Below are 115,343 nucleotides of genomic sequence, written 5' to 3' on the forward strand. Positions count from 1 at the left end.
AAAGATAGTGCGTTTTGTCTTTGTTTACAATAAGTTTAACTTATTTTATACAAAGAATGATAACAAAGTGATGCTGGCCGTGTCCGGCTTGATTTTATCCCGCTGCCGGCACTGTATATGGGTGCTGTTAATATGCATGCAAAGGCTTTCGTGTCCTGCCGTCAGCTAAAAAACAGATAACATCAGGCTTAAGCTGACTTTTATTTTGTTTTGTTCTCGTTATGTATTACCTTTGCATTGATTTGAAAACTAAAGAAATATGACAACGCTTTATCTTGTAAGGCACGGCGAGACTGTGGACAACGCAAACCACATCATGCAGGGACAGACACAGGGCGAGCTTAACGAAAAAGGACGTGAGCAGGCCCGCGAACTGGCTGTGCAGATGTCATCCGAGCATATAGATGTCTTTGTGGCGAGCGATTTGTGGCGTGCTGTTGAGACATGTAGAATATTAGCAGAGCCTTACGGGGCTGAAGTTATTACCACGGAACTGCTCAGAGAGCGCGACTGGGGCAGTTTTACCGGGCGTTACATACCTGACTTGAAGGATGTTGAATGGCCCGATGACATAGAGACAATTGACGCTTTGAAATCAAGGGCAAGGCGCTTTATTGATTTTATACGTGAGAATTTTCCTGAAAAGAGAGTGCTTGCCGTTGGGCATGGCATTATAAACAAGGCCATTCAGGCTGTGTTTTATGACAAGGAAATGAAGGATATTGCGCCTATGCGCAATACGGAGGTAAGGCAGCTGATGCTTTAGTCTTGGCAGGATATAAGTCTGCCGGGCGCTTATGGCAGTCCATCTGATTGTTGCCTGTTGCCGTCAGATGTTCTCCGTAGGTGCAGTATTGTCCGTATTATGCGATTGCATAAGGCGCTGATTACGGCAAAATACATAGGACCGACGAGGATTTCTCCTGTCGGTCCTGGTGTTTTTGGACTGTTGAAGACCATGTATCTTGCTGTTTAAGAAGTAGTCTTTATTGTAGGAATTGCAGATTTCAGTCCTCAACAGTCACTTATTTTGTTATCAGTTTTAATGTTTCTTCCTCTTGTCGGCAGCATTACTCTTTGTTAACGTCCCTGTTTGTCGTTTATGTTTGCGGCAAATTGTTCTCTTGTGTCAATGATGCCGGGCTCATGCTGTTATGATATTGTCTGTTTGCATGGCTTTGCTTTTATCTTCGTCCGCCAAAGTGTCTGCCGCTGTTTCCGCCAGATGAGCTTTTTCGGCTGCTGCTTCCGCTGCTCTTAAATGAGCGTGTGGGAGTGCTTCTGTTACCGCTGAAGCTCTTGGTTGACCTCTGTGGACTGAAAGTATTATTGGGAGTCTTAATCTGGCGGCTGACGCCTTGCCTCCTGTTCCCGTTGAAGTTTATGCTTCCGTTGCCGTTTGGTCTCGGCCTTGCTGTTGTCCGCGTACTGCTTTCACGGTTGTTCCTTCTGAAACTTTTTTGTCCCTTCAGGTTGCTTCCGTTGATGTTCCCTTTTACATTCTGAATGGTTTTTATGTTTTCAGGTCTGCGGTTGAAGTTGCGGCCCCATCCGTTTTCTCTTGGCCGCCTGTTGTCTCTGTCTCTTCCGGAGAAAGCACCTTTATGGCCTCTTCCGTAGTCGCCGCGGTCAAATCTGTCTCTCATGCCGTGGCCTCTGTTTATACTTCCGTGGTTAAACGTGCGCCCTTTATACCAGCTGCATCCTCCGTTATGGTGCCAGCTGTGGCCTCCGCGATATGATATGTATACAGTCGGACGGCTAAAGTAGAAGTAGTCGCGTCGTGGATAGCGGGCGTAAATTGCAAAGTGCCATACTCCGGAGGTCCAGTAAAGCGGGCGGTAGAAGTATGTTGCGGCGCAGAATGCCCTGTATTGCCAGTCGAGCAGAATGTAGCTGAAGTCGAGGTTGCGTTGTGTCCAGTATGTGCCGTACAGGTCATCGTATGTGTTGATGCTCATCAGATAGTCGAGATTCACCTCGTATGCTGCATCATATTGCTCCTCGTTCAGGTTCAGCTCATAGGCCATTTTGTCCGTCAGAAACAGTGCCTGTTCGCGTGCCTGACTATAACTCATCGCCTTTGTTGCGGTGGTGAGTGTCAGCAGGGTTGTCAGTATTATTATAAACTTGTTCATGTCAAAGCCTTTCTGTTTTCTTTTTAACCGTATGCAAAGAAAGCTATAATTATTCATATGTAAAAAGGTTTTTCCCTAACTTCAAGGGGGAAAATCCCTATTTTGTGTTTATTCTGCATGCAGATGCTGTATTTTTACGTTATATTCAGTGCTGTTTTATATCTGATTGTGTGTCGTAAATCCTTTATTTAAAGGCTGATATAAGTCTTTTGAATGGTAAATGTAATATTTTTTAATAAATGGCGTTATATATTAAAATTTGTTTTTGATGAAATCATTATTACTCGCTTTATTATTATTGTCATCTGCCGGTCAGGCTTTTTCACAAGGATGGGAAGAAGACAAGCCTGAGAAACTGCGTCTCGACAAGGGACTTAAATATAATGTGGAGATGCAGGCTGACTTCTCTTCTGGAAGTACGCCGCTTTGGCTCAATGCCAACAGATACGGACTTAGCTCGCTCGACGAAACGAACGGATATGTCAGGGCTGGCCTGTCCAGGCCTTTGCGCACTGATTCGGCCAGACGGTGGGGAGTAGGCTATGGTGTAGATCTTGCCGTGCCTTATAATTATACAAGCAATTTCGTTGTCCAGCAGGCTTTCGTTGAGGCACGCTGGCTTCATGGAGTGCTTACCGTCGGAAGCAAACAGTATCCAATGGAGCTGAAGGACGACCGCCTGAGCAGCGGTTCGCAGACGTTCGGCATTAACGCAAGACCTGTGCCACAGGTGCGTCTGGCTCTGCCTGATTATTGGACTCTGCCTTTTGCCAACGGCTGGCTGCACTTAAAGGGACACATTGCCTACGGAATGATGACTGATGACGGATGGCAGCATGACTTTACAGGAAAGAAGAGCAAATATGCCGATAATGTGCTGTATCACAGTAAGGCAGGATATTTGAAGTTTGGAAATGAGAATTTCTTTTGTCCTTTCTCGTTCGAACTTGGACTTGAGATGGCTTCAACTTTCGGCGGAACGTCGTATCTTCCTGACGGAAATGGAGGCATGACAGCCATAAAGGGCGACACCGGTTTCAGTGCATTCTGGAATGCTTTTATTCCTGGCGGGGCTGATGTTGGCGAGACTACTTATCAGAACGCTGAAGGCAATCAGGTAGGAAGCTGGCTCGTGCGCCTTAACTGGGAAGAAGACCTGTGGCGTTTCAGCATCTATGCCGACAAATATTTTGAAGATCATTCAGCCATGTTCCTGGTTGACTATGACGGATATGGCGAGGGAAGCGAGTGGCAGGAAAAGAAGAAAAGCCGCTATCTTCTGTATGACTTTAAAGACATTATGCTTGGTGCAGAGTTCAGAATGAACTATGACAGATGGGTGAACGGCGTGGTGTTTGAGTATATTTATTCGAAATATCAGAGCGGTCCTATTTATCACGACCATACAAGTACGATACCCGACCATATTGGCGGCAAGGATAATTTCTATAATCACGGAATATATACAGGCTGGCAGCATTGGGGACAGGTGATGGGCAATCCGCTCTACCGTTCGCCGCTGTATAATTCTGACGGCACGATATGTGTGAAGGACAACCGCTTCATGGCTTTCCATCTCGGTATAGACGGATGTCCTATTGAGCGCTTTACATATAGATTGCTGGCTTCGTGGCAGGAAGGCTTGGGTACTTATGACGATCCGTATGGCAAGAGCCGCCACAATTTCAGCTTTATGCTTGAGGGACAATACGCCTTCGGCGGCAAACTGCTGAAGGGATGGAGCGTTAAGGGTGCCTATGGCATGGATCTTGGCAGCATACTTGGCAACAATTACGGATTTCAGTTGACGGTGGCAAAGACCGGACTTCTTAATTTATAATTACGTATATGAAGATGAAACATTGTTACATAAATATTTTTATAGCTTTTGTTGTTTCCATGATGTTTGGGGCGTGTGAGATACGGACGCTGGACAATGGCGACCTTGACGGTATGTGGCATTTGACGCGAGTAGACACGCTGGCCACGTCGACCACAGCAGATCTTGGCAATGAGCGAATCTACTGGTCGTTTCAGGCCAGGCTGTTGCAGCTCGACGATAAGTCGGGGATGCATCAGAGCCTGTTGATGAGGTTTGAACATAATGGTGCCACCCTGCGTCTTTACGATCCTTATATTTATGATCGTGAAAATGGTGACAAGCCCCTTGAGGACATTACGCTGCTTAATCCTTTTGGAATTGTGGCGCCTGACGAGACGTATACCATAGAAAGTCTTAGTGGAAACAAGATGATATTGTTGTCGGGTACTTATCGTATGTATTTCAAAAAATTGTAGTCAGGGTATAAACTTGTACTCCGTAAGATACAAGTGTAAATATTTATCTGTGGTTTTGGGCCACCCTATTTGAGGGTTTGTGGGATATATACAATTGGCGCCACGCTTTTGGGTGATGTAAATTATAATTATTTGATATCTGTGGCATGAGCCGAGTGCCGTGATTTTGATGTTTCTTGATTTAGTATTTTGAACATTAAAATGGCATTTTCAGGTGGCTCATGCCACATTTTTATTTTTATGCAGTAATGGCTGCAGCGACATGTTTATCTTATCTTTATTTTCCGTAGCTTGTAAAAGATTGTTTCCTGCATTTTAAAAGGTGATGTTATACAAACAAAAAAGCGTCCATTCGCATTGCAAATGGACGCTTTTAATAATCTTGATGATATTTGTTTAACTTTTAACTCTCTCAGAAACAACTTTTATATCGCCTACGTGCGAATGCTTTCTCATTATTATATAGTTGAGCGCAAGGTTCACGCCGATGTATATTAACACGTCTATGATAAACACAACAGTGTTGCTCATTGCCATAAGCATGAAATGGTTGGCTGCAACATAAAATACAGCCAATAGCAATATTGCTACAAGAGCTTTGTGCTGAGTGCATCCGGCACTCATAAACTTATGGTGAATGTGTGTCTTGTCGGCAGAAAAAGGTGACCTCTTGTGGTAAATCCTCATCATGAAAACCCTGACAACATCAAACATGGGTACCAGAAGAAGGGTGAAGGCTATGATGAAGTCGAACTTATGGTGAGACATCACAGCCGTATTGTTCATAGAATATTTTATACAGAGAAAACCGAGCAGGTAACCCAGCGTAAGGCTTCCTGAGTCGCCCATGAATATCTTTCGGTTGTTCTCAGCCGATCCGAACAGATTGAAATACATAAATGCCACAAGCACACCTATCAGGCCTGCAATCAGTATAGAATAGCTCCATACGTTCTGAACGATGAACATATAGAGAAAACCAGACAGGGCTATTATTGACAAACTGGCCGCAAGGCCGTCTATTCCGTCAATAAGGTTGATGGCATTGTCGATAAACACAATAGTAAGCACCGTCAGAGGAAAACCTATATAATAAGGAATCTCATGAATACCGAAAAAGCCGTACATATTGTTGATATACAGTCCTGACAAAGGCAGGGCACAGGCTGCGATAATCTGCACGATAAACTTGATGAGCGGCGACAGCCCCAAAATGTCATCAACTATGCCCATTACATATATCATCAGCATGCTCAGCAGGAAATAAATGCTCCACAGGTTGATTGTTACCTGCTTGTCGGTAGTGTTGATTACATACAACGCTGCGGCAAACGACAGCAGCATGCTGGGCATGAAGGATATTCCTCCAAGCCGCGGAATGGCGTTGTGATGTATTTTTCGTGCGTCGGGTATGTCATAAAGCTTACGCGACTTGCAGAAGTTAAGTATCAGCGGGATAAACAAAAAACCGCATATGGCACTGATGATGAATACCCCGATAATGCATAATATGTAGATGTTCATAAGATTTCGTTAGTGCGATTACTTCTTATAAAACCCTAATAATCTTAAAATATTGCATGACTGGATGAATTTATTTTAAATTTATATGACATTTATGCTGTCCCAACTGATGAAAACATTATTTTATCAGTTGATATAATATTTCCATTCTTCCTCTATCAGTAATACTTAATGCTCATAATTTACTTTTTGCATACCTCATTATATGCAATATGGTATAAAATTAATACAGAATGTTTTGTTTATGCAAAAATATAATTAGTTTTGCACAAATTACAGATGTATACAAGTTTACTTAATTAGATTTATGAGTAAAATCATTTTTACGATTTTGAGTTTGTTTGCATTTATGGTTGCAAATGCACAGGTGTGGGACGGTACTGCAAAGGCTTGGACAAAAGGAAGCGGAACCGAAGCAGACCCGTATCTCATTGAGACAGGAGAAAATCTGGCTTATATGGCAGAGACTGTTACTGACGGAGAAACTTATGAGGGTGTGTTCTTTAAACTTGTAAATAGTCTTGACATGGGAGGTGGACTGCACAAGTTTTCGCCTATAGGCTTTTTTAACGAGTATGCTGATCTGGAAAATCCGGGTCAGATGATTGACGAGTCAAAATATTTTTTAGGCGTTTTTGACGGCAACGGTAAAACCGTGGACAACGTGCACATATATTTTATAGACGCCCAAAACAGCGTAGGCGGCACAGGACTCTTTGCTTGTATATCAAAAAATGCCGTAGTGAAGAATCTTACAATAGGCAAAAATTCGGTTGTTGAAGGCACCGACGGCTCTGGCGCTGTTGTTGGAGCAATGACCGGCGGCAGGATTGAGAACTGCGTAAACAAGGCATCTATAGCAATAACCCAGGGCCTGGGGCAGGGTGGCATCGTCGGCACAATGTATGGCGGCACGGTGTCTGGCTGCATCAATGACGCTGATATTGCGGGCAGTACAGACCTAGGCGGCATTGCAGGATATGTAGACCGTGGAGGAGTAATCGAAAATTGTTATAACAGGGGCAATATAGTCTTTACCGGATTTTTTGCAGGCGGACTTGTCGGCTTCCTGGTAGACGGTACATTGAGAAACTGCTATAACTGTGGAGAGATATTAAGCGATTTTACTGGCAATGCTGTTGTAGGCACTACAGAAGACGGTGCTGTAATAGAAAATTGCTATTATCTTGAAACAGAAGAAGGAGCCGCTGATGATAATAGTGCTGTTGTCAAGAAGACGGCAGACGAGATGAAGAGCGATAATTTCCTGTATGCGCTTGACAACGGGCAAAATGCATGGAAGAAAGACGCAAACGGCATCAATAATGGATTTCCGCTACTAAGCTGGCAAGATGAAAGTACTGTATCTGTTGGCTCAGTCTTGCAGGAAGACAAAATTGGGCTTGTTGTGTCAGGCCATAATGTCTCAGCTTCTGTAGACGGCGCCTGCAGAATTGTGGTAACAGATCTTAGCGGAAAAACAATAGCAGACAAAATTATTGACGGAGGCTCATTGTATGTTCCGGTTAAAGGCCTTTATGTAGTAACGGTCTATACGAAAGGAAAAAGCGAGAGCTGCAAGATTATCATAAAGTAGCAGACTACATTGTGAACGCATAAATCCACAAACTGAGATATAATAGATGTCGGCGGACAGAACTTTAGATATGCCGTAAATGAGCGGAAGATGCATCTGGCAAAAAGGAGAATGTTTATTTTGTCCCGTGTTTGTTTGGGGCATACATATTCTGCCGGCATGAGAAAGATATTTAAGTTAGCATTATAATTTGAAGATGTTCACGGAGCAGCATTCTCCGCTATAAAACATCTTAATGATTCATGGACGGTTTATAATATTTTTTACTGTCCGTTCTTGGCGATTAAAAGCATATTTCTCTTTGTTGAAGGAGAGGTATGCTTTTAATTATATAATAAGATGTTTAATTACCTTTCGGTCCGATTTCCTTTGTTTATTATATAAGTCTGTCATCATGCCATAAAAATAGTGATGGCTGTGATCTTTACACGATGAAGTGTTATAACTTTATGCGCAGGTCAAACTACAACCAAAGATGAACTTTAATAAAGGCGGTGACAACCTGATTTGGATTTAAAAAAGATTTGGAAATAAATATAGTTTTAACACGGAGAACAGTCAACTAAATCCTGTACACTGCAATATACTGCAAACAAAATTAGATACACTGTAAAATATCAAAAATAAACTATTGAGTTTTACATAAAAACTCGGCCATTTACGGTTAAAAAGTGGCCGAGTTACGATGCATAAACCGGCCATTAACAGTTTGAATGTAAATGGATGTTAGTTGCTTAAAGAATTGTTGTGTAATTATACGTAAACACTCTATTTGTAATCTTTAGTGATAGAAATGGTTACAGTTTTTTATGCTATATTTCTGCTGTTGGTTTAAATTGTGAAAAATAGTTCTCAAACAGATGCTTTTATCCGGATAGATAGTCTGGCTGATTTGTTATATTGAATATTCCTTTATATGGATATATGCATGTTGAATAACCTCATCTTGTTCATGGTCTTAATGGGCTTAAAACTACGTGAAAGTTTTATAATTGGTCGTCTGCCATGTTATTTCGAGCCTATAAAATTCTTATATTTGCATGAATTCCTTTTGAGGTTAAATATTGGATGTATGTTTCTTGTCAGACTTTTTGGCTGTCTCGTGTTATTGTTGATATGCATTGATGGCAGTGCACAAATAACAGGTGTGGTCTTCGATATGGAGACCAAACGTCAGATAGCCGGTGTAAGAGTGTATATCAATCCGAAAGGAACCGTGATTACCGATTCGAGAGGACGTTTTGTAATCAGTCAGCCGTGTAACGGCGTTACTTTTTCACATGTAAGTTATGAAAGCAGAGCATACAGCCGAAAGGAACTTTGTGACACAATATGGCTTATGCCCAAACTCAACAGGCTCGATGAGGTTGTCATTACGGCAAAGGCACCTATAGTGTGCATCAAAAAGGGTGAGGTGTCTAAATATGCAAAACAGTTTAAGGCCCCGTCGGGCTTGTTCTCGTTTGATATGTTCAAGCTCTTTGATTTTAAGGGGCATAAGCACGAAAAGAGACGCAAGCGTCTTGAAAAGATACTGGAGGATTATTGATCGTGTAAATAAAAAGGGACAAAGTCGTTTTGAGCTTTGTCCCTTTCATTTATTATAACGTAAACTATATTATTTACTTATTGATGAATTTTTTGCCGTTCTGGATAAGGATGCCTTTTGTTTCTTTGCTTACACGCTGACCGGCAAGGTTGTATACAGGAGCGTTGGCGTCAACGTTGTCTTTTGTTATGTCGTAGATGCCAGTAGATCCGCCTGTTGAGAAGATGAAGCCGTAGAAGCTCATCTTAGAACCTTTCATGTAGAGATAGTAAGTGCTGTTTGCCTTAACGTCGAAGTTTACATATCCGTAGAATTTCTCTGCGAGAGTGTTGTCCTCTGCAAGTTCAACGGTTTCGCCGTCTTTGTTAACCAGAGTGAAGTCTGTTCCAGGTGTCATATATGCGCCGTCGCATACTGCACGGAACTCTTTACCGTTACCGATAACGGCACCAACTTTCAGTGAGCCGTCTACTGCAGGCTTGAATTCATAGTATGTTCCAGAAACAGGAATTATACCATCTTCTCCGAAAGCAGCATTGCTGTTTCCTTGTGTGTAGGCAACAAATTCAGGAAGGTTAGTGTTGCTTTTGTTCTCCTTGAATCCGGTTCCGAGTGTGACGGTGATGTTCTCAACGTCTGTTATCACCATGTTGTCTTCAGGTGTTGAACCATCGTCAGGTACAGCGTAAGTTCCTTGCGCATTAGCACATACAGCCATCATAGCAGCTGCTACAAGAGTAAAAATTTTTTTCATAAGACTTAATTTTTTAGTTAATAATTTGATTTGTAAAAAGATATAATATTTTATTCTATTTCACGTAGCTTGTTGTTTCGCTGCAAAGATAATAATTTATTTTAATAAGATGCTTCTTAAGGGATAAAAATCGAAAATATTTTATCTTTTTGCATGTTTTGAGTTAATGGTTTTAATCAGCATTTTCACTAAAGATGAAGTTGTCGCCATATTTTTATCAATTTTTATCGTATATTTGTTTTTTATTCATATCTTTGCACGCAACAAACGAACTTTATATAAAGTATTGAAAAATAATTTACTAAAATATATTAACTAACCTAATTTAAATATGAGAAAATCGTTACAAAAAGTGACCCTCATGTGCCTTTTTGCGCTGTTTGCAATCGTAGCTAAGGCACAGAATGATGTTACTGCGTTGTGGGACTGGGAGCATAACAGTCCTTTAGGCATTTGTGCCAGTACGAATTTTGAAGGTAAGACTGGCGACCTGAAATCTAACGTTGATGGTGTTGTGCTGCATGTAGACGCCACAAACGGCAAATTAAACGCAGAGAAAAACAATTATGCACAGTTTAATCAGGGAACAATCCTGCAGGTTCCTGTAAAGTCTGTAAACGATGTTGTTACAGTGAAGTCTTATCCCGGTCAGTATAAGTTTACTGTGGGCGGAGTTGCTGCAACGTCAGATGTAACAACTTATAATGTTAAAAGTAAGGATCTGGAGAAAGGCTATGTTGAGGTAATAGCAACCGGAGGTTCTTATCTTTATAGTGTTCAGGTTAAATTCATCTCAAACATTCAGGAAAAGGAATTGTATTCTACTAATTTTTCTGAATGGGGAGATTATGAGACCGCTGCCAAAGAAGAAGAAACAGTTGTAAAGTGGAATACCAAGTACAGCCATGAGGAGATATCATTCTCAATCTTCAATACACAGATTGGCGCAAGCAACTATAATGTTGGTAAATTCCCTGATTGGACTGGCGGTATGCTGATGGCCGCAAAGAGCGACAATCCTTATATTATTACTTCAAAACTTGCGTCTGTAACAAAGGTTCACTTTATACATGGTGCCACAGGCGGAAACCGTGGCTGGAAACTTTGGGCTAAAGGTGACGGCGATGCCGACTGGGTTATCCTGTCGGAAAGTGTGGCTAATCCGGCTGCCGGCTGTGAAGTTACATGTGATGTCAACAGAACAAACTGTCAGCTGAAGTTTACTAATATCACAACCAATCAGAATGCATATCTTCTGCAGCTTGACATTTATGGTAATGTAGACATGTCGCTTACTCCGTCTCTCGGAACTTTCTCTTACAATAACGAGACATACCATGCAGCTGATATCTTCGAAGAGACATCTGCCGGCGTGCTGACTACAACTATCGAGGTGCCCAATGCAACTCCACTGCCTTCTTTGGAGAATCCTGTAACAGACATAACTTGCGACAATGGTGAGGTTGACGGTGACGTTACATACGAAACTGTCGGCGAAACATCTGTCGTTACAATAAAGGTGAAGGCCAACGAGGACGTTATGACATATAAGATTACTTTCGTTCACAAGCCTTACTTCACCCTTACCTATTATAATATAGACGGAAGTGTGCTGGAAAATTCACAGAAAGTGGAGAAAGATGCAAGCATCGCTACATTGAGAAATGATGAAGGTGTTACTGTTGCTGAAGGAAAGAAATTCCGCGGCTGGTTTGCTGAGGCAGATGGTGGACGTAAGTTTACTGTAGATGATGTCGTTACTTCTGACCTTAATCTTTATGCAGGTGTTACAGAAATAGAGACAGAAAGCACATCTGCACGCTATACATTCAATCTCACTGACGAATATTTCTATGATGAAGACCATGAGGCGTTTAACGCTGAGAAGGCCCAGTTCCACGATACTGCACACGGATGGACACTCGAGTCAAACGGCAAGATAGACCTGTTGGTCGGCGGTCATGCTTATATTATTGCAACACTGTGCCGTTACAGCAAGCAGGATGCTACACTCACTCTCTATGATGCAGAAGGCAATGAGGTTGCTACTGCTCCCGGATATGATTCAACAGACGGCAAGAGCGTTATGCTCGAATATAAAGGTCAGGCAGGAACTGTCACTCTTAAGTCAAGCAATGAAATTTATCTGCACAAACTCGTGATAGCAAATGTTGAAGATTCTCCTATTGAGATGAACGAGCAGGGCTATTATGTAGTTAAACCAAACGACGGCGGTAACTTCCTTACAACTCTTGAAATCGCAAACGCAGCTTCTTCTTCAGACAAACGTACCTATGTGTTCGTGCCGGACGGAACTTATGATCTCGGTAACGCCGTGCTTACACCTATATCAGGAAACAATATCTCTGTAATCGGTCAGAGCATGGATAACACAATAATCGTAAACGAGGCTGAGCAGGAAGGTATCGGAGTTTCTGCAACATTCCTCATTACAGGTGAAAATACTTATCTGCAGGATCTTACCCTGAAGAATGCTTACGACTACTACAAACCCGGATTTGCCGGCCGTGCCGTTGTTATCCAGGACAAGGGTAAGCACACTGTCTGCAAGAATGTACGCATGCTTTCTTATCAGGACACATATTATTCAAACAGCAACTCAAACTTCTATTTCGAGAATTCTGACATTCACGGAACGGTAGACTTTATCTGCGGTGAGGGTGATGTGTTCTTTAACAACTGTACACTTACTGTAGAACCCCGCAATGCCGACGGCTCAGGTGAATGTACGCTTACTGCTCCTTCTACAAATTCATCAGAGGGAAACAAGTTTGGTTATGTATTCAGCGGTTGTACAATTGACAGCAAGGCAGAGAAGTTTAACTACGGCCGTGCATGGAACAACACCCCGCGCTGTGCTTACATAAATACAACTCTGCTGCAGCCTGAGCGTCTTAATGAAAACAGATGGACTCTCGGTGGAATGAACGTGCCTGCAGATAAATTTGTAGAGTATAACACTATGGATCAGAGCGGAAAGGTTATTTCGCCAGCTTCACTTGTTTGTACATTTACAAAGGACAGCAAGAGCAATACTTATGAAACAATACTTACAGCTGAACAGGCTGAAGAATACTCACTCGAGACAATTTCTAAATCATGGAACTGGTATCCGGCAACATACACGGCTCAGAAGAGCATGGACGTGCTGAAGGCTGACGGAAACAAACTTACATGGAATGCTGTTGACGGAGCTTTGGCTTATGCAGTGTTCAGAAATGGTGAGTTCGTCGGAATGACAACATCAGCTTCTTATGACATCACAGAAGGAAATGCTTCTGAGTATTCTGTACGTGCTGCTAATGAGTGTGGAGGTTTCGGCCCGGGTTCAACAACAGCTACAGGTATATCTGATTCTGTTGTAGCCGGTGGTGATGTTGTCCGCACATCATATTACAATGTGCAGGGTGCCCGTGTTGGCAGCTCTTATAAAGGTATTGTTATTAAAGTAGAAACGTTGAAAGACGGTAAGCAGATAGCAACCAAAATTATTAGATAGTTATTAAGGGCTTTTAGACGTAATGGTGGATGCGCTTAAATGTGTATCCACCATTTTTATTTTAGAATGTTTGTATGCATTAGTCTCTGTCTGTCATTGTATTTTTATGCTGCATTTATTTTGTTCCTTTTGTCCGTCGCTTTTTATCTGTTGATTATTTGAGCATACGAAAAGTTAATACTTTCACATCCTTTTTACCTACATCCTAATTAACAATCTTTTGTTGTAGTTGTATTCATGAAGATTTATATATGTTAATAAAATTATGGGTTTTATATATTTAAATTTTTTATGTATAAAATAATGATTTTGTTTTGTGGAATGTATTTTTTTCGTATCTTTGCAGGCAAAACTATCAAACTTATAAAAACTAATATCAAAAAACAAGGTAATAACAATGTAAATGTTTGTTTGATGAGCCTTTATTATGCGATATAGAGTACGTAAGGGTCCGGCGCTTGGCTGTTTTGGACACGCCATAATTGCGCCCTTTATGGTGGTTTTGTCGTAAGATGAATTTATATTTTTTATTTTTAATTAAATTAATAACATTTATGTCTGGTAATTTGAAAACTTTTCGAATTGTGCTTTTAGTGCTTTTCACTTTTGTGGTGAGCGGTCTTTCTGCACAAACAGTTAAAGGTAATGTGAAGGACACCAACGGTGAGCCGATCATCGGTGTGACTGTCCAGGAGAAAGGTACCAAGAATGTCGCCGTGACAGATCTTGACGGAAATTTCTCTATTAAAACAACCGGCGACGGACAGTTGCAGTTTTCATACATCGGTATGAAGGCTAAGACTGTAAATGCTGCCGGAAAATCAAACATCAACGTCGTACTTGAAGATGAGGCAACAAATCTTGATGACGTTGTCGTTATCGGTTATGGTACGGTTAAGAAAAGAGACTTGACAGGTTCTGTTGCGTCAGTTAGTGCTGAAGACATCGCAAACATTCCTGTTTCAAGCGTAAGTGAGGCTATGACAGGTAAAATGGCCGGTGTTAACATCACAACAACAGAAGGTTCTCCTGACGCCGACATCAAGATTCGTGTGCGTGGTGGAGGTTCTTTGTCTCAGGACAACTCACCTCTTTATATAGTAGACGGCTTCCCTGTTGAGAGCATCAGCGACATCGCACCCAGTGAAATTCAGAGCATCGACGTATTGAAGGATGCTTCGTCTACTGCTATTTATGGTGCGCGTGGTGCAAACGGTGTAATCATCGTTACAACAAAGAGCGGAAAAGAAGGTAAGACTCAGGTTAACTTCAATGCATCTCTGGGATGGAAGAAGGTTACTAAGCTTATCAAGACAATGGATCCTTACAACTATGCATATTATCAGTATGAACTTGGTAATGATGCTTACGGAAACTATGATGACCTTGATATCTGGAAGTCAATCGAATGGCGTGACTATCAGGATGAACTTTTCGGACGTACTGGTTTGCAGAAACAATACAATGTTAATGTTAGCGGTGGTTCAAAAGAAATCAAGTATAACGTAGGTTTCTCTCACAACGATGAAAAGAGCATCATGCTCGGTTCTGGTTATGCGAAGAACAACGTTAACGCAAAAATCAATGCTACACTTAACGAATGGTTGACTCTTGACTTCAACGGCCGTATGGCTTTCACAAAGCTTAAAGGTCTTAATGGTGGTGCTGACACCAACGAAAGCAATGCAGCAAACTCTGCTGTAGCAAACTCTGTTAAGTGGAATCCTGTTGAAGCTTTGGTTTCTGTTGATGATGACAGCGAGAACAGTTCTAATACACGACGCAATCCGGTTGAGCGTATCAGCGATACATATAAGTATCAGGAGCGTTTCTCTCAGAACTATAATGTAGGTTTGAACTGGAAACCTTTCAAGAACATTACATTCCGTACTGAATTCGGTTACGGCTGGAAATATAATGATACAGACCAGGTTTGGGGTGCAAGAGCCGTTACAAACTCTAAATATGGATATAACGGACAGCCGCAGGCTATGTTTGTAAGACTGGAGAATAAGAACTGGCGCAATGCTAACACTGTTACTTACGATAACAAAAAATTGTTCGGTGGCCGTGATCATATTAACGTAATGATCGGTCAGGAGTGGAGCAGTTCACGTGATATTACACGTACAAATGTTTCTGTTGCATTCCCAGAGGAAATGACAATCGATGAGGTTCTTGCAAACACAGCAGCAGGTACAGCTCTTCCAAACGAAGGCGATATTGAGGCACAGGAAAACATCCTTTCATACTTCGGCCGTATTAATTATACAATGGCTGACAAATATCTTGCAACATTCACTCTCCGTGCTGACGGTTCAAGTAAGTTTGGCAAGAATAACCGTTGGGGCTGGTTCCCTTCACTTGCATTGGCATGGCGTATGTCAGAAGAGAACTTCATGAAGGGTGCATCTGACTGGCTCTCTAACTTGAAGCTTCGTCTGAGCTTTGGTACAGCAGGTAACAACCGTATTAATTCAGGATTGCTCGAGCCCTTATATTCAATGGCTTCTAATACATCAAAGGCTCCTGAGTTCAACGGCGTTACAGGTTCAATGCTTGAGCATGGTAAATATCTTTATAATCCTGACTTGAAATGGGAAACAACCATAACACGTAACTTGGGTATTGATTTCGGCTTCTGGAATAACAGAATCAGCGGTACTTTGGATTTCTACTGGAATACAACAAAGGATCTGCTTATGGAAACAGTAATTCCTTCAAGCACAGGATATGAAACTCAGTTCCAGAACTTTGGTAAGACATCAAACAAGGGTGTTGAACTTGCAATCAACGCTGTACTTGTTGACAAGAAGAACTTTGGATTGAACTTTAATTTCAATATTTCTTACAACCGCAACAAGATTGAAGAACTTAACAGCGGCAGCCCATGGCAGAGCTCAAGTTGGAGTGGTAAGACTCTTGAGCAGTATGAGGACTTCCGTGTTGTTGCCGGTGGTCGTCTGGGAGAACTTTGGGGATACAAGACAAATGGTTACTATACCGTTTATGATCCTGCCACAGGCACAGGTGACCTCGTGCTGAATGCAAATGGAACATGGTCTTTGCGTGAAGGACTGAAAGACAACAGCTATACTTACTTTGGCGGTCTCTATCCCGGCGTTCTTAAAGTGCAGGTTGACGAAAATGGTGATCCTATAAAGCAGCGTCTTGGCAATACTGTTGCTCCTACAACAGGTGGTTTCGGATTTGACGGTCGCATAGGTAACTTTGACTTCAACGTATTCTTCAACTATTCTCTTGGCAACAAGCTGGTTAACGGTACAAAACTTGCAAACTCTTTCTATGCAGGTTCAAGCAAGAACTACAACCTGGTTGCAGACTTTAATCTTGAGAACCGTTATACATGGATCGACCCTGAGACAGGTCTTAACTTAGGCCGTCCTTCAACAAACACAATTGCTGCTTATGGTAGCGCTGAGGCTGTTATGGCACGTCTGAACGAAATCAACCAGGGTAAGGTTATGTATAACCCTGCAGGTGTTTCAAAGATGTACCTTATTGATTATGCAGTTGAGGATGCTTCATTCTTGCGCGTACAGAATATTACAGTAGGATATACACTTCCTAAGAAGTGGGTTAAGGCTATGAATATTGAGAATATCAGACTCTATTTCACAGGTTATAACCTCTTCTGTATCACAGGATATGATGGCTATGATCCTGAAGTTGATACAAGCAGTAAGAAGACTCCTATGTGTCCTGGTATAGATTATGCGGCATATCCTAAGAGCCGTACATTTGTAGGAGGTATTAACGTAACATTCTAAATTTTAAGAATATAGAAATTATGAAAAAGATATTTTCAATGATGATTCTTTCTGCGGGAATTTTGGGACTTTCATCTTGTTCTGATTTCCTGGATCAGAATTCTCCTTCGGAAATGAATCAAACAACTGTGTATAACTCAACATATTACACAAGTTTGCGTGTGAATAAACTTTATGGTGGTATGGGCCAAGACCGTACTTATTCACAGGATTGGAGTATTACAACCAATATAAACAGTGATATCGAGCTTGTAGACGGACTCGGAAACGGTGCTTATGAAGCAGGTAACCGTGGTGCCGGAAACTATAATGTTTCTACAGGATGGAGCACTCTTACAGATGAGTGGACTGCAATGTATGGAATCATTGAGGATGCTAATGATATTATTGAAGGCATTCGCCAGAGCCCACTTTTTGTTGAAGGCAATGATTCATACCAGGAAATGGGCCGTTATCTCGGTGAAGCTTTGACTATCAGAGCTATGGTATATTTTGACATGTTGCGTTATTGGGGTGATATTCCTATGAAACTCGAAACATCTCAGCCTGATTTGAGCAATGCGTTCATGGCCAAGACTGACCGCGATGTTATTATGGACACATTGATGGTTGACCTTGAGGAAGCTACAAAACTTTTGCCTTGGGCTGGTGAGAACGGATATACCACAGAGCATGTAACAAAGGGCTATGCTCACGCCCTGTTGGCACAGATAGCCATGACACGTGCAGGTTATGCTATACGTGAGAAGGCTAAGGACGGATATGAGACAGCAAGTTATTCAGATCCTGTGTATCCGACACAGCGTCCTGGTGCAGAGGAGCGCAAGGCTCTTTATGAGAAGGCATTGAAGCATCTTACAGCCGTTATCGTATCTGGCAAGCACCAGTTGAATCCTTCGTTCGAAAATGAGTGGTATCTTATCAATCAGCAGACATTGGATTTGACATATCAGGAGAACTTGTTCGAGATACCTATGAAGTATAACGTTACAAGTGAGCTTGGTTATACAATTGGTGTGCGTATCACAAAGGATAATGCTACATTTGGTAATGGTAACTCTAGCGGTAAAGTTAAGTTGACAGCTCCTTTCTTCTATTCTTATAAGCAGAACGATACACGCCGTGACGTAACTGTTGCTCCTTATGAAATCACTACTACAAGCGGTAGCGACAATAGAGCTGAGCAGGCTGTTGAAAAGATGCTTAAGAATGCTCCATTTGGACTTTATGTAGGAAAATGGAATCCGAGATGGATGTCTGAAACATGGCTTTCTGACAACCAGAAGATTGACTCAAAGCACATGACTGGTATCAATCCTGTTAAGATGCGTTATTCTAATGTACTGCTTTTCTATGCAGAGTGTATGAACGAATTGGCTGGAGGTCCTGATGCAACATATCCTGATAATGCTGGCTTGACAGCCCGTCAGGCTTTGGCTCTCGTACACGAGCGTGCTTACGATGACGAGCATAAGGCTGAAGCTCAGGCTTATGTGGCTTCTCTGCCGTCAGATAAGGAAGGATTCTTCAACGATGGTATCGTACAGGAGAATGCATGGGAGTTTGCAGGTGAAGGCTTCCGCAAATATGATCTGATTCGTTGGAACCTGCTTGTTCAGAAGATTTATGAGTTTAAGCAGACATATCTGCGTCAGCTTGCTGATGGAACATATCCTGAAAAAGTGTTCTTCAACTATACAGATGACTCAAAGAGTCGTATCGATTTCTCTTCTGTGACATGGTATACACCTGTTGAGGAAGTTAATGAGGCAGATTATCAAGACAGCTGCGACTGGTTCGGAAAGGCTGATCTTGAATCAGGAACAGATACTCAGGTAAATACAAACCTTCCTTCTATATGTAGCGGACTTGTTGGCAATGATGTAAATTCGATGGATGCAGGTGTTGCAGTTAAGAATCGTTATTTGATGCCTATAAGTTTGACAACAATCTCTGACTCACAGGGATACTTAAGTAACTCATACGGTTATTAATTTACAGTAAATTAAAAAAGGATGAAAACTATTAATAAATTTTTCAGTTCAATACTGATAATGTTTTTAGGTCTCTCTGTGGTTTCTTGTACAGACGGAAACGACTGGGGCTTGGACAGTGCTTTTGACAGATTGTTTGGAGTTGGAGAGGACGACATTACTGTTGAAACAACTGCAACAACTGCAACAGTTACTTTCTCGGCAATGTCTGCCACAAAGGACTCTTTATATTTTGTTATCGAGGTCAGCAAAGACTCTTTGTATGACGAAATCGCAATGGGCGGTGAGCGTGCCAAAGTTTTTGGACTGAACAAGGAAATCAGAAAGTCTCCTGTTGTTCTGACAGGTCTTGACGGTGACTCTAAGTATTATATGCGAATAAAGACAATGTCTGATACAAAGGCAGAGTCTAAGTGGGTTTATTATAAAGAAGGTGAATCTTTTAAAACTCAGGCAGAGCAGATTTTTGACGAGGTGCTGGCTGATGACTATACAGATTCTGAGGTTACATTACGCTGGAATGCACCGGCTGATTCTGTAACAAACATCCTGGTTGTTCAGGGCACAGACACAACTGACTATGTGTTGACTGAAACAGATAAGGCAGAGCAAACTCATACGTTTACAGGTCTGACTCCTCTGACAACTTACACCTTTATAATATATAATGGTGAGGCTAAGCGTGGTACACAGACTGTTACAACTTCTGCTGCACCTCCTGCTGCAAGTTATACAGAGTATCTTGATGCTGACATTGAAAGATTCAACCAGGCTCTTATGGATGAAATCCTGGCAAAAGCTCAGGCTGCAACAGGTTCTGGTAATGTAAGCGTTACAATTGTATTCCCGGCAGACAAGACAATTGAGGTTATTGGTGATGATACTCAGAGCGATCCGGGTGCACTTACAGTTCCTGACGGAATGTCTGTTAACTTCTTTGGCCGTGGTGGTGGTGAAACACCTGTATTGCGTCTGCTGAAGAGCATTGACATCGCTGGTTCACATAACTTCATAACATTCCAGCATCTGAAGATTGTTGATGACGGTTCAGGCGCTAACTATCTGATTAACCAGAGCAAGGCTTGTACTGTAGACAAGATTGAATTCACTGACTGTGAAGTTTCTGGTATGAAGAATACTTTCTTCCGCCTGCAGGGCAGCGAGGCTAAGGTTATCAACAATCTGGTTATTGATAACTGCTTGATGCATGATCTTGGCTCAGGATATTCATTCATACATGTTGATGACAATGGAAACCAGGCTGTATATGTTAACAACATTAAGATGACAAACAGCACTTTCTGGAATATCTGTGTTACGGGTAAGACCTTTATCTATAGTGAGAAAGTGAACATGAACTCAATCTACATGGAGTATTGTACTTTCTATAACAACAACGGTAGCGGTCAGTACTTTATCGATTTCAACGATAAGACCTATGGTCCTGAGACGTTCTCTGTATTTAACTGCGTATTCGGTAAGACTCCGGATGAGGCAACAAACAAGAACATCAGAGCAAAGATTGAACCTGAAGTTGTGAACTCATATTGCGCAAGCGACTTCTATAAGTCTAAGGGCTTCCCCAACATAACAATTCTTGATTACACATCAGATAAGTTGTTTGTTGATCCGGCAAATGCAGACTTCCACTTCATTTCAGGAACATTAGATAATTCAGGTGCTGGTGACCCAAGATGGTGGCCCGCAGCAGAATAATCATTCATAAAATCAAAGAGGGGCAGGGCTTTTCTGCTCCTCTTTGATTTTCGTTTATTAGCATAGTTGGGTATAATATTATAGATAAATTTATTTTACTCATCTCACGGGCTTTATCAGTTCGTTGTTTTAATAATAAAGAAACTATTTTTCGTTGTTTACATTTTATGTATAAAACAAGTTTTATTTTTAAGGTATTATCATTATTGTTGTGCTTGTCTTCTTTTCAGACAGCATACTCACAGGATAAGCCGATAGCCTTTCCAGGTGCTGAAGGTTTTGGACGTTATACCACAGGTGGACGAGGTGGTGCTGTATACCATGTAACCAATCTTAATGACAGCGGTACAGGATCATTTCGTTGGGCGTGCGAACGTAGTGGAATTAGGACCATCGTTTTTGATGTGTCTGGCACAATACATTTGAAGAGTGAACTCAAACTGCGTAACGGTAACGTGACGATTGCCGGACAGACAGCTCCTGGTGACGGTATATGCATTGCTGATCATCCCTTTGTAATAGCTACGGATAATGTTATTATGCGTTTTTTGCGTTTCCGACTTGGAAACAAATATGTAGATGACCATGAAGGCGATGGTCTTGGAGGTACTGACAACAAGAATATAATTGTCGACCATTGTTCTGTAAGCTGGAGCATAGATGAGTGCTTGTCTGTATACGGAAGCGAGAACACAACAGTTCAGTGGTGTATTGCTGCGCAGAGTCTTCGTGAGTCAGGCCATTCAAAGGGTGCTCATGGATATGGCGGTAACTGGGGTGGTTCTGGCGCAACTTATCACCACAATCTTCTTGCTCACCATGAGTCACGCGCTCCGCGCCTTGGCCCGCGCCCTGATACACAGACAGACGAGCGTATGGATATGCGCAACAATGTTATATACAACTGGGCCGGAAATGGATGTTACGGCGGTGAAGGCATGAATGTTAACATTGTGAACAATTATTATAAGCCAGGACCTGCTACAAATACAAGGAAGACTGATATGCAGAAGAGGATAGCAGGAATCGGCATCCGTACTTCTGAATACACAGATCACGATACAGACAAACCTAATGAATGGGATGTAATGTGGCACGTCTGGGGCGACTTTTATGTAGACGGAAATGTAAATCCTAAATATTCTGATGTTACTAATGACAACTGGACATACGGTATTTACAATCAGATAAGCAACAGCGGCAACGACAATACGTTCACGCAGGAGACCCGAGACACGATGCGCATGTCAGAACCATTGACGTTTGAGGCCGTAACAACACATTCGGCTGAGATGGCTTATGACAGGGTGCTTGCCTATGCAGGTGCGTCACTGCACAGAGACTGGGTTGACGAACTCGTTGTAAACGATACGCGTAATGGCGGTGCGTCATGCACAGGTACATCCAGTGCAACAAGCAAGTTGCCGGGCATTATTGACAGCCAGGACGACTTGAAGCAGGCTTTCCCTGATGCAGGAGATGATTGGAGCGCATGGCCTGAACTGAAATCTGAGGCAGCTCCGTTAGATACCGATGGCGACGGCATGCCTGATGCATGGGAAGACGCAAACGGACTTGACAAGAATAATGCCAGTGACGGAAAGACCATAGGAGCTGACGGATATTCAAATCTTGAGAGATACATGAACAGTATTGTTGCCGAGATAATGGAGGCTGGCAATGAAGGCGGAACGCTTCTTAGCGGCAATCAGATTTATGATGATGACAACGACCCGTCAGATGGTGAGACTGTTGTTTATGAACTTTCATCAGATACATATCTTAATTCTGATTCTGGAAATTCTGCTTTATGGATTTTCAACAATGGTTTCAGCATTTCTAATGATGGCGGTAAAGGCTATTCGAAAGGCGAGCAGGGCTGTGTCAAGTATTCAAGCGGAGTGCAGTTTACAGTGAACATTCCTTCAGGCAAGAAGGTTACAAAAGTAGGCATTTATGGATACGACAACTATGCTGACGGCGACAGCTATCTCGCAGAGCTTAACGGCATGGAATATTCAGAGACTGACTATGTGTTCCCGGCAAAAATAGGCACAACTCCGGTGTATAAGTCTTATGATATAGAACTTGTTTCACCTGCCGAAGGCACACTTACGTTTAAGGCAGCCGGCAAGCAGTGTGTATGGAAACTTTCTCTCACAACAACAACTCCAACCGGCATCTCTGAAATCAATACTGATGAAAAGAATGCAGGAAAGATATATAATCTGCAGGGTGTAGAAATGAAAGGTTCATTGCAGCCCGGAATATATATCCGTAACGGCAAGAAGTTTGTTGTTAAATAGAACGTTTAAACAGCAGATAAAATAATTATTAAGGCAGAAGTCATTATCACAATGGCTTCTGCCTTTTTGTTTTAAAAAGCGTTTGTAGGAAGTTCTTATTTTCTGTTTTGTCAGAATTATTCAGACTGATATTGGATTAGCAGACAATAATCCGCTTAATATAAAGCACCATTTTGGCTTGATTATGATGACTGACCTGAAGCCAGTTGATTAGGCTTGGTTCCCTGTTTTGGTTCATTTACATTTTGTTTTGTATATAAACAGATGAACCATGTAAAAAACATTTTGTGATATTTTTACTTTTCTTTGGTTTTAAGTATCTTTGCATATGTGATAAATCGTGACTTTATTTAAAGTCTTTTTGAGTTCTTGTAAACTGTTTAAAATCTATAATACCAAGAAAACGATGAAAAAGCGAAATCTATTTGTTGTAGCGGCTGTCTTTTGTTCTGTTGTTTCAGGTGCTCAGACTCTTCCTTACCAGAATCCTAATCTTTCCGCAAAGGAACGTGCTGCTGATTTATGTTCAAGGTTGACGCTTGAGGAGAAAGCCAAGCTGATGCTCGATCAGTCAGAAGCAATCCCCCGATTAGGCATACCCGGCTTTGCATGGTGGAGCGAAGCCCTTCATGGCGTCGGACGCAACGGCTATTGCACGGTGTTCCCTTCATGTATCGGAATGGCTGCGTCTTTCGACGATGTGTTGCTCGAGCGTATATATACGGCGGTGAGCGATGAGGCACGTGCAAAGAATACGGCACAGAGAAAGAAGGGCAGCGTGGGCCGTTATCAGGGCCTTTCGTTCTGGACTCCAAACGTAAACATTTTCCGTGATCCGAGATGGGGACGCGGGCAGGAAACTTATGGTGAGGACCCGTATATGAACGCGCGCATGGGACTTGCCGTGGTGCGTGGCCTGCAGGGACCGGCCGGACATAAGTATATGAAGCTTTATGCCTGCGCAAAGCATTTTGCCGTGCATAGCGGTCCTGAGAAGACGCGCCATCATTTTGACATCGAAAACCTGTCGCCACGTGATTTGTGGGAGACTTATTTGCCGGCCTTCAAGGCGCTTGTGCAGAAGGGAGGCGTAAAGGAGGTTATGTGTGCATATCAGCGTTTTGAGGGAGAGCCATGCTGTGGCAGCAACAGGCTGCTTAGGCAGATCCTTCGTGACGAATGGGGATTCAAGGGGCTTGTGGTGAGCGACTGCGGCGCCATCAGTGATTTCTGGACTCCTGGCTGCCATGAAGTCTCACCCGATGCTGCTTCTGCCTCGGCCAAAGCCGTTATAAGCGGCACCGACCTCGAATGCGGAAACAGCTATAAGGCTCTGCCTGATGCCGTAAAGGCCGGAGCCATAACGGAGCAACAGATAAATACAAGTGTAGAACGGCTGCTTGAGGCACGTTTTGAACTGGGCGACTTTGACCCCGACTCACTTGTTGAGTGGACCCGCATTCCTGAAAGTATTATAGCGAGCAAGACCCACAAGAAGCTGGCGCTCGACATGGCACGCGAGCAGATGGTGCTGCTGCATAACAAGAACAACACTCTGCCGTTGACAAAGGACGCTTCTGATATTGTAGTTATGGGACCTAATGCTGCCGATTCGACAATGATGTGGGGCATATATTACGGTCAGCCTACACACACCATCACGGTGCTTGAGGGAATGCGCAACAAGCTTGGCTCTGGCGTAAGATATGTCAAGGGATGCGACATAACGTCAATGACCGAGAGTGAGAGCATTTTTGGACGCATGACAGGACTTGACGGCAAGGCCGGAATGACAGCAAAGTTCTGGAATAACACCGATATGGACGGACAGCCTGTTTATGAAGGCAATTATTCGAACCATCCTCAGTTTGATACCGGAGGCAACACCGTATTTGCTCCGGGAGTGGAGCTGAAAGATTTTTCTGTCAGGTTCAACGGAAACTTTACGGCTGACAAGACAGAGACGCTGTGTGTGAGATATCTGAATGACGGACGCATACGCCTTATTGTCAACGGAGACACTTTGGTAAACAGAAATAATAAGAACGAGGTGAGGCTTAATGAGCGCCGTATTAAGGTTAAAGCCGGCGCCAACTATTCTGTGCAGCTCGACTATATCCAGTTTGGCAACGGTGCTTCGCTGAATTTTGACGTATCAAGAATGCAGACACTCACAGTTCCCGGTGTGCTCAAGTCTGTTGGTGATGCATCCACTGTTGTGTTCGTTGGCGGTATATCGCCCAATCTGGAGCGTGAGGAAGCTAAGGTTACGGAGCCGGGATTTGACAATGGCGACCGTACCAGCATTGAACTTCCCTTAGTTCAGCGCGAACTTATCAAGGCTCTTCATGATGCAGGCAAGAAGGTTGTGCTAGTCAATTGCAGCGGTAGTGCGGTTGCGCTTACACCAGAACTCGAGACATGTGATGCAATTCTGCAGGCATGGTATCCAGGTGAGCAGGGCGGTACGGCTGTGGCAGATGTTCTGTTTGGCGATTACAATCCCGGCGGCAAGCTTCCTGTTACATTCTATAAGAACGACAGTCAGCTGCCTCCGTTTGACGATTACAATATGTCAAACCGCACCTACCGCTATTTTAAGGGCGAACCGCTGTTCCCCTTTGGATACGGCTTAAGCTATACGACATTTGCTGTAGGCAAGCCGTCTTATGACGCCTCAACCGGTAAGATAAAGGTGAAGGTTGGCAACACCGGCCGTCGTGACGGAGTAGAAATCGTGCAGGCATATATGCGCAACACGGCAGATGCAGAAGGACCGCTGAAAACATTGCGCGGATTTGCGCGTGTTGAGCTGAAGGCAGGCGAGACGAAGACCGTAGAAATAGATTTTCCGCGTGAAGCTTTTGAGGGCTGGGATGCTCAGAGTAATGCCATGAGAGTGGTGCCGGGCAGGTATGACATCATGGTCGGAACATCGAGCGCTGACAAGGATCTGAAGCGTATAAGCGTGGATGTGAAGTGATAAAACAGAAAACTCGTTTGGCAACACGACATTTTCTCGAGTAAAAAGTCATGACATTTTAAAATCGCGAAATAGCGATTCAGATGGCTGTCATTGGCCTAAAAACATTCAAAATCTATGGCTTTTAGCAGCCTGAAAGGTGAGTTTTGATATGAAAACCATTGACTTTGGGCTATAAAACAAGCCTTTTGACACTGCAAAACATGTCATTTTATGTTATAAAAGCATACCTTTTACACGCTGAAAGGTATGCTTTTGCTTTTATTATACAGTGTGAATTAATATCTGGATGTTATAAGATGTTGATAACCAATGCTTTATCATATGTCTTGTAAAATGCAGGATTTTAAGGCTAGGGATATCTTTTATTTTCGCGATGGCCTTTCTGTGCACGTTAAAGGTTCGGATTTTAGAAAACTTTTACATCCCTTCATTTAGTTTTATGTGTCGTAACAAGCCGTCATTCATATAGACTTCTCAGTCTGTTTCATTCCGGTTGAATATATTAAAGTAAAAGGGATGCAGCCATGACAGCTGCATCCCTTATGATGTATAATCTGTTGTTTAAGATTATTTGTTAACGAATTTCTTGCCGTTCTGAATCAGAATGCCCTTTGTGTTCTTGCTTACGCGCTGACCTGCGAGGTTGTAAACAGGAGCATTTGCGTCAAACTTCTCAACTGTTGTGCCGCTGATGCTTGTGCCTGTTTCGTCAAGCTGATAGAGGAAAGGCAATACTGTATTTTCCTTCTTTTCTGTATATACACCGAATGTTGTATAAGTACCGTCACCCCACTGGATGAAATATCCGTTGTTGGCAATCTTGAATGTACCGTCAGTCTGAGCCTCTACAGTCCAAACGCTAGGTTCAGAACCTACATTGAATGAGTTGTATGTTCCGCTCTGATACATGTATCTGTCGTAGCAGTCCTGTATTGTGTAGCCTGAACCATTCTCTGTAAATACGAAGCTGTCATCGTATGTGCTCTTTATTTTGATAACGTCAGTAAGTTCATCAATAGAGCCTGAATTCAAGTAGCCGTATGTGTAATTTTCAGAAAGCGGATATGCATAGTATGTCTTATTGTCACGCTGAGCAACGATAAGATATTCTTTACCGCTTGTTATGGCAGCAACTTTCTTATAAGTGTTATATTTGAACACTTCGATTGTGCAAGTAGCCTTGCCTGCATAGTATTCATCGTTTTCCTCAGAAGTGGCTGTGATAACAGCTGTTCCTAATTCGCCACCTAATGTGATAGTTCCCTCGCTGTTTACAGAAGCAACGCCTTCATTGTCAGATGCAAATGTAACGGCTGCTGTTGTAGCTTTAGTAAATGTAGGAGCTGTAAACTCTGTTCCCTGTTCAACAGAAACCTCATCTTCGCTGAACTTAAGTTCTGCGTTCTTCTTTGCAACTCCACCTGCAAGTGTTACTACGGCATTCTTGTAGCGGTTCTGAGTTGATACACTTGAGTTGTTGGCGTCACGTGAAGCTGTGAATGTAACTTCGGCAGCATCTCCGGTCCATGTAATGTTTTTGTCAGCGTCTTCAGTTATAGTGCCGACATTGGCTGTGAGGACACCCCATTTGTCAATTTGGCCATGCTCAAGAGTGATGCTTGTCATGTTGCCTGTTGTAGATGTGAATGTCATTGTACATCCGTCAAGAACTTCATTGCTTTTTCCTCCGTAAAGACGTACTTCTCCGGCTTTATTGTATGCAGGAGGATTTTGAGAGTTGCCTTTGGCAAATGAAACAGTAATACCGTCTACAGTCTGTGGCATTTCTGTTATGTCGCTAATTGTTGCGTTGCCATATAATGCGGTAAAGTCGAATGTTGTTTGCGCAAATCCTGTTCCGCATATAAGGGACAGTATTGCAACTAAAGATAAGCGTAAAATTTTCTTCATAATCATAATTTTTTTAATTATTAATGTTGTTATATGTTTTACAAAAATAGAGATTTTATTTGTATTGGACAATTCTTTTTATGTTAAAATGTGGTTAATATTCTTTATCAAAAAAAGAGTGAGCAACATTAATGTCCTCACTCTTTTCATAAAGGTCTAATAAAACGAATCTTATTTTATAACTTTATCAGTCTTTGTCTTTCCGTTTTCGTAGGTTATCTTTCTGATATTTATGCCTTTAGCTGGTGCATTTAACTTGGCTCCGCCAAGTGTGAAGTATTCAATCTTCTTTATTTCAGAAGTGGTAACTTCATTGCTTATGCCTGTAGATACGCACGAAGGATAATACTCGTCAACGGTATTTATGGCATCCGTGTTCTGAGATTTCATGATATTCTCAACGATAGAGTTGATATAAACCTCAACGTTGGTGTACCATCCTTTCTGTGTGTCTATAGTATACAGACTTGCATCTGAGGCATCGTTGGGATTAAGGCCGTTGGCAATTTCCCATTCATCGGGCATTCCGTCGTTGTCGCTGTCATAGCCGTCAGGGCGCTGACCGGTGGGGAAGTTGGCTTCGGTGTATCCGTTAACATCAGAAACAAGGTCTACAAGACCTTCCTGCTTGGTTACAGAGCCTGTATATGTTGCCGTACCTGTCTGGGCTTCTTCCATATAGCGGGCATCAACCTCGTCGCGATAAATAGATGCACCGCAGTAGAGCATGACCTTGCTGAATGCGTTTTCTGCACTGTGGGTTGTAACCTCGCCCATTGGAGCTGGCTCGTCCATCTTTATTCTGACGCACATTTCGCCGTCGCTGTTTGCCACGTGTTCAACGGCATCTCCGTAATAGTTGTTTACGTCCTTAGAATATTCTTCGCCATTGATGGTGTATGTGCCGTCGTCATAGCTTACGCCGCTCCAGTCTCTGTTTTGAGTTATTGAACCTCCGTGAGTTTCTGTAGTGTTGCCTGCAATGTAGTAACGGCTGGTCATACCGAAGATCTTCGGATGTCCTTCAGAGTTTCCATCAGCAGCAACTGAAATTTCTGTAACCTTCTTTGCTTTGCTGTCCGGTGTAGACGGACCGCCCTTATAGTAATTGTTCACTATATTAATTTGTCCGCCGCCTGGGCCTCCGTAGCAGCCGTTGCTGTTGCCCCAGTTATACATCACACAGTTGCGGAAGTCAACATTTTCGGCCTGAACAGAGTTCTTCCAGTTATATGTGCTGTACAGTTTGTTGCCCGTGTATCCGCTCCATTCATAGCGTGCGCCGTTGAAACGCGGAACGCGGTTGGTTACGTGTGCTATCATGTTGTGGTGAAAGCTTGCCAGCTTACCGCCCCAGATGCCTCCGTAGCCGTGTGCGCCCTTGCCGTGTCCGGCGTTGTTAAGGCTCTCGGCAACAGTGCACCATTGCATTGTAAAGTTATTGTTGTCGTAGAATGATGCAACTTCGTCTATGCTCCAGCTGAAAGAGCAGTGGTCAAGAATAATACCTGTTGTTTCTCTTTGCCATGTTGCGTCTGCTCCGTCGTTCTTGTCTTTTTCCTGTCCGCGGCGCACGCGTATAAATCTTATGACATTGTTTGCTCCCGGTCTTACAGTATAATATCTTAAAGTTATTCCGGGGTAGGGTGCTGTCTGTCCGGCAATGGTGGTGTTTGCGCCGATGCTGATATCAGATTTCAGAGGTATTACTCCGGCAACATCAAATACGACAATCTTCTTAGAAGATCCGCTGACAGCAGATCTGAAAGAACCTGTACCGCTGTCGTTCAGATTAGTTACATGTACAATCTTTCCTTCGCGTCCGCCCGTTACGTAGCGTCCGTGACCTTCAGCTCCGGGGAATGCGGGAGCTTGCGCAGAAACAGCAATGGCACTCGCTGCCATTGCTGTTGTCATTAAGAGTTTCTTTTTCATTAAATGCTGTTAGAATTATCTTTTGTTATATCTGTTTTAATAAATGTCAGATGCTTTTAAGTAGATTTTGTCTTGCTGCTGATTACTGATTGAGCTTGGCAACATCGTATCCCATGCGCTCCATCTCCAGTGAAGCCCAGATAAACGGACCAACGCCTTTTCCGTCGTTGTCGCGTATAGGTTCACTCATGTAGTAGTTGAACGAGCCGTCGCGGCGGCGTCCTTTTGCGTTGTCGGGGCCTAAGCCTGACACTTCGCAGCAGCGTGTAAGTGATACAGTCTTGTCTGCATTCACCTTGATAAACTCTTTCAGTATGCCTTTATAGCCTTTCAGTCCGGCTTCTTTCAGGTCGTTAGAGAAATAGCCGAGGCGTGAGCCTTTCAGCAGGACGTATGTAAACATCGAAGAAGCTGTTGCTTCGAGATAGTTGCGCGGATCTTTAACGTCGAGCACGTCATACCATAAGCCGGTCTTCTTGTCCTGATATTTTACGGTTGCCTTCATGACGTTGTTCAGCATATCAATCAGTTTACCTCTGTTCTCATAGTTTTCAGGGAGAACGTCAAGCACTTCGAGTATAGCCATTGCAAACCATCCTTGAGCGCGTGCCCATGTATGTTTAGACAAGCCTGTTTCAGGATTAGCCCAGAACATCTTCTGAGTTTCGTCCCATGCATGTTTCCACAGTCCAGTCTTTTCATCGTATGTACGGCTGTATGTCTTTGAAATCTGCTCGAAAGTGTCGTCATAATACTTCTTTGCCTTTTTCTCGCCTTTCAGTATAGGTGCTCCCATTGTGTAGAACGGATGTCCCATATATACACCGTCGAGCCATACCTGGTGTGCATATATAGCCTTGTGCCACCACACTCCGTCCTTTGTGCGAGGCTGCTTTTCGAGCTGTTTGAACAGAGTTTTCAGGGCTTTCTCATTCTTCTTCTCGGGGAAAAGGTTGTTCATGCGCAGGATATAGCGTGCCGGACGTGTGTTGTCCAGGTTGAAGTCTTCATATTTGTATCCTGTGATGTTGCCCTTTTCGTCAATCATCTTAGCCGGGTATTGCTTCAGATAGTCTATGATGCTCTCGTCTTTGTATGCCAGATAGGTGTCGAGCATTGATTCGAGCTCTATTCCTACAACATATCCCCATTTTGGCTTTTTTGCGAAGTCAATCATGCATGGGTCTGGGTTGCGCTGCATTTCAGAGTGTACCATCCACTCGCTGTAGTTTTTGAACGGAGCCTCGGCGAGGATAAGTGAACCGTTGATGAAGAGGTTATCGTAGTTCATGTCGCGGGTTTTGCCCTTGATGTAAACCGGCTTGTCATAAACGCCGTCAAACTTACAGTTCTTCAGATTGATGTTGTATACATTGGTCAGTGAGTCGAATGCTACAACCATGATTCCGTATTTGCTCTTCTGGCAGGTTACGTTCTCCATGTAGACGTTGCGTACTGTCGGGTAGAATCCGCGACGGCCAATTTCTTTCGGCTCATAGTCAAGATTGATCTTGAGCACAGCCTCGGCGCACTGGCCAACTTCAACGTTGCGCATATAGATGTTTTCAATCACGCCGCCACGGCATGAGTTTGTCTTTATTCTGAGAATACGGTCAAGGTTTGGGCTGTCCATTTTGCAGTTTTCAACAAACACATTGTTGCATCCGCCTGAAATCTCAGAGCCGATAACCACTCCTCCGTGTCCGTCTTTCATTACGCAGTTGCGCACAATTATGTTTTTGCTCGGACGTCCTACATAACGGCCCTTGCCGCCTTCGCGTCCGTCCTCGTTGCGTCCGCTCTTGATTGCGATGCAGTCGTCGCCAGTGTCGAACACGCAATTCTCAATAAGAACGTTCTCGCATGATTCAGGGTCACAGCCGTCTCCGTTAGGGCCGTCGTTGTGTACGGTTACGTTTCTTACGGTTATGTTCTTGCTCAGCAGCGGGTGCATTACCCAGAACGGTGAGCGTACCATTGTTACGCCTTCAATCAGAATACCGTCACACTGATTGAAGTTTACCATCTGAGGGCGCAGACCTTTTTTCGGGCCGAATATACGTTTTTCGATAGGCACTCCGTTTTCTGCCATTTTCAGCAGGTCGGCGCGTCCTCCTGGATTCTGCTGCTTTTCCTCAACAACAATGTCCTTGCTCTTAGGAGTCTTTCCGCTCATCAGCCACCATGTGTCGTCAGAACCGTTACCATCGATAGTTCCTTCTCCGGTTATCGCGATGTCTGTTTCCTTGTAAGCATAAATCAGCGGTGAATAGTTTATGCAGTCGAGTCCTTCCCAGCGTGTTTCAACCAGAGGATAAAGGCTTCTGTCAAATTCGAAGAATAGGGTAGCACCCTTTTCGATTACAAGGTTAACGTGGCTCTTCATTCTGATGGCGCCAGTCTTCCATGTTCCTTGTGGGATTACAACACGTCCGCCACCGGCTTTTGAGCAGGCCTCTATAGCCTTGTTGATGGCTTTCTGGTTTTTTGCCGCACTGGCCTTTAGCGATGCTCCATACTTTGTTATGTCAAAAGTACGGTCGGCAAACTTAGGCATCCTGATGCTTTCTTCAATTTGTTTGTACTGCGTTTCCCATACTGATGCCGTCATGGCAAGCGGAAACAGTAGGCATAGCAATAATGTCTGTAATTGTTTCATAAAAACTAAGTTTGTAATGTATACGTAAAGTTAATATATGTTATTATTTTTTTGATTGTTGGTACAAATATAGTGAATATAATTTGAATACGAAAGCTTGTGTGTATTATTTTGTTTTATTTTTTGTAATATGCTTTGATTTACAGCACTTTGCAATATGTAATGCAGAATGCCAAAATGTAAAATATTTAACATTTTATGTAGCCTAAATGTTAAATATTAGTTTTTTAAATCAAAAAACTTGCAATTGTCATTGAAATGCCTTATATTTGCGACATCTTATTTATGATTTCGAAGTTTTAACGAAATCGTCAGAGGTTGACAGCATCCTGCGTCAACCTCTTTTTGTTTTTGCCCGTGATAGTTTGTCTGTTATGAAAAATATTGTTACTTTTGTATATCGTTAACCAACATAATATATTATGAAAAAAATCAGGTTTATGTTTGTGCTGTTGTTGACAGCATTCTTTTTCTCTGCATGCGACAAACCCTATGATGATTCGGAAGAGGGCATAGATGACGGAACGGAGATTGTCGGCGGAACGGATAAGGACACCGGTTCGGATGATGAAGATGAAGGCGATGGTGAGTATGATGATGATACAGGCATTTCTTTTGGTGATGTTGTGAATGTAGAGACGTTTATCAGTAAGCCTATAGTTGATCAGGTATGGGTGAAGGGCTACATCGTAGGTTCGGCAACTGGCGCCAATGGTAAGAAACGGTATGATTTTGAACCTCCGTTTGATCACGATACAGCATTACTCTTGGCTGACGATCCTGCAACAGCTGACCTTTCTCATGTGGTTTCAGTATGCCTCACGTCATGCTCAAAGAAAATACGTGAGGAACTCAATCTAAAGGAACATCCTGAAAATCGCGGCAAGGTGTTGTCTGTGTTTGGTTTCCGCGAGACGTATCTTGCCATTCCCGGAATAAAGAAAATAGATGCTTACGAATTTTCGAATTAGGATGTTGATGTGTCTTGTGTTTTCGGCTGTTGAAGAATTGTCAATGTCATTTTTTTGCATCTGATCTTGATAAATCCTTGACTGATAGGGCGATAAAATAATTGACAACGCCTCACGGCGTTGTCAATCTCGGATAAACTTATATAATTAAAACACGATAATATAACGTCTTGTCAAATGTAGCGTCAATGTGTAACACTCACGTCAACTGCATATAGCAATATTACACAGCTATGCAGTGACACGGCATTTATTAGTCTGATATTAATTTTATAAGATTGACCATAGCCCCTTACATCGAGAGAATAGGTCTTACATCATAAGGCAGGTATTCTGACTTTGTTCCACTTTCAAGCACCTTCCCGTTTTCACAGTGGCATGTTACTTTTAAGTTATAAAGGAACTTACAGCTGCGGGACAGTCGGAGATTTTCACCCCGTTCCCTTTTTAATCGAGTCGTATCGAACCTTAATCATCCGCAAAGATACATATAGTTTGTCAAAGTTCAAAAGAAAAAACGTTATTTTTCTAAAATATTTGTGCGTGTAAACATTTCTTCTTATATTTGCACGTACAATATGATTGTTTAATATTAATTTAATTTAGATAAAGCCTATCGAAACACTGTTTACCTAAAATTAAAAAATAAGAATAAAGAAATGGAAAATATAAGTAGGTTGACTGATGAGGAGTTAGCTATTTCTTATGTAAGGGGAAACAACAGGGCTTTTGATGAGCTATTATCAAGAAATCAGAGCAAATTGTTCTCATACATATTGTTTGTCGTCAGAGACGAGGACAAGGCCAACGACCTGTTTCAGGAAACTTTTGTGAAGGTTATAACAAAGCTGCATCAGGGCAGGTATGTTGACAGTGGAAAATTCGGAGCGTGGATTATGCGCATCGCGCATAATGTCATTATGGATTGGTATCGTGAGCAGCGTTCGCGTAATCTGATTGAGCCTACTGACGAGAACGATCTCTCTAATCTCAGCGGCAATGAAATACTGGACAGCAACGTTGAAAACCGTTATGTAAACGATCAGATAATGGTTGATGTCAAGAACATGATGAATATGTTGCCTCCCACGCAGCGTGAGGTTGTGTTCATGAGGTTTTATCAAGATTTGTCGTTTAAGGAGATTGCCGAGACTACGGGAGTCAGCATCAATACTTCATTGGGCAGAATGCGGTATGCTATCCTCAATCTGCGCCGTATGTCAAAGGAACATAATATAGCGCTCCAGCTTGACTGACCGGTCAGACTTGCGCCGTTCTTAAGATTTAGTCAATATTGAATAACTTTAATAATATAGATAAGTCGATTTAATTCGGTTTTTTATTGTATGGTGTTGCGGACAATAGGTCGTCTTAATCTGTTGGCAACATAAAATGGCGCAGACTGTATTATCCGTCTGCGCCATTTTATATTGTATATTATTTTATGCTTGTTTTCTGCGTCCAACATTGAGCGTTTAGAGTTGCTTCAGGTCGTGTATGGTGGCAGCCGGATCTTTTGATTTGAATATATAGCTTCCGCTGACCAGAACATCCACGCCGGCTTCAACTAGTCTTGGGGCTGTTTGGCTCTGTACGCCTCCGTCAACTTCGATAAGTGCCTTTGAGCCGGATTCTTCTATCAGCCTTCTTAAGCGCTTTACTTTGTCAATGGTGTTTTCTATGAATGCCTGACCTCCGAATCCGGGGTTTACACTCATTATTAGCACCATGTCAACGTCCTTTATGACATCTTCGAGCATACATACAGGTGTCGACGGATTTAGCGTTACGCCGGCTTTCATGCCTGCTTCATGTATTTCATGTATTGTTCTGTTAAGGTGTGTGCATGCCTCGAAGTGCACGTTCATCATCATGGCTCCTGTCTTTGCTGTCTGCTTTATGTATCTTTCAGGTGCTGTTATCATGAAATGCACGTCAAGCGGCTTTTTGCATGTTTTTGCGACAGCTTCAATTACTGGGAAGCCAAATGAAATGTTTGGCACAAACACTCCGTCCATAACATCAAGATGGAGCCAGTCAGCCTCGCTGTTGTTTATCATATCGATGTCTTTCTGCAGATTAAGAAAATCGGCAGAAAGTAATGAAGGTGAAATTAATGTTGCCATAAATGGTAGGTTTCTAATTCAGACAATAAGCTTCGTTTTTTCCGTTAAGTTTTATAGACCTGTAGGTATAAGCTATCTGCTTGATAATGTTTAGCGTATTCTTAGACGGCTTGTTTTCTTCTTTGGTAAAATATTTCATAGGCAAATTATTTTTAATTCTATTATTGTAACGATGATAAATCGTTTTTATTACTCTTTTATATGTCTTTTTTTCTGATTTCGTCTGACAGAAGCTGTTGATGTTTAAAATATTATTGAATTACATTTAGATATTAGGGCTTTTCTGTGTGTTTTATGCTCTTTTGTTGTTGCATTGATGTTCTTGTTTTTATATATAACTGTGCTAACGTTGTAAACATAACTTGCCGTATTGTGTTAAAACTGCAACTTTTTTGATAAAAATGTACCAAAAAGTTTGTTGCTTATAGAATAATGTTTATCTTTGCAATCGGTTAAGCTGGGGTATCCGCTTGATTTGTTGGTGAGTGTGCCTTTGTTTTATGCGGCATACGTATAAATAGATAAAATTTACTGAAAACAATATTTGCATAGTTATGGCTTAATTCACAAAAGCAGAATATAGCGGGCTATTGTACTGTGTGAAGAAGAATTATACATTTTTTGAGGCCTGCCGTTTCGGCAGGCCTTTTTTATTAAGATTAGTTTATTAGGTAAAAATTTCGTGGCGTGTATGCCTTAATAGGCAGAATATTTGTATCTTTGTTACATGGCAGAATTCATCAGTAATGTATTTAAAGGAATTTGTCATAGCTAATTTATTTATGTCTGAAACGAAACTGTAGTCATGATAATAAAAGTTTGTGGATTGCGCGATCCTGAAAATATACGTGCCGTCATGGGGCTTGGCGCTGATATGATAGGCTTGGTATTTGACAGAAGAAATCCGCGTTATGTCTCTTCGATACCCTCTAATGTCGGCTTATTGCCTGATTATGCAAGTATACAGGGGCATGATCTGAATGAGGATGGAAAAGTGGCAAGAGTAGGAGTCTTTGGTAGCGATATGCCCCAGAACATTATAACGATGGCTTATAATTATAAGCTCGATTATGTTCAGCTTTATGGCAAAAACGACGAGATAATGATAAATAATCTCCGGCTGACTCTTAGGGATGAGATATGTCCGGGAATAAAGTTCATTAAGGCTATTGGCATTGCTGATATGGAAGATGTCGGACTGTGGCGTAAGTATAAGAATGTTGCTGACATGCTGCTCTTTTATCCTAAAAAACAGTATGGCGATGATGTTGACACAAAGTTTGACTGGAGCTTGCTTGACTATTATGACGGTGATATACCGTTTATTATAAGCGGCGGAATAGGACCTGATGACGTGGAGAAAGTGCTTTCGTTGACTCATCCTTGCATGGCAGGAATAGACATTAACAGCCGTTTTGAAACTTCTCCAGCCGTAAAGGATATTTCTTTGTTGAAGCCGTTTATAGAAAGTATAAGAAATGGATAGCAGCATAGCCTTGTTGCTTTTGATATTATTTTATGTCGTCGGAGGCGGCAGTCGCTTACAGGCTGTTTTAGCTTTTGTATCAGTTTAGCTGATAAATGTTTTTGACAGAGGAAGGTTAAATATAAATAATTTGCAATGACGTTAAAAGATTTTTTAAACGAAAAGGATATATTTGCGGCAAATGCCGGCATGGAACTCGTGGAGGTGAGAGAGGGATATTCACGTGCAGTAATGACGGTTGGCAAGTCGCATCTCAATGCCGGTGGCGTTTGTCAGGGCGGTGCGCTTTTTACACTTGCCGATTTGGCTCTGGCTGCAGTAATGAACAGCCATGGACAGCTGACGCTTAGCATAGAAAGCACGATAACGTTTCTGCACAGTGCCGTAGAAGGTGATGTTCTTACGGCTGAGGCAACAGAAACGTGCAATCATCACAAAATACCTTATTGCGAGGTTAAGATATGCAATCAGGACAATAAACTAATTTGTAAGTTTACAGCTATAGCTTACAGGAAAAAGACAGACTTCAAGTTTGACGCTTTGATGTAAAGCGTCAGACTGATTGCTTTGATTATTGCTTGGCAATCAGTCTTCAGACAGGTCTGCCACCATCTTTCTGTACATGGTGTACATGTGTGTGCGTGATATGTAGCCCAGCAGGTGGTTCTCGTTGTCGAGCACAGGCAGCATGGCAGAGTCGGTCTGGTCAAACTTTTTCATCACAATCTCCATTGTGTCGTTCACGCTTAGCGTTGCTTCTGGCTGAGACATCAGTTGCTTGACCTTGAAGTGATGATACAGCTCAGTCCTGAACACAATGTGGCGAAGCTTGGTTATGTCTATTTCGCCAAGCAGGTTGCCCGCATCGTCGAGCACAGGCAACACGTTGTTGTGGCTCTTACTTATTGCGTGTACGAGCGAAGCCAGGTTGAGTTCGGGAGACACGGCCGTGAAACTCTTGTCAATCACGCTGTCAAGGCTCATAAGCGTAAGCACGGCCCTGTCCTTATGGTGCGTTATCAGTTTCCCCTGACGTGCCAGTCGCATGCCGTAGATGCTGTGGGGCTCGAATATTATGATGGTAAGATATGCACAGATGCTTACAATCATAAGAGGGATGAACATCTGGTAGCCGCCGGTTATTTCGGCAATGAGGAAGATACCCGTAAGCGGTGCGTGCATCACTCCAGCCATTACGGCCGACATTCCGAGTAGTGCAAAGTTCTTCTCAGGCAAGTATATTCCTATTTCGTAGATGTTCCATACTCTTGCAAAGAAGAAGCCTGCAAATGCTCCTATAAACAATGAAGGAGCGAATGTTCCGCCGCATCCTCCGCCGCCGTTTGTGGCAGAGGTGGCAAACACCTTGGTGAGAAGAACCATTCCGATGTATGGCAGGAGCATTTCGCTGTTGCCGTAGAACGGCGAGTTGTGCAGGATGGTCTCCCATTCGGCTTCAGTCTTTCCGTTTAGCAGGATGTTTATGCTGCCGTATCCTTCACCGTAAAGTGACGGAAACAAGAATATCAGCGGGCTTAACACCATTGCGCCGAGCAGAAGCTTTAACATGGGGCGGTTCTTTATGCGGCCGAAAACAGACTCGCAGGCGGTCATGGTGCGTATGAAGTAAAGGCTTACAAAGCCTCCGAATATACCCAGCAGAATGTTTGCCGGCACGCGTTCAACGGGCCATGCGCTGTCAAGATGGAAGAAAAACAGCGGGTCGCTGCCCGTGAATATATACGTGAAGCATGTGGCTGTTACGCTTGATATCAGTATTGGCAGCAGCGATGCCATGGTAAGGTCTATCATCAGGACCTCGAGCGTGAACACAAGTCCGGCTATCGGGGCCTTGAATATTCCGGCTATCGCTGCTGCGGCTCCGCATCCTACAAGCAGCATCAGGGTCTTGTTGTCCATGTTGAACAGCTTGCCGAGATTGCTGCCTATTGCCGAACCTGTAAGTACGATAGGTGCCTCGGCTCCTACGCTTCCGCCGAATCCGATAGTTATGGCCGACGCTATCACCGAGCTCCAGCAGTTGTGTCCTTTCAGCCTGCTGCGCTTGCTGCTGATGGCATAAAGGATGCGGGTGATACCGTGGCTTATTTCGTCTTTGACTATGTAGCGGACAAAAAGTGAAGTAAGGTAAATACCTATCACCGGATATACAAGATACATCCAGTTGAATGTGTTTGCATCAAATTTAGATGTCAGCAAAAGGGCAATTTCCTCAATAATCCAATGCAGGATGAATGCTGCTATGGCAGCAAAAAATCCTACAAGAAAGCTTAAGAACAGCGTGAATTGGCGGTCTGTTATATACTGCTTGCGCCATGATATGATACGCTCCATCAGTGTCTGTTCGCCTGAAGCCCCTTCTGCAATTCCGTTAATACGACTCACTTTGTGTCCTTTTATTTCAGATTATAAAAACTTATTTTCTTATTATGTCTATCTCTCCGTTGTTTTTTATCTTTATTATGCTCGACGGAGTGTGCGGCTTATGTTCCTGTCTGCGGCTGAAGCATACGTAGTCTACAGCGTTAAGCAGCTCTTCAGAAATGTCGCAGTAGTTTTGCGCTGCCGGCTGGCCACTGATGTTGGCGCTTGTAGACACAATGGGCTTTTGGAATCTGTAGCACAGTTCTTTGGAGAATTCTTCGTTGGTTATGCGCATTGCTATGCTTCCGTCTTCAGCAATGAGGTTGGGCGCCAGGTTGACAGCTTCGTCAAAGATGACTGTAGTTGGCTTTGTGGCAAGCTCCATCACGTTCCATGCCACTTCAGGTGCATTGCGTACATATCGTTGAAGCCTTGCGTCTGAGTCTACCAGGCAGATGAGAGCCTTTGAGTCGTCGCGCTGTTTTATCTTATATACCTTCGCCACGGCCTCGGCATTGGTAGCGTCGCATCCTATGCCCCATACAGTGTCGGTGGGGTAGAGAATCACTCCGCCGTTTTTCATTACTTCAACTGCTTTTTTTATGTCGTCCTGTCTGTTCATTGCCTTAAATTATTTAAATGTTTTTATTGCTGTTCATCAAGTTGTTTTCAAACATTCCGGCGTGTTAGCCGGTGTTTTTACAAACTGCAAATATACATAAAAATACGATACACATAAAATATTACGTGCTTTTTTACTTTTTGTATTATATATTTATTGTGATTGGTCAATAAATGAAGTTCAGATAGCTGCAATGTCTGTTTTATTGTGTCTTTATTATATTAATTAAGGTGTTATTTTTTTGCTTGTCGTCTTTTGGATGATAGTTGTCGTCTTTTAGACTGCTGTAAGGCTGCTATGCAATACAGACGAGTGGAAGATATATTGGCAAGCCGTGAACTTTTTGTTCCGAAAGTTTGTCAAATTCTTATGTAGAAAAAGTAATGTCGTTTTTGAGGCGCGAAAATCGAAAGCAAATCGTGTGTTTTATGTTAAAGGAGGTGTCAAATCTTGATGTGTGTGATTTAAATTGTAAGTAAAATATTGTGCATTGGTTTCAAATCATTAACCTATTGTTTTCGGGTCGTAACTCGGCCACTTTTGCGTCAAAAGTGGCCCGTTTTCGTCACCTAAACAATAGGTTTTTCATTGCCAATCCGGCATATGATAAAGTCGGATGCTTTTATGCTGTTTGTATGTATCATCCTTTTTCACTTAAATATGCAACAAGGCGGCTCAATGGTTTAGCCAAATCCATTATATGAATGCAATAAAAAAGGCCCACAGGCAAATAACCTGCAGGCCCATTGGTATAATATCAAATTATGTTTTAATGTTACTTTCTGAGTTATTCCTGGATATCCCATCCAATGGCACTTGCGCCGAGCACGGCTGCAGAAGAACCGTCGAGGCCGCTTATAAGGAACTGTGCCTTGCCTCTGAATGTGTGGAACACGTGTTCATCGTAGCTCTTCTTGATCGGGTCCATAATCAGGTCGCCGGCTTTAGTGAGGCCGCCGAAGAATACAAAGGCTTCGGGTGAAGCGAAGGCTGCAAAGTCGGCGCAGGCCTCTCCGAGCATTTCGCCTGTAAAGTCGTACACTCTTTTTGCAAGCTCGTCACCTTTTCCTGCTGCAACAGAAACGTCAAACGATGTTATGTCTTCCGGTTTCATGTCGCGCAGCAATGAAGGCTCGTTTGATGTAGACAGAAATTCGCGTGCTGTGCGTGCAACGCCGGTGGCAGAGCAGTATGCTTCAAGACATCCTGTGCGTCCGCAACCGCATAATCTTCCGTTTTCACGTCTCATTATGACGTGGCCAAGTTCTCCTGCAAATCCGTCGCATCCGTAAACAAGCTGTCCGTTGATTACTATGCCTGAACCAACACCTGTGCCGAGTGTAAGCATGATGAAGTTTTTCATTCCGCGTGCCACTCCGTATGTCATTTCGCCTATGGCTGCGGCATTTGCATCGTTTGTTATGGCTACGGGAATGCCTAGTTTCTGGCTGAACATCTCTGCCAGCGGAACTACACATTCATGTCCCCATACGAGGTTAGGTGCGTATTCTATTGTGCCTTTGTAGAAGTTGGCATTGGGGGCGCCTATGCCCATTGCCTTAATTTTGTCGATGCCTCCGACTTGGTCGATTATTATCTGCAGTGCGTCTATTGAAGCGTCGACGTATTCGCTCACTTGCGAGTACGATTGTGTTTTTATTGCTGTTGTTGCCTTAATGTCACCACGGCTGTCGACGATGCCGAAAACAGAGTTCGTGCCACCGAGGTCGAGACCTATGACGTAGGGCTTTAATGCTTGTGAAATCATGATATTTTATTTTAAATAATAATTCTAGCAATGCAAAGTTATCAAATTTATTATACGTAGCAAAGTTTTGTATATAAAATTTGTTCCTTTCATAAAAAATTAGCAATTTTGCACCCGTTATGCCGTTTCAATTTCATCTTGACATACTTGACTGGATTTTCAAGGGTATACTCATAGGCATTGTAGCGTCTGCGCCTATGGGGCCTGTCGGGGTTCTTTGCATTCAGCGCACGCTGAACAAAGGGCGTTGGTATGGCCTTGTTACCGGTATCGGAGCCACAATCAGCGACTTTATCTATGCGCTGATAACGGGTTTTGGCATGAGTTTTATTGTAGACATAATCAACAATAACCAAAATCGTTTTGTCTTTCAGATACTTGGCAGCATAATGCTCATGGCGTTTGGTATATACTGCTACAGGTCTGACCCTACGAAGAAAATACATATCAGCGGCAGCAAAAAGGGCAGTCTTATTCATAACTGCGTAACGGCATTCCTTGTAACTTTTTCAAATCCGCTGATTATATTCCTGTTCATGGCTGCCTTTGCCCAGTTTGCCTTCGTAATGCCAAAGCATCCGCTACACATGTGTGTAGGCTATCTCAGCATTATATGCGGAGCCCTGTTGTGGTGGTTTGGTCTTACATGGCTTATTGACAAAGTCCGCAATAAGTTCGACAACAGCAGCATCGTTATAATCAACAAGATTATCGGCAGTGTTGTCATTATCTTCTCGTTGCTGGTGCTTATCGGCACTGTGTTCAATCTGTACACTTTCCACTATTAGTGTGCATGAGCCGTAACCGTTAATTGCCGGCGCAACAGTTTTGTGTTGAACTTTATTTTATCTAAAACATGTTTATATCACAAGAATTAAGAAAAAAGAACATAGCCGAGTATCTGCTCTATATGTGGCAGGTGGAAGACATTATCAGGGCATATGGCTGCAGTCTCAGCGCCATACGTCATGATTATATCGACAAATTCAACTATGACGAGGAACAGAAGGAGGAGATGACCGACTGGTATGGAAACCTGGTGAGAATGATGAATCAGGAAGGATGCCGCCAGAAAGGGCATTTACAGATAAACAAAATCGTAATGCAGCAGCTTATCGAGCTTAACGCGCAGTTGCTGCAAAGCACAAAATTCCCGTTCTATACTACGGAGTATTATAAAGTCCTGCCGTTTATTGTTGAGCTGCGCAAGAGGGGAGCAGACAACGAGGAGAATGAAATTGAAACCTGCTTTAATGCCCTTTATGGTGTGATGATGCTCAGACTGCAGAAAAAAAAGATAAGTCCGGACACGGAGCATGCAATAAAAGAGATAACGACATTCATCGGGATGCTCTCGGATTATTATATCAAAGACAAGAATGAGCCCCTTGAGTTTGACTGACAGTCAGCTTAGCTTTTAACTAAAGAAACTTTTATACTATGAATATATTGATTACAGGTTGCAACGGACAGTTGGGCAACGAGATGCAGCTGCTTGAGGACAAATATCCTCAGCACCGCTTTTATAATACAGACGTAAACGAACTTGACATCACCAATCAGCTGGCTGTGGCTGACTTTATCAACCGCAATGCCATCGACGGTATTGTAAACTGTGCGGCTTACACGGCTGTTGACAAGGCTGAGTCGAATCAGAAACTTTGCACGGCACTCAACACGGAGGCTCCGGCATACCTCGCCATGGAAATAGAGAAGCGTGGCGGATGGCTGATACAGATATCTACAGACTATGTGTTTAACGGAAAGAGCTTTGTTCCTTACACCGAAACAGACACACCATGTCCTGACAGCGTATATGGAAGCACAAAGTTGGCAGGCGAACTTGGCGTCAGCAAATTCTGTAAGCGCACGATGATAATACGAACAGCGTGGCTTTACTCAACGTTCGGAAATAACTTTGTGAAGACCATGCTGCGTCTGGGACGCGAGAAAGAGCAGCTTGGCGTGGTGTTCGATCAGATAGGCACACCTACGTATGCACGCGATTTGGCTGTTGCAATAATGGCTGTCATTGAGCAGGGCATTAAGCCGGGTGTGTATAATTTCTCTAATGAAGGCGTCTGCAGCTGGTATGACTTCACCAAAGCCATTCACCGCATAGCCGATATCAGCACTTGCAAGGTAAGGCCACTTCACACAGCCGAGTATCCCACACCTGCGGTACGTCCGCATTACAGCGTGCTCGACAAGACGAAGATAAAGAATGAGTACGGACTGGATATCCCTTATTGGGAAGAAAGTCTTGCCGACTGTATTGAAAAGTTGCTGAATAATAACTGATACGAATTTTTTAACAAACTGTCTGACGACAGAAATCCTGATTTTAAGTTGAGACGGCAGGCCGCACGACTTGCCATGTTGCATGTGAGCAGTTGCAGTCTGGAAGTCGTCTCGTGCTTATTTTCCAATTACAAGATAAAAGTATATGAATAACGAGATTGAAAGAAGAAGAACGTTTGCCATAATTTCGCACCCTGATGCCGGTAAGACTACGCTTACGGAGAAGTTCCTGCTCTTTGGAGGACAGATACAGGTGGCAGGAGCCGTAAAGAACAACAAGATACGCAAGACGGCAACTTCAGACTGGATGGATATAGAGAAGCAGCGTGGTATTTCTGTTTCTACTTCGGTTATGGAGTTTGATTATGAAGGTTATAAGGTGAACATTCTTGACACACCCGGTCACCAGGACTTTGCCGAGGACACTTACCGCACGCTTACTGCTGTTGATTCGGCTATCATTGTTGTCGACGGAGCAAAAGGTGTTGAGGCTCAGACCAGAAAGCTGATGAATGTGTGCCGTATGCGCAACACGCCCGTTATAATATTCATCAACAAGATGGACCGTGAGGGACGTGACCCGTTCGACCTTCTTGATGAGCTTGAACAGGAACTCGAGATACATGTAAGACCTTTGTCGTGGCCGATAAACCAGGGCGCGAAGTTCAAGGGCGTATATAATATATATGAGGAGAAACTCGACCTGTTTACACCCGACAAGCAGCGCGTGACAGAGAAAGTTGAAGTTGACGTTAACAGCGAGGAACTTGAACAGCATATCGGTGAGGCTGACGCAAGCAAGCTTCGTGAAGATCTTGAGCTGGTTGAGGGTGTATATCCTGAGTTTAATGTAGATGACTACCGCAATGCAGAAGTAGCTCCTGTGTTTTTCGGTAGTGCGCTGAACAACTTCGGTGTGCAAGAGCTGTTGAATTGTTTCGTTAAGATAGCCCCGAGCCCTAAGCCTGTCAAGGCTGAGGAGCGTATGGTTTCGCCTGATGAGCCTAAGTTTACAGGCTTTATCTTTAAGATTACAGCAAACATCGACCCCAACCATCGTTCTTGCATCGCTTTCTGTAAGGTCTGCAGCGGTAAGTTTGAGCGCAATCATCCTTATCTGCATGTACGTCAGGGAAAGACTCTCCGCTTTTCGTCGCCGACGCAGTTTATGGCGCAGCGCAAGAGTACTATCGACGAGGCGTATCCTGGCGATATCGTAGGCTTGCCCGACAATGGCATATTTAAGATAGGTGATACACTGACAGACGGAGAGATATTGCATTTCAGAGGATTGCCGTCTTTCTCTCCTGAAATGTTCAAGTATATAGAGAATGACGACCCGATGAAGAGCAAGCAGCTCAACAAAGGTGTAGACCAGCTTATGGATGAGGGCGTGGCGCAGATGTTTGTTAATCAGTTCAACGGCCGAAAGATAATCGGCACGGTAGGACAGCTGCAGTTTGAGGTTATACAATACAGACTTGAAAATGAGTATAACGCAAAATGCCGTTGGGAACCGGTTCATCTGTATAAGGCATGCTGGATAGACTCAGATGATCCAGCTGAGCTCGATGCATTCAAGAAACGCAAATATCAGTATATGGCTAAAGATAAGGACGGCCGCGATGTGTTCCTGGCTGATTCAGGTTATGTCTTGCAGATGGCACAGCAGGACTTTAAGCATATCAGATTCCATTTTACTAGTGAATTTTAATATTAAAATATAGGCGTGAAATTCCGTGAACGCATACAGACGTTTCCGGCTATTTCACGCCGTTAACCCTTAAAATCTATATCATGCATTTTCCTTTCTTCCGTAGACACAAACGCTCTTCTGTTGAAAAACTTGCAGAGAAGGCAGGTGTCGTTTTTGGTGAGAACAATTCTTTTGCTTCATGTTTTTGGTCTTCTGCCGAGCCTTATCTGATAAAGATCGGTTCCAGCTGTCAGATAACGGCTGACGTTAAGATTTTCACTCATGGCGGAAGTAAGGTTGCCCGTACAATTTATCCAAAGTTTGATTGTTTCGGAAAAGTTGAGATAGGCGATAATGTGTATATCGGCAACAATTCGCTCATCATGCCCGGAGTAACCATTGGCAGTGATGTGCTTATTGCTGCAGGCAGTGTTGTCTGCCATTCTGTTCCTTCTGGAGTGGTTGTCGGTGGCAATCCGGCACGCATAATATGCAAGGTGGAAGAATATATAGAGCGCAATAAACCTTATAATCTTGATACAAAGGGACTGTCGAGAAGGGAGAAAAAAAAGGTGATAATGGCGGCAGGAGAAGATATGTTTATTAAGAAGAGAATGATGAAATAATAATTTTTGTACAATTAACGTTATGAGTTACGAACATTTATATGGTATTTGTCCTGCTGGTGAAGGCAACGGCATGGTTGATAGTATTGAACTGCGGGCGGTATCTGTTTTGGCAAAATTTGCCGATGGTAAGATTTCTTGTGATGATTTTGGTGATGAAATGATGCGTATTGGCGAAGAGCTGAATAAGCAGATGGAAGACGGTGACGGAAATATTGTTATAGACGCAAGTGTTCCTCAGTGGCTTATTATGTTTATGGGAAATAAGTTCTCAAAATGGAATATGATGAGAATGCAGATTAATGCAGCAAGACAGAATCCCAAGATTACGTCTGATCCAAGATGGAGTGAAGTTGAAAAAATGGTGAAACAAGAAAATGACGTGCTGATGCATGCTGTCAGGCATAGCCTCACCTTATGGCAAAATGATTAAACATAATCAAGGCTGACTGTCGGTATACCCTTTGTTTTATGCACATGTGCTTTGTGCGAAATATAATGCCTACAATAGACAAAAATCCATACATATACTAACAGCATGTATGGATTTTTGTTTAATATCACGTGAGTTTGTGAATAATAAGAATTACAGCAAAAGAATTATCCCAATGTGTATTCTTCAATGTTTCTGAAACCGTTGAGGAACATGTTGGCATTCATGCGCTTCTTGCCGCTAAGCTGTATCTCATCGAGCTGGAGCCATGCATTCTTTGTGGCAACTAAGAATTTTCCGTTGAACACCATTATTGTTCCTTCTTTCTTGCCGTTGCATGGAATCATTGTCTTTGTTGACTTGAATATCTTCAATACGTTTTTCTTGCCGTTTTTATCGGTCATGTTTGTCCATGCTCCAGGATATGGCGCCATACCGCGTATGAAGTCGTAAAGACTGTTGGCTGTCTGTTCCCAATTGATAAAGCAGGTTTCTTTAAATATCTTGGGTGCATTATGCATCTCTTCTCCGGTCTTTATCATTTCCTCCTGCGGCATGGAGTCTACATGTCCGTTGCCTTCAATTATTTTGTCTATAGTCTTGATTGCAATTCCTGCCCCAAGATGCATAAGCCCATTATACACATCCTCGGCATTATAATCTTCTTTTATCTCGAATAGTTCTTGCATGATTATTCTTCCTGTATCAATGTCGTGGTCTAGGAAGAATGTCGTTACTCCGGTTTGTTTTTCACCGTTTATGACAGCCCAGTTTATAGGAGCTGCACCGCGGTATTGCGGCAGCAGGGCTGCATGTACGTTGAATGTTCCGTATTTAGGCATGTTCCATACAACCTCCGGCAACATGCGGAAGGCTACTACCACCTGAATATCAGCGTTATACTTTTTAAGTTCTTCGATAAACAGTGGGTCTTTCATTTTTACAGGCTGCAGAACAGGCAGTCCTTTTGACAACGCATATTGTTTTACGGCAGGAGCCTGGAGCGTGTCTTGGTGTCTGCCTACCGGCTTGTCTAGCTGTGTTACTACAGCTACAACATTGTAGCCGCCTTCAACGAGTGCCTGAAGAGTTTCAACGGCAAACTCCGGAGTACCCATAAATATTATCCTTAAATCTTTCTTTTCCATGTCTTTTACCTTAATCTTTTGCTTGTTGTTACTAAATTTTAAATTATTTCTCCAAGTTTAATATTATAGAGGTTGTCGTTATGACATGTCTGTAAATTTTAAAGTCATGTTATTCTACGGTAACAGACTTTGCGAGATTTCGTGGCTGATCTACGTTCAGTCCTTTTTCAACAGCCACGTGATATGCTATAAGCTGAAGAGGAATGGCAGAAAGAAGTGGGGCCAGCGAGGCTAACGTAGAAGGAACTTCTATCGTTGCTTCTGCAATTTCTTTTACGGCCTCGTCGCCTTCCGTTACGACGGCAATGATGCGGCCGTTTCTTGCTTTTACTTCCTCTATATTGCTGATGATTTTTTTGTACAGCTGATGGTGGGTCGCCACAAATACCACGGGCATGTTTTCGTCAATAAGAGCTATCGGACCATGCTTCATTTCGGCTGCAGGGTAGCCTTCTGCATGTATGTAGCTTATTTCCTTTAGTTTCAGAGCGCCTTCGAGTGCTACCGGATAATTGAATCCGCGCCCCATGTATAAGGCATTTTCTGCATAAGTCAGTGAGCGTGCAATGTCTTTGATCTCTTCGTCTTTTGCTAAAACGCTTTTTATCTTTTCTGGTATGTTGCCAAGCTCTTCAATAGTGCTTTCATACTCTTCTTTTGAGATTGTGCCCCGTTCGTGTCCGAGAGCCAAGGCAAAAAGTGTCAGAACCGTAACCTGGCCTGTGAATGCCTTAGTTGAGGCTACGCCAATCTCCGGACCTACGTGTATGTATATGCCTGTGTCAGATGCCCTGGCTATGCTGGATCCGACAACATTGACTATGCCGAAACACATGGCTTTGTTCTCTTTGGCGAGCTGGAATGCTGCAAGCGTGTCGGCTGTCTCGCCGCTCTGTGATATGGCAATCACAACATCGTCCGGTGATATTACGGGGTTGCGGTAGCGGAATTCAGAAGCGTATTCTACTTCAACCGGAATATTGGCCCATTGCTCAATGAGCTGTTTGCCGATAAGGCCTGCGTGCCATGAAGTACCGCATGCCACGATAATGAATCTTTCGGCTTTCATCAGGCGTTCGCGGTGCATGTTTATGGTACTTAGTACAATTCGCTTTTCGTTGAGCAGCAGGCGTCCTCTCATGCAGTCGGCCATACATCTCGGCTGATCATAGATCTCTTTCAGCATGAAATGTTCAAATCCGCCTTTCTCAAGCGACTCGAGACTAATGTTCACTTCTTTAACCTCAGGCGTTATGTCTTCGTAGTTAAGATTGTTTATCTCTATTTTCTTTCCGATTTTCAGCAGTGCCACTTCGTTGTCGTTGAGATAAACCATCTGTTTGGTATATTCAACAATCGGCAGGGCATCAGATGCAATAAAGAACTCTTTATGATCGGCCCCGATGCCTATTACGAGAGGGCTGCTCTTTCTTGCAACGACAATTTTGTCGGGGCAATTCTTGTCGATAACGGCAATGGCATAGGCTCCGACAACCATTCGCAGCGCCATGATAGTGGCGTTTTCAAGGCTCTTGTCGTATTTTTTTTGCATATATTCAATGAGCTGAACCAGCACTTCTGTGTCTGTTGAACTCTTGAATGTGTATCCTTCTTTTTCGAGAAGGATTTTCAGATTGCTGTAATTCTCAATAATTCCGTTATGGACAAGGGCGAGGCGTCCGCTCTGAGACACGTGTGGATGTGCGTTTATGGCTGATGGTTCGCCATGAGTAGCCCATCTTGTGTGAGCAATGCCAATTTGTCCTGAAATATCTCTTTGTGATGTCAGGGCTTCAAGATTACTTACCTTGCCTTTTTCCTTATAAACGTTCATAACTCCTTCGTTGTTTATAAGTGCAACTCCGGCAGAGTCGTATCCTCGGTATTCAAGGCGCTTAAGTCCTTGTATAAGAATGGGATAAGCATCTCTGAAACCTATATATCCAACTATTCCACACATTGTTATTCCTTGTTTGTTTTTATATAAAAGTTCACCGCATCAGATGTCAAACGGTTATATGCGGCAGGTATATATCTGCAAAGATAGTAATTTTAGTCATAAATATACATTTTGCCCTGTCATTTTATATTTTATTTTTGAGTTTTATGTATTGACTGTTACAAATGTTTGACCGGTTACTATAATATTCTGCCATATGGATAATGCGATAAAATATTTTGCCTATGGATTAAATACTCAAGCTGTTTTGGCTATTCGTGTTAATTGAATATGGCAGAGGATAAAAGTAGCTGAAGCCATTATATAAAAAGTTCCGCCCTTGTCTTCAGCCATTGGCAAGACAAGGACGGAATGCTTTGTTTTGACTTGTTTTAATCTTAAAGATTTTTTATTTTAGAGCGAGTATTATGATTATTTCAGTTCGTTAATTGCTTCGTTGAGCAGCGCTTTGAGATAATTGTCTTTGCTGCGCTTTTGCATTTCCTTTATGCTGTCCATACATGTTACCTTCTCGCTTTCGTTGAGCAGGCTGCCGTATGACTTGCATAGTTCCAATATTTTGTTTACAATTCCAGTGCAGATAGTGAGCTTGTTTGCCCCGCCTTCATCCAGAACGGCATAATATGCAACCCTTAGATTTCCGAATCTTTTCAGAAAGTCCATGTCAGTTTTTATTGCGTCATCGCTTGTGTGGATTGTTATATTTGAAAAATCTTTATTATTGTTGTACGATGACGATTGTCCTGATTTATGTGTTATAATATGTCCGTTGTCATTAATAGTAACTATATCGCCGTTGTCTTTCATGGTAATAATTGTTCTTGTGGCGGGGCGATTCACTTTCTGTGGGTCTTTTCCGTATATCTTATATATTATTCCCCATACTTTGTCTTCTTTTACTTTCTCCTTCCATACTATGGCATAAACGTATCTGTAAAGACTGTCGTTGCTGTCATGAAACAACATAACATCATAGTTATGGTCAATATGTTTTCCGAACAAAATCTCTTTGTCAAGATTGCGGCCATAGCTTACTCTCATCAGTGTTGCATCGCTTATTCCGCTTGATCTTTTTGCCAAATTATAGGCATTTGATGCGTCTTTGTTGAATGCAGAGTGTATGCTGTTTAAGGCTTTCGACTTATTTGACGGAAGCTCAAAAGTATATGAATAGCAGTAAGATTTGTCTTTTACGCCGTTTTGCTCCATTGTAACTTCTTTCTTTATGTATTCCTCATAATTCTTATTGTTCACAAAGTCATCAATGGCATTGTCTATATTCTTTTGGGCATGGGCACCAAGCGACATTATTATGCACGCTGCTGTTGTGGCAAAATATCTATATGTCTTCATAATGGTATGTTTTTTAATAATATTCGTTTTCTTCTGTTTCATAGTCAATACCTTCTTCGAGGGTGGCCATAATAAGTTCTATCTTTATATCCTGTCTGTTATACAGGTCGTATATCTCTCTTATTTTTTGTTCTTGTTCTAAACATATTTGGCGCAGCTTTTCTTCAGCCATTTGGTCGGCCACAACATTTATCGAGTCGCGCTCAGCTTTTGCGAGATATGTTTTTGGCGGCATCACTTTGTAGACCCTTCTCTTTATTCTGCTCTTTTTCTTATTTGGTTTTACGGCCTCTTTCTTCATAGAGTCGATGGCCAGAGTATCTTTGGATGATATGATATTTTCTTCTGTCGCCAGTTTGCCGGCTGCGTTTACTGTTTGTTGTTCAGGCATAATGTCCGGAGTACCAGGACGCACCATCATAACCAATGCTACTATTGCTGCGGCTGCTGCCATGAGCATAGCCACCGTTATGGCTTTACTCCTGTTTTTTGCCGTATGCTTTTGTCCGTTGGATTGCAATGGCATTCCGTCGTCAAACCATCCGAACATATCTTTGTATGGCTTCCATTCGTCTTCCACTTCATGTGTGCGGAGATATTCAGCTATGCGGTTTTCTTCGTCAACCGTAGTCTGTCCGTCCATGAATCGCTTTATGAGTTGTTCTATTTCTTTATTCATAGTGTTATATTCCAGCCCTTTTTTGAAATTCTTTCAGTATTTTCATTCTAGCCCTTGATAGTAGAGTTGCCACCGAGGTTTTTTCCATGCCGAGCAGCTTGGCTATTTCCTCGTTGCTTTTATGTTCAACCTGTCTCAGCTTTAGTATCTGATATTCCTTCGGAGGCAGTTCGGCCACCCGTTTCATCAGCCAGTTGTGGTCTTCTTTTATTTCAACACAGACGTCCGGAGCCGGAGCCTTGTTGTCGGCTATGTTGCTGTGGTTGTCCAGTGGCTGCTGAGGCCTTTTTCGGTGTACGTCTATTGCCTTGTTGCGTGCAATGCATACAGCCAGTTTCTCGGCGTCAGTCTTGCTGCTTATGTCGTTGCGCAATGTCCAGAGCTTTAGCATCACGTCTTGAGCAATGTCTTCGGCTTCATCCTTGCTCATAGAGAGGGCAAGGGCTGTAGCCACAGCTTTTGCTCTTGTTGATTTTGCTATTTGTTCGAACTCTGTCTGCTCCATATGTTTTCCTTGTTTAGTGTTATAACGTTTTGCCTGCCAGATTATAAACTGACGTTAACATTTATTATGAAAGCAGCGGCTCGCGCTTATAAAAATCATTTCGCCTTTTAGAGTATTTTCTGTTTATGACTGATATTTCCTTTTATAATAAGGGCGGCTTGTATGTGCCGTTATGTCAGGACGATGTAATTTTTTTTACCTATATATATTGTAGTCAAATGTCTTTTGACTGTTGCTAAGATTTCGCATATTGTATATCATTTTGCCTTGGCCGGAAATAACATTTGTTTTAGATACGCCGTTTTATGAATATTGTGTAATTTTGCACCTTGAAATCATCGATGCAGCAATCTTGCTTGATGTCTGCATATTGGTTTCGGCATGAATAATGTTACAGGTTAGAGTTTTTAAGGTAATTTATGGGTAAGGCAAATATAAACAATACGGCATACGAAGAACGTTTGGGTACAGACAGAATGTTGCCTCTTGTGCTGCGCATGGCTATGCCGTCGGTGGCAGCTCAGATTGTTAATCTGTTGTATAATCTGGTCGACAGGATATATATCGGTCACATTCCGGGCATCGGCACGGACGCGCTGGCTGGTATCGGTGTTACGGGGGCCATAATAATACTTATTTCTGCGTTTTCGGCAATAGTCAGTGGCGGCGGTGCTCCGTTGGCTGCCATAGCCCTCGGTCAGGGCGACAGAAAGAGGGCAGGGCAGACCTTGGGTAACGGTTTTGTCCTGTTGCTTATTTTTACGCTTCTGACCACTACTCTTACATATCTCTTCATGGAGCCGTTGCTGATGTTTACCGGCGCGTCTGAAAATACAGTAGGTTACGCAAAAGATTATCTTTCAATTTATCTTTTAGGTACACTGTTTGTTGAAACGTCGGTAGGACTTAACACGTTTATAAACACTCAGGGACGTCCGGCGATAGCGATGTATTCGGTGCTGATAGGCGCCGTTCTTAACATAATACTCGACCCTATTTTTATCTTTGTGATGGGCATGGGCGTCAGGGGCGCGGCCTTGGCTACTGTTATATCGCAGGCATGCAGCGCGTTGTGGATAGTAAGTTTTCTAACGTCAAAGCGTGCTTCACTCAGATTGGAGTTCAGGTATATGCGCCCTGACAGAAACGTGATTTCTCACATTCTGGCTTTGGGCGTGTCGCCGTTCATTATGGCAAGTACGGAGAGCCTCGTCGGCTTTGTCCTTAACAGCAGCCTTGAAAAGTTCGGCGACATTAATGTCAGTGCTTTGGCCATAATGCAGAGCGCCATGCTTGTAGTTAGCGTTCCCCTTGCAGGCTTTGCGCAGGGCTTTGTGCCTATTGTCAGCTACAACTATGGCCACGGAGACAGAAACCGCGTAAAGGAATGCTTCAAGATTGTGCTGGCAATAATGTTTACGTTTAATTTCGTACTTGTGCTGTTCATGGTTCTGTTTCCGTCTTTGGTGGCAGCAGCCTTTACAACCGACGAAGCTCTTATCAGTACGGTATGCCGGGCCATGCCAGTATTCTTGTGCGGTATGACCATTTTTGGACTGCAGCGCACGTGCCAGAATATGTTTGTAGCACTGGGACAGGCTAAGGTTTCTGTCTTTATCGCCTTGCTCCGCAAAGTTATATTGCTCATACCTTTGGCTTTGCTGTTGCCTAAGTATATGGGCGTGATGGGCGTTTATGCAGCCGAGGGAATATCTGATGCAACTGCAGCAATACTATGTACGCTGATTTTTGCATATCAGTTTCCACGTATATTGCGCCGCATGTAGCACGTGCTGTTAATCGTTTTTCAAATATTTGGTTTTGTTTCAGCTTTGCATTACCTTTGCAGAATAGAATATTATAAATTATGCTGTTAAGTCGTGAAACTTTTTTTGAGATAATACGTTTTGGCATCGTAGGCGTTATTGCCACGGCCCTGCATTATGGCATATATTGGCTTTTGCAAAGTGTAATCGACGTAAATGTAGCTTATACCATAGGATATTTTCTGAGTTTTGTGGTAAACTATCTATTGTCGGCAAAGTTTACGTTCCGTAAGAAGAAGTCGGTTAAAAATGGTTTTGGCTTTGGCGGAGCTCATCTTTTCAACTATTTCTTGCAGATCGGACTGCTTAATCTATTCCTTTGGTTTGGTGTGAGCAAAGAGCTTGCGCCTGTGCCTGTTTATTGTATTGCAATACCGACAAACTTTTTGATTGTCCGTTTTGTATTCAGGAAAATAGGTTGATGTTTGCTTGCTGGACTGAATATGGCTTACAACTTAATTATAAGGATATCTGATAAAAGCTGATTAAAAGAATATTGCGACATAGGTAAAATATAGTCTGCATTGTATTTTGGACAGCCCGTTTTGTTTAGCTGCAATTAAGGTCCTTTTATAAGCATCGCTAATTTTGAATGCAAAAAATCGAAAGTAGAGAGCCTGTTTGTGATTGTAAATCGTTGGCGCTATAGTGAGATTTTGTGAAATGTATAACCAAAACAATATGTATTGGTTTTAAATCATTAACCTATTGTTTTTGAGTCGTAACTGGGCCACTTTTGCATCAAAAGTGGCCCGGTTTTTCATTGAAAACAAATGGTTTTTTACGGATAATCCGATGTATTATTACATCGAATTAAATAATTTCGGGATAGGGAGCTAAAAAAAACATCACGCTTTTTGCGCAATGCTTTTATTTATATCTTTTGATTAGAATTGCCACCAATGTTTTTTCTTTGGCCTTTCATCATATGAAACATGGCCCTGACGTTCCATCATGATGTCTTTATATGTCTTGTTTTCTTTTATCATTCTGTATATTGTTCCCCAATCAGGCAGGCCTCCTATATTGCGGTCGTCAATAAACATGTCAGCTTTAAGCTTGCGTGAGTAGTGGTTGTTGTTTGACGTGCCTTGTTCTTCAGGATAATCTTTATTAACAGCATAAAATTCCACTCCGCGGTCCTTGCACCATTGTACGGCCTCGTCGAGCAGTTCGCCTTCGCGTACAGACCATAATATGAGCTTGTGATGATCAGCAATCAACATTTTAAGAGTATCTGTCGCAAACGGAATCTCCTGGCCAATTTCAGGATATCTGTGTTCAACAATTGTGCCGTCAAAGTCTACTGCAATAGTCATAATTCTATTTCAAAAAAATAATGCTAAATATGAATAACTTTATAAGTAATTGAATATAAATGTTTAAAAGTATACGGAAACTTTCTGATTGGAAAGTCGCCGTATACTTTTGGGTCAGTTGTTATCTTTTTACGGAGTTGTCGTTTTTGTTGCCGTAATGGCTGTTAGAATAATCACCATAGTTGCCGTATGAGCCATACGACTTACCCTTGCCGTAATGTCCGTATTTGCCATACTTGCCGTATTTGCCATATCCATAATAATAGCCATACTTCTTGTCTGAAAGGTCTATGCCGTTGATAGCGATGCACAGATTTGGCAACTTGTTCTCTGCAGCCAGTTCGTTTATCATGCCGAAGCTGGCTTTCGGAGTGTAGTCTGCACGGCACATATAGATACAGATGTCGGCATGCTTGCCAATCTGCAGCGTATCTGTTACCAGTCCGACCGGAGCCGTGTCTACCAATACATAGTCGTAGTTCTCTCTGAGCAAGTTGAGCACCTGTTCAAGTGCAGGGCGAGAAACAAGCTCTGCCGGGTTGGGAGGAATAGGACCAGCCATCAGAAGATCGAGGTTATTGTTAATCTCTGAAGGTACGATTTGTTTTTTAACGTCGCTCCATTCCGGATTCGTCATTGTAAGCAATGGCGTGATACCGTTATTGTGATTGTTTATTTTAAACAATTCTGCCAATCTTGGCTTACGGATATCAAGACCAATGAGGATTACTTTCTTGCCGAGAAGTGCAAAGCTTACGGCCAGGTTGGCTGCTGTAAATGTCTTTCCTTCGCCGGATGTTGAAGACGTAAACATGATTACGTTTTGCTTTTCTTTCAGCATAAACTGAATATTCGTACGCATAGAGCGGAATATTTCCTCCATCTGGTTGTTCTGGTTCTCGTGTACGACAATGTCAGCCCTTGTCTTTGCTGTTTCGCTTGCTACAACAATGTCTGCAATGATTGGCAGCTTGGTAAGGCTTGCAACATCTTCATGGCCTTCAATTCTGTATCTGAAGAAATTAATTACGTATAAAATCAGAGACGGAATGGCTATACCCATTATGAGGGCTATAAGCATTATTATGCTGCCCTTCGGGCTAACCTTGCCGGCGTACTGCGGCATTTCGATAAGTTTTCCTTTGTCTGCTGTTGCTGCTAATGAGATAGAGTTCTCTTCGCGTTTCTGCAATAGCATAAGATAGAGTCCTGACTTTACTTCCTGCTGTCTTCCGATCTGAGTCAGTATACGCTCCTGTTCAGGGGCTTTGGTTACTTCACCGCTGTATTGGCCCAGCTGCATCTGTATGGCGTCACGTTGTATTGTGAGGCTCTTCTTTGCCTGCTGCAGTGCCTGGTGTATGCTTGCCTGCATGTCATCGAGTTGTGATGTCAGCTCTATTACCACCGGGCTGTTTTCTGAAGCCGTGCGAAGCAGTCTGTTTCGTTCGAGGGCTATCTTGTTGTATTCATTGATAAGCGATGTTGACGCTTCGTCTTGAAGTCCTACATTTGACGGCAAAACCTGATGCCTGTTACCTGGACGGTTGGCAAAGTTGATAAGGCTGGTTATCAGAGATATCTGAGTGTTTGCCTCATTGAGCTTCTGCTCGTATACAGAAGTGTTTGTCGATGTCGTGGTGGCATCCAGTTTTAGCTCCATCAGCCTGTTGCGCTTCTTGTAATCTTCAAGTTCGCCATCTGTCGAACTAAGTTCGGCATTGATTTTTGCCAGACGTTCGTTGATGAACTCTTCTGTACGTACGGCTATCTCGTTCTTGTCTTCGTTGGCTTGTCTGTTATAGCAAACCACAAGCTGGCGCAGATAATCCATACTGCGGCTTATGTCCTGATCCTGAAGCTGCAGGCTCAATACAGAAGACGTCTTTGATGTCTGTTCAACGGATAAGCTCTTGACATATTTATATGCAGCAATACGGGGTGAATTTAATATAGCAATTTCTGATTCTCCGTCTTCAAGCTTATAACGCCCGTTTGCAGTCAATGTGACAATTCCGACTTTTGTACGTATTACGGCAGGTATGCCATCTATTGTCTTTTCTATTTCGTAAGGACCGTCAAAAGCAACCTCGTTTTCAGGGATATAATATGTACCTTTGACAATGTAGCCATTGTCTTTTCTTGTAATTTTTAGTTTGACCGGAGCATTCAGCTTATCCATGTGGGCAAAATCCATGTCAACATTTATTGGCTGCTCTTTGTATATAAGCTGGTCTTTTACATGCCCCTTTAGATAATAATTGACGTATAATTTTAAGTCGCGTACAGCTTGTTCGGCAACAGTGGTTGATGTCAGGATTTCCTGCTCATTCTCTATACCATAGTTGTTGCTTATAATACCAAGGTTAGACATACTCTCCAGTGCCTGAAGGCCTCCTCGTCCAGAGCGTCGGCTGTTGTCGTCGTCCTTAATCAGCAACTTAGCTATTGTGTTGTATACCGGTGTAGTGTAGCGCAGGTAAAGAAAACCAATGCCAACACATATCAGTATAGATAAAATAAACCATTTCCAATTAAGTATAAACGCCTTGTAAATGGTTTGGAAGTTGAAGGAAGATTGCTCTTCTGCAAATTCCTGAACTTCTTGGTTGTTTTTTAATTCGTTCATTTATTTTTATCCTAGTTTATTTGTTTGTTATCCTATTAAACTTATAAGGTATTTTCCGTATTCATTTTTCAACATGGGCTGAGCAACTTCTTTAAGTTTCTCAGAGTCAATCCAACCTTGTTTGAATGCAATCTCTTCAAGGCATGCAATTTTCAGACCTTGACGTTTCTCTATAACCTCAATGAAAGTTGACGCCTCGCTCAGACTGTCGTGTGTACCTGTGTCGAGCCATGCGAATCCTCTTTGAAGTGTTTGAACTTTCAGAGTCTGTCGTCTGAGGTATTCTTGGTTGACAGATGTTATTTCCAGTTCGCCTCGTTTGCTTGGCTTGATGTTCTTTGCAATCTCAACAACGCTATTTGGGTAGAAATATAAGCCGACAACGGCATAATTGCTTTTCGGATTTTCAGGCTTTTCCTCTATGCTGAGACAGTTGCCGTTCTTGTCAAATTCAGCCACTCCGTAACGTTCCGGATCGTTGACATAGTATCCGAATACAGTTGCGTTTCCGTTCTTCTCTGCCTCTTCGACACTTGCGTGCAACATCGCAGAAAATCCTGCTCCGTGAAAAATGTTGTCGCCTAATACAAGGCATACGCTGTCGTCGCCGATAAATTCCTCGCCGATGATAAATGCCTGTGCAAGTCCATCAGGCGAAGGCTGTTCGGCGTATTCGAAATGTACACCATAGTCGGAACCGTCTCCGAGCAGTCTTTTGAATCCAGGCAGGTCGTGTGGTGTTGATATTATCAGAATGTCTTTTATGCCAGAAAGCATAAGTACTGAAATGGGATAATATATCATCGGCTTGTCAAAAATTGGTATCAATTGCTTGCTGATACCTTTAGTGATTGGATATAAACGTGTGCCAGAACCACCGGCCAATACAATACCTTTCATCTTGTTTTGCTGTTAAATTAAATAATACTTAACCTGTTGAATGCCTGTTTTGTCAGGTCTTTGTGATGTTGTTTAAAAAATTATACATCAATTGCAATAATCGCATATGCTTTGCAAAGGTATAATAAAAGTTGATAATAATCAAATTTTATTTTGATTTTTGATGTATTTGATGTAATTTTGCATTTATATTTTAATTGCCGTGATATTGTTCATGGCTCGTTAGTTTAAATTATATTGATTAAAGACATGGGATTTTTAAGTAAATTATTTGGAAAAAGCAATAAAGAAGAACATAAGACTGGAGGCATGGAAGATTATATGACACTTGTGCGTGTCTATCTTCAGGCTGCAATCGCTGAAAATGCCGGCATAACTAATCTGGCGATGCTTCCTGACCTGAGAATGTTCAAAACCACTCTTCACGTTCCGACATTGAACAACAAACTTGGAGTGGGGGAGAAAAAGCATTGTAAAAAGATGCTTAAGGACTTGTATAATACAGAAGATGACTTCTTCAAGGAAGTTGACCAAAGCATCCGTAAGAATTGCCGTAAGATACAGGACGTGCAGACATATCTTATCCAGTTCCAGAATTTTACTCAAGATCTCATGATGCTTATGGGTAATCTGATGAAGTTTAAGCTTCGTATGCCTTCGTTCATGAAAAAGGCTATATATGGAATGACCGAAAAGACCGTAGCTGACATTTTCCATAAGAACGACTTTAAGGATATGGGCGTTATGAAGACGGTGGTAGCCATCCGTAATTACGATAAGCGGTTGGGCTTCAGCGAAAAATGGATAACCGATTTTGTGTTCCAGGTCGTAATGCTGGCTAAGAAGGAACCGCGTCCCGCTGATGATGACAACTTGAAAAATAATTCGAAATAGTAAGTCTGCTTATATGCCGTAATGAGTTTGCCTCCGCAGTCTCGTTATGGCATAATTTGTTGATTTATGTAAAATCGGATGAATAAATTTTGCAAGTTGATAAATTTGTGCTAAATTTGTAGGCAAAACTTTTTGTGATGGCTGACAATGATAAAATAATGACGCTGTTTACCACACGTGTAAGGCAGTTGATTCTTCAGTACAACCAATTGAAGAAAGAAAACGAGGAGCTTTATGCGATGCTTGATGCACAGGAGGAGGAAATGAAGCGTCTGAAATCAACTTTGGAACAGGCACAGAAAGACTACGATAGCCTCAAGATGGCCAAAATGATGGAGATATCTGACGGCGACATTGAGTCGGCAAAGCGCAGACTGTCAGGCCTTATACGCGAGGTTAATAAATGTATCACGCTGCTTAGTGAGGAATAGTGACGTAGTGATGGCTGAAGGAAAAGATAAATTAAATATAAGACTGCACGTTTATGATACAGAGATACCGGTTTATAATATAATACCGGAAGAAGAGCCTTTTTATCGTAATGCGGCCAAGCTTATAACAGAAACGGTAAATACATATTCAGAACGCTTTAGGTCAACTAAAAGCGAGAAAGAAATCTTGTATATGGCGATGATTAATATCGCACTGAATCTGGAGTTTGAAAAAACTAACAACGACACAGCACCCTATGACGATATTCTCACAAAGATAACCAATGAGATCGAAGATGCTCTTGGCGTGTCTGAAACAGGCATGCGTGCAGCTACGGATAAAAAATAAAAGTGAGAATATTAACATTATTAAAATAAACAAATGATATTAAATATTATTATTGCCGTCGTAGCACTTGTTTTGGGTGGACTATGCGGATATTTTATATTCAGGTATGTTCTTACCGGGAAATATAATGAAATGATTTCTGCAGCTCAAAAAGAAGCTGAAGTGTTGAAGGAAAAGAAGAAGCTCGAGGTTAAGGAGATTTTTCTTAATAAAAAGTCTGAACTCGAAAAGGAGGTGCAGAGCCGTAACCAGAAAATTCAGCAGAGCGAGAACCGACTGAAGCAGAGAGAGCTCTCTTTGAATCAGCGCCAGGAAGAACTGGGCCGCAGAAAGCAGGACGTAGATCAGCAGCAGCAGCGTGTTGATAATGAAAAGAAACTTTTGCAGATTAAGCAGGAGGAACTCGACAAGATGCAGCTTCAGGAGCGTGCAAAGCTTGAGGAACTTTCCGGTCTCAGCGCAGAAGAGGCAAAGAACCGTCTTGTTGAGAGCCTGAAAGACGAAGCCCGTACAGATGCTGCAAGCTATATCAACGAGATTATGGACGAGGCTAAGCTTAACGCCAATGCTCAGGCTAAGAAAATCGTTATACAGACAATACAGCGCGTTGCTACTGAAACCGCGATAGAAAACTCTGTCAGCGTGTTCCATATCGACAACGATGAAGTGAAAGGACGTATCATCGGCCGTGAAGGACGTAACATCAGAGCTCTTGAAGCAGCAACAGGTGTTGAGATTGTTGTCGACGACACTCCTGAGGCTATTGTCATTTCTGCTTTCGATCCTGTTCGCCGTGAGGTTTGCCGTTTGGCTCTTCATCTGCTTGTTACTGACGGACGTATCCACCCGGCACGTATCGAGGAAGTTGTTGCTAAGGTTAAGAAGCAGCTCGACAACGAGATTATCGAGACAGGTAAGCGTACAGCCATCGACCTTGGTATACATGGTCTGCATCCTGAACTTATACGTATCATCGGTAAGATGAAGTATCGTTCAAGCTATGGTCAGAACCTCTTGCAGCATGCCCGTGAGACAGCCAACCTCTGTGCTGTAATGGCTTCTGAGCTTGGTCTTAATCCTAAAAAGGCTAAACGTGCCGGATTGTTGCACGATATAGGTAAAGTGCCTGACGAGGAGAGCGAACTGCCGCATGCTCTTTATGGTGCAAAGATTGCTGAAAAGTATAAGGAGAAGCCGGATATCGTTAATGCCATTGGCGCTCACCACGATGAAATAGAGATGAACACACTGCTCGCTCCTATCGTTCAGGTCTGCGATGCTATCAGTGGAGCCCGTCCTGGCGCACGCCGCGAAATTGTTGAGGCTTATATCAAACGTCTTAATGATCTTGAGGCTATTGCTATGAGTTATCCGGGCGTTACAAAGACATACGCAATTCAGGCTGGCCGCGAGTTGCGCGTAATCGTCGGTGCGGATAAGATGGACGATAAGGAAACAGAGAATCTGTCTGGCGAGATAGCAACTAAGATTCAGAACGAGATGACATATCCGGGACAGGTTAAGATCACTGTTATCCGTGAAACAAGAAGCGTGGCATACGCTAAGTAAAATCAGAAAATACATACTTCTATATAAAAAGCGTGAACATTTCTCTGTTCACGCTTTTTTATTTTATGTTTACACCGCCTATACATAATTATATATGTCGGTTGTATTTTATGTTAAATGATGAAAGACCATGATGCATTTTGTGCTGTTGGCATCCATATGTCAGTTTTGTCATTCCGGGGATCTGTCGAAGATGTAGTCTGCCCCATAGTGGCTGCATATCATGCGCAGGCATGCTAAACCGCACTGCATCGCGTCGTGCTGAAGGTAGAGTTTAAAGTTTCTCATTTATTTTATAATACCCGAAAATCAAACTAATATTTACGGTCCATCAAGTTGAGGTCATCCTGAATATCTTTCATGATGTCCTTGTCCAAGTCAATTTTCTTATGGTTCTTTCTTGCTTAAGATTGACATTTCATATAATTCTTTCTAAGAGGGATATCAGTGAATCTGTATAGATAATGGCGTTAAAAAATAGAAGTACTACCAAGAATCTTTTCATAATTTATGAATTTATATAGCATTTAATATTCTGATTTTTATTGATTATTGCCTTGTTCTGTCTATCACATCGTTGTTATTTCTTGATGAACTTACTGTTATGTCTTGATTAAACAAACTGAGCGATGCTGACAATGTGATACCTCTCATGTCATTAGTGCCGTAGGTTCCGTGTTGGGTGTTGATGTATCTGATATCAATATTGTTATAATTTGCACGGTGCAAGATATCTGATACACTGAGTGTGAGTGTTAATTTGTCTTTTATCATGTTCATCTGTACACCTGCGCTCCAGTTGTTTGCGGGACGCTGGGATATATTTGTGTCTTCAAGATAACTTTGGAATGTGAATGTTGTGTATGCCGTAATTTTGTTGTTCAGAAAATAATACAAATTCATGTTTCCTGAATAAAACGGATGGTGTATTTTTATTGTTTTATTGAGGAATATGTATTTATATTTCGGAAAGTTTATGTAAAGGTTTCCACTGAAGTATAGTTTACCTGAAAACATTCTTCTGTTGTATCCAAGCATTGTGTAAAATGATTCAGAACGTTTAACGTTTATCGGTGTCTCGCATACTATATCTGTGGACGGATCCTGATTGTATACAACGCTTTTTATAAGGTTGCGTGTGTGAGTATATCCGGCAGTCACGTATAATCCTTTCCATCCTGCGTAAATTGAGATATTGTCGTTCACGCTGGGTTGCAGATCTCTGTTACCTGCTGAATACGACAAAGAGTCCTGATAAATAGGATAAGGGTTAAGGCCGGTGTATTTCTGCCTATTTACGCTTCGTCTGTAATTAAGCTGGAAAGTCAAGTTTTTCCACGGGAAGACGGTTAATGTACCCGATGGCAGGAAGAAAGAAGTATGTCGGGAGTTGCTGATTGTTTCCGACAGAGTGTTTATCCAAACCTTTGTATCAGAATATTCGTAGCGCCCACCCAATGATAAGTGAACTTTTTTCCATTTTTTCCCGAGGCTTAAATATGCGGCTGTAACATTGTCTTCCGTCTTCTGTCCGTTTGAGCCCAATGTCTCAGGCTGCCATTTGCTGTCAGACAGATAGCCGTATCTGTCATTTACATTATAATAACGTGCCCCTGCTTCCGAACTGATATTGAAAGGCAGATTAAATGAATAAGTGGCATTAAGTGTCATTATTTTATATTTGTTCGTAGTTTTCGTGAAGTTATTGTTCCCGTTATCATTATTTTTGTTTTTTTCTGCAATATCTGTTCGCGAATTGTTGCTTATTATAGAATAGTCTCCGCCCAGTGACAGGAGTGATTTTCCTATTTTGCTTTTGTAATATAGAGTTACATTATGTAGGTTACAATTGTCTATTGTTTGTCTTCTGATATTCTTGTCGTTGTATTTTTCTGTATCAGAATATTTCATATCAGCATTACTTATGTCGTTTTCTTTTTCATGCTGGAAGTAATAAGCCAGACTTATTGTGTTGTTTTTGTTGATGTCGAAATTATTATTCCACGTTATGTCGTGATTGTGAGAACCCATGAATAATTCGTTGGCTTCATCGCTTCGGAATGTACGGTCGGGATGAGAAATCTCTGTATAATATGTTTCTTTGTTGAGAGACATCCAAGCTCCGTAATCATATCCTATAGATGAATTCCATATACCATATTTCATGCGAAGCTCAAATGATGGATTTTCTGAGAATTTCCGTCTTACAGTGGTCGTATTATAGACGTCAAGTGCAATGAAGTCTTTTAGTGGTTTTATTGTTATTATGTTTATCACAGCGTTGGTTCCTGCCGGATATTTGGCTGAAGGTTCTCTTTCAATTTCTATCTTTGCAATGTCTGATGTTTTCAGTGTTGTGAATATGTTTTGATTGGTTACTTCTTTTCCGTCAACATAGTATATTGGCTTTCCTTTTCCAGCCACGTCAAAGTTGTTGTTCCCTTTTGCTATTATCCCAGGTGTGACACTCAGCATATTTCCAAGGTTTCCCATCTTGCTTAGAAAAGTTCCTTTAACGGTTACAGTCTGTCTGCTTCCTTCTGTTTCTACTATAGGTCTGTAAGCTTTCACTTCAATAGAACTCAGTCTGAAATCTTTACTTATGCTGTCTTGTTGCGCATAAATATCAGTGGTGGTATGAATATACAGTGCTAATATTAGTAAAAAAGTCTTCATATGTTTGTTCTTTTAGATTCGACGTTAAATTTAACGTTGGTATTTAATTATAATTTACTATTTCTCTTTTTTGTTCCCATAAATTAAAGGTAACATCTCTTCAATATGTTTTTATAAATGGAGCAATAGCTTCTGTGCCACTGGATATATAATGTATTGCCACAAGAGCTTATTGACGAAGTGTCGACAGATTGCGCCAATGTGTGTGCTGTAAATGCCATAACGGCAAACATTATTAATAGTATTTTTTTCATAATATTTTGGTTTTAATTTCAATCTCTGTTCACGCTTTTTTATTTTATGTTTACACCATCTATACATAATATTATATATGTCGGTTGTATTTAATGTTAAATGAAATGAAGGACAATGATGCATTTTGTGCTGTTGGTATCCATATGTCAGTTTTGTCATTCCAGGGATCTGTCGAAGCCGTATTCTGCCCATAGTGGCTGTATATCATGTGCAGGCATGCAATGCAGTAATGCATCGTGTCGTGCTGAAGGTATATCTTAAAGTTTTTCATCGTTTGATATATTGTTAAAGAAAATACTCGTCAGAATCTGTTAAGTTCAGAACTGCCGGTTCCTTTACCTTTATATTTCTTTTTGTTTTTATTGTTGAACGAATAGGTTACAGACAGTTGTATCAGTTGCGAAGCACCTTTACGGTATTCGGTTACGTTAACTCCGTTTGTGCGTGTGAGATGCTTTTGCTTCTGTGTGCCGAATATGTCGTTTGCCAAAAGAGAGAACGACCAGTTGCCTATGCTTTTCAACAAATAAACATACACCGAGGCGTTGTCGTACATGTAATAAGTGTTGTTATTGCCTTTGCTCGACCACCATCCCGTAAGGTATGCATATATCCCCCAAGGCAGGTCGAAACGGTTCTGAAGGCTTATGCTTCCTATGGGCTTGTTGTATCTCTCTTCGGGCGAGCCGTATTTTAAGTCACAGATGGCGAGCTGTCCTTGTATCATCGGATGCCAGAAGCAGATATCCATGCTGTGCGACAGCACTATGTTTAGTTTGTTGAAGTCAGGCAGGTTTATCGGCTTGCGTATGTTGAGGTTATAGTCAGGCATGTGCATGTAGACATACTCTATCTGTCTTTTCATTCTTATATATGTTACGTTAAGCATGGTCTGTTTCCATGCCATGCTCAGGTTTATATTGTGTGGTGTCGATGAGCTCAGCAGCGGGTTGCCTGTCTCCCATGACGTGTGCGACACGTATGTCGAATTGTTGTTTAGCATGGAATAGCTCGGCCTGTATACGTTGATGTTGTATGAAAGTCCTATTCTCAGGTCTTTTACGGCATAGCTGATTATGAATCTCGGCAGCCAGTCGGTGTACGATTTTGATTGACCGTCTATTTGTTTTCCGTTTTTATAGTAAGTGAAGTCTGTCGCTTCAGCCCTTATTCCGGCTGTCAGCGTCAGGTTTTTAAGCGGTCTGTATGTTGCGTTGACGTATCCGGCTGCAAGATTCTGTTTAATAAAGTCGTTTGCCTGTGAGCCTGTGCCGTCAATAATGCTGCCAAAATCAGTCCTGTCTGACGTGTACGAATATTCGCCTCCCACGTCAAAGGACAGTTTACCGAAAGTCATGTTTAAGTTTGCCTTTGTGGCAATCAGATGATACGATGCCCTGTTTGAGGTGTTCACAATGCTGTATATCCCTTTGCTGTCCTCGGTGGTGTTCTGATTGTTTTTGCTTTCTCCGTACAGGTAGTCGGCGTTAGCCGTAATCTCAAAGTTCTTTTTTGCGCCGAACTTAATCGTGGCATATCCGTTAAGATAATGCTGCATACTCTGCGATAACGATTCGTTAGCCGATGCAATGCTGCTTTCCTGTCCGTCAGCGTTGGTCTTTATGTTACTGTCCGTGTTGTATTTGCTTGACGGTGTTCTCGAAAATTCGTACCTTACTCCTGCCGAATTGCTTTCTCCGAAGTCAAAGCTGCTTCCAGCCTGCAGGTTCATTGATTTGTTGCGGCTGTTATATTCGCCTTTTGTTAATGTATAATTTTGGTTGTTGTTGAATTTCTCGTCATATGTCCTGTCCTGTTTGAATCCGCTGTCGGCAACAGAGCCTCCAACAAAGAATCCTAATCCGTTCTTCAAGACATACGAAAAGTCGGCGTTTACGTTTCCCGATGCAACTTCAGACATTGTTCCGGAGCCTGTTATAACTCCGGCCAGGCCATTGTCGCGTTTCTTGGTGTGTATTATTATCACCGACGTTACGCTTGAGCCGTATTTAACGCTCGGGTCTGTAATGATGTCTACGCTCTTTATGTTTTCCGGCGACAACTGGCTCTGTTCGCTGCTGTTCCTTACGCGTCTGTTGTTTATGTATATTTCAGGCGTTCCCTTGCCGAGTACAGATATTCCACCGCTTGTTGCGTCAATCATCGGCATCATTCTTATGGCGTCATTGACCGACGGCAGTTTGGCGAGCGGGTTGCCTTCCATATCAACTGTAAGTCCTGAAGCGTTGTGCTTTATGAATTTTCTCACTCCCGTTACTGTTATGCCTTCAAGAGCCTTAGCCTGAGGCTGCATGCGTATTGCTCCGTTTAGCGGAATGTCGGCATAGGCGGTTTCATAGCCCAGTGATGTTACTCTCACGGCCAGAGTCTTGCAGTGTGTTGTGTCGTTTACAACGAATTTGCCTTCTTCGTCCGTAAGCCCTCCTGATATCAGACTTGAGTCGGCAGTGTTTATCAGTGCCACGCTGGCATATTCCATTGGCATGTCTTTTTCGTTCATCACCTTGCCGCTTATCTGCTGTGCATAGGCCTTTGTAAGTGCAAGGAGCATGATGATTAGTATTGTAAGTTTATTCATATTTATAATTTTATTGTTCTTTCTGTCAATATTTTTACATACTGTTTCCCATGTCATATTTTTGAAGGATATGGGTTACATATTATCTCGTCTGTTGTCGGTATGCATACGGCAACTCAAACCAGACCGCCAGTCGGCAGAAACTAAGGTTGTGCTTTTATGGGCAATTTTATAATTTGTACGATATTATAATTACCAAAACCGTGCCATAAAACGTATTTTGTTGTATATCAGAGAGATAGGCTAATATCCCATTCGTATGCATGTCTAATATTTGGACAGTGGTGTATAAAAATTAGACAGTATGTATACCTGGAAAAAAGAGAATAAGACATTTAGGAGTTAAAGGAGCATGTTTAAGTGAAGAATTCGCTTGTGTAACCGATATGAATCAACAAGACTAATGCGCTGCTTGTGCAACTGATTTGAATCAACAAAGTTAATGTTTCGGCAGATTTGCAATTGTTGTGCAGGCGAGAGCAGAAGCAAATTATATTTGGTTATGCCGAGCGCAGCCGACAATCAATAGAAATAATCTGCCGGAATTGAGTATAAGGATTTTAATCCGCCTACTTCCTATTTTTTGATTAATAGGTATGAGTTTCGGATCACAGATCCTTATATTTAATGCTGTCGGATAGCATATCCGACAGAACAATAGTCTTGTTGCTTTCTGACGTTTTTATAGTTATAAAACTAATACGCCGTATGTAAAACTGAGTTGAACCAACAAAGCTAATGTACCGGCTGATTTGTAATCTGCCGGAATTAAATATAAGGATTTTAATCCGCTTACTTCCTATTTTTGATTAATAGGTATGAATTTCGGATCACAGATCCTGATACTTTATGCTGTCGGATAGCATATACGACAGAACAATAGTCTTGTCGTTTATTGACGTTGCGTAAGCTTCTGTCTATAAAGACTTTATGTATCTGTCAAAGTCTCTCGACGAGCCGTCTTTGCCGGTTATTCTGTTATACATCCGTTTTCGTATGTTGGCAATGTCCTGAAGACTGCGGCCGGTAAGCATATTTATCTGCGAAGGTGTGAAGCCAAGCTTGACCAAGAGGCCCAGCTCATATTCGCTTTCACTCAAAACGGCCTTCAGCCGGCTTATTTCTTCGTAGCTGTCAAACAGGCTTATGAGCATTTTGCGCTCTTCTCCGCTCATCGTAACGTGCTCCTTTTCGGCATGTCTACGTAAAATTTTTACGACCGGCTCGTCTGCAAACGGCGTCATTCGGGCTGCAAAGTCCTTGTTTTTCTCATATTCGGCTTTCTCTTTTTGCAGTCTTTCAATCTCTTCCTCCTTCTCCTTAATCAGACTTTCCATCCGCGTCTGTCTGTTTTCGGTCAGTATGTCCAGCTCGCGCCTTGCCTTCTTCAGTTCGCTTATGCTGCGTTCATATTCTTTTATCTCGTTAACTCTTGCCCTGCGTTTCCTCATTATATATGTTCTCACGGCCAGTGCCCCGCCAATGGCTGCTGCCATGATAGCCATAATTATGATTATGCTGATATATTTTGTCCGCAATGCGTCTTTCTCAGCCTCTTCAGCATTCTGCCTGTATCTGTTATAGTTATACATTGCCTGCATCTGCTGGAGATGTTCGGTTGACATCTGGGCATACGCAGAATCTGTCATCATACGGGCTAAGTCTGCATATTTTGCAACAGAATCAGGTCGATTGCGCTTTCTGTATATGTCTGCTAAATCGTCGAAACAGTATTTAAGGTCAGAATAATTTTTTGTTGTTTTGGCACATTTGCGAAAATAATATTCGGCAGAATCAAGTTCGTTTATCTCGGCAAGATATCTTCCTTTAGTCACATAATATATTTCTACGCCTTTTTTAATATCTCCTTTATCATTAAAATTTCCGCTTTTATGTTCATATAGATTTATATAATGCTTTACATCAGACAACTCTTTGTTCTCCACACCATAATTTATCAATAATCCTAATGATCTGACCGCCTCTTTTTCATATCCATACTTAGAATAAAGTCCATACAGCTTTTTCCTTATAAAAATAGCAGAGTCAGACAATCCCAATGCATTATAAATATTTGATTTCTGCTCGTATGTAATAATAGTATTTAAAGTGTCTTTAGCCTTCATTGCGTATTTAAACGCCAGGCTATTTTCGTGGAAAGCATCGCTGAAGGCAAACTGATTTCTGAAAATCTCTGCCGACCATACGTGTATTCTGTGCAGTGTAAGGAAGTCGCAGCTGCTGTCAGTGGTGTCTGCCTTTGCTGCCGCTTCATGAAAATACTGCAATGCCATGGGGGCATCCTGACTTCTTTGATATACGCATCCAATGATATAGTATGCGAGCATACGTTCGTTAGAATCTCCGTGCTTGTCAAAATAGTCGGCAATGCCTTTCAGCGAGTCGGTGCTCATGGGCATTGCGAGTTTGTTTCTTACTTTAGCCTTTAGCAGCAGCAGCTTCATGTGCCGGCTTTTGTTCATGGCGCTTTCTCCCTCCAGACTGTCAATAAGCGTCATCGCCCTTTGCGGTGCCGCCTCGCTCAGACTGTCTGCCGTAGCAATATCTCTGTCTGCCGCCTGCTGTCCGCAAGACACAACAGATAATAGTGTTGGTACTATAGATACGGCCAATAAAAGGCCGCCCGTTATGTTGGTTATAATTCTTTTCATCGTTTTAAATGGTATTCGAGATGCAAAGATAATATTTTTTTGAGGAGTTAAAGGAGTTAGAGTAGTTAAAGGAGCTTGTTTAAGTGAAGAACGAAGAGTGAAGAGTGAAAAATTCGATACTTCACTTAACCGCCTGTAGCCACAAGACAAATGTGCCGGCTGATTTGCAATCTGCCGGAATTTAATATAAGGATTTTCAATCCGCTTGCTTCCTATTTTTATTTTAGATATGAATTTCTAATCAAAAAAATAGCTATTAAGGTATGAATCTCGGATCACAGATCCTGATGTTTGATGCTGTCGGATAGCATATCACTAGTGTTCGAAAGATTATTTTATCCAGGTTATGTTGCAATGGCTTAAATCCGTTTTTACGGAATTCTTGCCTTCAACCGAAAATCACTATTCTGTTTGTCCGCATTACCGCCATTTAGCACAACCATGAGTTGACAGACCCAATCCTGCATCTCCATAAAGAACATGAATTTGCCTATAGAGAATCCCAGGCCGTTCTCACGCTTGTAAATCATCACGAGCATGGCAGTGATGAGCGTCATGTACAGTATAACCTTAATTCCGTTCTCACTTGTTGACACGAAATGCGAGAAAGACAGGTTCTGCTTCAGGAACTTGAAGAATACCTCTATATCCCAGCGTCTCCTGTATGCCTCGGCTACCTGCTTCGGCGTAAGGCTGAAATCGTTGGTTATCAGGAACACCTCGTTCTCAACCCTCCTTACCTTGCCTTTGTTTGCAGGGCGTGTGGTGTCACGCGGATGCTTGAAGCGTGCCTTTATAACGCGGTATGGCGTTTCGGAGTATTTCTTCTCCTCATTGTCGTACAGATGTACAATATTGTCCTCATACAGCTCAAGATTGCCAAGGTCGGTGTCTGTGTCTTCTTTCATAAGGCTTTCCACCACTTCCATGTTGCGGCTGGTCTTTATCCTTCCTACAAATTTGCCATCACACTCGTTTATGGCGTTAAAGTTGTCCAGGGAACTGAGACCGCGGTCTATAACATATAAGTTCGCATGTCTGCTGTCTTTTTTGACAAGCTTGAGTACTACCTTTGGGATGGCCATGTCCTCGCTAAGATATACAGCCTCGTTGAACACCTCGGCCAGTCTGACGGCGAAACCGTCGTATGCCATGGTATACTTTATCTGCTTGCGCGGCTGCCTTCCGTCTCCGGGCTTCTTGCCGACGGTGAAACCGGCCTTGAGCCTGTTGCAGCATTCGGCCACCATGGAACTGTCAACACGTATCAGATACAGATGCATAATTTCCTCTTCAGTGTACAGTTGGGAGAAACGTCTGTATATAATCTCATAGGCTTTCTCAAAGAAGCTCAGGTCTATCTTTGACAGGCGGGTGGAAATGGAACTGTGCGTAACATGGGCGTCTGCACTTATGTTGAACAGCGTCTTGAACATGGAATTGTTGAATACAACCTCAAGTTTGCGCTGACTTATCTGATCTGCCGCCAGGAGGGCAAATACAAGGAGATAGAACATCCGCTCGCCGCTCAATACCTTGGCGCAATAGTCCACCTTTGTAGAACTGGACAGTTTGGCCAGTTCTTCATCGGGTATCATGCGCAGGATGTCTTTTGCATGAACTTTTACATCTTTCATTTCAATATTTTTTGCTCTATTATTATGATGTAAAGATACAAAAAAATATTGACATATGCAAATAAATAGCTGATTTTCAGATAGTTAAAATCTTTCGAACACTAATGGATAGCATATCCGACAGAACAATAGTCTTGTTGCTTCTTTTCGTCCTGTGCAACCGATATGAATCAACAAAGCTAATGTGCCGGCAGATTTGTAATCTGCCGGAATTAAGTATAAGGATTTTAATCCGCTTACTTCCTATTTTTATTTTAGATATGAATTTCTAATCAAAAAAATAGCTATTAAGGTATGAATCTCGGATCACAGATCCTGATACTTAATGCTGTCGGATAACATATCCGACAGAACAATAGTCTTGTTGCTTCTTTTCGTCCTGTGCAACCGATATGAACCAACAAAGCTAATGTGCCGGCTGATTTGTAATCTGCCGGAATTGAATATAAGGATTTTAATCCGCTTGTTTCCTATTTTGATTAATAGGTATGAATTTCAATCAAAAAAATAGCTATTAAGGTATGAATCTCGGATCACAGATCCTGATACTTAATGCTGTCGGATAGCATATCCGACAGAACAATAGTCTTGTTGCTTCTTTTCGTCCTGTGCAACCGATATGAATCAACGAAGCTAATGTGCCGGCAGATTTGTAATCTGCCGGAATTTAATATAAGGATTTTCAATCACTAGTGTTCGAAAGATTATTTTATTCAGGTTATGTTGCAATGGCTAAAATCCGTTTTACGGAATTCTTGCCTTCAACCGGATGTCACCATTCTGTTTGTCCGCATTACCGCCATTTAGCACGACCATAAGTTGACAGACCCAATCTTGCATCTCCATAAAGAACATGAATTTGCCTATAGAGAATCCCAAGCCGTTCTCACGCTTGTAAATCATCACGAGCATAGCTGTTATGAGCGTCATGTACAGTATAACCTTTATTCCGTTCTCGCTTGTTGACACGAAATGTGAGAAGGACAGGTTCTGCTTCAGGAACTTGAAGAACACTTCTATATCCCAACGTCTCCTGTATGCCTCGGCTACCTGCTTCGGCGTAAGGCCGAAATCGTTGGTTATCAGGAACACCTCGTTCTCAACCCTCCTTACCTTGCCTTTGTTTGCAGGGCGCGTAGTGTCACGCGGCTGCTTGAAGCGTGCCTTTATAACGCGGTATGGCGTTTCGCAGTATTTCTTCTCCTCATTGTCATACAGATGTACAATATTGTCCTCATACAGCTCAAGATTGCCAAGGTCGGTGTCCGTGTCTTCTTTCATGAGGCTTTCCACTACCTCCATGTTGCGGTTGGTCTTTATCCTTCCGACAAATTTTCCATTATACTCGTTTATGGCGTTAAAGTTGTCCAGGGAGCTGAGCCCGCGGTCTATAACATATAAGTTCGTATGCTTGCTGTCTTTTTTGACAAGCTTGAGCACGACCTTCGGGATGGCCATGTCCTCGCTAAGATATACAGCCTCGTTGAACACCTCGGCAAGCCTTACGGCGAAACCGTCATATGCCATGGTATACTTTATCTGCTTGCGCGGCTGCCTTCCGTCTCCGGGTTTCTTGCCGACGGTAAAACCGGCCTTGAGCCTGTTGCAGCATTCGGCCACCATGGAGCTGTCGACCCGTATAAGGTACAGATGCAGGATTTCCTCTTCAGTGTACAGTTTGGAGAAGCGCCCGTATATAATCTCATAGGCCTTCTCAAAGAAGCTCAGGTCTATCTTTGACAGGCGGGTGGAAATGGAACTGTGCGTCACATGGGCGTCTGCACTTATGTTGAACAGCGTCTTGAAAATGGAATTGTTGAATACGACCTCAAGCTTGCGCTGACTTATCTGATCTGCCGCCAGGAGGGCAAAGACAAGGAGATAGAACATCCGCTCGCCGCTCAATACCTTGGCGCAATAGTCCACCTTTGTAGAGCTGGACAGTTTGGCCAGTTCTTCATCGGGTATCATGCGCAGGATGTCTTTTGCATGAACTTTTACATCTTTCATTTCAATATTTTTTGCTCTATTATTATGATGTAAAGATACAAAAAAATATTGATATATGCAAGTAAACAACTGACTTTCAGATAGTTAAAATCTTTCGAACACTAGTGATTTTCAATCCGCTTGCTTCCTATTTAAATTATTAGGTAAGAATTTCGGATCACAGATCCTTATACTTAATGCTGCCGGATAGCATATCCGACAGAACAATAGCCTTGTTGCTTTCTAATGTTTTTATAGTTTCCAAGCCGAAAATTCTTTGGATTTCCTTTAATCAGCAGTTCTTGCTTTAAGTAAAAACTTAGGACAAAATATTTTTTCAATCTGGAAAATAAAAAGATAACGGATGTTAATTGCATGGTGCGAAAATGCAGAATGGTTAACATTCGTTTGCTTATCAGGATGGATAACGAGGCAACAAACATGGATTTTGAGCCGTAAAAGCATGGTTTTAGAGTGATTAAAGGATGCTTTTGAGAGTATAAGTCGGCCACTTTTGGAGCGTAAACGGCAGAGTAATATTTTTTAACTATTGAAGTTTTGAGCCCGGAACGGCATAAGGTATTGAATGACAGAGACTTAACGGAAATGCCTGGTTTTTGCCGTTTTTCACGCCAAATCACAGACTTGCGATGAACATCGCTATTCTGAGAGCGTCAAACGGACGGAAAATGTCAGAAATATTTACAAATAAAGAAACGTTATTAAGTGAAAAACGAAAAGGGAAAAGTGATAAATCCAAATGCCCAAAATAGATAATACCCACAAGGCATTTGGCTTTAACTCCTTTAACTTCGGCATAGCCAATTGTGAAACGAAGTTCAGCGTAGCTAATTATGAATTGTGAATTATAAAAATGCTTGCGAAAGATCTAACGAAAACCAACTCAAAATAAAGCAAAATCCATAGTTAATCCTAATAACAGATTTGGATTAAAAGGGGTCAGACCGGTAAAAGTTTAATGCCTTCTATGGCACGATATACGCTGTTATTTGTATTGAATGAATGTCCGTGCCATAAAAAATAGGTATGATGAAGTATGGCGGATGACGACAAAATACCTATTTATTATGATTGCAAGTTTCAGATAATTTTTGTTATTTTGCAGACAACATAACGGAGGCACGACAGCTTCGGGTCATAAAGACAGATAAACATTTAGCGGACGATGAAAAATAACAAGATGTATGAAGCCGACGACAAGATGATATCTCTGATTGCCGACAACTATAACATACTGCAGAGCCTTGGCAGGTTTGGCATAAATCTCGGCTTCGGCGACAAGACGGTGCGTGAGGTTTGTGAAGATCAGAATGTAGACACATATACGTTTCTTGCTGTGGTGAACTTCTCGATAAACGGCTATCGCGACTTTGACGACGGCGGACGCTTCTCGATACCCACGCTGATACACTATCTCAAGGCGTCGCACGAATATTATCTCAATTTTCAGCTTCCGTCGATAAGAAAGGAACTTGAGGCTGCGCTCGACGAAAACGACAACCTGGCGCGGCTGATAATGAAGCTTTATGACGAATATGCCCACGAGATAAGGCACCACATGGAGTATGAGGAGAAGACTGTCTTTCCCTATGTAGACGACCTGCTTAACAACAAGGTGAACAATGAGTATGACATAGAAACCTTCTCGAAGCACCACGGACAGATAGACCTGAAGCTGAGAGAGCTGAAGAACATTATAATAAAGTATCTGCCGAGCGACATACAGCACAACAACCGGCTGACGGCCACGCTATATGACCTGTATAACAACGAAGAGTGGCTGCAAAACCATTCGATGGTGGAAGACTGCATATTCATACCGGCCATACGCAACCTTGAACGCAAGTTTAAGCAGAACGACGTGAGCGTGAAGATTTCGAAAATGATAAGCCGTAATCCTAATAACAGCGAGACGCTGAGCGACCGCGAGAAAGACGTTATAGTGAGCTTGGTGCAGGGAATGACCAACAAAGAGATTGCCGACCATCTTTGTATTTCTATCAACACCGTGATAACCCACAGGCGCAACATCGCGCGTAAGTTGCAGATACACAGCCCCGCTGGCCTGACGATATATGCCATTGTGAACAATCTGGTGGACATATCTTCTGTGAAACTCTGAAAGAAGATTTAAAACGGTCATGAATTTTTGTGTTAAAATCGGTACGCTGTATCGATTTTTTGTTTTATATTTGCACTCGAAAAAGAATTAAAAAGAAAACTTTTTGAAGAAATTTATTTGCGAAGTTGACAAAAATGGAAAACTTTTGCGAAAATATTTTTGAAAAAGTTTTCCAAAATCAAGAATATGGAAATAAAAAATTTTACAATCACAAAGCGCGACGGAAGCACAGACCGTTTCAGTCTTGACAAGATAATGAATGCCATAATCAAGGCGTTCAACTCAGTGAATGAACCTGCCGACTTGGGCTGTATCTCAAAGATAATCAGCCACTTGGATATGCACGAGGGCATAAAGGTGGAGGACATACAGAACCAGGTTGAAGAGGCCCTGATGAAAGAGGGATACTACAAGGTGGCAAAGAGCTTCATGCTGTACAGACAGAGGCACACCGAAGACCGCGAGACAATGGAGAAGTTGAAATTTTTGACAGACTACTGCGATGCGGCAAATGCGGCAACAGGCTCAAAATATGACGCCAACGCCAACGTTGAGCATAAAAACATAGCAACGCTCATAGGCGAGCTGCCAAAGTCGAACTTCATACGCCTTAACCGCCGTCTGCTTACCGACCGTATAAAGAAGATGTACGGCAAGGAGCTTGCAGACAAGTATATCGACCTGCTTAACCACCACTTTATATATAAGAACGACGAGACGAGCCTGGCCAACTATTGTGCCTCGATAACGATGTATCCGTGGCTTATAGGCGGCACTACGTCGATAGGCGGAAACTCTACGGCTCCCACAAACCTCAAGTCGTTCTGCGGCGGCTTTGTCAATATGGTGTTCATGGTGTCGAGCATGTTGAGCGGAGCATGCGCCACACCCGAGTTTCTGATGTATCTCAACTATTTTATCGGTCTTGAGTACGGTAAAGACTACTGGAAGGAGGCCGACAAAGTGGTAGACCTGTCGATGAAGAAGCGCACCATAGACAAGATGGTTACCGACTGCTTTGAGCAGATTGTCTACTCTATAAACCAGCCTACGGGCGCACGCAACTATCAGGCTGTGTTCTGGAACATAGCATATTATGACAAACCATACTTTGAGAGCCTGTTCGGCGACTTCTACTTCCCAGACGGCAGCAAGCCCGACTGGGACGGACTAAGCTGGCTGCAGAAGCGCTTTATGAAATGGTTTAACAAGGAGCGCACAAAGACCGTGCTGACATTCCCTGTTGAGACAATGGCGCTGCTGGCCAAGGACGGCGACGTGATAGACAAGGAGTGGGGCGACTTTACGGCAGAGATGTATTCAGAAGGCCACTCGTTCTTTACATACATGAGCGACAATGCCGACTCGCTGAGTTCTTGCTGCCGACTGAGAAACGAGATACAGGATAACGGCTTCAGCTATACGCTTGGTGCGGGCGGCGTGTCTACTGGCTCGAAGAGCGTGCTGACAATAAACCTCAACCGCTGCATACAGTATGCCGTGAACAACAAGATGGACTATAAGGAGTTTCTGTCTGACGTGATCGACCTAACGCACAAGGTGCAGCTGGCATACAACGAAAACCTCAAGGAACTGCAGCGCCACGGCATGCTGCCGCTGTTTGACGCCGGATATATCAACATCGGCAGACAGTATCTCACAATAGGTATCAACGGACTTGTGGAGGCAGCAGAGTTTATGGGCCTGCAGATAACCGACAATCCTGATTATCTGGCATTTGTACAGACTGTGCTCGGACTTGTGGAGAAATACAACAAGCAATACCGTTCGAAAGATGTGCTGTTCAACTGCGAGATGATTCCGGCAGAAAACGTTGGAGTTAAGCATGCCAAATGGGACAGGGAAGACGGCTACTTCGTGCCGCGCGACTGCTACAACAGCTATTTCTATGTTGTTGAGGACGATTCGCTGAACATCATAGACAAGTTTAAGATGCACGGAGCACCATACATACAGCACCTTACGGGTGGCTCGGCGCTGCATATGAACCTGGACGAGCATCTGTCGAAGGCACAATACCGCCAGCTGCTCAAGGTGGCAGCCAAGGAAGGATGCAACTATTTCACGTTCAACATTCCCAATACAATATGCAACGACTGCGGACACATAGACAAGCGCTATCTGAAAGAATGTCCTCACTGCCACAGCAAGAACATTGATTACATGACGCGAATAATAGGATACCTGAAGCGTGTTAGCAATTTCTCTGCAGCACGTCAGGAGGAGGCAGCGCGCAGATATTATGCCGGTAAGGACAAGATGGCCGTATCAGAGTAGTCGGGTCGGTAGCTGAAATGCCGGCAGGCGTATAATGCGCCATACCGGGGATGACAAAGAGAACTAAAAACTTAAAGTAAAGAAATATACATGCTTAAATACGTTAACACGGGTGTGGTGTTTCAGGAGATACCCGACGAGGTTACACTTGCGGTGAACATATCCAACTGTCCGTGCCGCTGTCCCGGCTGCCACAGCCGCTATCTTTGGGGCGATGTGGGCGAACCGCTTACGCCCCTGGTGCTCGATGGCTTTATACGGGAGTATGGCGACGACATAACGTGCATCTGCTTTATGGGCGGCGACTCGGAGCCTGAGTATGTAGATATGCTTGCCCGCTATGTGCATAAGACATATCCTAAAATGAAGGTAGGCTGGTATAGCGGCCGCACAAGGATATCGTCGGCTGTGAACAAGGCTGACTTCGACTATATAAAGGTGGGCCCATATATAGAGCATCTTGGATGCCTGAAGAGCCGCACGACAAATCAGCGGCTTTACAAGCGTGCTTCGGGCGACGGCTTTACTGATATAACATACAGATTCTGGAGTGGAAAAGACTGAAAGTTTTTTTTCTTATTTGATATCTATGATGTCCGGTGCGTAAGTGCACCGGACGCTTTGTTTTCACCGGTAGCCACATTGCTTGCGGGGGGTAGTCGGTTGTTAGCTTGCTTGGCAGACATATATAATAAGGTGAATTTTTGCATAAGGATATCACAGAGGCATTGTAAAAATAGTGTAAATTTTTGCGCGTTTTGATTTTTAAGGCTATTTTTGTATTCGCAAAAGAATGAAAGCGTCAATGAACAATCGTTTGGCTATATATATATTGTCGGTTGTGGCAATAGCTTTAGGTGTTGTTTCGTGTGGAAGAACCGGTATCTCTAAGTCTGTTGTTATGGCAGACAGCCTGTCGCAGTCGGATCCGGCGGCAGCTATGGCATTTATAGACAGCATTACCGCGCGCAACGAAAATATGTCAACGGACAGCAGAATGCGCTTAGGACTATTGAGGACAAAAGCTCAGAACAGCGCCGGAGTGATGTTTACGTCAGACAGCGTGATGCGCAATATCGTTGAATATTATGAAAGTGAAGGAGACGCAGACGACCGTATGCTTGCCTATTATCTTATAGGCAGTGTGTACCGCGACTTAGGCGATTCGCCTTTGGCCTTGCAATATTTTAATAAAGCAGCGGAGCAGGCCGATACAACCAGCGCCGACTGCGACTATCGCCTGCTATGCCGTATACACGGACAGGCGGCCAATCTATTTCTTAAGCAGGAAATCCCATATTATGCCCTTAAAGAATTTGCCATTGCAGAGCGTTATGCCATGACTGCCGGCGACACTTTGTCGGCATTGGTCTTTCATGAACAGCGTGCCAATGCCTACTATCTGCTAAATATGCCTGACTCGGTTAAGGCCGTCAGAGAACACGTGGCGGCATTATATTCACAGTATGGATATTCTGCACATGCTGCGTTGGCTGTCGGGGCTTTGGTTCATCAGATGCTGCGCTGCGAAAACTATTCAGCTGCAAAAGAATATATGGACATATACGACAGATACGTATTTGCCGGCGGTAAGGATAAAATGGCAGAAGAGGGGCGCGATGTGTATTATTCATATAAGGGAGGATATTATCTGGGAATAAATAAAACTGATTCAGCCGAGTATTTTTTTCGCAAAGGTCTGAGCTGTTCGTCAAGTTTCAGCAATACGGAGAGTGCATGCCGCGGGTTGGCAGCCCTTTATAAACAGCTTAATCAGGCAGACTCTTTGGTGAAGTATACAGAGATGGCCCGTGTGGCAAATGATTCGGCCTATGCCAGCATGACCACTGAAAAGCTGTTGCATATGAAGGCGCTATATGACTATGGTCAGCAGCAGCGTATTGCATCCGATGAGAGAGAGAGGGTGGACAATGCATTGTTGGCGATTGTGCTTATTGTTGCTTCGTTTGTAGTGATTCTGTTAGTGTTCTTTGTTTTCTATTATAGAAAATTGCTCTTTAAGGAAAAAGAGAATGAACGGATGCAGAAAGAATGGCACGAGATGGAGCTAGAGAACAGGAAGCATAGGGAGAATATACGAATGCTCAAGCAGACGAAAGAAGATCTGAATGTACTGCTGCGACAATACGAGGGAGAGATAGAGCAGCTGGTAAAGGAAAAAACTGCTGCTGTGGAAGATCTGCAGAGAAAGATATCTGAATATGATAAAAACAGTCAGGAGCGGTATAGAAAGAAAAAGAATGTCGAACTGTATAACTCGTCAATTGTCATTAGATTTCATTATTTTGCCGAGAAAGTTATGGCATCTCCTGCTTTTGATGATTGGAAAGAATTGTATAAGTTCGTATCAAAAGAGCTTCCCGAACTTGCTGAGTATAAAGACACATTGAAGAATGGCGAATACGAGATCTGCGTTCTGGTAAGACTAGGATTCGCACCTTCAGAAATAGGAATACTGACCGGCAGAAAATTATCTGACATTGCAAATATCCGTAAGAGATTGTTGCTAAAGCTCTCAAACAGAGAGGGTTCCGCGAAAGACTTTGATGTTTATATGAAGGAAGAGTTCTGATGTAGGGCGGAAAAGTAGGAATTTTAATTATATAAATGGGAATATAAGGTTTAGGTGAATTTTGTGAAGTTTTGTGAAGTTTTATTTCAGCGATAATTTGCTGAATTAGTGCTTGTTGCCTATTTTTGCAGAAAAATCAAAATAGCGTGATGAAGGTAATTAAAGCATGTTTGGTATTTAGCATATTGTTTTTGTTATTTACCGTTAAGGCTAGTGCCGCAGGTTTAGATGAGATTCATTATATAGGTAATCAGCTACATCTGACATCAACAAAAGTTGATGAGAGTAGTGTGGGCAATCAGGTGCCGCGTGCTCCTATGGCACCGTTGACTATAAGTATTGACGGCAATACGCTTTATCTGTATGAACAGTTTACAGAAATGTCGCTTGAACTTTCTGATGAAAGCGGTGTTGTCTTTACTGACTATATTGCCGGAGGTGCATACAATACAAGCCTTCCTTCAGACCTTAAAGGCACTTATGAGCTTTTGATGAATGATGGTGAGTATATTTATACATGTACTCTTGTTATAGAATAAATTATACTTTCATTATTGTCCACTAAAAATCGCAAATAGTTCTTTGAAATAATTGAATTACAGTTTATTAGAAGAGATTTTCTTGCGCAACGATTTGAAATCATAACTTTGCAGCCTTTTATGTTAGGCTGTATATGAATAAAGACAAATACGTTTTCGCCCAAATGGTTGAGTTTTTAGACAACTACAAGTTTCTCCGTATCGTAAAGAAGTATGATGGCAACAAGTATGTTAAGCATTTTACTTGCTGGAATCAACTTCTTACTTTGATGTTCGGACAATTGTGCAATCGTGAAAGTCTTCGTGATCTGATTGTTGCACTGAATGCACATCAAGAGAAATGCTACCATCTTGGAGTTGGGAAACATGTCACCCGAAGCAACCTTGCAAAAGCAAATGAGAACCGGGACTACCGTATCTTTGAGGACTTCGCATTCCACATGATAAGCGAAGCCAGAAAGAAAAGAGTAAATGACATATTCAAACTAAACGGAAATGTATATGCCTTCGATTCTACCACAATTGACTTGTGTCTGAAATTGTTCCCTTGGGCTAACTTTCGTACATATAAGGGAGGTATCAAAATCCACACTTTATATGATGTCGAAACTCAAGTTCCTGCCTTTATCCATATAACCGAAGCAAAGATAAACGATGTCAGGGCTATGGACGTAATAACTTATGAATCTGGCTCATTCTATGTTTTCGACCGTGCATATAACGATTATCATCGTCTCTACAAGATACATATGATGGATTCGTTCTTTGTTGTACGGGCTAAGACAAACATAAAGGCAAGAGTACTCAAATGGAAACGACGTTTACCCAAGAATATATTGTCAGACTGTGAGATTGAACTTACCGGTTTCTATACCCAAAAATCATATCCTGAAACGATTCGTTTGGTGAGGTTTTGGGATGAAGAAGACGAACGGGAGTTCGTTTATCTGACAAATGCAAAACATATTCCAGCCTTACAGGTTGCGGAACTTTACAAGAATCGTTGGCAAGTGGAACTGTTCTTTAAATGGCTCAAGCAGCACCTGAAAATAAAGAAATTTTGGGGTACTTCCGAGAACGCTGTAAAGATACAAGTCTACTCAGCAATCATTGCCTACTGTCTTGTGGCTATCATGCAACATGATATGAAACTTAACAGATCGACATACGAGGTTCTACAAATTCTTGGCATTTCTCTTACGGACAAGACTCCATTAAGAAATCTATTCAGCAAAACTAAATTCAATGATGTCAAAGAACAAAGCGGTCTTGATGGACCAAATTTATTTAGTAATTATAATTTTTAATTCGTCCTCTAATTTTTAGTGGACACTAGTGTTATACTTTATAAAATATATGTCCGTGTAATACCTATGTTTACATTTTAAACTAAGAGTCTAAATCTCTCTCGAATTAAGATTTGTTGGTTATTGCACGGACGGGTTAAATTGAGATTTTCTCTCAATCGGCACAAAACTTTTATATATACCTCAAATCCGCAACCGCCCTCATAAGATGACACAGAGGTCAAAAAGGTAGCGACACTGTGGCAAAAGAGGGTGCAACGCAGCAAAAATCGCCACAAAGACGCATTAAATCCCCTTACCCCACCATGCGACTTGAGGCAATACGCAAAATCACGACCATAAGTTGTCGGTGTCATCCAAAGTCATTCTGGAACACATCAGCATAAGCGTTGTTGCATGAATAGATATTCAGCACATACTGCCTTGATGTCCTGACCCATTTGGCTGGCACAGAGATGAACTTGAAGACAAACGCCTTGATGCGGCTTGTTGCTTTGAGTCCGAACCTCTTCACGTCAAGCCTCGCCATGATGAATTTATAGAAGTTGCGTATGAGTGCCGTAAGCAGAAGAAACACCGTGTTTTCTCCCATGAAGGATTTTGGAAGCCTGTTCCAGCCGAATCCGTTATTCATGTCATCGAAGATGCGTTCCTTCCCTCCACGGAGGTTATAGAATTCGACAATCTCTTTCTCGGAAGACTCGTAGTCATTTGTAAGGATGCAGCGGTAGGTGTATTCTCCTTCCCACAGGTCGAGTTCGCCGTCTATCCGCTTCTGTCTTTGAATCACAAGACGGTATGCCTTCCCTTTCCATTTCTCGATGAGAATGGAGGCCAGCTCAAACTCAATGCCGCCCAATTCCACTTTCTTCCAACCTCTGAGGGCAAAGATGTCATTGTAGAGCGAACTGCATCGGTTGGCACGGATATAGAAGGTCTTGCAGTGTTTAGCAATCTCTTCCACTATCTCTTCAGAACACGAGCCGCAATCAGCTCTGAAACGGTTGATAATAAGCTTGTTCTGTTCAAACCTTTCAAAGAACCTCTTCAGCGTGTCCTTCTGGTGGAAACGGACATTTGTGTTGCCGTCGCTGTTCTCAATGCCGACAATCAAGTCGCCAATAACCGCCACGCCAGGGTGATAACCAAGGAACTTCTTGTATGTAGGCTTCGCATCATACTTCTCAGCCTCTATGAACTGGTGGTCGAAGTCAACGTCATACCCCTCGCCCTCTTTCAGTTGCCCTGTGGACAATAGGCAATTGAGGAGCAGTGTATTCAGCTTGTCTGCCGTGTTGAAGTCGTAGGTCTTGCCAGTGTCGGATGTGTAGGAAATGTTATCCTGGGTCAGTTCCTTTATGGCTCTGAGAATCGTGTCGGCACTGCATGTGCGAAGTGTCGGATGAAGCGAGAGGTGGTACATCAGATGAGTGGTGACATCCTCTATGCATGAGCCGCCACAGAAATAAACGCTCATAAGCGAACGGATGATTTCGCTGTATTGATAACCATACAGCCTGCATCTCATACCGAGGGTTGAGTCGATTACAGATGAGAGATTGGAGTCAAATTGCTCCATTATTGAAAAAATTCCTCCAAAAGGAGAGAGTTTCTCAGATTTTATTGCTACCTTTGCCATGTCTGTCGGGTTTGATACATATTTTGATTTGCAACACTAAGATAGGTGAAAAATCTGACATAGCAAAATCCTGAGCAACTTTTTGTTGCTCAGGTACTTATAAAATAAGTTAAACTAAAATGCTGCGGAATTTAGGATATATATGAAAGAGCAGCAGTTTTGTATTAATTAATACAGGCTGCTGCTGTTTTTCTTTTGGTATTTTGACAGGTGGTTATTATTTCCAACGATAAAATGCAGTCTTTACATCTTTAAGATGATATCAAAAAAATGTGATTATGTTATGCTACCGCATAAATCTTTCGTGTAAAGCGACTCTTTGCGTGTATAAACTAAAATATAAGGTCGTTATGGAATATACGATTTTCTTGGCTGAATGCTGAATCGTTAATCCTGTAGGCTATTTGTTATTTTGGATAAAATCGTTTTTTTTGTTACAGACTTTGTGTATAATCCTCTTGATATTGTTAGGGTAGTGGTGGGAGTGCATCGTAATTTGACGTCAGATGTCCCTAATATTTACGTAACCGTTCATTACAGCATAGATGGTAAGTGCCGACACACTTTTCACTTGGAGCTTTTCCATGATATTGTGACGGTGTGTTACAACTGTAGACAGACCGATGTTAAGTTTGTCGGCAATTTCTTTATTTATAAGCCCTTTGACAATAAGGGACATCACTTCAATTTCTCTGTCAGAAAGAATTTTGGCGTGCCTCATGGCATTGGTCTTTGGCAGATGACGTCCTTCAGAATGGGCCATCTGTTCGAGCCATAAAAGAGATTTGATTAGCTCGTTTTCTTTCTTGTCTGTATATAGACAATGAAAGGCGGTAAGCTGTTGGTTAATATCAGCTGACGAACTAGTCAGCATGATTGTTTTCTTTATATTACTTAAGTAAAAGTCTTTATCTTCAAGAATGATGTTAGCTGAGGCAAAATAATGATAGAATTTATCCGGTTGTGCGTTCAGCAAATCCTGGGTCGAATTGAATATTTCGACAGACATCATGGGAATAATATTCTGTAGTATGCTTTTCAGCCCAATGGCTGCAAGCGTATTGCTGTCGATTATGGATATCTGAGGAAATTTGCTGTACATATATGATGTGTGTTATGTTATCTGTTGAAAACAAATGTAGGGACAAAAACATCAGTTTGTCCCTACATTTTAATTTATACCTTTGATTGAATTTTAATTTTATATCCTTATGACAAGAATCCGAGAAGAGCACCGGCAGCAACGGCTGAACCGATAACTCCTGCTACGTTCGGACCCATAGCGTGCATCAGAAGGAAGTTGTGGCGGTCGTATTCGAGTCCCAGGTTGTTTGATATACGCGCACTCATAGGTACGGCGCTGACGCCGGCATTACCGATAAGCGGGTTTATCTTCTTGCTCTTGGGCAAGAACAGGTTCATCAGTTTCACGAAGAGTACTCCTGATGTAGATGCCACGATGAAAGAGAATGCACCCAGAACGAAGATGAATATTGTGTTCATTGTGAGGAACTCGCTTGCCTGAGTTGAGCATCCTACTGTAAGGCCGAGCAATATTACGACGATATCGTTCAGTGAACTGCCTGCAGTTTTTGCCAGACGTGTTGTCTTGCCTGATTCTTTCAGAAGGTTACCGAAGAACAGCATACCGAGCAGCGGCAGACCTGACGGAACGATGAATGTAGTAAGCAACAGACCGATAATAGGGAACATAATACGCTCTGTCTGGCTTACGTGGCGTGCCGGCTTCATGTGGATTACACGCTCCTTCTTTGTTGTGAGCAGACGCATCAAAGGAGGCTGGATAACCGGTACAAGTGCCATGTATGAGTAAGCACATACTGCAATGGCTCCCATGAGGTTCGGACTCAGTTTGGATGACAGGAAGATAGCCGTAGGACCGTCGGCACCACCGATGATGGCGATACCTGCAGCCTGGTTGGGCTCAAATCCGAATGCAAGTGCAAGCATATAAGCTCCGAAGATACCAAACTGAGCTGCTGCTCCGATAAGGATAAGCTTAGGGTTGCTGATCAGTGCAGAGAAGTCTGTCATTGCACCTATGCCAAGGAATACCAAAGGAGGATACCATCCTTGACGTACACCCTGATAGAATATGTTAAGTACAGAATTGTCTTCGTAAAGTCCTATTTCAAGTCCGGCTTCAGCCTTGAACGGAATGTTTCCGAGGATGATGCCAAGGCCGATTGGAACAAGCAGCAATGGTTCGAAGTCTTTTTTAATGGCCAGCCATATGAAGAATATGCCGGCAGCAATCATGATGATGTTACCCACTTCGGCATTTGCGAATCCCGTATAGGTAATGAAATCATAAAAATTGCTTTGAATAAAATCTATAAATCCCATGGTAGTTAAATTATCCGATTGTTATTAAAGCATCACCTTCCATTACGGTGTCACCCTTGTTTACTAAAACAGATGTAACAGTACCGCTGCATTCAGCTTCGATATTGTTTTGCATCTTCATAGCTTCGAGTATTATTACAGTGTCACCGTCTTTCACAGTATCGCCAACTTTAACTTTGATGTCTGTGATCGTTCCCGGCAGCGGAGCAGTAACCTTCATGCCTGCACCAGCTGGAGCTTCAGCTTTGGGCTTGTCGGCTACCGGAGCTGCAACAGGCTGAGCAGCAGGAGCTGCCGGAGCAGCAACCTTAGGCTTATGAGGCTTTGTTGCCGGATTAATAGGGCGTTTCATCTCCACTTCGAATGAAATGCCGTTTACATTAACTTTGGCAATGTTGCCTTCTACATCCACAATCTCAACGTCATAGTCAACGCCTTGTACTTTATATTGATATTTGTTCATTTCTTTATTTTGTTAAAGGTGTTAGTAAATATTATTGTTGTTTTTCCTATTAAGGTATTATTGGTTCTTCAGGATGAATGTTCCAATATGTATGGTGAGGTTTGATCGTTATCACGTTGCTTTCTATATCGTGTACGTCATCTTCGTATTGTTTCAGTGCCATGGCGATGACGGCGATATAAATTTCTTTGTCGATACCTCCAGTCTGTAAACCGTCTTTAAGGATAATCTTAGTCTTATGTCCGGTTTCGGCAATCTTTTCACCTGTTTTCACAGCTGCCTTGATAGGCTGAATCTTGCCGGCTTTCTTAATGGCTTGTTTATGTGCCATAAACAGACCTAATATTCTGAAGAACACATACAGCAGTGCGAGACAAGAGAACACAATGCCCATTGACAGAACAGTTATACCAAATCCGTGTGGGTCTTCTCTTTTCAGTTTGGCAATCTTTGTCTCATTTGCGTGGATGTAATTTTCAATTCCGGGTGTTACGCAGTCTGACGTTTTAACAGCCCATTGATCGGCGCCGTCTTTAATTCGTGCATAAGACTGGTTGGCAGCCAATGGCGGAACTGTTACTGAGTCGATAATGTCGACGGCATTTCCGTCATAGAGCGCAATCCAAGTAGGCTTGTCCTTGCTGATCTGGGCTGACAAATGTAGTGTACCGTGAGAAGGATTGCTGTTGAAGAAGAACAGCAAATGTTCGCGCGCAGACATTGATGTGCGGTTGTCTCCGTTAGGAATACAACTCATCATCTTGATGCGTTGCGGAACAGAAAGTCCTTTGTTAAGAACTCTGCGGTCTGTTGTGATGTACATACCGCGTACGTCATAAGTGGAAAAAGAAGTATTGGCCAATTCAATCCAGGCCCTTCTGTTTCCGAATTCGTCTTGAAGGTTAGCTGTGTTGTTTGTCAGCACTTCATTTATCTTAATGTTTTTGGCTCCTTGGCCATACATCGTCAGAATGCCGGCAAACATGGTACAAAGCAGTAAACCAAACTTTTTCATATTAGAGTATTAAAATTAAGTAATTATATTCCGCAGAAGAACAGCACAATGATTTGTGCAGTGAATATTCTAAGGAACATGCTCAGCGGATAAACTGTAGAATATCCTATTGATGGCGCTTCCTTCGAACATATAGAGTTAGCATAAGCAAGTGCAGGTGGGTCGGTGTATGTTCCTGCAATCATACCCATTATTGTGAAATAATTAAATTTATATTTCTTTCTTGCAATGATGCCTATAATAAGAATAGGTATAATGGTTATCAAGAAACCTGTGTATACATATTTAACTCCGTCTCCTTGTATCACAGTCTCAAGGAATCCGTCACCGGCCTTGATTCCGACACTTGCCAAGAATAGCATCAATCCTATTTCTCGCAGCATCATATTGGCACTTGTCGTAGTGTACGTTACAAGATGCACTTTGTAGCCGTAGCGTCCGATAAGGATGGCTATGATAAGCGGTCCTCCGGCTATACCTAATTTTATAGGTACAGGGATACCAGGAATTGCCACAGGTATGCTTCCGAAAAGAATACCGATAAATACTCCGACAAATATTGTTGCGATGTTAGGAGCATCGAGACGCTTGATAGAGTTTCCCATAACGGCAGCCACTCTATTTACAGCGTCTTCAGGTCCTACAACCATTATGCGGTCGCCAACCTGTAATGACAGGCTAGGGATGGCAAACAAGTCCATACCCTGACGTGTGACACGAGTGACATTTACTCCATAGGCACTTGAGAAATGCATCTGTCCGAGAGTCTTTCCGTTTATTGAAGAGCGGGTAACAAGGATTCTCTTGCTGACCATAGACTCATCCTGCTTTTTCCAGTCGACATTTATTGTCGGACCGATAAATGCAATGATAGCTTCTGCGTCATTTTCAGCGCAAACAACAAACAGCTTGTCGCCAATATGGAAGATGGTGCTACCGTTAGGTATGCTTACGTGTCCGTCATGCAATATGCGTGAACATACGAAGTCGCGGTTAAGGAAGTTGTGGACCTGAGCCAATGTCTTTCCTTCAAGGTATAGATTGGTTACCTCAAGATCCATAAAATGAGGCTTTACGTCATCATTGTCCTCTTCTTCTTTGACCAACTCTTCCTCCTCTTTTTCCAACTTTATACCGAATATGTATTTTATGGCAATTGTTGCTCCGATAATGCCCAGTACACCTAATGGATATGCACAGGCATAACCAGAGGCTATCTGTGGCACTTCGCCTTTGTCGAAGATAGAGTAGAGCGTCTCATTGGCAGCTCCAAGACCCGGGGTGTTTGTTACTGCACCATAAAGAGTACCCACCATCATCGGCAAGTTCTTTGGGTCTGATGTGTCAAAGAAGATGTAATAACATGCAAACATCACAATAACGTTCAGAACAACCATTACGGTTGACAGGAGGTTAAGGGTTATTCCGCCTTTTCTGAAGCTCTCCAGAAAACCAGGACCGACCTGAAGTCCGATCATGAACACAAAGAGTATCAGTCCGAACTCTTGGAGAAATGATAGAATGTTTGTTGGTGCGGTAAAGCCAATATGTCCTGCGGCAATACCTGCAAAAAGTATAAATGTCACTCCGATGGAAATACCTCCAATTTTTATTTTCCCAAGGTATACTCCCACGGCAATCACAATCGCATAGAGCAGCACTATGTGTGCCACTGAATCTGTAGTAGTAAATAAATTAATCAGCCAATCCATAACATGTTTTTACGATTTTGCAAAAGTAGATAAAATATTACTCATTTAATAATTTTTGTGCAATTATTTTATGCCTAATTTTCCCGTTTTTGTATTTTTCACGGTTATAAATTAAAATGAATGTCCGCATGTTCCCAAATTAGCAAAGTTTAAACCGCCAAGATGTCCGATAGGCGTGTATTGGAACACTTTATGCTTGATGCGAGATGTATGGACAATAAAAACGTATATGATATGACCCTGCTTGATTTTTACCGTCAATACCCAGACGAGGCCTCCTGCGAGGCTGCATTGCGTAGTTTCCGTGAACACCACGGTCTGTTCTGCAGCCAGTGCGGCGGTTTGCGCCTGAGCTGGAATCCGAGCCATAAGTCCTGGACTTGCATGGATTGCAAACATGAGATGCAGCTTCGTTCGGGCACGGTCATGCAAGGCAGCCATCTTCCTGTGCGTGATTGGTTTGCGGCCATGTTCCTGCTGACGGCTACCAGGCGTGCCATATCGGCAAAGGAGATACAGCGCCAGCTCGGCCGCAAGCGTTACCAGCCCGTATGGGAAATGGTGCATAAGCTGCGCGATGTGATGGGCAGGCGCGACAGCCTTTACGCCCTTCATGGGGATATGGAAGTGGACGAGGGCTTCTTTTCCACCGAAACTCCTGAAGACCAGAAGGACTGTCCGCTGAAGCGAGGGCGTGGAAGCCAGCGCAAGACTTCCGTCCTTGTCATGGCCGAAAGCAGCCGGTCCGCTACGCCTCCTGCCAGAAAGTACAGTACGCCCAAAACTGTCGGGCATATAAAGATGCTGGTCATCGGCGATTTTAAGGCTTCCACCATCACGGGCAAGATAAAGACGGGGACGGACGGAAACGCCGATTTTACCACGGACGGGTTCAGCAGTTATGCCGCTCTTGAAAAGGACGGAGTGACAACCTCCCACCATGCCGTAGTTGCGGATGGCAAAAAGAGTGTCGGGAAAGTTCTGCCTTGGGTGCACATTGCCATCAGCAATGCCAAAAGGAGCATACTGGACACGTACCATGACATAAAAGCAGAGTTCCTGCAACTCTACCTTAACGAGTTCTGTTATAAGTTCAACAGAAGGTATTTGGGCTTCAGACTCTTTGACAGGCTCGAACTTTGCGCATGTACGTATAGGGCGAACTTTAAACATCGAATTTATTGATTGGCAACTTGCGGACATTCATTAAATTAATTTCTGTTCTTTTTTTGTCGTTTGTTTGAAAAAAATACTATCTTTGCAAAATAGAATTACGTGATTTCCAAGTGTGATGATTTCATTTTGTCATTTTGGTCGTTGTGTGTTCTATATTTGACGGTTAGAATGCGTGTGAGCCTTAGCCGCATTTATAATGCCCTGTCTCACGCATCGTGTCCTTTGCCGTGTTAACGAAGCTGATATATAAAAACATAAAACAACTTATATAATATTACACTTATGTCAAACTGCAAAGAAAAGCTCTTTACTGAGTTTGTTGCGCCTTCCAAGCAAGAATGGCTTGATAAGATTCAGGTCGATCTGAAAGGTGCCGATTTTGATAAACGCCTTGTATGGCGTACGAACGAGGGTTTCAACGTGCAGCCTTTTTATTTAAGAGAGGATGTTGAAAAGTTGAAGACACCAGAATCTTTACCAGGAGAATTTCCTTTTGTTCGCGGTAACAAAAAGAATGACAACGAATGGTATGTGCGCCAGAATATTAAGGTAGATGACGCCAAGACTGCTAATGAGAAAGCCTTAAGCTTGCTCAACAAGGGTATTGACTCTCTGGGATTCAAGATTTCCGGAGATAATGTAAATAAGGATTTTGTAGAGACTCTGCTGGATGGTATCGTATGTGATGCCGTTGAACTGAACTTCTGCACATGCAAACGTCATACATTGGCTTTGGCTCAGATCCTTACAGAGTATTTTGAGCAGAAAGGCTATGATAAGGCTAAGATTGTAGGCTCTCTTGACTGGGATCCTATGGAGAAGGTGGTTATGAAGGGAAAGGACGTTACTCCTATCCTGGACATAGCTCCTGAACTTGTAAAGGCTTTGGCCGCTTATCCTAATTTCCGTTGCATTGCAGTTAATGCTGTTTCTTTGAATAATGCCGGTTCTTATATCGTTCAGGAATTAGGATATGCTTTGGCATGGGGAAATGATTATCTTAACAAGCTCGTTGAGGCTGGTGTTGATGTTGACCTCGCTGCAAGTAAGATAAAATTCAACATGGGCATTTCTGAAAACTTCTTTATGGAGATTGCCAAGTTCCGCGCTGCACGTATGTTGTGGGCTGAAATCGTTAAGCAGTATGAGCCGAAGAGCGATGAGTCATGCAAGATGTGCGTTAATGCCGTTACTTCAAAATACAATATGACATTGTTCGACAGCTATGTTAACCTGCTCCGTTCTCAGACAGAGACAATGAGTGCTGCATTGGCTGGCGTTCATTCTATTGTCGTAACTCCGTTCGACGCTGTATATGAAACTCCTAATGAGTTCTCAGAGCGTATAGCACGTAACCAGCAGCTGTTGCTTAAAGAGGAAAGCCACTTTGACAAGGTTGTTGACCCGGGTGCAGGAAGCTACTTTATCGAGGAACTTACAACATCTCTTGCTAACGAAGGATGGAAGATCTTCCTGAACGTAGAAGATAACGGCGGCTTCCTTGAAGCTGCAAAGAAGGGCATGATTCAGGACGATATAAATGCTACCAACGCCAAGCGCCATGAGGCTGCTGCAAAGCGTAAGGAATTTATCCTTGGTACAAACCAGTTCCCGAACTTTACAGAAAAGTCTGAAGGCAAGCGAGCTCTGACATGTTGTTGCTCTTGTGGAGATGAACATGAGGCTGCATTTAAGTCTATCAACTCTTCACGTCTGGCTGCTGATTATGAAGACCTTCGTATAAAGGTTGAAAACAGCGAGAAAGTGCCTGTTGCATTTATGCTTACTATCGGTAATCTTGCCATGCGTCAGGCTCGTGCTCAGTTTAGTTGTAACTTCTTGGCATGTGCCGGTTACAAGGTTGTCGACAATCTTGGATTCAGCACAGTCGAAGAAGGTGTTGATGCCGCATTGAAAGCCGGTGCAGACATTGTTGTTCTGTGCTCAAGCGATGACGAGTATGCTGAATATGCAATTCCTGCATACAAGTATCTTGACGGCAGAGCCATGTTTGTTGTTGCCGGTGCTCCTGCTTGCATGGAAGACCTTAAGGCTGCCGGCATAGAGAACTTCATACACGTACGTTGCAACGTTCTTGAAACATTGAAAGAGTATAACGCTAAATTGGGTATAAAATGAGAAAGAATTTTAAAGACATCGATATATTTTCAGGAATAAATCCTGTTGATGGAAACGAATGGCAGAAAGCCAACGGGATAACTCCTAATTGGAAAACTCCTGAACACATAGAGGTTAAGCCCGTATATACAAAAGAAGATCTTGAGGGCATGGAGCACCTCGACTATACAGCCGGACTTCCTCCTTTCCTGCGTGGTCCGTACAGCATGATGTATCCTTTCCGCCCGTGGACTATCCGTCAGTATGCCGGTTTCTCAACTGCAGAGGAGAGTAACGCATTCTATCGCCGCAACCTGGCCAGTGGACAGAAAGGTTTGTCTGTTGCGTTCGACCTTCCTACCCACCGTGGTTACGACCCAGACAACGCACGTGTAGTAGGTGACGTAGGTAAGGCAGGTGTGTCTATCTGTTCTGTTGAAAATATGAAGGTTTTGTTCAACGGAATTCCTTTGAACAAGATGTCTGTTTCAATGACAATGAACGGTGCCGTTCTTCCTGTTATGGCATTCTATATCGTTGCCGGACTGGAGCAGGGCGCTAAGCTTGAAGAAATGGCCGGAACAATTCAGAACGATATTCTGAAGGAGTTCATGGTGCGCAACACATATATCTATCCGCCTGCATTCTCAATGAGAATCATCAGCGATATCTTTGGCTATACGTCAAAGCTGATGCCTAAGTTCAACTCAATATCTATTTCTGGTTATCACATGCAGGAAGCCGGTGCTACGGCTGATATCGAGTTGGCTTACACAATTGCCGACGGTCTTGAGTATGTTCGTGCCGGTGTTAATGCAGGTATCGATATCGATGCTTTTGCTCCGCGTCTGTCTTTCTTCTGGGGTATCTCAATGAACCACTTCATGGAAGTTGCCAAGATGCGTGCCGCACGTATGCTTTGGGCTAAGGTTATCAAGCAGTTCAACCCGAAGAATCCTAAGTCTCTTATGTTGCGTACCCACTCTCAGACATCAGGTTGGTCGCTCACAGAGCAGGATCCGTTCAACAACGTAGGCCGTACATGTATCGAGGCTATGACAGCTGCTTTGGGTCATACACAGAGCTTGCACACCAACGCTCTTGATGAGGCTATTGCACTGCCTACTGACTTCTCTGCACGTATCGCACGTAATACTCAGATCTATATCCAGAACGAGACAAAGATCTGCAAGCATATCGATCCGTGGGCTGGTTCATATTATGTTGAGAGTCTTACAAATGAGCTTGCTCATAAGGCATGGGAGCATATTCAGGAAATCGAGAAACTCGGCGGTATGGCTAAGGCTATTGAAACCGGTGTGCCTAAGATGCGTATTGAAGAGGCTGCAGCCCGCACTCAGGCCCGTATCGACAGTGGCGCACAGACCATTGTCGGCACAAACAAGTATCGTCTTGAGCACGAGGATCCTATTGATATTCTTGAGGTTGACAACTCTGCTGTTCGTCAGGAGCAGGAAGAAGGACTTGCTCAGTTGCGCGCAAACCGTGACAACGAGAAAGTTAAGCAGACACTCGCTGCTCTTACAGAATGTGTCCGCACTGGCGAGGGTAACCTTCTTGAAAAGGCTGTTGAGTGTGCCAAGGCAAGAGCAACTCTCGGTGAGATAAGTGATGCCTGCGAGGAAATCGTTGGCCGTTATAAAGCAGTTATTAGAACAATTTCAGGCGTGTATTCATCAGAAAGTAAGAACGACTCAGACTTTGCTAAGGCATGTGAGTTGACAGAAGAGTTTGCAAAGAAGGAAGGTCGCCGTCCACGTATCTTTATTGCTAAGATGGGACAGGATGGTCACGACCGTGGTGCTAAAGTTGTTGCAACAGGATATGCTGACTGTGGTTTCGACGTCGACATGGGTCCGTTGTTCCAGACCCCGGCCGAGGCTGCTCGTGAGGCTGTAGAGAACGACGTTCATATCGTAGGTGCAAGTTCTCTTGCTGCAGGACACAAGACTCTCATTCCGCAGCTTATTGAGGAGCTGAAGAAACTTGGACGTGAGGATATCATGGTAATTGCCGGAGGTGTTATTCCTGCACAGGATTACGACTTCCTCTATAAGGCAGGCGTTGCTGCAATCTTTGGTCCTGGTACTTCTGTTGCCAAAGCTGCATGTGAGATGATGAACATCTTGCTCGATAAAGAATAAGTTTATTGATTGCAGTATTATATAAACGTGGAGCCGTAGATTTTTTACGGCTCCATTTTTATTTATCCCCAATCGGGCATTACGGTTCAGCCCGTATTTCTGTTTTATATTGAGCGCATTTTTGCTTCTTTGCAACCATATTAGACTGTGACTAAGAAAAACGGATGGAAAAACTACAATAGAAAACAAAAAGTCGACAGAAAGTATAGATGCTCCAAACAGATGAAATTGTATGCGGCCTAATTATAATTTGTGTTTATCGTTGTATGAATATGATGTTTTCGTAATTGTGAAACGTGGCATATCGAATTGCAGAATGTATGCTTTTACACGATAAAATACGGCTTTTTACATCACAAAAGCACACCTTTTGCGGATGCCATAGATATCTATGGCATATAATGCTAAATAAAGTTTTTAAGAAACTCGTCACTCGTCACATTTACGCTTAACATATTGTATGTCAAAGTATTACAGCGTGATGAGTTGCGTTTTGAACTCATCACGCAAATACCATGCAAGCCATATGTGATGAGTTGAAATCTTAACTCGTCACATCGCAAATGTTTGGATCACAGGCGGTTATCTGATGATGTGACGAGTGATGAGTTTCTTAAAAACTTTTTACAGTTATTGCATTGTCTTTTCCAAAATTTGGTTGACTTCAAAGAGTCCTTTCCCTGATTAAAGTTGACTTCTGTTAAACTTATAACTGTTATTGGTTGTCAATACTTTATATTTGATACGCATATTTTTCCAAGCAACAATTTTATGTATAGGCGCTAAGAAAAATGCTTTGTGGATATAATAAAAATAAAAAGGCATCTGTAGTAATTACAGACGCCTTTGTTTATGCTGTTTAAGAATATATTATTCGTTGATAGCAGCAACACCGGGAAGAACTTTTCCTTCGATAGCTTCGAGCAGAGCACCACCACCGGTAGAGATGTATGACACTTTGTCTGCCATACCGAACTTGTTGATACAAGCAACAGAGTCGCCACCGCCGATGAGAGAGAATGCTCCCTTAGATGTAGCTTCTGCTATAGCCTCAGCAATTGCTCTTGAACCGTCAGTGAATTTCTCAAACTCAAATACACCGGCAGGACCGTTCCACAGAATTGTCTTGGCGTCTTTGATTGCATCAGCAAATGCCTTGCGTGTCTCAGGACCTGCGTCCATGCCTTCCCAGCCTTCGGGAATGTTGTCAGACATGCAAACCTGTGTGTTTGCATCGTTAGAGAAGTCGTCAGCAGCAACGCAGTCTGTACCCAGAACCAAGTTAACGTTGTTCTCTTTTGCCTTCTTGATAACATCAAGAGCAACGTCCAGCTTGTCGTTCTCGCAGATAGAGTTACCAATCTTACCGCCTTGAGCCTTTGCGAATGTATATGTCATACCGCCGCACAGAATCAGGTTGTCAACTTTTCCGAGCAGGTTCTCGATGATACCAATCTTTGTAGATACCTTAGAACCACCCATGATGGCAGTGAACGGACGCTTGATGTTGCTGAGAACATTGTCAACGGCGTTAACTTCTTTTTCCATCAAATATCCAAGCATCTTGTGGTCGCCGTCAAAGTATTCGTCGATAACAGCTGTTGATGCGTGCTTGCGGTGAGCTGTACCGAATGCGTCCATTACGTAGCAGTCAGCGTAAGAAGCAAGTTTCTTTGCAAATTCTTTCTGACGCTCTTTCATTTCTTTCTTTGCAGCATCGTATGCAGGGTCTTCTTTGTCTATTCCTACGGGTTTTCCCTCTTCTTCAGGATAGAAACGCAGATTCTCGAGCAGAAGTGCCTCTCCTGGTTTCAGGGCAGAAGCTTCAGCACTTGCATTTGCGCAGTCAGGGGCAAATTTCACTTCAACGCCCAGGTGCTCAGAAACGTTCTTAACAATCTGGCTGAGTGACATTTTAGGGTTAACCTTACCTTTTGGCTTGCCCATGTGGCTCATCATAATAACGCTACCACCGTCTGCAAGAATTTTCTTCAGTGTAGGCAGGGCACCACGGATACGTGTGTCGTCTGTAACGTTACCATTTTCATCCAATGGCACATTGAAGTCAACACGGACAATAGCCTTCTTACCGGCAAAATTGAATTGATCGATTTTCATATTAGTTTCTATTTATTTTATATAAGTTATAAACTGTCAGTTTTTATTTTGCACGCAAAGTTAGCAATTTTAATTGATATACAATTAAGTGTAAATGATTATTTTAAAATTTTTGACATGATGTTAATCTGAATGTAACCTCTGCTTAGCAATCGGGCATTAAATATTTCTTTGCCGTTATTGCAAAACTCTGGTGTTAACAGTCTGCTGATTTTTCTTATTCCTATGTGATATAGTATTTCTGCACCTTTGAATTTTTGGTGTGCAGCGGTCTTAATGCGTACATGCCGTTATGCTGAATACTGGAATTTCAAAGGCAATTATGAGCGTTCCATCTTTCTGCAAGCTATGTAACTTTCAGCCATGTCTGATAGTTCCTGATTAGAAAGCTTTATCTGAAGGCATAAAGCTAAATCGGAAATTAGACCGCATATTACTTTATCAATTTTGTGTATTGATGCTTTCTGCCTGTCTTTTTGTTTCTATTGGCGTCTTTTTGTCATATTTTTTTGACATAGTCCACTGTGCCAGCGAAAAATCTAATGAAAATCCGCTCAATATAAAGCAAAAATACAGACCGAATCCTAGTGACTGATTTGGGATAAAAAACATCCCCATCATCTCTTTATGAATAAGATATTTGATGGGGATGTTCTGCTGCTTACAGTTTTACGACAACGCTTAGTTGGCGCTTTCTCCTATATAGTCTGATTCAATTGCAGGAGTTGTTCCTGCTGTCAGTTTCCATATGTTTTCAGCTTTCCATGTAGAGCCGTCTGCTGCCTTAAGGTCATTTACGCTATTGATTAGTGTTTCGTAATTGTTACCTCCGGCTTCAACGCAATGGTCAAGAGTATTTGGTGTGGATTTGCCGACAAGCTTTATGGCTGTAATGCCGTCAGGCAGCACTGCATAGCAAGATGTGACATGTCCGCTTGTATATCCTGCGATAGAGCCTATGCCTGATTCTTCACCGCTGACACTGCCGTAAAATCCTACATGGGTTGAATAGCAACCATAAACATAGGCAGAACTGTTGTAGCTATAACCGACAATTCCTCCCATGGCTTCTGCCTGTAAAGATGCGTCTCCAATGGTTGAGTAGGCGGAGTAGCTGGCTACGACATCTCCACGTGTGTTATAGCCAACAATGCCGCCAAGACGCACACTTTCTTTTGATGTGCTTGATGTTATATTTAAACGGTTTACCACGCATTGGGCTACAATTCCGAAACTGTTTTCTCCGGCAATGCCTCCGGCCAATACGCCTGATATGGTTGCGCCGTCTACTGCACATTTCAATAGTCTGCCGCTTGTCTCGATTCCGCTTTCTTGCGATGTTGAGCCTACGATGCCTCCTGCACGTGAGCTGGTACCGCCAGCTGTAATTGTAGAACTGCCAGATACTGTGCAGTATTCAATTTTACCGTAATTTAAAGCGGCAATGCCTCCGGCGATGTTATTTGCACTGACGGTTGCGTCTGATACGTCGCAGTTGTTAACCTGCACGCTGTTGTTGCCCGTTATCGCCCCCGCGCAATATCCTGTTACCGTAGCTTTGCTTATGTCGCAATTGTTGATTATGCCGAAGCTTGCACCTGCAACAACGCCGGCATACGATGAAGATAGGTTTCCTTCTACCGATGCATTTGTAAATTTGATGTCATGCACTTTGGCATTGGAGGCCAGTCCGCTGAAGAACCCTATGTTTGAGGCTTCGCTCTTTATGCTTAATCCGTTGATAGTTTTGTTGTTCCCGTTGAAGTCGCCTGAATATCCGTTTTGCATATTTGTGCCGACTGGTGTCCAGCTTATACCGGACATGTCAATGTCGTTTTCTATGACAACGTTGCTTGTAAGGCAGTCTTCTTGTTTTGCCCATTCCTCCAGACCGGCGGCGTTGAATATGTGGTATGTGCCGTCCGTTTTAGAGTATGAAGCAAATGTTTCGGAATTTATCGTACCTAAATCAAGTATGTGTCCGGCAGTAAGATTTGTTTCTTTCTTGCCTGAACGCATGTAGCCATTGCCGTTTTCGTCATATAATGTCAGAGTCAGTCCGTTGCTTAGCGTGCCCGGTGCTACAACGAGATAGTATGTACTGCCTGAAGTGAAGTTGCCTGTAAGCGTCACTTCAGAAGTTGCTCCCTCTGCCTGTACTGAAGCCGAAGGATCGTTTGATGCTGCATCTATTACAATGGTGCCGGCTAAGGGTTCTCCGCCATTGCCTCTGAAAATAGCCTTTTTCACCACATTGTTGCCGCTGTTCAGTGTGAACTTCACCACGGCGCATGTGTTCTTGAATACCAGTTCCCTGTTGGTGGTTGTTGCTACTGACGGATTGAGGCCTTTGGCAAAACTCCCTGTTCTTGATGTCTGAGTGGCATTAAGCGATGTAGTTATTGTTGTGCCTGAAATTGTAGCCTTCGCATCATAAGGATACAGAGCGTAATACGTTGAACTCGTTTCGTCTGCCATACCGGTAAACGTAACAGATGGTCCGCTTTGTGATGTGTTGAAGCGGTTGTTGTCAGACGGGTCGAATAATGAAATTTCATCACCTGTTTCCCATTCAACGCTGTTGCCTTCAGTGAGCTGAGTGCGGGTTATGCTGCCTGAGCCCGCAACAAAACTTGTAAAAACTTTTTTGCCGGATTGTGTGTCGTCCTTTTCGTCTTCGGTACACGACACAAATGCAGTCAGCATTGCTGCAAAACACAGAATGCTGATCATATTAGTGTTGCTTGTCATTTTTGTCTAAGTTTATGTCTTTAATTTCTTGTCTGAAATATACTTACCATTCATATTCTTCTTCTTCAAAGCCTTCGTGTGTGGCCGTTTCACCGTCTTCGCTTCCACAGATAATCTGTTCTGCTTCAATTTCGATGGTTTTGCATGATGGTGATTCGTAATTTTCTTCTTTAGTTTTCATAATTTTATAATTTTAAATTATTGTTATAGGCTTATTCAGGTAAAAATCATATTGTATATTGTAATGACTTTATGCGTTTTGCTTTTTAATCGTTAATCTTATTGCGGTTTTAATAATATGATGTTATTCGTCTGCGGTAAAACAAAGGTATGAGGTTTTTTGCTATGTCTGCTATATTTAGTGTTATTTTTTGTAAATTTGATGAAACTTTTTAACAAGTAGACTTGGCATGCTTACGGAAACGGCTTTTAGTGTATGATAGTGGCAATGCATAGTAATAGTAATGTATAAACAGAATTAACTTTATGTGTAAATTTATAGCTGAAATATATCAGATTTACATTTTTTATTATTAATTTTACGCCATAAATAGAAAAACGCAAGAATGTAGTTTACGTTGGTTTGCCGGCGTGTTTAGTTGGCACGTTGTGTGTCTTGTACTTATTTTGATAATTATAATATAAAAAATATAGACGATATGAAAGATTCTATTATTATCGTGAGCGGTGGAATGGACAGCGTTACGCTGCTGTATGAAATGAGGGAGCGGATAGCTTTGGGTATTTCTTTCGATTATGGCAGCAACCATAATAAGCGTGAAATCGCATTTGCAAAGTTGCATTGTGAAAGATTAGGAATAAAGCACATTGTTATTGACCTGGATTTCATGGGCAAGTATTTTAAAAGTTCGCTGCTTGAGGGAGCGGAGGCTATACCCGAAGGCCATTATGAGGCAGAAAACATGAAGTCTACGGTGGTGCCGTTCCGAAACGGCATTATGCTTTCTATTGCTGCCGGTATAGCGGAGAGCAACGGACTTAAATATGTGTTGATTGCAAATCATGGAGGCGACCATGCCATTTATCCTGACTGCCGTGCTGACTTTATCAAGGCGATGAGCGACGCCACAAGACTTGGAACTTATCCGGGCATTGAGGTCATGGCTCCATATACCGATATAACCAAGACGGATATTGCACGCAGGGGAAAGGCTTTAGGCATAAACTATGCAGAGACATGGAGCTGCTATAAGGGCGGAGAGAAGCATTGTGGCAAGTGCGGTACCTGTGTTGAACGTAAAGAAGCTTTGCGTGATGCCGGGATAGATGATCCTACCATATATGAAGGTTGGCATCAGTATTATTGATTTTACTTATTATAATAGGTTTATACAGGCTGTAGGTTCGTATAAATCATGTTGGCTTTGCCAGATAGGAGTGTCTGGATTTGCACTTTGGATATTAATTTTTGCAGATATAAAAAACAGGTTGCGTCAAGTAAGACACAACCTGTTTTTATTTTGTATTATTATTAGAAACTTAGAAGTTATAATATACACCTAATGAAATATTGTTTCCGTCGAAGTCCATACCCCAGGCACTTACGTCAGTGTTGTCGTTCTTTGTATATCCGATGAAGCCAACACGTGCAACAAGGCTAAATTTATCAACCTTGAGCTCTACGCCCGGTTTCAATCCTATAGACAATACGTCGTCAGCTCCGTTGTAGTGCTTGTATCCGAAACCACCTTCGCAGAATACGTTGATAAGTTTGCTGTGCAGGAATGTATAACGTGCATAGGGGCTGATTTCAAATGTGTGAGTAGTAAGGCGCTCTGATGTAGCAAACTCGCCATTGTCAATCTGGAGTCCAGCCTTAGACCATCCGAACATAACACCGGCAGCCCAGTTGTCGTTGAACTTATATCCAATTTCAGGAAGCAGGCTATAGATTGTTTCATCGTCGTCGCCGCCGTAATCAACACTTGCAATACCAACATTGCCACCTAAATAAACCTGTGCGTTAGCGCATACTGCAATCATAACGACAGCTAAAGTCATGAAAAATTTCTTCATACTAAATCCTTTCTTTTCTTTAATGGTTAATTAACTATTGTTTTTATGCAGGCCGTTTACCAAAACAGCATGCATGTGATTGCAAAGATGGATATTTAATTTAACATTAGCAAATGTTTCATCCCTTTTTTTGTGTGTTTTGGCAATATGTGTTAAATATTTGGAATAAACGGACAAATTATTTATCTTTGCAAATCTTAATCAATATGTGAAACTTTTAAGATGCAGCGAGTTTTCATAGCAGGCCCATGTGTTATAGAGTCGCAGGATTTATTAAATCGTGTGGCAGAGTGTCTTGTGCGTATAAACAAGAAGTTTAACACTGATATTATTTTCAAGTCGTCTTTTGATAAGGCGAACCGTACTTCAATCCGTTCTTTCCGTGGTCCCGGTATCGACCGCGGACTGCAGATGCTGTCAGACATAAAAGAACGGTATGGCTTGAGGATATTGACAGACATACATGAGAGCTGGCAGGCTAAGTCAGTTGGAGAGGTGGCTGACGTTATTCAGATACCGGCATTCCTTTGCCGGCAGACTGATCTGCTTGTTGCTGCGGCCAAGACAGGACGCATTGTCAACATCAAAAAAGCGCAATTCTTAAGCGGAAAGGATATGGTTTATCCTGTGGAGAAAGCAAAGGATGCAGGTGCAGTAGATGTATGGCTTACCGAACGTGGCAATATGTATGGCTATAATAATCTTGTGGTGGATTTTAGGAATATTTCCGATATGCTCGACATCGTTCCCACTGTCATAATGGATTGTACGCACAGCGTGCAGAGACCAGGCGGTGGAGGAGGCAAGACTTCTGGCGACAGACGTTTCGTGCCGTCAATGGCTCTTGCTGCCAAGGCTTTTGGTGCAACCGGATACTTTTTTGAAGTACATCCTGATCCTGATAAAGCATTGAGCGATGGTCCAAACATGTTATGTATTGACGATTTGGAAAAAGTTATTGAAAGTATTTGTAAATAAAGTATTTATTTTATGATGGTCGCTAACGAAAGATTGACTCATGTAAGAGAGTATGCCGTCCAGTGTATAAAGGATGAGGCTCAGGCCGTAATGGAACTGCTTCCGCAATTGGATGATAACTTCGATAAGGCCGTTGCCTTGATGTATGGATGCCATGGCAAAGTGATAGTTACTGGAGTTGGTAAGAGCGGGCATATTGGTGCCAAAATAGCTGCAACATTGTCAAGTACCGGAACACCGTCATTCTTCATTAATCCGCTGGATGTCTATCATGGCGACCTCGGAGTTATGACAAAGGATGATGTCGTCTTGGCCATAAGCTACTCCGGACAGACGGATGAACTATTGCGCTTTATCCCGATGGTGCTTCACATGAACATTCCTATTATTGGCATGAGCGGAAATCCCGGTTCGTTGTTGGCTAAATATAGCACGGTGCATCTTCATGTGCAGGTAGAGAAAGAGGCATGTCCGCTTAATCTTGCACCAACGAGCAGCACGACAGCTACTCTTGTTATGGGCGATGCTTTGGCTGTTGCCCTTATGCGTGTACGGGATTTCAAGCCAAGAGATTTTGCTCAGTTCCATCCCGGAGGCGAACTTGGAAAGCGTCTTTTGACAACGGCATACGATGTTATGCGTACAGATGATATGCCTGTCGTTCCGCCGACGATGCATCTTGGTGAAGCTATAATCCATGTGAGCAAATGCAAACTTGGTCTGGCTGTGGCTGTCGTAGACGACAAAATTGTCGGTCTGATAACAGATGGCGATATCCGTAGGGCTATGGAAAAATGGCAGGCGGAATTCTTTGACCGCACTGTCAGTGATATTATGACGCGTACACCGAAGGTAGTTTCGCCGCAGACTAAGATTAGTGACATTCAGAATATAATGAACAAGTATAAGATACATTCGGTGCTGGTGGTTGACGACAACAATCGGCTTTTAGGAGTCGTTGACCATTATCGCTGTATGTTGTGATAATGTATAGCGCCTGCTTTGGGGCAGGCGCTGTTTTTATAAGGTATGAAGATTTGTATTTTTTCAGTATTATTATTTTTTACGTGTAACGTCTGTGCACAGACTTCTGACTCGTTAATTGTTGAGAATTTGCGCAATGAGGGCATAACATTCTCTCATAACAATTCCGTTACACTTTTGATGAGCGGACAGGAGAAGTTCGACGATATGTTTCAGGCCATACGACAGGCACGGAGCAGCGTACATCTTGAATATTTTAATTTCCGTAATGACTCAATAGCATCTTTGCTGTTTCGTCTTTTGGCGCAAAAGGCGAAAGAAGGTGTTGAGGTGAGAGCCTTATTCGACGGTTTCGGTAATGATTCAAACAACCGCCCGTTGAAGCGTAAGCACCTTAAGCAGATGCGTTCTGTGGGGATTGAAATATATGAGTTTGATCCGGTAAACTTTCCCTGGGTGAATCATGTGTTCCATCGTGACCACCGTAAAATTGTCGTAATAGACGGTAAGATAGCATACACGGGCGGAATGAATGTGGCCGACTATTATATCAACGGAACAGAGGTCGTTGGCGAATGGCGCGACATGCATTGCCGTATTGAAGGGGATGAAGTGAACACCCTGCAGAAGATATTCCTACGTATGTGGAATAAAGTGACAGGGCAGAATGTGTATGGTGCAAAATATTATCGTGGTTATCATGGTGCCGACTATATCACAGGACTGAAGCCAGATACATGTTGTACGGCAGGAAAGAAGATGGTAGGCATTATAAACCGTGAACCGCGTGTGACGAATAAGATTATACGCAAGTTCTATACTGATGCCATCAATGAGGCCAAGGACAGCATAAAACTGGTAAATCCTTATCTTACTCTTAACAATACACTGAAACGGGCCTTGCGCAATGCCGTCAAGCGAGGCGTAAAGGTAGAGATTATGGTTTCTGCCCATAGTGATATTCCGCTTACTCCTGACTGTGTCTTTTATAACGTGCATAATCTTATGCAGCATGGTGTGGATGTATGGATATATAAGAAAGGCTTTCATCATACGAAGATCATAATGGTAGACGGACGTTTCTGCACAGTCGGCAGTGCTAATTTGAATGCCAGAAGTCTTAACTTTGACTATGAAGAAAATGCTGTAATCATAGATCCGTGTACGACAAAAGAGCTTAACGATATGTTTGAAAGGGACAAAGCCGAATCGTTTAAGCTGACAGAAGAGACATGGGATGAATGGCGAACTCCGTGGCAGAAGTTTGTCGGATGGTTCGCTAGTCTGCTCACTCCGTTCTTGTAATAGGGCGTTTGCCGGCAGATGTTAATTTGTTTTGGCTCGGTCTGCCATTTAGTCAAAGACCACAATGTTCTGACTATTGCCGTTAACATGTGTGTGGCTATAGATTAATAAATAAAGATGTCGCGCAAATTATAAGATTTTTTTTTATAGTTTGCGCGACAATTTTGTAATTACAAGGAAAACAGATAATTCCCTTTATTCCTTTATCAGGTCTGTCATCAGCAAGATGTCAATTTCATCAATTCCGTGTGAAATCAGAAATTTTCTGTCTTTTGCCAACTCGTCGTATAAGGTTGTTGAAGTATCCTTACTTTGGCAAGACATGAACTTCTTAAACATCTCTACGGCTTCGCTTATGTTCCCGAGAAGCCATTGGCAGTATCCGGCGTTTAGCCAGTCGCCATTTTCTGTGTCGTTGCTCTTCAGTATGCGCCTGTATGCCTTTTCTGCCTGTTGAAGTTTGTCAAGTCCCATAAGGTTCCATGCAAGAACTCTTGTTACCGGAATAGAGTCGGGATACTCTATGTCGAGCTTAAACAGCAAGTTGGTAGCCTCAGAGTATCTTTCGGCTTTTGACAATGCAACACAATAGTTAAGTGCGTTTGCCTGGCTTTGTGGGTTCTCGTTATACAGAACCTCGTACCATTTAGCCGCATCATCATAGTTTTCTGCTTCAAAGCAGGCACGTGCGAGCATCGACTTGGCACGCCGGTTGTCAGGCTGAAGTTCCAGAGACTTTTCGAGATATTCTGCTGCAGATTTAGGATTGCCGCAATAATTAAGCTCATAGATGCCGTGAATCAGCATGCATTTAGAGTCGTTCGTGTCGTTGTATTTAGGCAGCAGATGCTCCAGGGCATTCTTGTTCTTGTGCTTAAGCATGAAATAGCACAGGTCGGGGAGCACCTTCTGTATTTCTGTTCCATTGAAAAGGTCATCGGCAACAAATATAGAGTTCGACTTGTCGAACGGGTTTACAAGTTGTCCACGCTGATGGAAAAGACGGAAGAAACGATACATATCCTGCAGAATCATGCGTCGTATATATGCCGGTTGCCTTTGGTCTTCATCGCTGACTGTCTGGCCGAGAGCCTCTTTCGTGTTGAACATCTCGCGCATGTTGGCCGGTATATGACTGATGACAGATGCCACGGCAAGCGTGAACGAATATTTGTCGCTGTCGCAGAACGGGCCGTTGTTTAGAATGTTTGTCAGCAACGGAGTGTCTTTCAGCTTGTCAACCGTAGATGATATTTCCGGATGCTCAAGGTAGAAAGGACAGAACCAGTTGGCTGCATGATAGAAGAACGGGAAACGCTTCATCTGAGAGAAACCTCCGAAATAGATGTCTGAGCCTGCTTTCTGCATGTTCATCATCTTTTGGAAACTCTCTTCCATTTTCTCCATTGCACGGTCTGACGCACCTGGATCAAAGATGTCGTTCATCGGGTCGTCTTCTTTCTCGGTAATGCCGAATCGTGTAATGTTAAGGTTGTTGTTCTTCATCAGCTCCGGCATTATGTCGCGCTGAATGGTGTTGTTGTCCTGTTCGGCGTTCATGCAGAATATTATCTGCTTCTGCAGGTCGGCTATCTCGTTTGCCACGCCGTTGCCTTCAAGTACAGAAGCTACCATCTCCCGCATCTGTGGATGCAGTCGCGGACCAGCCGAAAGCGCAAACACCCATCCGACCAGTGCCCGCTGACGCAGCTTGCTGTCGGTTGTTTTTTTATAGACGTTGATCAGAACATGAAACTTGTTTATGTCCATGTTGTTCATTGTGGCCAGCATTATCGCACTTGTAATCAGCTGCGCGTCAATGATGTCTGTGGCAGGCGACAGCAGTATGCCTTCAAAGAAATCACGTTCGTTGTCGGTCCATTGTCTTGAAACTATGATATAGCCGAACAGGGCCTGTATGAAATCGTTGTGGCGACGGTAAATCTCTTTGCTCTTTTCTGTCCTTACAGGTTCAGGCTCAAGACTTAGCATGGCAACATCTGTGACAAAAGTCTCGAGAGCTGTCTTGATACGCTCTTCGGAGAAAGACTGATTGACAGACTTTCGTGTGGCTTCGGTGTAAAAAGATATGTTCTGGGCCATATACGCTATGCGCAGGTTGCTAACGAAATTGTATAGCCTTGCCAGCAGTTTGCTGTAAATATCCTTGCGCTGCGGATCGTTGAAGCCCCGCTTCATATATTCCAGCATCAGGTTATAGTCGCGCTCGATGTTTTCAAGTTCATCGTCATACATCATGTATGGATGTGCGCTTACAAACGACCGTGTGGAATGAATGCAGTAGCCCAGTCTTTTTCTGCCGAGCTCTTTGATTATATTGTCAAGCTGTTTGATGTCCTTCGTGTCCATAGGTCTTTATTGTTTTTTAAGCCATTTGTCGGCTGTGTCGATGTCTTTCTGCCTCGGAGGCGTAGCATGCTCAAATTTGATTTTAGGCAGAGCCTTTATTGTACGGCTGTCTATTTTGTAATATTTTTCAAATATCGGTGCAAAGTGCTGCAGCCCATATTTATTTATGGTGTCGCATGCGGCATTGTATCCTTTCAGAAACTCCTGCAGTTGCTGCTTTCTCCTCTTGTCTGTCATGGCCTTGCTTCTGAATGCTATCACGCCCAGGCGCATGTCCTTGTCGCGGCTGTCCATGAGCACGTCGTTCTTATATATTCGTGCCGTCGTTGCTTGCGGCTCTGTCAGCAGCATTGCGTCCATCTCGTTGTTGAGAAGCATCTGCAGCCTTAGCGCTACGTCGTTAATCTGCACCTTGAACACCTCTTCAGGTTTTAGTTTAACGCTGTCTGTGGCATAGTCGGCAAGCAGGGCCGTGGCAGAAAATCTTGCCATGGCTATCATCTTGTCGTTAAGCTGCTTTATGTTTCTGATACGCGCCTTGCGGTTGCTTATCAGCTGCCAGTAAGTGTTGGTGGCACTGATGTAGTCGAGACCGGTGCCTTTGGCTTTCATGCGCTGTCCTCTTACCAGGTCTGTAATTCCGCCTTCAGTCTTTTCCGCCTTCAGGGCTGCGTCACAGTCAATCTGCGACATAAACTGCTTTAGCCTTATGTCTGCCTTGGCCGTGTCGAAGAGGCATTGCTCCTTGGCAACATACATGGGGAGACAGTCGAGCGTGGGCAGCACTCCTACTTTAAATGCCAGCGAGTCTTCTTTTTTCCTTTTCTCATATTCGGCCTTTGACTGTTTCCTGGCTTCCTCATACGATTGTCCGCATGCTGTAAGAATCAAGGTTGACAGTAGGAAAATGACAATATGTTTGGCTTTCATATTTTTTTATAAAGATTAAAAGGGCAGCCCGGCTTTTATACACGGGCCGCCCTTCCGGTTTTATTATTAATGTGCGATATTAGTCATCCGTATTTATTGATGTTGCAAAGTTAGCGATTTATTTTGTAACTCAAAAAATAATCACTAATTTTGTATCGAAAAGGATAGTGGGCGGTGAATGTCTGTTTATTGCCTGACATGTCGGCGATTAGTGACTTTTCGTTTTTAAGGCCTTCATGTGCCCCCTTTACGTTTTTATATTATATAAAGGTTATGGCTAAAGACAAGATAGCTTATGTATGTTCCAACTGTGGTCAGGAGTCGGCAAAGTGGATTGGCAAGTGTCCGAGCTGCGGTCAGTGGAACACGTTTAAGGAAATCAGAATATCATCAGATGCAGGCCAAATGGCTGCCACGTCGGCCGCTGCTACAGTGAGGCGCACATTAAGAAACGGCGAGAGCCGCGCCGTGTCTCTTTCGGAGATAACGGCTGTAGACGAGCCTCGCATGGACATGCACGACGCCGAGCTGAACAGAGTGCTTGGCGGCGGGCTTGTGCCTGGCTCGATAGTGCTGCTTGGCGGAGAGCCTGGTATAGGAAAGAGCACGCTCACGCTTCAGACGATATTGCGGATGCCCGAACGTAAGATTCTGTATGTTAGCGGTGAGGAAAGCGCCCAGCAGCTGAAGATGCGTGCCGACCGCATTGAGCATGGCGACAACGACGGTTGCCTGATTCTTTGCGACACCTCGCTCGAGAGCATATTCAGGCATATCAAGGAAATAGCGCCGGAGATAGTTATCATTGACTCTATACAGACAATAAGCACCGAGACCGTTGACAGCTCTGCCGGAAGCATCTCACAGGTGCGCGAGTGCGCATCGGCCTTGTTGCGCTTTGCCAAGTCGAGCGGCATACCTGTTCTCCTTATCGGGCACATCAACAAGGAAGGAAGCCTGGCAGGACCGAAGATTCTTGAACACATCGTTGATACGGTGATACAGTTTGAGGGCGACCAGCATTATATGTACCGTATTCTGCGCTCAATAAAAAACCGATTTGGAAGCACTTCGGAGCTGGGCATTTATGAGATGCGCAACGACGGACTGCGCCCCGTGAGCAATCCGTCGGAACTGCTGCTTACGCAAGACCACGACGGACTGAGCGGCGTGGCCATATCCTCGGCCATTGAAGGCGTGCGCCCGTTTCTTGTAGAGACGCAGGCGCTCGTGTCGACGGCAGCATACGGAACGCCGCAGCGCAGTGCGACGGGCTTCGATCAGCGAAGACTCAACATGCTTCTGGCCGTACTCGAAAAGAGAGTGGGCTTTAAGCTGATGCAGAAAGACGTGTTTATAAACATAGCAGGCGGACTGCGCGTAACTGATCTTGCGATGGACCTTAGTATTATTGCTGCCGTGCTGTCGAGCAATGTCGACACGGCCATCGAGAGCGGCTGGTGTATGGCTGGTGAAGTGGGACTGAGCGGTGAGGTGCGCCCTGTTAGCCGTATTGAACAGCGTGTGGCTGAGGCCGAGAAGCTTGGCTTTACGCATATAATAGTTCCGGCAAACAATATGCAGAGCCTTAACAAGGCAAAGAGCAACATAGAGATTGTGCCCGTGCGCAAGGTTGAAGAAGCGTTGAGAGCATTGTTCGGATAGCCGCGTTGGGCGCCTTAGAGTTTTCTGTTTTTCTGACGTTTAACGCGTCCAGAATGGCTATTCTGACGGCAAAGTCGTTGCTTGGCCGGAAAATATACTATTTAATATGTTTTTATGTAATACGCTTATATACAGCGTGTTACATAAAATACAAGGGAAAGCCGTGTTGCATTAATTTATAAAAGGTATGCTTTTACAGCCTAAAAGGTGGCCTTTTAGGTTGCAAAATGTATGCTTTTGCCCCTCCGTTTGGCTTGTTTAGTTCTTGAAATTCATTGGTTTTTGCCCTGAAAAACACTGATTTTGGCGTTATATGGGCATATTTTTGTCATTTATTGCATGTAAAAGTGTAATATATTTCTCTATTTCGCAAATTTATATTGTAATAACTTTTTACTGCGTTCGGTGTGCCTTCCGTCAAAAAGTTTTCTGTTCTTGGTTTCCGTCGTGCAATGCCTCCAACAGCTGAAGCATGTTCATCAGTATGCCGTTTTTATATAAAAGAGAATTATCCTGCTAAACGCTGTGAGGCCGTTTTTGTGTCCTGCCGTTTCTTGTTTCAGCAGATTAAATATTGTCAGTATTATGCAGCTGCGGCAATGCCGTGTAAGTTGAAGCCCGTCGGCGCAAGATGCAAATGCAGCATTAATGCTTGCACATTTGCATGGATATGTGCCGTTTATCAGGTTAAATGCCGTGCAGGGCTTAAAGTTTTTTATGAAAATACGGCAGTTATTCAGACTTAATACTTATCTTTGCGAAATGTTTTAAACAAAAAATAATGTTATAAAATATGAAACTGATCGCTGACAGCGGAAGTACAAAAACAGACTGGTGTGTGATGGACGGCAGCCGTGTCGTCCAACGCATGGCGGGGCAGGGCATCAACCCCTTTCAGCAGTCCCCGCCGGTTATCCTTAAAACAATAACAGACGACGTGGTTTCAAAGATTACGTGTGCCGGAGATATTGACGAGGTCTATTTTTATGGCGCAGGATGCCGTGAGGAGATGAAGCCCATGATGCGTGGCATATTGTCAGAGTGTTTCCCGGGTGCCGTAAAGGTGGATGTAGAAACCGACATGCTCGGTGCTGCGCGTGCCCTGTTTGCCGATGAACCCGGCATTGCCTGCATATTGGGTACAGGGGCAAACTCGTGTATGTATGACGGTAAGAACATCACAGGCAACGTGCCGCCGCTAGGCTATATCCTTGGCGATGAAGGCAGCGGGGCTGTGCTGGGCAAGCTCTTTGTCAACGCGATGTTCAAGGGCGGTGTTTCTGATGCAGTGCGCGACGGCTATCTGAGCGAGTCGGGACTTACGCTTGCGGATATAATAAACAGGGTTTACCGCGAGCCTCTGCCAAACCGCTTTCTGGCAAGCATGTCGCTGTATGTTCACAGGCATCTTGACGATGAGAGAGTAAGGCTGCTCGTGGTGGACAATTTCCGTAATTTCTTTAGACGCAACGTTGCCCTCTATAGCCATGACGGCTATGCCGTAGGCTGTGTCGGCAGCATGGCATATTGTTATGGCAGTCAGCTGGCAGAGGCAGCGCGTATGGAAGGTTTTGAGGTGGCAAAAGTGCTTAAAAGTCCGATGGAAGGACTCGTGGCATATCATTCTCGTTGATAAGGTGCATGTTTTTGTAAAGATAAAGTTATTTGGCTAAATAAAAAATGTGTATTTATGATTAATCTTTGCAAAATAAATTGTACCTTTGCATGCGTTTGTATATAATTACATTTTTTAAATAAAATATATATGTATTTTATCTTGTTAGTTACCGTTTTGATAACGGCTGTTTTCTTGGTAGTGGCTGCTTTTGTCATCGCTAAGTTGATAGGTCCGCGTACGTACAACAAGGTTAAGGGAGAGCCATTCGAGTGCGGTATACCGACTCACGGTTCTTCGTGGATACCTGTGCACGTGGGCTACTATCTGTTCGCAATCCTTTTCTTGGTCTTCGACGTGGAAACAGTATTCCTCTATCCGTGGGCCGTTGTAGTTAAGGAGTTCGGCGTGATGGCTATGGTCAGTATCGGATTCTTTTTGTTAGTCTTAGTGTTTGGCCTTGCTTATGCATGGCGGAAAGGAGCGTTGGAATGGAAGTAAAGAAACCAGTAATCAAGAGTATTCCTTATGCAGAGTTTAAGGATAACGAGACCCTTGAGAGAACCATTCAGGAACTTCATGAGGGCGGAGTCAACGTCATTGTAGGCTCTCTCGATGAAGCTATCAACTGGGGACGCTCAAATTCTTTGTGGTCATTGACTTTTGCCACAAGTTGCTGTGGTATCGAGTTTATGGCAGTAGGTTGCGCCCGTTATGACTTTGCGCGCTTTGGCTTCGAGGTTACACGTAACTCTCCACGTCAGGCCGACCTCATAATGTGTGCCGGTACGATTACTCATAAAATGGCTCCTGTGTTCAAGCGCCTTTATGACCAGATGGCAGAACCGAAATATGTTGTTGCCGTCGGCGGATGCGCTATATCAGGCGGACCGTTCAAGAGCAGCTATCATGTTGTGAGGGGAATCGACGAGATTGTGCCTGTAGACGTTTACGTTCCGGGCTGTCCTCCGCGCCCCGAGGCAATTCTGTATGGCATGATGCAGCTTCAGAGAAAGGTGAAGATAGAGAAGTTCTTCGGTGGAGTGAACCACAAGGAGAAAAAGCCTATCATTGTTGACGGTAATGATGTTGACGAAGAAAAACTGAAGCAGGCATCGGCTGCGCTGAACGATGTTGATTCGTCTGTTTCTAAATAATTAAAAGGGAAGCAATGAAATTAGAAAATAAAGTATTCGAACTGAAGGATTTTGCCCGCGAGATGGCAAAACTGAAGAATGAGAAGCATTTCGACTTCCTCGTTACTATCGTAGGTGAAGATTTTGGTGAAGAAGGACTGGGAGCTGTTTACATCCTCGAAAACACCGAAACACACCAGCGCATGAGCGTAAAGGCTGTTAATGCCGACCGCGATAACGCCTATATCCCAACAGTGAGCAATCTGTGGAAGAGCGCCGACCTGCTTGAACGTGAGGTTTACGACTTCTACGGAATAAAGTTCCTCGGACATAAGGACATGCGCCGCTTGTATCTTCGTTCAGATTTCAATGGATATCCTTTCAGAAAGGACTATGACATGAGTCCTGAAAACAACAAGTATACATTGGAGGATGATCCGGAGCCCGACTACACCGTTGAGTATAACCTTAACGAAGACGGCACGCTGAGCGAGACGAAGCACAAGCTCTTCACAGAAGACGATTATGTGATAAACATAGGTCCTCAGCACCCTGCCACTCACGGTGTGCTGCGTCTGCAGACAATCCTCGACGGTGAGGTTATCAGAAAGGTTTATCCTCATTGCGGATATATCCACCGTGGAGTAGAGAAGATGTGCGAGAGCTATACATATCCGCAGACATTGGCTCTGACCGACCGTCTTGATTACCTTTCAGCCATGATGAACCGTCATGCGCTTGTGTCGGTTATCGAAGAAGGTATGGGCATTGAACTTTCTGACCGTATTAAGTATATCCGCACCATAATGGACGAGCTTCAGCGTCTTGACTCTCACCTGCTGTTCTACAGCTGTTGTGCTCAGGACCTCGGAGCGCTCACTGCATTTATTTATGGTATGCGCGACCGCGAGCAGGTGCTTAACGTTATGGAGGAGACCACCGGCGGACGACTCATTCAGAACTATTATCGTATTGGCGGATGCCAGGCCGACATCGACCCGAATTTTGTCAAGAACGTTAAGAAACTCTGTGAGTACATCAAGCCGATGTTCAAGGAATATCACGACCTCTTTACAGGCAACGTTATTCTGCAGAACCGTTTCAAGGGTGTTGGCGTGCTCTCTAAGGAGGATGCTATATCTTATGGATGTACCGGAGGTACCGGACGTGCTGCAGGATGGCACAATGATGTCAGAAAGTATCATCCTTACGACCTCTACGGCAAGGTTGATTTCAATGAAATCACTTACAACAACGGTGACTGCTTTGACCGTTATATGGTTCGTATGGACGAGATGGAGCAGAGCGTGCGCATTCTCGAACAGCTTATCGACAACATTCCTGAAGGCGACTTCTATATCAAGCAGAAGCCTATTATAAAAGTTCCTGAAGGCGAATGGTACACAAGTTGTGAGGGCAGCCGTGGCGAAATTGGTG

At 42.9% G+C, this 115,343-nt stretch carries 82 protein-coding genes and 1 riboswitch (1 of these 83 cut by a window edge); of the genes, 45 read left to right on the top strand and 37 right to left on the bottom strand.

Going from position 1 to position 115,343, the window contains the following annotated elements; all coding sequences use genetic code 11:
- Positions 1-259: 259 nt before the first annotated feature.
- Positions 260-766 carry a histidine phosphatase family protein gene (locus EJL04_RS02570; RefSeq protein WP_125103975.1) on the top strand — a complete coding sequence of 169 codons (507 nt, stop codon included), beginning with the start codon at positions 260-262 and terminating at the stop codon, positions 764-766.
- Between the two features lie 418 nt (positions 767-1,184).
- Here EJL04_RS02570 and EJL04_RS02575 read toward each other — a convergent pair whose 3' ends face one another.
- Complete coding sequence (locus EJL04_RS02575) at positions 1,185-2,138, bottom strand: hypothetical protein (protein ID WP_125103976.1); 954 nt, start codon at positions 2,136-2,138, stop codon at positions 1,185-1,187.
- 268 nt (positions 2,139-2,406) lie between these two features.
- Between EJL04_RS02575 and EJL04_RS02580 the strand changes: the two genes are divergently transcribed.
- Positions 2,407-3,978 (top strand): capsule assembly Wzi family protein, encoded by a 1,572-nt coding sequence (locus EJL04_RS02580; RefSeq protein WP_125103977.1) that lies wholly within the window; start codon positions 2,407-2,409, stop codon positions 3,976-3,978.
- 8 nt (positions 3,979-3,986) lie between these two features.
- Entirely contained in the window at positions 3,987-4,436 is a 450-nt protein-coding gene (locus tag EJL04_RS02585; RefSeq protein WP_053398153.1) for a lipocalin-like domain-containing protein, read from the top strand.
- A 396-nt stretch (positions 4,437-4,832) separates the two neighbouring features.
- Here EJL04_RS02585 and EJL04_RS02590 read toward each other — a convergent pair whose 3' ends face one another.
- Entirely contained in the window at positions 4,833-5,960 is a 1,128-nt protein-coding gene (locus tag EJL04_RS02590) for an MraY family glycosyltransferase (RefSeq protein ID WP_021853979.1), read from the bottom strand.
- 307 nt (positions 5,961-6,267) lie between these two features.
- Here EJL04_RS02590 and EJL04_RS02595 point away from each other — a divergent pair, with 307 nt between their 5' ends.
- Both EJL04_RS02595 and EJL04_RS02600 read left to right on the top strand, forming a co-directional pair.
- The gene (locus EJL04_RS02595; RefSeq protein WP_125103978.1) at positions 6,268-7,557 is read left to right on the top strand and encodes a T9SS type A sorting domain-containing protein; all 1,290 of its coding nucleotides are present in this window, start codon (positions 6,268-6,270) and stop codon (positions 7,555-7,557) included.
- 1,072 nt (positions 7,558-8,629) lie between these two features.
- Positions 8,630-9,106, top strand: a complete 477-nt coding sequence (locus tag EJL04_RS02600) for a carboxypeptidase-like regulatory domain-containing protein (RefSeq protein ID WP_021853977.1) — start codon at positions 8,630-8,632, stop codon at positions 9,104-9,106.
- A gap of 73 nt (positions 9,107-9,179) precedes the next feature.
- Here EJL04_RS02600 and EJL04_RS02605 read toward each other — a convergent pair whose 3' ends face one another.
- Positions 9,180-9,860: a hypothetical protein gene (locus tag EJL04_RS02605; RefSeq protein ID WP_021853976.1), complete on the bottom strand. Its 681-nt coding sequence runs from the start codon at positions 9,858-9,860 to the stop codon at positions 9,180-9,182.
- 331 nt (positions 9,861-10,191) lie between these two features.
- On the opposite strand from EJL04_RS02605, the gene EJL04_RS02610 reads away from it, so the two are divergent.
- From EJL04_RS02610 to xyl3A, 6 genes are all read left to right on the top strand, one after another.
- The gene (locus EJL04_RS02610) at positions 10,192-13,380 is read left to right on the top strand and encodes a pectinesterase family protein (RefSeq protein WP_125103979.1); all 3,189 of its coding nucleotides are present in this window, start codon (positions 10,192-10,194) and stop codon (positions 13,378-13,380) included.
- 554 nt (positions 13,381-13,934) lie between these two features.
- The gene (locus EJL04_RS02615) at positions 13,935-17,171 is read left to right on the top strand and encodes a SusC/RagA family TonB-linked outer membrane protein (RefSeq protein ID WP_125103980.1); all 3,237 of its coding nucleotides are present in this window, start codon (positions 13,935-13,937) and stop codon (positions 17,169-17,171) included.
- 20 nt (positions 17,172-17,191) lie between these two features.
- Positions 17,192-19,165, top strand: a complete 1,974-nt coding sequence (locus EJL04_RS02620) for a RagB/SusD family nutrient uptake outer membrane protein (protein ID WP_021853972.1) — start codon at positions 17,192-17,194, stop codon at positions 19,163-19,165.
- A gap of 21 nt (positions 19,166-19,186) precedes the next feature.
- Complete coding sequence (locus EJL04_RS02625; RefSeq protein ID WP_125103981.1) at positions 19,187-20,881, top strand: DUF5123 domain-containing protein; 1,695 nt, start codon at positions 19,187-19,189, stop codon at positions 20,879-20,881.
- 167 nt (positions 20,882-21,048) lie between these two features.
- Entirely contained in the window at positions 21,049-23,187 is a 2,139-nt protein-coding gene (locus EJL04_RS02630; RefSeq protein WP_206429363.1) for a pectate lyase family protein, read from the top strand.
- Between the two features lie 406 nt (positions 23,188-23,593).
- Positions 23,594-26,170, top strand: coding sequence for a xylan 1,4-beta-xylosidase (xyl3A, locus tag EJL04_RS02635; RefSeq protein ID WP_125103982.1), 2,577 nt, complete (start codon positions 23,594-23,596; stop codon positions 26,168-26,170).
- Between the two features lie 570 nt (positions 26,171-26,740).
- Here the strand turns inward: xyl3A and EJL04_RS02640 are convergent.
- The 3 genes from EJL04_RS02640 to EJL04_RS02650 all read right to left on the bottom strand — a co-directional run bounded on the left by EJL04_RS02640 (position 26,741) and on the right by EJL04_RS02650 (position 32,678).
- Positions 26,741-28,084 (bottom strand): Ig-like domain-containing protein, encoded by a 1,344-nt coding sequence (locus EJL04_RS02640; RefSeq protein WP_164511715.1) that lies wholly within the window; start codon positions 28,082-28,084, stop codon positions 26,741-26,743.
- Positions 28,085-28,255: 171 nt separating this feature from the next.
- Positions 28,256-30,019 (bottom strand): pectate lyase, encoded by a 1,764-nt coding sequence (locus EJL04_RS02645; RefSeq protein ID WP_206429364.1) that lies wholly within the window; start codon positions 30,017-30,019, stop codon positions 28,256-28,258.
- A gap of 82 nt (positions 30,020-30,101) precedes the next feature.
- Positions 30,102-32,678 carry a glycoside hydrolase family 88 protein gene (locus EJL04_RS02650; RefSeq protein WP_125103983.1) on the bottom strand — a complete coding sequence of 859 codons (2,577 nt, stop codon included), beginning with the start codon at positions 32,676-32,678 and terminating at the stop codon, positions 30,102-30,104.
- Positions 32,679-33,100: 422 nt separating this feature from the next.
- Between EJL04_RS02650 and EJL04_RS02655 the strand changes: the two genes are divergently transcribed.
- Both EJL04_RS02655 and EJL04_RS02660 read left to right on the top strand, forming a co-directional pair.
- The gene (locus tag EJL04_RS02655) at positions 33,101-33,649 is read left to right on the top strand and encodes a DUF6359 domain-containing protein (protein WP_125103984.1); all 549 of its coding nucleotides are present in this window, start codon (positions 33,101-33,103) and stop codon (positions 33,647-33,649) included.
- A gap of 306 nt (positions 33,650-33,955) precedes the next feature.
- A riboswitch (cobalamin riboswitch) is annotated at positions 33,956-34,135 on the bottom strand.
- Positions 34,136-34,308: 173 nt separating this feature from the next.
- Positions 34,309-34,905, top strand: a complete 597-nt coding sequence (locus tag EJL04_RS02660) for an RNA polymerase sigma factor (RefSeq protein WP_021853963.1) — start codon at positions 34,309-34,311, stop codon at positions 34,903-34,905.
- A 219-nt stretch (positions 34,906-35,124) separates the two neighbouring features.
- On the opposite strand, the gene rpe is transcribed toward EJL04_RS02660, so the two are convergent.
- Positions 35,125-35,775 carry a ribulose-phosphate 3-epimerase gene (gene rpe / locus EJL04_RS02665; RefSeq protein ID WP_125103985.1) on the bottom strand — a complete coding sequence of 217 codons (651 nt, stop codon included), beginning with the start codon at positions 35,773-35,775 and terminating at the stop codon, positions 35,125-35,127.
- Between the two features lie 13 nt (positions 35,776-35,788).
- The gene (locus EJL04_RS16690) at positions 35,789-35,914 is read right to left on the bottom strand and encodes a hypothetical protein (protein ID WP_021853961.1); all 126 of its coding nucleotides are present in this window, start codon (positions 35,912-35,914) and stop codon (positions 35,789-35,791) included.
- 666 nt (positions 35,915-36,580) lie between these two features.
- Here EJL04_RS16690 and EJL04_RS02670 point away from each other — a divergent pair.
- Together EJL04_RS02670 and EJL04_RS02675 are read left to right on the top strand one after the other, a co-directional pair.
- The gene (locus EJL04_RS02670; RefSeq protein ID WP_125103986.1) at positions 36,581-37,261 is read left to right on the top strand and encodes a phosphoribosylanthranilate isomerase; all 681 of its coding nucleotides are present in this window, start codon (positions 36,581-36,583) and stop codon (positions 37,259-37,261) included.
- 135 nt (positions 37,262-37,396) lie between these two features.
- Positions 37,397-37,810: a PaaI family thioesterase gene (locus EJL04_RS02675; RefSeq protein WP_021853959.1), complete on the top strand. Its 414-nt coding sequence runs from the start codon at positions 37,397-37,399 to the stop codon at positions 37,808-37,810.
- Positions 37,811-37,846: 36 nt separating this feature from the next.
- On the opposite strand, the gene EJL04_RS02680 is transcribed toward EJL04_RS02675, so the two are convergent.
- The 3 genes from EJL04_RS02680 to EJL04_RS02690 all read right to left on the bottom strand — a co-directional run bounded on the left by EJL04_RS02680 (position 37,847) and on the right by EJL04_RS02690 (position 42,036).
- Positions 37,847-39,616: a chloride channel protein gene (locus EJL04_RS02680; RefSeq protein WP_053398166.1), complete on the bottom strand. Its 1,770-nt coding sequence runs from the start codon at positions 39,614-39,616 to the stop codon at positions 37,847-37,849.
- A gap of 82 nt (positions 39,617-39,698) precedes the next feature.
- Positions 39,699-40,268 (bottom strand): L-threonylcarbamoyladenylate synthase, encoded by a 570-nt coding sequence (locus EJL04_RS02685; RefSeq protein WP_021853957.1) that lies wholly within the window; start codon positions 40,266-40,268, stop codon positions 39,699-39,701.
- 787 nt (positions 40,269-41,055) lie between these two features.
- Positions 41,056-42,036: an ROK family protein gene (locus tag EJL04_RS02690; protein WP_021853956.1), complete on the bottom strand. Its 981-nt coding sequence runs from the start codon at positions 42,034-42,036 to the stop codon at positions 41,056-41,058.
- A gap of 119 nt (positions 42,037-42,155) precedes the next feature.
- Here EJL04_RS02690 and EJL04_RS02695 point away from each other — a divergent pair, with 119 nt between their 5' ends.
- The 6 genes from EJL04_RS02695 (at position 42,156) to EJL04_RS02720 (ending at position 47,092) form a co-directional block, all read left to right on the top strand.
- Positions 42,156-42,824: a LysE family translocator gene (locus tag EJL04_RS02695; RefSeq protein WP_053398167.1), complete on the top strand. Its 669-nt coding sequence runs from the start codon at positions 42,156-42,158 to the stop codon at positions 42,822-42,824.
- Positions 42,825-42,892: 68 nt separating this feature from the next.
- Complete coding sequence (locus tag EJL04_RS02700) at positions 42,893-43,438, top strand: DUF4924 family protein (protein WP_125103988.1); 546 nt, start codon at positions 42,893-42,895, stop codon at positions 43,436-43,438.
- 38 nt (positions 43,439-43,476) lie between these two features.
- Positions 43,477-44,337 carry a dTDP-4-dehydrorhamnose reductase gene (rfbD, locus tag EJL04_RS02705; protein ID WP_125103989.1) on the top strand — a complete coding sequence of 287 codons (861 nt, stop codon included), beginning with the start codon at positions 43,477-43,479 and terminating at the stop codon, positions 44,335-44,337.
- Positions 44,338-44,482: 145 nt separating this feature from the next.
- The gene (locus tag EJL04_RS02710; RefSeq protein ID WP_053398170.1) at positions 44,483-46,051 is read left to right on the top strand and encodes a peptide chain release factor 3; all 1,569 of its coding nucleotides are present in this window, start codon (positions 44,483-44,485) and stop codon (positions 46,049-46,051) included.
- 83 nt (positions 46,052-46,134) lie between these two features.
- Positions 46,135-46,659, top strand: coding sequence for an acyltransferase (locus EJL04_RS02715; RefSeq protein WP_125103990.1), 525 nt, complete (start codon positions 46,135-46,137; stop codon positions 46,657-46,659).
- A 22-nt stretch (positions 46,660-46,681) separates the two neighbouring features.
- A complete protein-coding gene (locus EJL04_RS02720; RefSeq protein WP_125103991.1) occupies positions 46,682-47,092 on the top strand; it encodes a hypothetical protein in 411 nt (136 codons plus the stop codon).
- Positions 47,093-47,259: 167 nt separating this feature from the next.
- Here EJL04_RS02720 and fmt read toward each other — a convergent pair whose 3' ends face one another.
- From fmt to EJL04_RS02745, 5 genes are all read right to left on the bottom strand, one after another.
- On the bottom strand, positions 47,260-48,240 hold the full coding sequence (gene fmt, locus EJL04_RS02725) for a methionyl-tRNA formyltransferase (protein WP_125103992.1): 981 nt from the start codon (positions 48,238-48,240) through the stop codon (positions 47,260-47,262).
- A gap of 109 nt (positions 48,241-48,349) precedes the next feature.
- The gene (gene glmS / locus EJL04_RS02730; RefSeq protein ID WP_021853948.1) at positions 48,350-50,200 is read right to left on the bottom strand and encodes a glutamine--fructose-6-phosphate transaminase (isomerizing); all 1,851 of its coding nucleotides are present in this window, start codon (positions 50,198-50,200) and stop codon (positions 48,350-48,352) included.
- A gap of 411 nt (positions 50,201-50,611) precedes the next feature.
- Positions 50,612-51,553, bottom strand: coding sequence for a hypothetical protein (locus tag EJL04_RS02735; RefSeq protein WP_125103993.1), 942 nt, complete (start codon positions 51,551-51,553; stop codon positions 50,612-50,614).
- Between the two features lie 13 nt (positions 51,554-51,566).
- Positions 51,567-52,232: a hypothetical protein gene (locus tag EJL04_RS02740; RefSeq protein WP_125103994.1), complete on the bottom strand. Its 666-nt coding sequence runs from the start codon at positions 52,230-52,232 to the stop codon at positions 51,567-51,569.
- A 4-nt stretch (positions 52,233-52,236) separates the two neighbouring features.
- The gene (locus EJL04_RS02745; RefSeq protein ID WP_125103995.1) at positions 52,237-52,737 is read right to left on the bottom strand and encodes an RNA polymerase sigma factor; all 501 of its coding nucleotides are present in this window, start codon (positions 52,735-52,737) and stop codon (positions 52,237-52,239) included.
- Positions 52,738-53,156: 419 nt separating this feature from the next.
- Between EJL04_RS02745 and EJL04_RS02750 the strand changes: the two genes are divergently transcribed.
- Complete coding sequence (locus EJL04_RS02750; RefSeq protein ID WP_021853943.1) at positions 53,157-54,524, top strand: MATE family efflux transporter; 1,368 nt, start codon at positions 53,157-53,159, stop codon at positions 54,522-54,524.
- Between the two features lie 80 nt (positions 54,525-54,604).
- Positions 54,605-54,985: a GtrA family protein gene (locus EJL04_RS02755; RefSeq protein WP_125103996.1), complete on the top strand. Its 381-nt coding sequence runs from the start codon at positions 54,605-54,607 to the stop codon at positions 54,983-54,985.
- A gap of 465 nt (positions 54,986-55,450) precedes the next feature.
- Here EJL04_RS02755 and EJL04_RS02760 read toward each other — a convergent pair whose 3' ends face one another.
- The 3 genes from EJL04_RS02760 to rfbA all read right to left on the bottom strand — a co-directional run bounded on the left by EJL04_RS02760 (position 55,451) and on the right by rfbA (position 59,411).
- Positions 55,451-55,882: a BT0820 family HAD-type phosphatase gene (locus EJL04_RS02760; protein ID WP_021853941.1), complete on the bottom strand. Its 432-nt coding sequence runs from the start codon at positions 55,880-55,882 to the stop codon at positions 55,451-55,453.
- 121 nt (positions 55,883-56,003) lie between these two features.
- Positions 56,004-58,511, bottom strand: coding sequence for a GumC family protein (locus tag EJL04_RS02765; protein WP_125103997.1), 2,508 nt, complete (start codon positions 58,509-58,511; stop codon positions 56,004-56,006).
- Between the two features lie 27 nt (positions 58,512-58,538).
- Positions 58,539-59,411 carry a glucose-1-phosphate thymidylyltransferase RfbA gene (rfbA, locus tag EJL04_RS02770; RefSeq protein WP_021853939.1) on the bottom strand — a complete coding sequence of 291 codons (873 nt, stop codon included), beginning with the start codon at positions 59,409-59,411 and terminating at the stop codon, positions 58,539-58,541.
- A gap of 249 nt (positions 59,412-59,660) precedes the next feature.
- Between rfbA and EJL04_RS02775 the strand changes: the two genes are divergently transcribed.
- The 4 genes from EJL04_RS02775 (at position 59,661) to rny (ending at position 62,654) form a co-directional block, all read left to right on the top strand.
- Entirely contained in the window at positions 59,661-60,305 is a 645-nt protein-coding gene (locus EJL04_RS02775) for a hypothetical protein (RefSeq protein ID WP_021853938.1), read from the top strand.
- Between the two features lie 137 nt (positions 60,306-60,442).
- The gene (locus EJL04_RS02780) at positions 60,443-60,736 is read left to right on the top strand and encodes a hypothetical protein (RefSeq protein ID WP_021853937.1); all 294 of its coding nucleotides are present in this window, start codon (positions 60,443-60,445) and stop codon (positions 60,734-60,736) included.
- 10 nt (positions 60,737-60,746) lie between these two features.
- Positions 60,747-61,085, top strand: coding sequence for a cell division protein ZapA (locus tag EJL04_RS02785; protein ID WP_053398180.1), 339 nt, complete (start codon positions 60,747-60,749; stop codon positions 61,083-61,085).
- Positions 61,086-61,118: 33 nt separating this feature from the next.
- Positions 61,119-62,654 carry a ribonuclease Y gene (gene rny / locus EJL04_RS02790; protein ID WP_125103998.1) on the top strand — a complete coding sequence of 512 codons (1,536 nt, stop codon included), beginning with the start codon at positions 61,119-61,121 and terminating at the stop codon, positions 62,652-62,654.
- Between the two features lie 171 nt (positions 62,655-62,825).
- Here rny and EJL04_RS02795 read toward each other — a convergent pair whose 3' ends face one another.
- The 6 genes from EJL04_RS02795 to EJL04_RS02820 all read right to left on the bottom strand — a co-directional run bounded on the left by EJL04_RS02795 (position 62,826) and on the right by EJL04_RS02820 (position 74,503).
- On the bottom strand, positions 62,826-62,942 hold the full coding sequence (locus tag EJL04_RS02795) for a cysteine peptidase family C39 domain-containing protein (protein ID WP_125103999.1): 117 nt from the start codon (positions 62,940-62,942) through the stop codon (positions 62,826-62,828).
- A gap of 261 nt (positions 62,943-63,203) precedes the next feature.
- Positions 63,204-65,330, bottom strand: a complete 2,127-nt coding sequence (locus tag EJL04_RS02800; protein ID WP_125104000.1) for an outer membrane beta-barrel family protein — start codon at positions 65,328-65,330, stop codon at positions 63,204-63,206.
- A gap of 556 nt (positions 65,331-65,886) precedes the next feature.
- Positions 65,887-68,184, bottom strand: coding sequence for a TonB-dependent receptor domain-containing protein (locus EJL04_RS02805; RefSeq protein ID WP_164511716.1), 2,298 nt, complete (start codon positions 68,182-68,184; stop codon positions 65,887-65,889).
- Positions 68,185-69,101: 917 nt separating this feature from the next.
- The gene (locus tag EJL04_RS02810) at positions 69,102-70,856 is read right to left on the bottom strand and encodes a hypothetical protein (protein WP_125104002.1); all 1,755 of its coding nucleotides are present in this window, start codon (positions 70,854-70,856) and stop codon (positions 69,102-69,104) included.
- Positions 70,857-71,227: 371 nt separating this feature from the next.
- Positions 71,228-72,493, bottom strand: coding sequence for an IS4 family transposase (locus EJL04_RS02815; protein ID WP_125104003.1), 1,266 nt, complete (start codon positions 72,491-72,493; stop codon positions 71,228-71,230).
- Positions 72,494-73,237: 744 nt separating this feature from the next.
- Positions 73,238-74,503: an IS4 family transposase gene (locus tag EJL04_RS02820; protein ID WP_125104004.1), complete on the bottom strand. Its 1,266-nt coding sequence runs from the start codon at positions 74,501-74,503 to the stop codon at positions 73,238-73,240.
- Positions 74,504-75,668: 1,165 nt separating this feature from the next.
- Here EJL04_RS02820 and EJL04_RS02825 point away from each other — a divergent pair.
- The 6 genes from EJL04_RS02825 to EJL04_RS02850 all read left to right on the top strand — a co-directional run bounded on the left by EJL04_RS02825 (position 75,669) and on the right by EJL04_RS02850 (position 83,362).
- Positions 75,669-76,625 carry a LuxR C-terminal-related transcriptional regulator gene (locus EJL04_RS02825; protein ID WP_053399235.1) on the top strand — a complete coding sequence of 319 codons (957 nt, stop codon included), beginning with the start codon at positions 75,669-75,671 and terminating at the stop codon, positions 76,623-76,625.
- Between the two features lie 186 nt (positions 76,626-76,811).
- A complete protein-coding gene (nrdD, locus tag EJL04_RS02830) occupies positions 76,812-78,923 on the top strand; it encodes an anaerobic ribonucleoside-triphosphate reductase (RefSeq protein WP_021853601.1) in 2,112 nt (703 codons plus the stop codon).
- Between the two features lie 90 nt (positions 78,924-79,013).
- Positions 79,014-79,487, top strand: coding sequence for an anaerobic ribonucleoside-triphosphate reductase activating protein (gene nrdG, locus EJL04_RS02835; protein WP_125104005.1), 474 nt, complete (start codon positions 79,014-79,016; stop codon positions 79,485-79,487).
- A 241-nt stretch (positions 79,488-79,728) separates the two neighbouring features.
- Positions 79,729-81,516, top strand: coding sequence for a hypothetical protein (locus tag EJL04_RS02840; protein ID WP_125104006.1), 1,788 nt, complete (start codon positions 79,729-79,731; stop codon positions 81,514-81,516).
- 146 nt (positions 81,517-81,662) lie between these two features.
- On the top strand, positions 81,663-82,055 hold the full coding sequence (locus EJL04_RS02845) for a hypothetical protein (protein WP_164511717.1): 393 nt from the start codon (positions 81,663-81,665) through the stop codon (positions 82,053-82,055).
- A gap of 134 nt (positions 82,056-82,189) precedes the next feature.
- On the top strand, positions 82,190-83,362 hold the full coding sequence (locus tag EJL04_RS02850) for an IS4 family transposase (RefSeq protein ID WP_125104007.1): 1,173 nt from the start codon (positions 82,190-82,192) through the stop codon (positions 83,360-83,362).
- A 352-nt stretch (positions 83,363-83,714) separates the two neighbouring features.
- Here EJL04_RS02850 and EJL04_RS02855 read toward each other — a convergent pair whose 3' ends face one another.
- The 6 genes from EJL04_RS02855 to EJL04_RS02880 form a co-directional block, all read right to left on the bottom strand.
- A complete protein-coding gene (locus EJL04_RS02855) occupies positions 83,715-85,001 on the bottom strand; it encodes an IS1380-like element ISBf11 family transposase (protein ID WP_125103926.1) in 1,287 nt (428 codons plus the stop codon).
- A gap of 502 nt (positions 85,002-85,503) precedes the next feature.
- Positions 85,504-86,103, bottom strand: coding sequence for a response regulator transcription factor (locus EJL04_RS02860; RefSeq protein WP_021853605.1), 600 nt, complete (start codon positions 86,101-86,103; stop codon positions 85,504-85,506).
- A 107-nt stretch (positions 86,104-86,210) separates the two neighbouring features.
- Positions 86,211-87,368 carry a sodium ion-translocating decarboxylase subunit beta gene (locus EJL04_RS02865; RefSeq protein WP_021853606.1) on the bottom strand — a complete coding sequence of 386 codons (1,158 nt, stop codon included), beginning with the start codon at positions 87,366-87,368 and terminating at the stop codon, positions 86,211-86,213.
- A gap of 10 nt (positions 87,369-87,378) precedes the next feature.
- A complete protein-coding gene (locus tag EJL04_RS02870; protein ID WP_125104008.1) occupies positions 87,379-87,831 on the bottom strand; it encodes a biotin/lipoyl-containing protein in 453 nt (150 codons plus the stop codon).
- 49 nt (positions 87,832-87,880) lie between these two features.
- A complete protein-coding gene (locus tag EJL04_RS02875; RefSeq protein ID WP_053399230.1) occupies positions 87,881-88,846 on the bottom strand; it encodes an OadG family protein in 966 nt (321 codons plus the stop codon).
- 23 nt (positions 88,847-88,869) lie between these two features.
- Complete coding sequence (locus EJL04_RS02880) at positions 88,870-90,558, bottom strand: putative transporter (RefSeq protein ID WP_125104009.1); 1,689 nt, start codon at positions 90,556-90,558, stop codon at positions 88,870-88,872.
- Between the two features lie 234 nt (positions 90,559-90,792).
- On the opposite strand from EJL04_RS02880, the gene EJL04_RS02885 reads away from it, so the two are divergent.
- From EJL04_RS02885 to scpA, 3 genes are all read left to right on the top strand, one after another.
- Positions 90,793-91,743 carry an IS1595 family transposase gene (locus EJL04_RS02885; RefSeq protein WP_125104010.1) on the top strand — a complete coding sequence of 317 codons (951 nt, stop codon included), beginning with the start codon at positions 90,793-90,795 and terminating at the stop codon, positions 91,741-91,743.
- Positions 91,744-92,016: 273 nt separating this feature from the next.
- A complete protein-coding gene (gene mutA / locus EJL04_RS02890; RefSeq protein WP_021853610.1) occupies positions 92,017-93,873 on the top strand; it encodes a methylmalonyl-CoA mutase small subunit in 1,857 nt (618 codons plus the stop codon).
- Positions 93,870-96,017 (top strand): methylmalonyl-CoA mutase, encoded by a 2,148-nt coding sequence (gene scpA / locus EJL04_RS02895; protein ID WP_021853611.1) that lies wholly within the window; start codon positions 93,870-93,872, stop codon positions 96,015-96,017. Before mutA ends, scpA begins: the two co-directional genes overlap by 4 nt.
- 870 nt (positions 96,018-96,887) lie before the next feature.
- Here the strand turns inward: scpA and EJL04_RS02900 are convergent.
- The 3 genes from EJL04_RS02900 to EJL04_RS16305 all read right to left on the bottom strand — a co-directional run bounded on the left by EJL04_RS02900 (position 96,888) and on the right by EJL04_RS16305 (position 101,067).
- Complete coding sequence (locus EJL04_RS02900; protein WP_021853612.1) at positions 96,888-98,135, bottom strand: phosphoglycerate kinase; 1,248 nt, start codon at positions 98,133-98,135, stop codon at positions 96,888-96,890.
- Positions 98,136-98,816: 681 nt separating this feature from the next.
- A complete protein-coding gene (locus EJL04_RS02905; RefSeq protein WP_125104011.1) occupies positions 98,817-100,886 on the bottom strand; it encodes a fimbrillin family protein in 2,070 nt (689 codons plus the stop codon).
- Between the two features lie 43 nt (positions 100,887-100,929).
- Positions 100,930-101,067, bottom strand: a complete 138-nt coding sequence (locus EJL04_RS16305) for a hypothetical protein (RefSeq protein ID WP_164511718.1) — start codon at positions 101,065-101,067, stop codon at positions 100,930-100,932.
- Between the two features lie 478 nt (positions 101,068-101,545).
- Here EJL04_RS16305 and queC point away from each other — a divergent pair, with 478 nt between their 5' ends.
- Positions 101,546-102,214, top strand: a complete 669-nt coding sequence (gene queC / locus EJL04_RS02910; protein ID WP_053398489.1) for a 7-cyano-7-deazaguanine synthase QueC — start codon at positions 101,546-101,548, stop codon at positions 102,212-102,214.
- Between the two features lie 172 nt (positions 102,215-102,386).
- Here the strand turns inward: queC and EJL04_RS02915 are convergent, their stop codons facing one another.
- On the bottom strand, positions 102,387-102,923 hold the full coding sequence (locus EJL04_RS02915) for an outer membrane beta-barrel protein (RefSeq protein ID WP_053398480.1): 537 nt from the start codon (positions 102,921-102,923) through the stop codon (positions 102,387-102,389).
- 222 nt (positions 102,924-103,145) lie between these two features.
- Here EJL04_RS02915 and kdsA point away from each other — a divergent pair, with 222 nt between their 5' ends.
- Genes kdsA through cls form a run of 3 tightly spaced genes read left to right on the top strand, consistent with a single transcriptional unit; the run spans position 103,146 to position 106,190 of the window.
- Positions 103,146-103,901, top strand: coding sequence for a 3-deoxy-8-phosphooctulonate synthase (gene kdsA / locus EJL04_RS02920; protein WP_125104012.1), 756 nt, complete (start codon positions 103,146-103,148; stop codon positions 103,899-103,901).
- A gap of 12 nt (positions 103,902-103,913) precedes the next feature.
- On the top strand, positions 103,914-104,885 hold the full coding sequence (locus EJL04_RS02925; RefSeq protein WP_021854192.1) for a KpsF/GutQ family sugar-phosphate isomerase: 972 nt from the start codon (positions 103,914-103,916) through the stop codon (positions 104,883-104,885).
- Positions 104,886-104,930: 45 nt separating this feature from the next.
- Positions 104,931-106,190, top strand: coding sequence for a cardiolipin synthase (cls, locus tag EJL04_RS02930; RefSeq protein ID WP_125104013.1), 1,260 nt, complete (start codon positions 104,931-104,933; stop codon positions 106,188-106,190).
- A gap of 195 nt (positions 106,191-106,385) precedes the next feature.
- Here cls and EJL04_RS02935 read toward each other — a convergent pair whose 3' ends face one another.
- Both EJL04_RS02935 and EJL04_RS02940 read right to left on the bottom strand, forming a co-directional pair.
- Entirely contained in the window at positions 106,386-108,560 is a 2,175-nt protein-coding gene (locus tag EJL04_RS02935) for a tetratricopeptide repeat protein (protein WP_125104014.1), read from the bottom strand.
- 6 nt (positions 108,561-108,566) lie between these two features.
- Positions 108,567-109,490 carry an ABC transporter substrate-binding protein gene (locus EJL04_RS02940; protein WP_125104015.1) on the bottom strand — a complete coding sequence of 308 codons (924 nt, stop codon included), beginning with the start codon at positions 109,488-109,490 and terminating at the stop codon, positions 108,567-108,569.
- 273 nt (positions 109,491-109,763) lie between these two features.
- Between EJL04_RS02940 and radA the strand changes: the two genes are divergently transcribed.
- From radA to EJL04_RS02965, 5 genes are all read left to right on the top strand, one after another.
- Entirely contained in the window at positions 109,764-111,155 is a 1,392-nt protein-coding gene (gene radA / locus EJL04_RS02945; RefSeq protein ID WP_125104016.1) for a DNA repair protein RadA, read from the top strand.
- A 793-nt stretch (positions 111,156-111,948) separates the two neighbouring features.
- Positions 111,949-112,788: an ATPase gene (locus EJL04_RS02950; protein ID WP_125104017.1), complete on the top strand. Its 840-nt coding sequence runs from the start codon at positions 111,949-111,951 to the stop codon at positions 112,786-112,788.
- Between the two features lie 132 nt (positions 112,789-112,920).
- The gene (locus EJL04_RS02955) at positions 112,921-113,271 is read left to right on the top strand and encodes an NADH-quinone oxidoreductase subunit A (RefSeq protein ID WP_021854186.1); all 351 of its coding nucleotides are present in this window, start codon (positions 112,921-112,923) and stop codon (positions 113,269-113,271) included.
- Positions 113,262-113,927: an NADH-quinone oxidoreductase subunit B gene (locus tag EJL04_RS02960; protein WP_021854185.1), complete on the top strand. Its 666-nt coding sequence runs from the start codon at positions 113,262-113,264 to the stop codon at positions 113,925-113,927. Before EJL04_RS02955 ends, EJL04_RS02960 begins: the two co-directional genes overlap by 10 nt.
- A 14-nt stretch (positions 113,928-113,941) precedes the next feature.
- A protein-coding gene (locus tag EJL04_RS02965; protein WP_021854184.1) for an NADH-quinone oxidoreductase subunit D crosses the window boundary here: on the top strand, positions 113,942-115,343 show its 5' portion. Its footprint extends 167 nt past the window's final position; the window shows 1,402 of its 1,569 coding nt (coding positions 1-1,402); its start codon is at positions 113,942-113,944; the stop codon falls past the right edge of the window.

This window comes from Prevotella marseillensis (genome assembly GCF_900625065.1).
GTDB classification, from domain to species: domain Bacteria; phylum Bacteroidota; class Bacteroidia; order Bacteroidales; family Bacteroidaceae; genus Prevotella; species Prevotella rara.

Bases quoted from the DNA above. Each gene is read 5' to 3' on its own strand.
- EJL04_RS02855 (WP_125103926.1), bottom strand. From the start codon at position 85,001: ATGGCAAAGGTAGCAATAAAATCTGAGAAACTCTCTCCTTTTGGAGGA.
- EJL04_RS02805 (WP_164511716.1), bottom strand. From the start codon at position 68,184: ATGAATAAACTTACAATACTAATCATCATGCTCCTTGCACTTACAAAG.
- EJL04_RS02870 (WP_125104008.1), bottom strand. From the start codon at position 87,831: ATGAACAAATATCAATATAAAGTACAAGGCGTTGACTATGACGTTGAG.
- EJL04_RS02735 (WP_125103993.1), bottom strand. From the start codon at position 51,553: ATGAAGACATATAGATATTTTGCCACAACAGCAGCGTGCATAATAATG.
- EJL04_RS02570 (WP_125103975.1), top strand. From the start codon at position 260: ATGACAACGCTTTATCTTGTAAGGCACGGCGAGACTGTGGACAACGCA.
- EJL04_RS02850 (WP_125104007.1), top strand. From the start codon at position 82,190: ATGAATAAAGACAAATACGTTTTCGCCCAAATGGTTGAGTTTTTAGAC.
- glmS (WP_021853948.1), bottom strand. From the start codon at position 50,200: ATGTGTGGAATAGTTGGATATATAGGTTTCAGAGATGCTTATCCCATT.
- nrdD (WP_021853601.1), top strand. From the start codon at position 76,812: ATGGAAATAAAAAATTTTACAATCACAAAGCGCGACGGAAGCACAGAC.
- EJL04_RS02680 (WP_053398166.1), bottom strand. From the start codon at position 39,616: ATGGAGCGTATCATATCATGGCGCAAGCAGTATATAACAGACCGCCAA.
- EJL04_RS02820 (WP_125104004.1), bottom strand. From the start codon at position 74,503: ATGAAAGATGTAAAAGTTCATGCAAAAGACATCCTGCGCATGATACCC.
- EJL04_RS02710 (WP_053398170.1), top strand. From the start codon at position 44,483: ATGAATAACGAGATTGAAAGAAGAAGAACGTTTGCCATAATTTCGCAC.
- EJL04_RS02960 (WP_021854185.1), top strand. From the start codon at position 113,262: ATGGAAGTAAAGAAACCAGTAATCAAGAGTATTCCTTATGCAGAGTTT.
- EJL04_RS02800 (WP_125104000.1), bottom strand. From the start codon at position 65,330: ATGAAGACTTTTTTACTAATATTAGCACTGTATATTCATACCACCACT.
- EJL04_RS02940 (WP_125104015.1), bottom strand. From the start codon at position 109,490: ATGAAAGCCAAACATATTGTCATTTTCCTACTGTCAACCTTGATTCTT.
- EJL04_RS02915 (WP_053398480.1), bottom strand. From the start codon at position 102,923: ATGAAGAAATTTTTCATGACTTTAGCTGTCGTTATGATTGCAGTATGC.
- EJL04_RS02605 (WP_021853976.1), bottom strand. From the start codon at position 9,860: ATGAAAAAAATTTTTACTCTTGTAGCAGCTGCTATGATGGCTGTATGT.
- EJL04_RS02625 (WP_125103981.1), top strand. From the start codon at position 19,187: ATGAAAACTATTAATAAATTTTTCAGTTCAATACTGATAATGTTTTTA.
- radA (WP_125104016.1), top strand. From the start codon at position 109,764: ATGGCTAAAGACAAGATAGCTTATGTATGTTCCAACTGTGGTCAGGAG.
- cls (WP_125104013.1), top strand. From the start codon at position 104,931: ATGAAGATTTGTATTTTTTCAGTATTATTATTTTTTACGTGTAACGTC.
- EJL04_RS16305 (WP_164511718.1), bottom strand. From the start codon at position 101,067: ATGAAAACTAAAGAAGAAAATTACGAATCACCATCATGCAAAACCATC.
- EJL04_RS02590 (WP_021853979.1), bottom strand. From the start codon at position 5,960: ATGAACATCTACATATTATGCATTATCGGGGTATTCATCATCAGTGCC.
- EJL04_RS02935 (WP_125104014.1), bottom strand. From the start codon at position 108,560: ATGGACACGAAGGACATCAAACAGCTTGACAATATAATCAAAGAGCTC.
- rfbD (WP_125103989.1), top strand. From the start codon at position 43,477: ATGAATATATTGATTACAGGTTGCAACGGACAGTTGGGCAACGAGATG.
- EJL04_RS02775 (WP_021853938.1), top strand. From the start codon at position 59,661: ATGGGATTTTTAAGTAAATTATTTGGAAAAAGCAATAAAGAAGAACAT.
- scpA (WP_021853611.1), top strand. From the start codon at position 93,870: ATGAGAAAGAATTTTAAAGACATCGATATATTTTCAGGAATAAATCCT.
- EJL04_RS02755 (WP_125103996.1), top strand. From the start codon at position 54,605: ATGCTGTTAAGTCGTGAAACTTTTTTTGAGATAATACGTTTTGGCATC.
- mutA (WP_021853610.1), top strand. From the start codon at position 92,017: ATGTCAAACTGCAAAGAAAAGCTCTTTACTGAGTTTGTTGCGCCTTCC.
- EJL04_RS02715 (WP_125103990.1), top strand. From the start codon at position 46,135: ATGCATTTTCCTTTCTTCCGTAGACACAAACGCTCTTCTGTTGAAAAA.
- EJL04_RS02615 (WP_125103980.1), top strand. From the start codon at position 13,935: ATGTCTGGTAATTTGAAAACTTTTCGAATTGTGCTTTTAGTGCTTTTC.
- EJL04_RS02955 (WP_021854186.1), top strand. From the start codon at position 112,921: ATGTATTTTATCTTGTTAGTTACCGTTTTGATAACGGCTGTTTTCTTG.
- EJL04_RS02580 (WP_125103977.1), top strand. From the start codon at position 2,407: ATGAAATCATTATTACTCGCTTTATTATTATTGTCATCTGCCGGTCAG.
- EJL04_RS16690 (WP_021853961.1), bottom strand. From the start codon at position 35,914: ATGAAATATTTTACCAAAGAAGAAAACAAGCCGTCTAAGAATACGCTA.
- EJL04_RS02865 (WP_021853606.1), bottom strand. From the start codon at position 87,368: ATGGGATTTATAGATTTTATTCAAAGCAATTTTTATGATTTCATTACC.
- EJL04_RS02655 (WP_125103984.1), top strand. From the start codon at position 33,101: ATGAAAAAAATCAGGTTTATGTTTGTGCTGTTGTTGACAGCATTCTTT.
- EJL04_RS02840 (WP_125104006.1), top strand. From the start codon at position 79,729: ATGAACAATCGTTTGGCTATATATATATTGTCGGTTGTGGCAATAGCT.
- EJL04_RS02640 (WP_164511715.1), bottom strand. From the start codon at position 28,084: ATGAAGAAAATTTTACGCTTATCTTTAGTTGCAATACTGTCCCTTATA.
- EJL04_RS02595 (WP_125103978.1), top strand. From the start codon at position 6,268: ATGAGTAAAATCATTTTTACGATTTTGAGTTTGTTTGCATTTATGGTT.
- EJL04_RS02905 (WP_125104011.1), bottom strand. From the start codon at position 100,886: ATGACAAGCAACACTAATATGATCAGCATTCTGTGTTTTGCAGCAATG.
- rpe (WP_125103985.1), bottom strand. From the start codon at position 35,775: ATGGCAACATTAATTTCACCTTCATTACTTTCTGCCGATTTTCTTAAT.
- EJL04_RS02795 (WP_125103999.1), bottom strand. From the start codon at position 62,942: ATGAGAAACTTTAAACTCTACCTTCAGCACGACGCGATGCAGTGCGGT.
- EJL04_RS02885 (WP_125104010.1), top strand. From the start codon at position 90,793: ATGACCCTGCTTGATTTTTACCGTCAATACCCAGACGAGGCCTCCTGC.
- kdsA (WP_125104012.1), top strand. From the start codon at position 103,146: ATGCAGCGAGTTTTCATAGCAGGCCCATGTGTTATAGAGTCGCAGGAT.
- EJL04_RS02660 (WP_021853963.1), top strand. From the start codon at position 34,309: ATGGAAAATATAAGTAGGTTGACTGATGAGGAGTTAGCTATTTCTTAT.
- EJL04_RS02630 (WP_206429363.1), top strand. From the start codon at position 21,049: ATGTATAAAACAAGTTTTATTTTTAAGGTATTATCATTATTGTTGTGC.
- EJL04_RS02925 (WP_021854192.1), top strand. From the start codon at position 103,914: ATGATGGTCGCTAACGAAAGATTGACTCATGTAAGAGAGTATGCCGTC.
- xyl3A (WP_125103982.1), top strand. From the start codon at position 23,594: ATGAAAAAGCGAAATCTATTTGTTGTAGCGGCTGTCTTTTGTTCTGTT.
- EJL04_RS02675 (WP_021853959.1), top strand. From the start codon at position 37,397: ATGACGTTAAAAGATTTTTTAAACGAAAAGGATATATTTGCGGCAAAT.
- EJL04_RS02685 (WP_021853957.1), bottom strand. From the start codon at position 40,268: ATGAACAGACAGGACGACATAAAAAAAGCAGTTGAAGTAATGAAAAAC.
- queC (WP_053398489.1), top strand. From the start codon at position 101,546: ATGAAAGATTCTATTATTATCGTGAGCGGTGGAATGGACAGCGTTACG.
- EJL04_RS02785 (WP_053398180.1), top strand. From the start codon at position 60,747: ATGGCTGAAGGAAAAGATAAATTAAATATAAGACTGCACGTTTATGAT.
- EJL04_RS02585 (WP_053398153.1), top strand. From the start codon at position 3,987: ATGAAGATGAAACATTGTTACATAAATATTTTTATAGCTTTTGTTGTT.
- EJL04_RS02765 (WP_125103997.1), bottom strand. From the start codon at position 58,511: ATGAACGAATTAAAAAACAACCAAGAAGTTCAGGAATTTGCAGAAGAG.
- EJL04_RS02745 (WP_125103995.1), bottom strand. From the start codon at position 52,737: ATGGAGCAGACAGAGTTCGAACAAATAGCAAAATCAACAAGAGCAAAA.
- EJL04_RS02810 (WP_125104002.1), bottom strand. From the start codon at position 70,856: ATGAAAAGAATTATAACCAACATAACGGGCGGCCTTTTATTGGCCGTA.
- EJL04_RS02750 (WP_021853943.1), top strand. From the start codon at position 53,157: ATGGGTAAGGCAAATATAAACAATACGGCATACGAAGAACGTTTGGGT.
- EJL04_RS02610 (WP_125103979.1), top strand. From the start codon at position 10,192: ATGAGAAAATCGTTACAAAAAGTGACCCTCATGTGCCTTTTTGCGCTG.
- nrdG (WP_125104005.1), top strand. From the start codon at position 79,014: ATGCTTAAATACGTTAACACGGGTGTGGTGTTTCAGGAGATACCCGAC.
- EJL04_RS02780 (WP_021853937.1), top strand. From the start codon at position 60,443: ATGGCTGACAATGATAAAATAATGACGCTGTTTACCACACGTGTAAGG.
- EJL04_RS02860 (WP_021853605.1), bottom strand. From the start codon at position 86,103: ATGTACAGCAAATTTCCTCAGATATCCATAATCGACAGCAATACGCTT.
- EJL04_RS02645 (WP_206429364.1), bottom strand. From the start codon at position 30,019: ATGAAAAAGAAACTCTTAATGACAACAGCAATGGCAGCGAGTGCCATT.
- EJL04_RS02575 (WP_125103976.1), bottom strand. From the start codon at position 2,138: ATGAACAAGTTTATAATAATACTGACAACCCTGCTGACACTCACCACC.
- rny (WP_125103998.1), top strand. From the start codon at position 61,119: ATGATATTAAATATTATTATTGCCGTCGTAGCACTTGTTTTGGGTGGA.
- EJL04_RS02760 (WP_021853941.1), bottom strand. From the start codon at position 55,882: ATGACTATTGCAGTAGACTTTGACGGCACAATTGTTGAACACAGATAT.
- EJL04_RS02815 (WP_125104003.1), bottom strand. From the start codon at position 72,493: ATGAAAGATGTAAAAGTTCATGCAAAAGACATCCTGCGCATGATACCC.
- EJL04_RS02650 (WP_125103983.1), bottom strand. From the start codon at position 32,678: ATGAAACAATTACAGACATTATTGCTATGCCTACTGTTTCCGCTTGCC.
- EJL04_RS02740 (WP_125103994.1), bottom strand. From the start codon at position 52,232: ATGAATAAAGAAATAGAACAACTCATAAAGCGATTCATGGACGGACAG.
- fmt (WP_125103992.1), bottom strand. From the start codon at position 48,240: ATGGAAAAGAAAGATTTAAGGATAATATTTATGGGTACTCCGGAGTTT.
- EJL04_RS02690 (WP_021853956.1), bottom strand. From the start codon at position 42,036: ATGATTTCACAAGCATTAAAGCCCTACGTCATAGGTCTCGACCTCGGT.
- EJL04_RS02950 (WP_125104017.1), top strand. From the start codon at position 111,949: ATGAAACTGATCGCTGACAGCGGAAGTACAAAAACAGACTGGTGTGTG.
- EJL04_RS02880 (WP_125104009.1), bottom strand. From the start codon at position 90,558: ATGGATTGGCTGATTAATTTATTTACTACTACAGATTCAGTGGCACAC.
- EJL04_RS02875 (WP_053399230.1), bottom strand. From the start codon at position 88,846: ATGAAAAAGTTTGGTTTACTGCTTTGTACCATGTTTGCCGGCATTCTG.
- EJL04_RS02720 (WP_125103991.1), top strand. From the start codon at position 46,682: ATGAGTTACGAACATTTATATGGTATTTGTCCTGCTGGTGAAGGCAAC.
- EJL04_RS02700 (WP_125103988.1), top strand. From the start codon at position 42,893: ATGTTTATATCACAAGAATTAAGAAAAAAGAACATAGCCGAGTATCTG.
- EJL04_RS02620 (WP_021853972.1), top strand. From the start codon at position 17,192: ATGAAAAAGATATTTTCAATGATGATTCTTTCTGCGGGAATTTTGGGA.
- EJL04_RS02670 (WP_125103986.1), top strand. From the start codon at position 36,581: ATGATAATAAAAGTTTGTGGATTGCGCGATCCTGAAAATATACGTGCC.
- EJL04_RS02695 (WP_053398167.1), top strand. From the start codon at position 42,156: ATGCCGTTTCAATTTCATCTTGACATACTTGACTGGATTTTCAAGGGT.
- EJL04_RS02600 (WP_021853977.1), top strand. From the start codon at position 8,630: ATGTTTCTTGTCAGACTTTTTGGCTGTCTCGTGTTATTGTTGATATGC.
- EJL04_RS02900 (WP_021853612.1), bottom strand. From the start codon at position 98,135: ATGAAAATCGATCAATTCAATTTTGCCGGTAAGAAGGCTATTGTCCGT.
- rfbA (WP_021853939.1), bottom strand. From the start codon at position 59,411: ATGAAAGGTATTGTATTGGCCGGTGGTTCTGGCACACGTTTATATCCA.
- EJL04_RS02825 (WP_053399235.1), top strand. From the start codon at position 75,669: ATGAAAAATAACAAGATGTATGAAGCCGACGACAAGATGATATCTCTG.